The 114409-nt window shown below is 68.7% G+C and carries 106 protein-coding genes, 3 tRNA genes and 1 pseudogene (2 of these 110 only partly in view); 78 read left to right on the plus strand and 32 right to left on the minus strand.

Annotation, left to right across the window (positions count from 1 at the left end):
- Together ACIBGM_RS27595 and ACIBGM_RS27600 are read right to left on the minus strand one after the other, a co-directional pair.
- Positions 1–559: the 5' portion of an RraA family protein gene (locus ACIBGM_RS27595; RefSeq protein ID WP_360535397.1), read on the minus strand. 122 nt of this gene lie to the left of the window's left edge; 559 of the gene's 681 nt are visible here — the first part of the coding sequence; the start codon lies at positions 557–559; its stop codon lies beyond the left edge, outside the window.
- Positions 560–593: 34 nt separating this feature from the next.
- The gene (locus ACIBGM_RS27600) at positions 594–1142 is read right to left on the minus strand and encodes an AAA family ATPase (protein ID WP_360535395.1); all 549 of its coding nucleotides are present in this window, start codon (positions 1140–1142) and stop codon (positions 594–596) included.
- Between the two features lie 167 nt (positions 1143–1309).
- Here ACIBGM_RS27600 and ACIBGM_RS27605 point away from each other — a divergent pair, with 167 nt between their 5' ends.
- The 3 genes from ACIBGM_RS27605 to ACIBGM_RS27615 all read left to right on the plus strand — a co-directional run bounded on the left by ACIBGM_RS27605 (position 1310) and on the right by ACIBGM_RS27615 (position 6440).
- The gene (locus ACIBGM_RS27605) at positions 1310–2104 is read left to right on the plus strand and encodes a class I SAM-dependent methyltransferase (RefSeq protein WP_396387167.1); all 795 of its coding nucleotides are present in this window, start codon (positions 1310–1312) and stop codon (positions 2102–2104) included.
- Between the two features lie 121 nt (positions 2105–2225).
- Entirely contained in the window at positions 2226–5264 is a 3039-nt protein-coding gene (locus tag ACIBGM_RS27610) for an ATP-binding protein (RefSeq protein ID WP_396387168.1), read from the plus strand.
- A 90-nt stretch (positions 5265–5354) separates the two neighbouring features.
- Positions 5355–6440: a class I SAM-dependent methyltransferase gene (locus tag ACIBGM_RS27615; protein WP_396387169.1), complete on the plus strand. Its 1086-nt coding sequence runs from the start codon at positions 5355–5357 to the stop codon at positions 6438–6440.
- Here the strand turns inward: ACIBGM_RS27615 and ACIBGM_RS27620 are convergent.
- Together ACIBGM_RS27620 and ACIBGM_RS27625 are read right to left on the minus strand one after the other, a co-directional pair.
- Positions 6425–7231 carry a TrmH family RNA methyltransferase gene (locus tag ACIBGM_RS27620; protein WP_396387170.1) on the minus strand — a complete coding sequence of 269 codons (807 nt, stop codon included), beginning with the start codon at positions 7229–7231 and terminating at the stop codon, positions 6425–6427. The genes ACIBGM_RS27615 and ACIBGM_RS27620 overlap by 16 nt on opposite strands.
- A 32-nt stretch (positions 7232–7263) precedes the next feature.
- Positions 7264–8340 carry a LacI family DNA-binding transcriptional regulator gene (locus ACIBGM_RS27625; RefSeq protein WP_360535385.1) on the minus strand — a complete coding sequence of 359 codons (1077 nt, stop codon included), beginning with the start codon at positions 8338–8340 and terminating at the stop codon, positions 7264–7266.
- Positions 8341–8552: 212 nt separating this feature from the next.
- Here ACIBGM_RS27625 and ACIBGM_RS27630 point away from each other — a divergent pair, with 212 nt between their 5' ends.
- The 11 genes from ACIBGM_RS27630 to ACIBGM_RS27680 are packed head-to-tail and all read left to right on the plus strand — an operon-like array spanning position 8553 to position 22157.
- Positions 8553–9842: an ABC transporter substrate-binding protein gene (locus tag ACIBGM_RS27630; RefSeq protein ID WP_396387171.1), complete on the plus strand. Its 1290-nt coding sequence runs from the start codon at positions 8553–8555 to the stop codon at positions 9840–9842.
- Complete coding sequence (locus ACIBGM_RS27635; protein WP_360535381.1) at positions 9839–10789, plus strand: sugar ABC transporter permease; 951 nt, start codon at positions 9839–9841, stop codon at positions 10787–10789. The genes ACIBGM_RS27630 and ACIBGM_RS27635 overlap by 4 nt, the downstream gene beginning before the upstream one ends.
- The gene (locus ACIBGM_RS27640) at positions 10776–11657 is read left to right on the plus strand and encodes a carbohydrate ABC transporter permease (RefSeq protein ID WP_360535379.1); all 882 of its coding nucleotides are present in this window, start codon (positions 10776–10778) and stop codon (positions 11655–11657) included. The genes ACIBGM_RS27635 and ACIBGM_RS27640 overlap by 14 nt, the downstream gene beginning before the upstream one ends.
- Before the next feature lie 22 nt (positions 11658–11679).
- Entirely contained in the window at positions 11680–12444 is a 765-nt protein-coding gene (locus ACIBGM_RS27645) for an SDR family oxidoreductase (RefSeq protein ID WP_360535377.1), read from the plus strand.
- Entirely contained in the window at positions 12432–14141 is a 1710-nt protein-coding gene (locus tag ACIBGM_RS27650) for a heparinase II/III family protein (RefSeq protein WP_396387172.1), read from the plus strand. The genes ACIBGM_RS27645 and ACIBGM_RS27650 overlap by 13 nt, the downstream gene beginning before the upstream one ends.
- Positions 14141–16063, plus strand: a complete 1923-nt coding sequence (locus ACIBGM_RS27655; protein WP_396387173.1) for a hypothetical protein — start codon at positions 14141–14143, stop codon at positions 16061–16063. Before ACIBGM_RS27650 ends, ACIBGM_RS27655 begins: the two co-directional genes overlap by 1 nt.
- On the plus strand, positions 16060–16629 hold the full coding sequence (locus ACIBGM_RS27660) for a hypothetical protein (RefSeq protein WP_360535371.1): 570 nt from the start codon (positions 16060–16062) through the stop codon (positions 16627–16629). Before ACIBGM_RS27655 ends, ACIBGM_RS27660 begins: the two co-directional genes overlap by 4 nt.
- A 34-nt stretch (positions 16630–16663) precedes the next feature.
- Positions 16664–17716 (plus strand): right-handed parallel beta-helix repeat-containing protein, encoded by a 1053-nt coding sequence (locus ACIBGM_RS27665; RefSeq protein ID WP_360535369.1) that lies wholly within the window; start codon positions 16664–16666, stop codon positions 17714–17716.
- Entirely contained in the window at positions 17716–18840 is a 1125-nt protein-coding gene (locus tag ACIBGM_RS27670) for a GDSL-type esterase/lipase family protein (RefSeq protein ID WP_360535367.1), read from the plus strand. Before ACIBGM_RS27665 ends, ACIBGM_RS27670 begins: the two co-directional genes overlap by 1 nt.
- Before the next feature lie 10 nt (positions 18841–18850).
- Positions 18851–21166: a polysaccharide lyase 8 family protein gene (locus ACIBGM_RS27675; RefSeq protein ID WP_360535365.1), complete on the plus strand. Its 2316-nt coding sequence runs from the start codon at positions 18851–18853 to the stop codon at positions 21164–21166.
- Positions 21167–21176: 10 nt separating this feature from the next.
- Positions 21177–22157, plus strand: coding sequence for an acetylxylan esterase (locus tag ACIBGM_RS27680; protein ID WP_360535363.1), 981 nt, complete (start codon positions 21177–21179; stop codon positions 22155–22157).
- Here ACIBGM_RS27680 and ACIBGM_RS27685 read toward each other — a convergent pair.
- Complete coding sequence (locus ACIBGM_RS27685) at positions 22120–23307, minus strand: hypothetical protein (RefSeq protein WP_396387174.1); 1188 nt, start codon at positions 23305–23307, stop codon at positions 22120–22122. The genes ACIBGM_RS27680 and ACIBGM_RS27685 overlap by 38 nt on opposite strands.
- A 60-nt stretch (positions 23308–23367) precedes the next feature.
- Complete coding sequence (locus tag ACIBGM_RS27690; protein WP_360535357.1) at positions 23368–24366, minus strand: LacI family DNA-binding transcriptional regulator; 999 nt, start codon at positions 24364–24366, stop codon at positions 23368–23370.
- A gap of 173 nt (positions 24367–24539) precedes the next feature.
- On the opposite strand from ACIBGM_RS27690, the gene ACIBGM_RS27695 reads away from it, so the two are divergent.
- The 4 genes from ACIBGM_RS27695 (at position 24540) to ACIBGM_RS27710 (ending at position 29603) form a co-directional block, all read left to right on the plus strand.
- Positions 24540–26426, plus strand: a complete 1887-nt coding sequence (locus ACIBGM_RS27695; protein ID WP_360535355.1) for a beta-L-arabinofuranosidase domain-containing protein — start codon at positions 24540–24542, stop codon at positions 26424–26426.
- A gap of 2 nt (positions 26427–26428) precedes the next feature.
- A complete protein-coding gene (locus tag ACIBGM_RS27700) occupies positions 26429–27739 on the plus strand; it encodes an extracellular solute-binding protein (protein WP_360535353.1) in 1311 nt (436 codons plus the stop codon).
- Between the two features lie 76 nt (positions 27740–27815).
- Entirely contained in the window at positions 27816–28769 is a 954-nt protein-coding gene (locus ACIBGM_RS27705) for a carbohydrate ABC transporter permease (protein ID WP_396387175.1), read from the plus strand.
- A gap of 3 nt (positions 28770–28772) precedes the next feature.
- On the plus strand, positions 28773–29603 hold the full coding sequence (locus tag ACIBGM_RS27710; RefSeq protein WP_396387176.1) for a carbohydrate ABC transporter permease: 831 nt from the start codon (positions 28773–28775) through the stop codon (positions 29601–29603).
- 519 nt (positions 29604–30122) lie between these two features.
- Here the strand turns inward: ACIBGM_RS27710 and ACIBGM_RS27715 are convergent.
- Together ACIBGM_RS27715 and ACIBGM_RS27720 are read right to left on the minus strand one after the other, a co-directional pair.
- Positions 30123–30551 carry an SRPBCC family protein gene (locus tag ACIBGM_RS27715; RefSeq protein WP_396387177.1) on the minus strand — a complete coding sequence of 143 codons (429 nt, stop codon included), beginning with the start codon at positions 30549–30551 and terminating at the stop codon, positions 30123–30125.
- A gap of 640 nt (positions 30552–31191) precedes the next feature.
- Entirely contained in the window at positions 31192–32382 is a 1191-nt protein-coding gene (locus ACIBGM_RS27720; protein WP_360527521.1) for an erythromycin esterase family protein, read from the minus strand.
- 120 nt (positions 32383–32502) lie between these two features.
- Between ACIBGM_RS27720 and ACIBGM_RS27725 the strand changes: the two genes are divergently transcribed.
- Complete coding sequence (locus tag ACIBGM_RS27725) at positions 32503–33444, plus strand: GNAT family N-acetyltransferase (RefSeq protein WP_396387178.1); 942 nt, start codon at positions 32503–32505, stop codon at positions 33442–33444.
- A 69-nt stretch (positions 33445–33513) separates the two neighbouring features.
- Positions 33514–34680, plus strand: coding sequence for a S8 family peptidase (locus ACIBGM_RS27730; RefSeq protein ID WP_396387179.1), 1167 nt, complete (start codon positions 33514–33516; stop codon positions 34678–34680).
- Here the strand turns inward: ACIBGM_RS27730 and ACIBGM_RS27735 are convergent.
- The 5 genes from ACIBGM_RS27735 to ACIBGM_RS27755 form a co-directional block, all read right to left on the minus strand.
- A complete protein-coding gene (locus ACIBGM_RS27735; RefSeq protein WP_396387180.1) occupies positions 34604–35092 on the minus strand; it encodes an NUDIX hydrolase in 489 nt (162 codons plus the stop codon). The genes ACIBGM_RS27730 and ACIBGM_RS27735 overlap by 77 nt on opposite strands.
- A 184-nt stretch (positions 35093–35276) precedes the next feature.
- Positions 35277–36212, minus strand: a complete 936-nt coding sequence (locus ACIBGM_RS27740; RefSeq protein WP_396387181.1) for a nucleotidyl transferase AbiEii/AbiGii toxin family protein — start codon at positions 36210–36212, stop codon at positions 35277–35279.
- On the minus strand, positions 36115–37140 hold the full coding sequence (locus tag ACIBGM_RS27745; RefSeq protein WP_360527536.1) for a type IV toxin-antitoxin system AbiEi family antitoxin domain-containing protein: 1026 nt from the start codon (positions 37138–37140) through the stop codon (positions 36115–36117). Before ACIBGM_RS27745 ends, ACIBGM_RS27740 begins: the two co-directional genes overlap by 98 nt.
- Positions 37141–37231: 91 nt before the next feature.
- The gene (locus ACIBGM_RS27750; protein WP_360527539.1) at positions 37232–38440 is read right to left on the minus strand and encodes a TerC family protein; all 1209 of its coding nucleotides are present in this window, start codon (positions 38438–38440) and stop codon (positions 37232–37234) included.
- 95 nt (positions 38441–38535) lie between these two features.
- The gene (locus ACIBGM_RS27755) at positions 38536–39099 is read right to left on the minus strand and encodes an XRE family transcriptional regulator (RefSeq protein ID WP_360527542.1); all 564 of its coding nucleotides are present in this window, start codon (positions 39097–39099) and stop codon (positions 38536–38538) included.
- A 39-nt stretch (positions 39100–39138) separates the two neighbouring features.
- Between ACIBGM_RS27755 and ACIBGM_RS27760 the strand changes: the two genes are divergently transcribed.
- Positions 39139–39663, plus strand: a complete 525-nt coding sequence (locus ACIBGM_RS27760) for an N-acetyltransferase family protein (protein ID WP_360527545.1) — start codon at positions 39139–39141, stop codon at positions 39661–39663.
- Here ACIBGM_RS27760 and ACIBGM_RS27765 read toward each other — a convergent pair.
- Both ACIBGM_RS27765 and ACIBGM_RS27770 read right to left on the minus strand, forming a co-directional pair.
- Positions 39660–40241: a M15 family metallopeptidase gene (locus ACIBGM_RS27765; RefSeq protein ID WP_396387182.1), complete on the minus strand. Its 582-nt coding sequence runs from the start codon at positions 40239–40241 to the stop codon at positions 39660–39662. The two genes, ACIBGM_RS27760 and ACIBGM_RS27765, sit on opposite strands and share 4 nt — an antisense overlap.
- Before the next feature lie 116 nt (positions 40242–40357).
- On the minus strand, positions 40358–40813 hold the full coding sequence (locus ACIBGM_RS27770; protein WP_396387183.1) for a hypothetical protein: 456 nt from the start codon (positions 40811–40813) through the stop codon (positions 40358–40360).
- Between the two features lie 32 nt (positions 40814–40845).
- Between ACIBGM_RS27770 and ACIBGM_RS27775 the strand changes: the two genes are divergently transcribed.
- The gene (locus ACIBGM_RS27775; protein WP_360527554.1) at positions 40846–41667 is read left to right on the plus strand and encodes an alpha/beta hydrolase; all 822 of its coding nucleotides are present in this window, start codon (positions 40846–40848) and stop codon (positions 41665–41667) included.
- Here the strand turns inward: ACIBGM_RS27775 and ACIBGM_RS27780 are convergent.
- Positions 41657–42541, minus strand: a complete 885-nt coding sequence (locus ACIBGM_RS27780) for a M23 family metallopeptidase (RefSeq protein WP_396387184.1) — start codon at positions 42539–42541, stop codon at positions 41657–41659. The genes ACIBGM_RS27775 and ACIBGM_RS27780 overlap by 11 nt on opposite strands.
- A gap of 375 nt (positions 42542–42916) precedes the next feature.
- Between ACIBGM_RS27780 and ACIBGM_RS27785 the strand changes: the two genes are divergently transcribed.
- The 4 genes from ACIBGM_RS27785 to rpmG all read left to right on the plus strand — a co-directional run bounded on the left by ACIBGM_RS27785 (position 42917) and on the right by rpmG (position 44417).
- On the plus strand, positions 42917–43861 hold the full coding sequence (locus ACIBGM_RS27785; RefSeq protein WP_396387186.1) for an NAD-dependent epimerase/dehydratase family protein: 945 nt from the start codon (positions 42917–42919) through the stop codon (positions 43859–43861).
- Between the two features lie 123 nt (positions 43862–43984).
- Positions 43985–44057 (plus strand) — tRNA-Thr (locus ACIBGM_RS27790).
- A gap of 50 nt (positions 44058–44107) precedes the next feature.
- Positions 44108–44181, plus strand: a tRNA-Met gene (locus ACIBGM_RS27795).
- A 68-nt stretch (positions 44182–44249) separates the two neighbouring features.
- A complete protein-coding gene (rpmG, locus tag ACIBGM_RS27800) occupies positions 44250–44417 on the plus strand; it encodes a 50S ribosomal protein L33 (protein ID WP_360527563.1) in 168 nt (55 codons plus the stop codon).
- 74 nt (positions 44418–44491) lie between these two features.
- On the opposite strand, the gene ACIBGM_RS27805 is transcribed toward rpmG, so the two are convergent.
- Positions 44492–45238 carry a (2Fe-2S)-binding protein gene (locus ACIBGM_RS27805; RefSeq protein ID WP_360527566.1) on the minus strand — a complete coding sequence of 249 codons (747 nt, stop codon included), beginning with the start codon at positions 45236–45238 and terminating at the stop codon, positions 44492–44494.
- 79 nt (positions 45239–45317) lie between these two features.
- On the opposite strand from ACIBGM_RS27805, the gene ACIBGM_RS27810 reads away from it, so the two are divergent.
- The 10 genes from ACIBGM_RS27810 (at position 45318) to ACIBGM_RS27855 (ending at position 56401) form a co-directional block, all read left to right on the plus strand.
- A complete protein-coding gene (locus ACIBGM_RS27810) occupies positions 45318–45740 on the plus strand; it encodes a MaoC family dehydratase N-terminal domain-containing protein (RefSeq protein WP_360527569.1) in 423 nt (140 codons plus the stop codon).
- A complete protein-coding gene (locus tag ACIBGM_RS27815) occupies positions 45737–46144 on the plus strand; it encodes a MaoC family dehydratase (RefSeq protein ID WP_360527572.1) in 408 nt (135 codons plus the stop codon). The genes ACIBGM_RS27810 and ACIBGM_RS27815 overlap by 4 nt, the downstream gene beginning before the upstream one ends.
- Positions 46141–47166, plus strand: coding sequence for a UDP-N-acetylmuramate dehydrogenase (locus ACIBGM_RS27820; RefSeq protein WP_360527575.1), 1026 nt, complete (start codon positions 46141–46143; stop codon positions 47164–47166). The genes ACIBGM_RS27815 and ACIBGM_RS27820 overlap by 4 nt, the downstream gene beginning before the upstream one ends.
- Before the next feature lie 77 nt (positions 47167–47243).
- Positions 47244–48785, plus strand: a complete 1542-nt coding sequence (locus ACIBGM_RS27825; RefSeq protein ID WP_396387187.1) for an alkaline phosphatase D family protein — start codon at positions 47244–47246, stop codon at positions 48783–48785.
- A 105-nt stretch (positions 48786–48890) separates the two neighbouring features.
- Complete coding sequence (locus ACIBGM_RS27830; protein WP_396387188.1) at positions 48891–50159, plus strand: ABC transporter substrate-binding protein; 1269 nt, start codon at positions 48891–48893, stop codon at positions 50157–50159.
- Positions 50159–51109, plus strand: coding sequence for a carbohydrate ABC transporter permease (locus tag ACIBGM_RS27835; protein ID WP_396387189.1), 951 nt, complete (start codon positions 50159–50161; stop codon positions 51107–51109). Before ACIBGM_RS27830 ends, ACIBGM_RS27835 begins: the two co-directional genes overlap by 1 nt.
- Entirely contained in the window at positions 51102–51920 is an 819-nt protein-coding gene (locus ACIBGM_RS27840; protein ID WP_396387190.1) for a carbohydrate ABC transporter permease, read from the plus strand. The genes ACIBGM_RS27835 and ACIBGM_RS27840 overlap by 8 nt, the downstream gene beginning before the upstream one ends.
- On the plus strand, positions 51917–53290 hold the full coding sequence (locus ACIBGM_RS27845; RefSeq protein ID WP_360527590.1) for a hypothetical protein: 1374 nt from the start codon (positions 51917–51919) through the stop codon (positions 53288–53290). Before ACIBGM_RS27840 ends, ACIBGM_RS27845 begins: the two co-directional genes overlap by 4 nt.
- Positions 53291–53300: 10 nt before the next feature.
- Positions 53301–54191 (plus strand): MurR/RpiR family transcriptional regulator, encoded by an 891-nt coding sequence (locus ACIBGM_RS27850; RefSeq protein WP_360527593.1) that lies wholly within the window; start codon positions 53301–53303, stop codon positions 54189–54191.
- A gap of 11 nt (positions 54192–54202) precedes the next feature.
- On the plus strand, positions 54203–56401 hold the full coding sequence (locus ACIBGM_RS27855) for an FAD-dependent oxidoreductase (protein WP_396387191.1): 2199 nt from the start codon (positions 54203–54205) through the stop codon (positions 56399–56401).
- Positions 56402–56449: 48 nt separating this feature from the next.
- On the opposite strand, the gene ACIBGM_RS27860 is transcribed toward ACIBGM_RS27855, so the two are convergent.
- Together ACIBGM_RS27860 and ACIBGM_RS27865 are read right to left on the minus strand one after the other, a co-directional pair.
- Positions 56450–57064: a 2'-5' RNA ligase family protein gene (locus tag ACIBGM_RS27860; RefSeq protein ID WP_396387192.1), complete on the minus strand. Its 615-nt coding sequence runs from the start codon at positions 57062–57064 to the stop codon at positions 56450–56452.
- 10 nt (positions 57065–57074) lie between these two features.
- On the minus strand, positions 57075–58391 hold the full coding sequence (locus ACIBGM_RS27865; RefSeq protein WP_396387193.1) for a hypothetical protein: 1317 nt from the start codon (positions 58389–58391) through the stop codon (positions 57075–57077).
- A gap of 576 nt (positions 58392–58967) precedes the next feature.
- On the opposite strand from ACIBGM_RS27865, the gene ACIBGM_RS27870 reads away from it, so the two are divergent.
- Positions 58968–59480: a hypothetical protein gene (locus ACIBGM_RS27870; RefSeq protein WP_396387194.1), complete on the plus strand. Its 513-nt coding sequence runs from the start codon at positions 58968–58970 to the stop codon at positions 59478–59480.
- Here the strand turns inward: ACIBGM_RS27870 and ACIBGM_RS27875 are convergent.
- The 4 genes from ACIBGM_RS27875 to ACIBGM_RS27890 all read right to left on the minus strand — a co-directional run bounded on the left by ACIBGM_RS27875 (position 59477) and on the right by ACIBGM_RS27890 (position 63745).
- Positions 59477–60847 (minus strand): TrpB-like pyridoxal phosphate-dependent enzyme, encoded by a 1371-nt coding sequence (locus tag ACIBGM_RS27875; protein ID WP_360527608.1) that lies wholly within the window; start codon positions 60845–60847, stop codon positions 59477–59479. The two genes, ACIBGM_RS27870 and ACIBGM_RS27875, sit on opposite strands and share 4 nt — an antisense overlap.
- 16 nt (positions 60848–60863) lie before the next feature.
- A complete protein-coding gene (locus ACIBGM_RS27880; protein WP_396387195.1) occupies positions 60864–61445 on the minus strand; it encodes a histidine phosphatase family protein in 582 nt (193 codons plus the stop codon).
- Entirely contained in the window at positions 61442–62476 is a 1035-nt protein-coding gene (locus tag ACIBGM_RS27885) for an adenosine deaminase (protein WP_396387196.1), read from the minus strand. Before ACIBGM_RS27885 ends, ACIBGM_RS27880 begins: the two co-directional genes overlap by 4 nt.
- Before the next feature lie 75 nt (positions 62477–62551).
- The gene (locus tag ACIBGM_RS27890; protein ID WP_360527614.1) at positions 62552–63745 is read right to left on the minus strand and encodes a pyridoxal phosphate-dependent aminotransferase; all 1194 of its coding nucleotides are present in this window, start codon (positions 63743–63745) and stop codon (positions 62552–62554) included.
- Between the two features lie 343 nt (positions 63746–64088).
- Between ACIBGM_RS27890 and ACIBGM_RS27895 the strand changes: the two genes are divergently transcribed.
- From ACIBGM_RS27895 to rplA, 5 genes are all read left to right on the plus strand, one after another.
- Positions 64089–64161: transfer RNA gene (locus ACIBGM_RS27895), tRNA-Trp, on the plus strand.
- A 55-nt stretch (positions 64162–64216) separates the two neighbouring features.
- The gene (secE, locus tag ACIBGM_RS27900; protein ID WP_020388149.1) at positions 64217–64459 is read left to right on the plus strand and encodes a preprotein translocase subunit SecE; all 243 of its coding nucleotides are present in this window, start codon (positions 64217–64219) and stop codon (positions 64457–64459) included.
- A gap of 377 nt (positions 64460–64836) precedes the next feature.
- Positions 64837–65745: a transcription termination/antitermination protein NusG gene (gene nusG, locus ACIBGM_RS27905; RefSeq protein ID WP_396387330.1), complete on the plus strand. Its 909-nt coding sequence runs from the start codon at positions 64837–64839 to the stop codon at positions 65743–65745.
- 11 nt (positions 65746–65756) lie between these two features.
- Positions 65757–66188: a 50S ribosomal protein L11 gene (rplK, locus tag ACIBGM_RS27910; protein ID WP_132319511.1), complete on the plus strand. Its 432-nt coding sequence runs from the start codon at positions 65757–65759 to the stop codon at positions 66186–66188.
- Between the two features lie 133 nt (positions 66189–66321).
- Positions 66322–67044: a 50S ribosomal protein L1 gene (gene rplA, locus ACIBGM_RS27915; protein ID WP_360527619.1), complete on the plus strand. Its 723-nt coding sequence runs from the start codon at positions 66322–66324 to the stop codon at positions 67042–67044.
- Between the two features lie 54 nt (positions 67045–67098).
- On the opposite strand, the gene ACIBGM_RS27920 is transcribed toward rplA, so the two are convergent.
- A complete protein-coding gene (locus tag ACIBGM_RS27920) occupies positions 67099–67953 on the minus strand; it encodes a formyltransferase family protein (protein ID WP_360527622.1) in 855 nt (284 codons plus the stop codon).
- A gap of 5 nt (positions 67954–67958) precedes the next feature.
- On the minus strand, positions 67959–69002 hold the full coding sequence (locus ACIBGM_RS27925; RefSeq protein WP_360527625.1) for an alpha-hydroxy acid oxidase: 1044 nt from the start codon (positions 69000–69002) through the stop codon (positions 67959–67961).
- 226 nt (positions 69003–69228) lie between these two features.
- On the opposite strand from ACIBGM_RS27925, the gene ACIBGM_RS27930 reads away from it, so the two are divergent.
- Positions 69229–70344: a hypothetical protein gene (locus ACIBGM_RS27930; RefSeq protein WP_396387197.1), complete on the plus strand. Its 1116-nt coding sequence runs from the start codon at positions 69229–69231 to the stop codon at positions 70342–70344.
- On the opposite strand, the gene ACIBGM_RS27935 is transcribed toward ACIBGM_RS27930, so the two are convergent.
- The 4 genes from ACIBGM_RS27935 to ACIBGM_RS27950 are packed head-to-tail and all read right to left on the minus strand — an operon-like array spanning position 70327 to position 75041.
- Positions 70327–71514: a mandelate racemase/muconate lactonizing enzyme family protein gene (locus ACIBGM_RS27935; RefSeq protein WP_396387198.1), complete on the minus strand. Its 1188-nt coding sequence runs from the start codon at positions 71512–71514 to the stop codon at positions 70327–70329. The genes ACIBGM_RS27930 and ACIBGM_RS27935 overlap by 18 nt on opposite strands.
- Positions 71511–72146, minus strand: coding sequence for a bifunctional 4-hydroxy-2-oxoglutarate aldolase/2-dehydro-3-deoxy-phosphogluconate aldolase (locus tag ACIBGM_RS27940; protein ID WP_360527634.1), 636 nt, complete (start codon positions 72144–72146; stop codon positions 71511–71513). Before ACIBGM_RS27940 ends, ACIBGM_RS27935 begins: the two co-directional genes overlap by 4 nt.
- The gene (locus tag ACIBGM_RS27945; protein ID WP_396387199.1) at positions 72143–73735 is read right to left on the minus strand and encodes an amidohydrolase family protein; all 1593 of its coding nucleotides are present in this window, start codon (positions 73733–73735) and stop codon (positions 72143–72145) included. The genes ACIBGM_RS27940 and ACIBGM_RS27945 overlap by 4 nt, the downstream gene beginning before the upstream one ends.
- A 1-nt stretch (position 73736) precedes the next feature.
- Positions 73737–75041, minus strand: coding sequence for an amino acid deaminase (locus ACIBGM_RS27950; protein ID WP_396387200.1), 1305 nt, complete (start codon positions 75039–75041; stop codon positions 73737–73739).
- A gap of 119 nt (positions 75042–75160) precedes the next feature.
- Here ACIBGM_RS27950 and ACIBGM_RS27955 point away from each other — a divergent pair, with 119 nt between their 5' ends.
- The 4 genes from ACIBGM_RS27955 (at position 75161) to ACIBGM_RS27970 (ending at position 77632) form a co-directional block, all read left to right on the plus strand.
- Positions 75161–76153, plus strand: a complete 993-nt coding sequence (locus tag ACIBGM_RS27955) for a sugar kinase (protein WP_396387201.1) — start codon at positions 75161–75163, stop codon at positions 76151–76153.
- Positions 76150–76884, plus strand: a complete 735-nt coding sequence (locus ACIBGM_RS27960; protein ID WP_396387202.1) for an IclR family transcriptional regulator — start codon at positions 76150–76152, stop codon at positions 76882–76884. The genes ACIBGM_RS27955 and ACIBGM_RS27960 overlap by 4 nt, the downstream gene beginning before the upstream one ends.
- 5 nt (positions 76885–76889) lie before the next feature.
- Positions 76890–77303 carry a Rid family detoxifying hydrolase gene (locus ACIBGM_RS27965; protein ID WP_360527649.1) on the plus strand — a complete coding sequence of 138 codons (414 nt, stop codon included), beginning with the start codon at positions 76890–76892 and terminating at the stop codon, positions 77301–77303.
- A gap of 119 nt (positions 77304–77422) precedes the next feature.
- Positions 77423–77632 carry a hypothetical protein gene (locus ACIBGM_RS27970; protein ID WP_360527652.1) on the plus strand — a complete coding sequence of 70 codons (210 nt, stop codon included), beginning with the start codon at positions 77423–77425 and terminating at the stop codon, positions 77630–77632.
- On the opposite strand, the gene ACIBGM_RS27975 is transcribed toward ACIBGM_RS27970, so the two are convergent.
- Positions 77604–78440, minus strand: coding sequence for a fumarylacetoacetate hydrolase family protein (locus ACIBGM_RS27975; RefSeq protein WP_360527655.1), 837 nt, complete (start codon positions 78438–78440; stop codon positions 77604–77606). The genes ACIBGM_RS27970 and ACIBGM_RS27975 overlap by 29 nt on opposite strands.
- A gap of 102 nt (positions 78441–78542) precedes the next feature.
- Here ACIBGM_RS27975 and ACIBGM_RS27980 point away from each other — a divergent pair, with 102 nt between their 5' ends.
- The 4 genes from ACIBGM_RS27980 (at position 78543) to rplL (ending at position 81834) form a co-directional block, all read left to right on the plus strand.
- A complete protein-coding gene (locus ACIBGM_RS27980) occupies positions 78543–79367 on the plus strand; it encodes an IclR family transcriptional regulator (protein WP_396387203.1) in 825 nt (274 codons plus the stop codon).
- Complete coding sequence (locus tag ACIBGM_RS27985; protein ID WP_360527661.1) at positions 79364–80536, plus strand: MFS transporter; 1173 nt, start codon at positions 79364–79366, stop codon at positions 80534–80536. Before ACIBGM_RS27980 ends, ACIBGM_RS27985 begins: the two co-directional genes overlap by 4 nt.
- A gap of 224 nt (positions 80537–80760) precedes the next feature.
- Complete coding sequence (gene rplJ / locus ACIBGM_RS27990) at positions 80761–81381, plus strand: 50S ribosomal protein L10 (protein WP_360527664.1); 621 nt, start codon at positions 80761–80763, stop codon at positions 81379–81381.
- Positions 81382–81447: 66 nt separating this feature from the next.
- On the plus strand, positions 81448–81834 hold the full coding sequence (gene rplL / locus ACIBGM_RS27995) for a 50S ribosomal protein L7/L12 (RefSeq protein ID WP_360527667.1): 387 nt from the start codon (positions 81448–81450) through the stop codon (positions 81832–81834).
- A gap of 48 nt (positions 81835–81882) precedes the next feature.
- Here the strand turns inward: rplL and ACIBGM_RS28000 are convergent, their stop codons facing one another.
- Both ACIBGM_RS28000 and ACIBGM_RS28005 read right to left on the minus strand, forming a co-directional pair.
- Positions 81883–82395: a phosphatase PAP2 family protein gene (locus tag ACIBGM_RS28000; protein WP_396387204.1), complete on the minus strand. Its 513-nt coding sequence runs from the start codon at positions 82393–82395 to the stop codon at positions 81883–81885.
- Positions 82374–83831: an alkaline phosphatase PhoX gene (locus ACIBGM_RS28005; RefSeq protein ID WP_360527673.1), complete on the minus strand. Its 1458-nt coding sequence runs from the start codon at positions 83829–83831 to the stop codon at positions 82374–82376. The genes ACIBGM_RS28000 and ACIBGM_RS28005 overlap by 22 nt, the downstream gene beginning before the upstream one ends.
- A gap of 297 nt (positions 83832–84128) precedes the next feature.
- On the opposite strand from ACIBGM_RS28005, the gene ACIBGM_RS28010 reads away from it, so the two are divergent.
- From ACIBGM_RS28010 to rpsC, 27 genes and pseudogenes are all read left to right on the plus strand, one after another.
- Entirely contained in the window at positions 84129–85076 is a 948-nt protein-coding gene (locus ACIBGM_RS28010) for an ABC transporter ATP-binding protein (protein ID WP_360527676.1), read from the plus strand.
- Positions 85073–85846 carry an MlaE family ABC transporter permease gene (locus tag ACIBGM_RS28015; protein WP_396387205.1) on the plus strand — a complete coding sequence of 258 codons (774 nt, stop codon included), beginning with the start codon at positions 85073–85075 and terminating at the stop codon, positions 85844–85846. Before ACIBGM_RS28010 ends, ACIBGM_RS28015 begins: the two co-directional genes overlap by 4 nt.
- Before the next feature lies 1 nt (position 85847).
- Positions 85848–86678: an MlaE family ABC transporter permease gene (locus ACIBGM_RS28020; RefSeq protein WP_396387206.1), complete on the plus strand. Its 831-nt coding sequence runs from the start codon at positions 85848–85850 to the stop codon at positions 86676–86678.
- 4 nt (positions 86679–86682) lie between these two features.
- Positions 86683–88011, plus strand: coding sequence for an MCE family protein (locus ACIBGM_RS28025; protein WP_396387207.1), 1329 nt, complete (start codon positions 86683–86685; stop codon positions 88009–88011).
- Positions 88008–89057, plus strand: a complete 1050-nt coding sequence (locus ACIBGM_RS28030) for an MCE family protein (RefSeq protein WP_396387208.1) — start codon at positions 88008–88010, stop codon at positions 89055–89057. Before ACIBGM_RS28025 ends, ACIBGM_RS28030 begins: the two co-directional genes overlap by 4 nt.
- Positions 89054–90067, plus strand: coding sequence for an MCE family protein (locus ACIBGM_RS28035; protein ID WP_396387209.1), 1014 nt, complete (start codon positions 89054–89056; stop codon positions 90065–90067). The genes ACIBGM_RS28030 and ACIBGM_RS28035 overlap by 4 nt, the downstream gene beginning before the upstream one ends.
- The gene (locus tag ACIBGM_RS28040) at positions 90067–91254 is read left to right on the plus strand and encodes an MCE family protein (RefSeq protein WP_396387210.1); all 1188 of its coding nucleotides are present in this window, start codon (positions 90067–90069) and stop codon (positions 91252–91254) included. Before ACIBGM_RS28035 ends, ACIBGM_RS28040 begins: the two co-directional genes overlap by 1 nt.
- Positions 91251–92468 carry an MCE family protein gene (locus tag ACIBGM_RS28045; RefSeq protein WP_396387211.1) on the plus strand — a complete coding sequence of 406 codons (1218 nt, stop codon included), beginning with the start codon at positions 91251–91253 and terminating at the stop codon, positions 92466–92468. The genes ACIBGM_RS28040 and ACIBGM_RS28045 overlap by 4 nt, the downstream gene beginning before the upstream one ends.
- Positions 92465–93754, plus strand: a complete 1290-nt coding sequence (locus ACIBGM_RS28050; RefSeq protein WP_360527698.1) for an MlaD family protein — start codon at positions 92465–92467, stop codon at positions 93752–93754. The genes ACIBGM_RS28045 and ACIBGM_RS28050 overlap by 4 nt, the downstream gene beginning before the upstream one ends.
- Positions 93751–94251, plus strand: coding sequence for a hypothetical protein (locus ACIBGM_RS28055; protein WP_360527701.1), 501 nt, complete (start codon positions 93751–93753; stop codon positions 94249–94251). The genes ACIBGM_RS28050 and ACIBGM_RS28055 overlap by 4 nt, the downstream gene beginning before the upstream one ends.
- Positions 94251–94946, plus strand: a complete 696-nt coding sequence (locus ACIBGM_RS28060) for a hypothetical protein (RefSeq protein WP_360527704.1) — start codon at positions 94251–94253, stop codon at positions 94944–94946. The genes ACIBGM_RS28055 and ACIBGM_RS28060 overlap by 1 nt, the downstream gene beginning before the upstream one ends.
- 272 nt (positions 94947–95218) lie before the next feature.
- Positions 95219–98701, plus strand: a complete 3483-nt coding sequence (gene rpoB, locus ACIBGM_RS28065; RefSeq protein WP_360527707.1) for a DNA-directed RNA polymerase subunit beta — start codon at positions 95219–95221, stop codon at positions 98699–98701.
- 68 nt (positions 98702–98769) lie between these two features.
- Entirely contained in the window at positions 98770–102630 is a 3861-nt protein-coding gene (locus ACIBGM_RS28070) for a DNA-directed RNA polymerase subunit beta' (RefSeq protein ID WP_396387212.1), read from the plus strand.
- A gap of 172 nt (positions 102631–102802) precedes the next feature.
- Entirely contained in the window at positions 102803–104161 is a 1359-nt protein-coding gene (locus ACIBGM_RS28075; RefSeq protein WP_396387213.1) for a nuclear transport factor 2 family protein, read from the plus strand.
- Positions 104162–104171: 10 nt separating this feature from the next.
- On the plus strand, positions 104172–104924 hold the full coding sequence (locus tag ACIBGM_RS28080; protein WP_396387214.1) for a maleylpyruvate isomerase N-terminal domain-containing protein: 753 nt from the start codon (positions 104172–104174) through the stop codon (positions 104922–104924).
- Positions 104925–105201: 277 nt separating this feature from the next.
- Positions 105202–105576, plus strand: a complete 375-nt coding sequence (gene rpsL / locus ACIBGM_RS28085) for a 30S ribosomal protein S12 (protein ID WP_012923692.1) — start codon at positions 105202–105204, stop codon at positions 105574–105576.
- The gene (rpsG, locus tag ACIBGM_RS28090) at positions 105576–106046 is read left to right on the plus strand and encodes a 30S ribosomal protein S7 (RefSeq protein WP_396387215.1); all 471 of its coding nucleotides are present in this window, start codon (positions 105576–105578) and stop codon (positions 106044–106046) included. The genes rpsL and rpsG overlap by 1 nt, the downstream gene beginning before the upstream one ends.
- 122 nt (positions 106047–106168) lie before the next feature.
- The gene (gene fusA, locus ACIBGM_RS28095; RefSeq protein ID WP_396387331.1) at positions 106169–108229 is read left to right on the plus strand and encodes an elongation factor G; all 2061 of its coding nucleotides are present in this window, start codon (positions 106169–106171) and stop codon (positions 108227–108229) included.
- 74 nt (positions 108230–108303) lie between these two features.
- Complete coding sequence (gene tuf / locus ACIBGM_RS28100; protein WP_360527725.1) at positions 108304–109497, plus strand: elongation factor Tu; 1194 nt, start codon at positions 108304–108306, stop codon at positions 109495–109497.
- A gap of 361 nt (positions 109498–109858) precedes the next feature.
- Positions 109859–110167, plus strand: a complete 309-nt coding sequence (gene rpsJ / locus ACIBGM_RS28105; protein WP_012923688.1) for a 30S ribosomal protein S10 — start codon at positions 109859–109861, stop codon at positions 110165–110167.
- A 16-nt stretch (positions 110168–110183) separates the two neighbouring features.
- Positions 110184–110840: a 50S ribosomal protein L3 gene (gene rplC / locus ACIBGM_RS28110; protein WP_360527728.1), complete on the plus strand. Its 657-nt coding sequence runs from the start codon at positions 110184–110186 to the stop codon at positions 110838–110840.
- Positions 110837–111529, plus strand: a complete 693-nt coding sequence (rplD, locus tag ACIBGM_RS28115; protein ID WP_360527731.1) for a 50S ribosomal protein L4 — start codon at positions 110837–110839, stop codon at positions 111527–111529. Before rplC ends, rplD begins: the two co-directional genes overlap by 4 nt.
- Positions 111526–111831, plus strand: coding sequence for a 50S ribosomal protein L23 (gene rplW / locus ACIBGM_RS28120; protein WP_132147597.1), 306 nt, complete (start codon positions 111526–111528; stop codon positions 111829–111831). The genes rplD and rplW overlap by 4 nt, the downstream gene beginning before the upstream one ends.
- Positions 111831–112664, plus strand: a complete 834-nt coding sequence (gene rplB / locus ACIBGM_RS28125) for a 50S ribosomal protein L2 (RefSeq protein WP_360527735.1) — start codon at positions 111831–111833, stop codon at positions 112662–112664. Before rplW ends, rplB begins: the two co-directional genes overlap by 1 nt.
- A gap of 15 nt (positions 112665–112679) precedes the next feature.
- Positions 112680–112961 (plus strand): 30S ribosomal protein S19, encoded by a 282-nt coding sequence (rpsS, locus tag ACIBGM_RS28130; RefSeq protein WP_131361012.1) that lies wholly within the window; start codon positions 112680–112682, stop codon positions 112959–112961.
- A gap of 51 nt (positions 112962–113012) precedes the next feature.
- A pseudogene (gene rplV, locus ACIBGM_RS28135) lies at positions 113013–113474 on the plus strand (50S ribosomal protein L22); the annotation flags it as partial.
- A gap of 116 nt (positions 113475–113590) precedes the next feature.
- Positions 113591–114409, plus strand: the 5' portion of a protein-coding gene (gene rpsC / locus ACIBGM_RS28140) for a 30S ribosomal protein S3 (protein WP_360527738.1). 21 nt of this gene lie beyond the right edge of the window; 819 of the gene's 840 nt are visible here — the first part of the coding sequence; it begins with the start codon at positions 113591–113593; the stop codon falls past the right edge of the window.

The raw sequence follows: 114409 nt of genomic DNA on the forward strand, positions 1-114409 counted from the left end.
GGATGGCGCCGGCTTGGGTGTGCTCGGTGTCGCGGATGGATTCGGCCAGGTCGAAGATCTCGTCCAGGCGGTCGGCCGGGACGAACACGATCCCGTCCTCGTCACCCAGTACGACGTCGTCGCGGGTGACCGTCCAGTCGCCGATGGTTGCCTTGGACAACGCATCGGCCGGTTGCGGGTCGAGGCGCAGCGGCCCGGTCGGCAACGCACCCAGGCTGAACACTGGCAACCCGATCGCGGTGATGTCGACGGTGTCGCGATGCAGCCCCCACACGACGAGCCCCGCGATCCCGGCGGCCTGAGCTTCGAGCGCGACCAGGTCACCCACGCAGGCCTCGTCCCGCCGTCCGCCGTTGTCGACGACCAGCACGTCGCCCTCCGCGGCCGACTCGAACGCCTCGAGGAACACGTCGACGCTGCCCACGTGCTGAGCCGGCAGCACCCGTCCGGCGACTCGACCACCGGCGACGGCGGTCAGTGAAACCGTGCGAACCGGCACGCCGGCCCGGATGCAGGCGTCCGCGACGTGCGCGGTGGTGAGCTCCTGGAATCGCTTCATGCCTTGACTTTAGGCAGGCGCTGCGCCGCAGCAGTCACCGCGACAGAAAGTTGAGGATTTCTGGCAGTGCCGGGTAGTAGACGTCGGTCGACGTGTCGACGGTGAGGGCCGGCACGGGCAGGTCGACGGACTGGAAGGCATTGTGCGTGCGGAGCCGCGCGTCGTCGTCGATCTGGGCGTCCTCGTGCGCCCGCCGGTTCGTGTCGGAGGCGGTCCGGGCGTGGATCCGGGCCAGCGCGAGGTCGGCCGGGACCACGCAGTGGATGATCCGGATGTCGGCCCGGTTGAGCAGCGGCGTCAGGCCGGGACTCCACAGCCGGTCCTGGAACGCGGCCTCGGCGACGAGCGACGTACCGCGGCCGACCAGCAGGCCGATCACGTCGAAGAACGTCGACAGCGTGCGCATGGTCAGCGGGTCACCCGGCCCGGGGACGAAGCCTGGGGTCGCGTGCGCCATCCCCTCCTTGATCTCGTCCCGGCAGATCGCGGGGCACCCGATCGCGGCCGCAACCCGATGCGCCAGCGTCGTCTTCCCGGTCCCCGGCGGGCCGCTCACCACAACCACCATCGGCTTCGACTGCACCGCCGCACCCTAGCCACCCGTTCGGACAGGTCGCTACCCAACGTAAGACCCGCGTTCAGCCGATCTTCCGCGTCAACAAAGTGCGACCATTATGCGAGATGATATGTCTCACGAAACAAGATTGCGGAGTAGCGTGTGAGTCGTCGCCGAGGGCAAGGGAGCCTTTGATGAGCAACGTGTACACGCACGGCCACCACGAGTCCGTACTGCGGTCGCACACCTGGCGGACCGCGGAGAACTCGGCCGGCTACCTGCTTCCGCACCTGCGGCCCGGGATGTCGCTGCTCGACGTCGGTGCCGGCCCGGGCACCATCACGGCGGACCTGGCCCGGCTCGTCGATCCCGGCAAGGTGACTGCCCTCGAAGCGACCGAGGCCGCGCTCGACATCACCAAGACGACGTTCGCGGACCTCGACATCCGCGTGCAGTTCGTCGTGGGCGACGTACACAAGCTGGACCTTCCCGATGACACGTACGACGTCGTGCATGCGCACCAGGTCCTGCAGCACGTGGCGGATCCGGTGCAGGCGCTGCGCGAGATGCGCCGAGTCTGCAAGCCGGGTGGGATCGTTGCGGTGCGGGATTCCGACTACCACGGCTTCACCTGGTACCCGCAGCTTCCCGAGTTGGATGAGTGGATGGACCTCTACCAGCGCATGGCCCGTGCCAACCAAGGGGAGCCGGACGCGGGCCGACGGTTGTTGTCGTGGGCTGTGGAGGCCGGCTTCGAGAAGGTCGACGCGACGGCCAGCAACTGGGCGTTCGCCGACGAGGACTCCCGGGCGTTCTGGGGTGGCATGTGGGCGGATCGCGTCCTGCAGTCGGCGATGGCGGATCAGGCGCGCCGGTCCGGCGTACCTGACGAAACCCTCGAACGGATCTCCGCCGCCTGGCGCACCTGGGCCGCCAGCCCCGACGGCTGGATCTCCATCCTGCACGGCGAGCTTCTCTGCACGGCCTGATCACGGGTCTGCACGGCCTGATTACTCGTCTGGACGGCCTGATTACGGGCCGCCGACGCTTCCGCCGAACCGCTGACCCCGGGCCGCCTGCTGCCTAGCATGTGAAGCGGGGAGGCGTCGGATGGAGCGACGGGTGATGGTGGGCCGGGCCGGACCGCTGGCTGACCTCGGCCACTTGCTGGCGGCGGCCTTCGACGGTCGCGGCCGGTCCGCGGTCGTGCTCGGCGAGCCGGGGATGGGCAAGACGACGCTGGCCGAGGCGCTTGCGGACCAGGCGACCGAGGCCGGTGCGACTGTTGCCTGGGGCTGGTGCTCGGCTGCCGGTGTGCCGCCGTTCTGGCCGTGGCGAACGATATTCCGGGAGCTGGCGCCACGGCATCGGCTCGCCGCCGAGCAGCCGGCCGGTACGGCCGCGGACGGGTTGGGCGTGTTGCGCGGTGACGCCGGAGCCCGCGCGCGGCTGTTCGTCACGGTCGTCGACACCTTGCAGCAGGTCTCCGCCGACCGGCCCGTCGTCATCGTCCTGGAAGACCTCCAGTGGGCGGACAGCGCGTCCTTGTTGCTGCTCCGGCAGGTCGTCGACGCATTGCCGGGGCTTCGTGTACTGCTGGTCGCCACATGTCGTGACGAGCCGGCCGAGAGCGGTGACGAGGCGCTGGCCGTCGTCCGTGAGCTGCCGACCGCGGTCCAGCGGATCCGGCTTGACGGTCTCGAGTTGGACGAGGTCGCGGAGCTCGTCTCTCATGGGCTCGGCCACGAGGCCACCGATGAACTGGCCGCGTTGGTGCACGGCCGGACCGGGGGCAACCCGTTCTTCGTCCGCGAGGTCTCCCGATTGCTCGCGGCCCGGCCGCCGACGGCCGGCGTACCCGAGGGGGTGCGTGAGGTGCTGGCCCGGCGGATCGCACGCGTCAGCCAGGACTGTCAGGCGATGCTGGAAATCGCTGCGGTGGCTGGGAACGGCGCCGACGTGTGCCTCGTCTCCGCCGTGTCCGAAGCCCCGGTTGGTGTCGAGCTGCTCGAAGAGGCGGCGACGGCCCGGTTGCTGGCCGGCCCGGCCACCGACGGCCGGATGTACTTCACTCACGACCTTGTCCGCGAGGTGCTGGACGCATCACTCGGTGCGGCACGACGAGCGGGGTTGCATCGAGCACTCGCCGAGCAGCTCGAGGCGACCGCCACGGACGAGGACGAAGCGGCGGGTGAGCTGGCCCGGCACTGGTCCGCCGCCTTCGGTCCGGACGCGACCGAACGGGCGGCGACCTGGGCGCTCAGAGCCGCACGGGCAGCGCGGTCGCGCATGGGGTACGAGCAGGCGGCCGACTCCTACCGGATCGCCTTGCGCGGCAAGGACATCGAGCGCACGAAGGTGATGCTCGAGCTGGGCGAGGCCCAGATATACGCCGGAGATCTGGCCGGCGCTCGCCAGACGTTCGCGCAGACCGCAGACGTTGCCCGACGCAACGGCCGGGCGAGCCACCTGGCCATGGCCGCGCTCGGATTGGGCACCGGCCTCGGCGGCTTCGAGGTTCCGCAGTACGACGAACTTCAGCTGGAACTGCTGTCGGAGGCCCTGGCCTCCTTGCCGAATCGTGACGGTGGACTGCGTGCAGCCGTGATGGGACGGTTGTCGCTCGCCTACGCCGGGACGGATCGGGAGGGAGAGCGGCTCGAGCTGGCCCGGTCCGCGGTGGCGATGGCCGAACGCGTGGGCCATCCCTGTGTCGAGGCGGGCGCGCTGGCGGCGTACTGCGATGCCGTCGCCGGACCCGGTCACGTCGACGAGCGGTCCGTCGCGGCCGGCCGGATGCTCGCAGTCGCCGAACGCGGCCACGACTCACCGTGTCAGCTACTTGCTCGCCGGCTGCGCCTGGTGGCGCTGATGGAACGAGGCGACTGGCCGGCCGTCGACGCAGAGATCGACGCGTTCGCGCGGACGTCGGACCGCGTGATGCTGCCGCTGTACGCCTGGTACGTCCCGCTGTGGCGCGGTGCGCGCGCGTTGATGTCCGGCGACTTCGAAACAGCACTCCGGTACGCCGGTGACGCCGAGGCGATCGGGCTCCGGGCCGGCAGCGCCAACGCGGGGCTCATGGTCGCCACCCTGCGCCTGTGGACCCATCGAACGGCGGGCGAGCTACCGGCAAGCCACGCTGGCGCGGTCGACGAGCTCATCCGGACTGCCGAAGAGTCGACGGTCGCGATGGCGATGGGGGCGAGCTACTTCGCGGCGGCCGATGACCTGCAGAAGTCGCGGCGCTTCTTCGACCGCTTGACGGGCCGGGGACTGGATGCGATCCCGGACGACTGCGAGTGGCTCGAGGGGATGTGGCATGCCGGCGATGCGGCCATCGCGCTCGGCCGGGACGACGTGGCGCGGGACGTGAGCCGGCGGCTGGCGCCGTACGAAGAGCTGTGGGTCGTCGACGGTATCGGCGGCGGCGTGATGGGCACGACCGCACACATCCTCGGCCGGCTGGCGGCGTACCTGGGGGACACCGGTGAGGCTCGTCGGCTGCTCGCCAAGGCCGTCACGGCGTACGAAGGCGCCAACGCCGTGCCATGGCGAACGATGGCGGAGAAGGACCTGGCGGCGATCGGTGTGGCGGTGCGACCGGCGACGAGAGTCGAGGGGATGTTCCGTCCGGACGGCCGGACTTGGCGGGTGCGCTGGCGGGACGGCGAGGCCAGTGTTCCGGATTCCAAGGGCATGCACGACTTGTCTGTGCTGCTGGGCCGGCCCGGTGAACCGGTGCATGTGCTCGACCTCGTCGCCGCCGCGGGCGGACCGGCGCGGACGGCGGCCGGTGGTGACACCGGTCCGATCCTCGACAGCACGGCGCGGGCATCCTACAAGCGCCGGTTGGCCGAACTGGAGACCGCCATCGCGGAGGGCACGTCACAGCGGGTCGAGACCCTGACCGAGGAACGGGACTTCCTCGTCCACGAGCTGGCCGCGGCCTACGGTCTGGCCGGCCGTGTACGGACCACCGGAGACCAGGGCGAACGGGCCCGCAAGGCGGTGGCCATGCGCATCGCCACCGCGATCAGAGCGATCCGTGCCGTGCATCCGGCGCTCGCTCACCACCTCGAGTTGGCCGTGTCCACCGGACGGTTCTGCGTGTATCGGCCCGAGGAGAACACGACGTGGCACACCTGACCGCAGGCCGTGTGGCAATGCCACATCGGACCTAGCGCCTCCCTGGTAGAGGCAGCGCACGAGGCGCTGCCGAACACCAGGGAGCACATCATGAGTACCTGGCTGGAAACCAGCGCACCGTCCGCGGCCGAGGAACTGTCGGGTCGCCTCTTCCTGCAGACGCTCGGCGCCGTTGAGCTGCTCAACGTGTACTTCGGCGTCGAGCTGGGCTTGTACCGCTCGCTGTCGTGCGACGGCCCGGCGACGGCCGCCGTACTGGCGCAGCGAACCGGGCAGGACCTCCGCTACACGCAGGAATGGCTCGCACAGCAGGCTGTTGCCGGGCTGTTGACGGCCGGTCCGGACGCGGAGTTCGGACTTGCCGACGGCGTGCGCGAAGCCTTGGTCGACGAGGTCAGCCCGTTCTACGTGGGCGGTATGGCCTACATCGCGCCGGCGATCGGTCGTGCCCTGCCCGCGCTGGTCGCCGCCTTCCGGACCGGGGACGGCGTGCCCTATCCGGAGTACGGCGCCGAGGCGGTGACTGCTCAGGAGGCGCTGAATCGACCGGCGTACGAGACCGCGCTGATCGAGGACTGGCTGCCGCAGATCCCCGACATCCAGGCCCGGCTCGCCGACAGCACTCGTCCAGCCCGGGTCGCGGATCTCGGCGCCGGGGTCGGCTGGGCGGCGATCCGGCTCGCGGAGGCGTTCCCGCAGGTCCACGTCGACGGGTACGACCTGGACGAGGAGTCGATCGCCCGCGGGCGCCGGTACGTCGCCGATCGCGGGGTCGCCGACCGCGTCGACCTGGCGGTCGCCGACATCACCGAGCCGCTGCCGCGCGACGGGTACGACGTGGCGTTCTTCTTCGAGTGCCTGCACGACCTGCCGCACCCGGTGGCGGCGCTCGAGGCCGCCCGCCGGGCCGTTTCGCCGGGTGGTTCGGTGATCGTCATGGAGGAACGTGTCGCCGAGAACTTCACCGCACCGGGTGACGAGGTCGAGCGCTTCATGGCGGCAGCCGGCACCCTCTGGTGCGTCCCGCAAGGCCGCACCGACGCGGCCTCAGAGGTCATCGGCCCGCTGGGCATCCGGCCGGCAGTGATGCGGCACCTGGCCGAGTCCGCGGGTTTCCAGACGGTCGAGACCCTCGCCATCGACCACCCGTTCTGGCGCTTCTACCGGCTCGGCTGAGAGCGTTGCCGCGAGACCTCGTAGAGGACAGCCGTCGCCGCGTTGGCCGCATTCAGTGAGCTGGCTGAGCCGGTGATCGGGATGCGGACCAAGGCATCGGCGGCTTCCTTCCAGGCGGTGCTGAGGCCTGCGGTCTCGTTGCCGATCAGGAGAAGGGTCGGCTGAGTGAGGTCGTAGTCGAAGACGTCGACGGAGCCGTGCTCGTCGGTCCCCACGATCACAATCGGTACGTCGGCCGAGCGCCGTACCCACTCGATCACCTCGCGATGCGACGGCACACGTACGGCGGGGACGCCGAAGAGCGACCCGGTCGTCGCGCGCACCGCCTTGGGGTCGTAGATGTCGGCGGCGTGTCCGGTGACGATCACACCGTGCGCGCCGAAGGCGTCCGCGGACCGGATGATCGACCCGATGTTGCCGGGCCCGGTCGGCCGGTCGAACACCACGCCGAGGAAGTCCGGCCGGACCGGGATCCGGTCCAGGTCGTCGGGCGGCATCTCCAGCACCGCGACCACCTCGGCGTCCTTCTCACCGAGCTCGGCCAGCAATTCCGGCTCCATCGCCACCCGCTCGACCCCGGGCAGTCGCTGGTACAGCTCCTGCGCCCAGCGCGACAACGGCCGGGACGCGTCGTGGATGACCGTCCGAACCGGCCATCCGTTGTCGACGGCAACGGAAATCGGCCGCACACCCTGCACCAGGAACTCACCGGCCCGGTGCCGCTTGGTCCGATTGGTCAGGTACGACTGCCACACCTGAAACCGCGCGTTCCGAGCCGAGATCCGCTGCACCCGACCACCCTACGTCGCACCTGACCCAGTGCTCAGGCCACCGGCGGCGCCGTCGACTCCCGGACAATGAGCTCCGGCCGAAACAGCAGCGACTGCCCCTGGGTCGGCCCGGAGTCGTCCAGCCGGGCCCGCAGCTGGCTGAACGCGGCCGCGGCCATCTCGCGCATCGGCTGCCGGACCGTCGTCAGCGTCGGCGCATACAGATCGGCGAGCACGATGTCGTCGAACCCCACCACCGAGACGTCCTTGCCGACCTCGAGTCCGCCGTCGCGCAGCCCCCGGCACACCCCGAGCGCACACATGTCGTTGATCGCGACGATCGCCGTCGGAGGCTCGTCGAGAGCGACCAGCTCAGCAGCGGCTGCACGTCCCAGCTCGGAGGCCTCGACGTCACCGAAGTCGTCGGCTCCCGTGCCGGTCGGCGCCCGCAATGCCTCCGCCGGGTCGATCCCGGCCTGCTCGAGCCCGGCGACGAACCCGCGATACCGCTCCTTGCGGTTCACACTCGCGAGCGCCCCGGAGACGAACGCGAGCCGCCGGTGGCCGAGGTCGGTCAGATGCTGCGTCGCGAGCTGGCTGCCGATGGCGTTGTCGACGCTGATGCTCACGAGTGACGCCGGATCGCCGGCCTGCGACGTCCGGTCGAACGCCACCAGCTGCAACCCGCGGTCGACCAGCGGCAGCACGTGCTCGAGTGAAGGCAAGGACGAGCAGAGTACGACGCCGTGCACACCGTCGGCCCAGAGCTCGTCGATGTAGTCGCGCTCGCGACGTGGATCGCGCTCGGAATTGCAGAGCAGCACGTGGTAGCCCTCGGCCAGCGCCGCGGACTCCAGGTGCCGGGCGAGCGCGCCCCAGAACGGGTTGCCGACCGACGGAACCACGAGTCCGATCGTCGTGTTCCGGCCGGTGCGCAGCTGCCGCGCGGCCCGGTTCGGCCGGTAGCCGAGTTTGTCGATGGCGGTCTCGATCCGCTGCCGGGTCTCCGGCAGCATCCGGTGGTTCCGCCCGTTCAGCAGGTTCGACACCGTGCTCGGCGAGACGCCTGCCTCGGTCGCGACCTGCTGGATCGTCACCTCACCCATGCCCACCCGCGCATTCTTCCTCACCGTTCGCCCCGTGCCCTGCCATGTCGCAGTGTAACGATGCATCACAGGACACCGAAAGTCCAGCAGAAGTCCGGCAGCGGTGACCTCTTGACTAGCGCGAGAAACCGTTCCTAGCATGCGGTGCATCGTTGCACCAGTCCGCATCAGCAGCGGCGCTCCGGCTGGTAGATCGTTGCACCACTCCACTTCCGCAGCACCACGAAAGGCGCGCCATGGAGTACTCCCGTAGATCAGTCCTGTCGGCCCTCGGCCTCGGCGCGTTCGCCGCGGCCACCGGGTGTTCCGCGGCGCCGTCCGACGCCGGCCAGGCGGCCGCCGACGGACCCGCCGAGGGGGAGATCACGCTGCTCACCCCGATCTTCGAGGGCAGCACCGGCAAGCAGTTGCTGGAGGGCAAGCTGCTGCCCGCGTTCAAGCAGCAGAACCCGAACGTCACGGTCAAGGTCGACTACACGACGTACGCCGCGCTGAACGAGAAGCTCACCACCGGCCTGGCCGGCGGCCTGATGCCGGACGTGGTGATGCTCGGCGTCGGCTGGATCCCACCGTTCGCGCACAAGAAGGTGCTCGCGCCGCTGCCGGACTCGCTGGCCACCCGTTTCGACTACGAGGACCGGGTCCTCGAGCCGTCCCGGTACGACGGCAAGCTGTACGCGCTCCCGTTGGTGCTGGACACCCGGATCGTCACCTATCGCAAGGACATGTTCGCCGAGGCCGGGATCAAGCAGCCGCCGAAGGACTGGGCCGAGCTGCGCGCGATGGCCAAGGAGCTGGCCCGGACCGACGGCTCCGGCAAGCTCACCCGGGTCGGGTTCGACCCGTTCTCGATCGATCTGCGGCAGTGCTGGGAGACCTTCCTGTTCGCCAACGACGGCAACCTGTTCGACGAGTCCGGCCAGGAGGTGCGGTTCAACGACGAGCGCGGAGTCGAGGCCTTGCAGCTGTTCCTCGATGTCCTCAAGGACAAGTCGGGCGACTTCTCGTTCAAGACCGCGGCCGGTCAGCCGAGCACGCTGGCGCAGGGCCGCTCGGCGATGATGATGGCCAACAACTCCCTGTGGGTGCAGCTGCAGCAGCAGAACCCGGAGCTGCTGAAGGAGGACAAGGTCGGCGCGTTCATCCTGGCGAACCGGGTGCCCGCGATGCTGCAGGGCGGGACCCTGGTGGCCCGCTCCGCCTCGACCAAGCACGCCGCCGCCGCGCAGAGGCTGGTGGAGTTCATGGGCACCCCGGAGACGATCCTGCCGACCGCCCAGCAGCGCGGCTCGGTGCCCGGCGTCCAGGATCTGCGGACGTCGGACTACGTGCAGAACAACGGCTTCGTGAAGCTTGCCCTGGACAACATGAGCAAGGCCCGATCCGAGGGCGGTACGGCGGCCTGGATGGAGATCCGGGAGAAGATCAAGACCACGCTGGAGACCGCCGTGGTCGGTCAGCGGACCGCGAAGGAAGCGATCGACGAGCTGGCGAGCCTGAGCAAGGAAGCGATCTCCCGGCTGTGAGCGGAACGATGTTGACGACGCCGGAGCGGGTGCGCGACGCCGTACCCGGTCCGGCCCCCACCCCGCCGGGGCGCCGGCTGTCGCGAGGCCGGCGCCGGGCCGGCCTGCTGATGGTCGCGCCCGCCCTGCTGCACTCGCTCGTCTGGATCGGCATCCCGCTGGTCGCGGCGGTCGTGCTGAGCTTCACGTCGTACGACGTCCTGACGCCGCCGCGGTTCGTCGGGCTGGAGAACTTCCGCGACCTGCTCGGCGACGACGTGTTCCGGCGGGCGGTGCTGAACACCAGCGTCTACACGTTCTTCACGGTGCCGGTGGCGATGTCGATCGCGCTGCTGATCGCGCTGATGCTGAACACGAAGCTGACCGGCCGGGCGATCTTCCGGACCGCGATCTTCATCCCGCAGGTGACCGCGACGATCGCGGTCGCGCTGGTCTGGCTGTGGATCTACGACCCACGCAGCGGCCTGGCCAACGCGGTGCTGTCGTTCCTCGGCCTGTCCGGGCCGAACTGGCTGTCCTCGACGGACTGGGCGATGCCGGCCGTGATCGTGGTCGGCATCTGGCAGGGGATCGGGCTGAAGATGCTGATCTACCTGGCCGCGCTGCAGAACCTGCCGGCCGAGCTCTACGAGGCGGCGTCGGTGGACGGCGCCTCGAAGGTCCGGCAGTTCTTCAGCCTGACCGTGCCGCTGCTCAAGCCGGCCACCTTCTTCGTCTTCGTCACCTCGGTGATCGGCGCGTTCCAGTCCTTCGACCAGGTGTACATCCTGACCGACGGCGGTCCGGCGAACAGCACCACGATGATGACCTACGAGATCTACAAGTCGGCGTTCCGGGAGTTCCGGATGGGATACGCCTGCGCGCAGAGCCTGGTGCTGTTCGCGCTGCTGCTCGTCCTGACCCTGGCGAACCGGCGGATCACCGGAGGCGACCGTGCCGGCCGTTGACGCCGTCCGGCGGGTCCGGGCCGGCCGGATCGCGCTGTACCTGACGCTGACCGCGATTGCGGTGGTGATGATCGTCCCGTTCGTCTGGATGCTGCTCACCTCGGTGAAGACCCCGGCCGACATCGCCGCCACCCCGGTCCGGCTGCTCCCGACGGAATGGGCCTTCGGCAACTATGCCGACGCCCTCGACGCGGCGCCGTTCGCGACGTACGCGCGGAACAGTTTCGTGATCGCATTCAGTCACACCGTGCTGAACGTGGTGATCGCGTCGATGGCCGGATACGCGCTGGCCCGGTTGCGGTTCCGCGGCAGCACGCTGATCTTCCTCGGCTTCGTCGGGGCGCTGATGATCCCGACGTACACGAAGATCCTGCCGGAGTTCCTGATCGTGCGGTTCATGCCGCTGTTCGGCGGCAACGACATCACCGGCCAGGGCGGCACCGGGTGGCTGGACACCTGGTGGGCGCTGATCATCCCGGGTGCGGTCAGCCCGTTCTCGGTGTTCCTGTTCCGGCAGTTCTACCTCGACCTGCCGGTGGAGCTCGAGGAGGCAGCCCGGCTGGACGGCCTGGGGGAGCTGGGCATCTACGCCCGGATCATGACGCCGCTGGTGAAGCCCGCGTTCATCACCGTCGCGCTGCTCACCTTCGAGGGGTCGTGGAACAACTTCCTCTGGCCGCTGCTGGTGACCAAGAGCGACAACCTGCGGGTGATCCAGGTCGGGCTGTCGGTGTTCCGGACCGAGAACGACACCCAGTGGGCCTTCCTGATGGCCGGCACCACGCTGGCCACGGTCCCGATGGTGGTGCTGTTCCTGATCGGCCAGCGCTACTTCGTCCAAGGTTTCGCGACCGCGGGCATCAAATGACACAGTCGAAGGAGAGCAACCTATGACCGAGGAACTGCAGGGCACGCGGGCGCTGGTGACCGGGGCCGGACACGGCATCGGCCGCGGGATCGCGCTCGGCCTGGCGGCTGCCGGAGCGGACGTGGTGGTCCACTACGGCAGGTCCGCGGACGCCGCCGCGCAGACCGTCGCAGACGTGGAGGCGCTCGGCCGGAAGGCGATCGCCGTCGGCGCCGACGTCACGAGTACGGCGGAGGTCGACCGGCTGCTGGACGAGACGATCGCGTTCCTCGGCGGGCTCGACGTCCTGGTCTGCAACGCCGGCCACCTGATCGGCCGGGTCAAGGTCGAGGAGATGACCGACGAGCACTTCCAGCAGGTCGTCGACGTGAACCTCGGCGCGACCTTCCGCACCACCCGGGCCGCGATCCCGCACCTGGCCCAGTCCGCCAATCCGCGGATCGTCACGATGGCCTCGCTGGCCGCGCACAACGGCGGCGGACCGGGCTCGGTGATCTACGCGGCGGCCAAGGCCGGGATCCGCGGGTTCACCAAGGGCCTGGCCAAGGAGCTCGGTCCGCAAGGCATCACGGTCAACTCGGTCGCACCCGGGTACATCGCGGAGACGGCGTTCCACCAGACCTTCTCGACCGAGCAGGCCCAGGCGAACATGGTCGCCGCGACCCCGATCGGCCGCCCGGGCCAGGTCGAGGACGTGGCGAACGCAGTCCGCTTCCTCGCACTGCCGTCCTCGGGCTACCTGACCGGGATCACCATCGACATCGACGGTGGCACATGGCCGCGTTGACCGGGCATCCACCGGCTGAGCGCGGCGGCTGGTGGCACGAGTACGTCTGCCCCGCGCACGGTGTCGAGCTCGAGCACGTCGGGTTCGAAACCGGTGAGTTTCCGGCGGGCGGCGTACCGTGCGCGCACGGCTGCCACGTCGACACCGAGGCGGTGCGCGGCGCCTGGCGGGTGCTCGCGCATCACTGGTGGGCGCGACGGATCCGGCTGCTCTCGTACGACGGCGGTGGTGCCGAGCTGCTCACGTCGTACGCGCGGCTCTACCTGGAGCTCACCAAGGCCGGTGAGCATGAGCAGGCGCAGGGCTGGATGCAACGCGGGCGGCTCTTCCACCAGGCGCTGACCGATGCGGTCTGGGGTGTGCCGATCGCGCACGCCATCGCGAACCTCGCCGGTCGCGCCGACCTCACCGAAACCCTGCCGATGCTCGACGACATGGTCGCCGGAGCCCGGCGGGCCCGCGACGCGATGGTTGCCCAGGACAAGTTCTCGTCGAACTACACGGCCTGGTTCAACGCGCTGGGCACGACGGCGAGCCAGGCCGCGGCTGCCGTGCGCGGCGAGGAGTGGGACGCGGAGAAGGAGTGGCTGACCGGTGAGCACGGCCAGTTCGCGCACCTCGACGTGTCGACCGGCGAGGACGGCTGGGAGTGGGAGGCGAGCACGTACTACCACGGCTTCGTGCTGCGGGCGTACCTGCTGAGCCTGCGCGGCTTCGACCCGGCGCAGGTGCCGGACCGGCTCGAAGCGATGATCGGTGCGCTCGCCGGGATCGCGACCGACGGCGGCATCCTTCCGGCGCTGCACGACGGCCCGTACCGTCGGGTGCCGCTCGCCCTCGAGTGGCTGGAGATCGTTGCCCTCGCCCGGCAGTTCACGACCGGGCACGGGCTGGACGCAGTAGCTGATCGCGCGCTTGCAGAGGTCGGCGCTGGGTACGACGGACTCGAGGACAAGCTGACCGGCTGGTTCGCCAGACCACCGCGATCAGGCGCGGTGTCACCCAAGCCGCTCACCGGCTCGTATGCGGTGACCCGCGTCGGCGGGATCCACGCGATCCTCGACCACGGGCCACACGGCGGCTCGCACGGGCACCACGACAAACTCGCGCTCTACCTGTACGGCGCGACGACGCCGTGGCAGCCGGATCCGGGGCAGGTGCCCTACGGCCATGCTGAGTGGCGCCGGCACTACAAGTCCGCGGCAGCGCACCCTACGATCCGCATCGACGGCCTGGAACCCGCGGAAGCCACCGGCACCGTGCGGACAACGCCGTCATCGGTGACCGCCGAGGTCAGCGACTGGTATCCCGGCGTCCAGGCGACACGGCAGGTGATCGCGGGCGACGGCTATCTCGTCGACCTCGTTCGGGTGACGGCGGATCGCGAGCGGGAGATCGTCCTGCAATTCCGGCCGGACGTGGAGCTGACGGTGGAAGTCACGCCGGAGGTGGTCCGCACCACGTGGTCAGGTGATGAGACGTTGTACGGCTACCACTTCGCGGACGCGGTCCCGGTGACGCGACCCGGTCCCGGTCCGGCCGACGACCCGCAGCGGACTCGGACCGCCCTGGACTGGACTGCTGTCGGCACCGACGCGACCTTCTGTTCCGTCTACTCGACCACTCCCGTGGACGTCGAGGTGACCGGCGACGTGCTCACTGTCGACGGTCACGAGCACCGGATCGGAGGGCGCTGATGCTGATCGAGCATCGCCTCGACGAACTACGGGACGGACTCGACGGCCGGCACGCGGCCCGGTGGCGCCGGTTGCGTGAGCAGTGCGACGGGTACCGCACTCAGACTCCGCCGGCCGAGCACCCGTCGGCGAGCATCACATACCTCGGTCCGGCCGCCGCGAACCTGGCGCTTGCCTACCGGCTCACCGGCAACCCCGGCTACCGGGCCGAGGCCGCCCGCTGGATCTCCGCGGCGATCGGCTTCCCGCACTGGGGCAAGGCGCACATGCCGGACCACGACCTCGACGCCGGCTGGCTGCTGCACGGGTTGTCGCTGGCTTCGACCTGGCTCGGTGACGACTTCGAGGACGCCGACGAACTGCGCGCAAAGCTGGAGCTGCAAGGCACTCGGCTGTACGAGTTCGCCGTCGAATCCGAGGGCTCCTGGTGGAGTTCGTCGTACTGGCAGAACCACAACTGGATCTGCTACACCGGCCTGGCGGCCGCCGGGTACGCGCTCGGCCGGACGGAGTGGACCGAGCGCGCGAAGGCGAACTTCGCGACGGTGATCGATCTGCTGCCGGCCGACGGGTCGGACATGGAAGGCGTCGTCTACTGGCGGTACGGCGTTCCGTGGTTGGCGACGTACCTGGATCTGCTGCAGGACCGGGAAGGCCTGGACTGGTGGGATCGGTGCCGATTCCTGGCGAGCACGTTCTCCTACCGGCTGCAACAGTGTGCGCCGGGATTCGAGGAGAACATCGACCACGGTGACTGTCACGACCGGCGCAGCGGCCACAGCGTCGCCCTGTACTACAAGCTCGCGGCGGCCTACCGGATCGGTGAGGCGCAGTGGCTTGGCGAGCTCGTCGCTCACCGGTTCTTCTGGCGGGAGGCGTACGCGAGTGGTGTGAAGCCAGGCGTCATGCCGGAGGCCTACCTGGAGCTGCTCTGGTACGACGAGTCCGTGCAGCCCGTGCCGCCGGAGAAGAGCACACCGCTGTCGGCGTACTTCCCGGACCTCGGCCTGGTGACCGCGCGGACCGGTTGGGACGATGACGCGACGATGGTGTCGTTCAAGGCGTCCCCGGGTGGCGGGCACCAGGCCTGGGAGACCTCACACCGTCTGGACGCCGAGCGTGGATGGGATACGTTGAGCGCCGGGCACCACCATCCGGACGCGGGGTCGTTCGTGCTCACCTCCCGAGGCTCGTTCCTGGCCGTCGACGAGGGCTACAGCAATCGGAAGCGGGCCGGCGACCACAACCTGATCCTGGTCGACGGCCACGGGTTCGCGGACGAGGATCGGTACCACGTCTACAAGGGCGCGCCGTACGAGCGCCAGGCGCGGATGGTCGACCTACTCGCGGCCGATGGTGTGGTGCACGCGACGGCGCAGATCGCGGCGATGTACCCGGCCGAGCTCGGCATCACGCGACTCGACCGCACGCTCGTGTTCACCCCGGCAGGCCGATTGGTCCTGGTGGATCGATGTGCCGCAGCGGAGCCGCGTGACTGGACGCTGCTCCTGCACGCGGACTGGCCGATCGAGTACGGCGACGAGATCGTGCTGCGATCCGGATCCGCGCAGGCTTGGGTCCGCCTGCACACGCCGCTGACCGTCGAGTTCGCCGTGACCGAAGTCGAGGCGAACCCGACGTCGAGCACCCCGAGCCTCCGGCTGACCCGCACCCTTCACACGCTGCGAGCCACCGCCGAACACCGGACGACGGCGACGCTCGTCACGACCGTCGAACCGACCTCGGCGCTCCGGCCCGCGCCGCCAACGGCTCGTCGGCTCGACCTCACACGCGGGGTCGGCATCACCTTCGACGAGGAAACCGTCCTGTTGGCGGACGACGACGGGGTGATCGAGGGCGAGGGCATCGCGGCGCAGGCGAAAGCCGTGATCCGGTCCGCGGACCGCAGGATCACGGTATGACCCGGCGGGCGCTCGACTGGCTGGGCTGGCTCGCCAGTCCAGTGCTGGCGGGTGCGGCGTTCTCGATCGTGTGCCTCGGCGTGGTGACCTGGTTGCCGGCGCTGGCGGCGGTCGGGTTCGCGCTGAACCGCTGGCGGACCGATGGCGACACGCGGTGCTTCGCCGGGGTGTTCACCGGATGGCGCCGGTACTGGCGTCCGCTGCTGCCACACTCCATCGCCGTGACCGTCGCGGCTCTGGTTGCTGCCTGCAACTTGTCGTTCCTGGCCGGACACTCCGGTCCGATCGTCGTTGCGTTGTTCATGATCCACGTCGGCTTGATCGCGGCTGCGGTCACCTATCACCTGGCGCTGGCCGTCAGCGCCGGCCGCGCTCCAGGTGGCTCGCCGGCCGAGTGGCGCCGTACTGCGTTCCAGCTTGCCTTCACGTCGGTGCCTCGCGGCACTGCTCTGCTCGGCGCGGCCGTCGCCGCGCCGGTCTTCTCGCTCGTCGTTCCGGCGGGCCCGCTACTCCTTGGCACCACCGTTCCGGTCCTGGTCGGCCTGCTCGTCGCCGACCACGCATAGTTCCGCCCCGACCGCCCCAACAAGGAGGACCACCATGTCCAGAGCTGTCCCGATCCTGCTGCTCAGCGCCGCGCTGGCGCTCCCCGCCGTACCGGCGCACGCCGCGACCGACTACTACGTCTCACCCTCCGGCAGCGACTCCAACTCCGGTACGTCGTCCGGAGCGCCGTTCGCGACCATCCAGAAGGCCCTCGACACCGCGCCCCGGGACGCGACCGTGCACCTTGCCTCAGGCACCTATCTCCAGGACGCCGTGACCATCCGCTCCGGGGTCACGATCACCGGCCCGGCCACTGCGGTGGTCAAGGGTGCCGGCAACTCACGGATCTTCCAGGTCCGGCACGACGGCGTGACGCTCGACGGCTTCACCATCGACGGTCTGCACGGATCGTCGTCCAGCGCCTCCCGCTACCGGGACAAGTTGATCTACGTGATGAGCACGAGCCCGGGCGACGGCGTCGGCACGTTGACGATCAGCGACATGACGCTGAAGAACGCCGGTGGCGAGTGCGTGCGGCTCCGGTACCTGGTGACCAACGCCGACGTGCACGACAACACGGTCGGGCCGTGCGGGATCTTCGACTTCAAGTTCGCCGGTGGCGGGAAGAACGGTGAGGGCATCTACGTCGGCACGGCGCCCGAGCAACAAGGTGAGAACGGCGCCCCGGACGACCAGCCGGACCGGAGCCGGAACAACCGGATCCACCACAACACGATCGCGACCGCGGGCAACGAGTGCGTGGACGTGAAGGAGAACGCGACCGCGAACATCGTCGAGTACAACGACTGCTCCGCGCAGAAGGACCCGAGCTCGGGCGGCCTCGACGCCCGGGGGAGCGGCAACACCTTCCGCTACAACACGATCCACGACAACACGGGCGCCGGCGTCCGGCTCGGCGGCGACACCGAGACCGACGGCATCGACAACGACGTGTACGGCAACACCATCACCGGCAACGCGGCCGGCGGCATCAAGTTCATGCGCACACCGCAGGACCAGATCTGCGGCAACACGATGTCCGGCAACACCGGCGGCAACTCCGTCGGCACGTACGGCGCCGACTTCAACCCCACCGCGGCCTGCTGATGCCGACTCCGTCCCGCCGGGTGGTCCTCGGTGGCGCACTCGGTGGATTGGTCGGCGGGACGGTTGTCGACGCAACCGTCACGGCTGCCGCGGCGTCGCCGCGTCGCAGGTGGGTCACCAGTTGGGCGACCGCTCAGACCGCCCCGACTGCCACCGACGCCGACGCCACAACCGGCTTCACCGACACCACGATCCACAACACCATCCACTTGTCAGCCGGGTCGTCGGGTGGTTTGCGGCTCCGGTTCGCCAATCCGTTCGGGGCTCAACCCATCGTCATCGGTTCGGTCTTCGCCAACGGGACTGCGGTGCTGTTCGGCAGGGAGAAGGAAGTGCTGCTTGCGGCCGGAGCGACGGTCGTGAGTGATCCCGTGGACGTGGTGGTGCCGGACGGCGGCGATCTGCAAGTCAGCATGTACCTGCCCGGTCCGACTGGCTCGGTGAGCTTCCACCGGAACGTGCACGCCACCGGCCTGATCGGGGATCGGCCGACGAAGTCGGTCTTCCTGCTCAACGGCGTCGACGTACGAGCCGACGGCCGCCGGTCGCTCGCGGTCCTCGGTGACTCGATCACCGAGGGAGTGGGGACACCCGACGACGCGAACCTACGCTGGCCGGATCAGTACGCCGCCCGCTTCCGCCACCGCCCGGCCGTCGCGAACCTGGGGATCAGCGGCAACCGCCTGCTGCTCGACGACGCCCGGTTCGGTCCGAGTGGACAGGCACGGTTCGACCGCGACGTCCTCGCGTTGCCCGGACTCCAAGCAGTGCTCGTGTTTCTCGGCATCAACGACATCCAGCAACCACCGAGCCAGACCGACCCGACCCGCCTGCTGGTTGGCTACGAGCAGCTCGCCCGGCGCGCCCGTGACCACGATCTCGAGGTGCTCGGCGCGACCATCGGCCCGTTCGAGGGCTGGATCCGCTACACCGAAGCCCTCGACCACGTCCGCCACCAGGTGAACGCCGTACTCCGATCCGGACGTATCTTCGACCGAGTCGTCGACATCGACGCCGTACTGCGGGATCCGTCCGACCCGGCCCGGTTGCGGCCGGCCTTCGACAGCGGCGACGGCCTGCACCCGAACGCCGTCGGCGCGAAGGCGATCGCCCTGTCTCTTTGAGAGGACTCCTATGTCAGACCTCACCCTCCGCCGGCGCACGGTCCTCGGCGGGATGATCGGCTCCGCGGCGCTGTTCGCCGTACCGGCAACTTCCTGGGCGGCCGGCCCGACCGACGAGCTGCGCCTGCGCTGGCACACGTTGCTCACCGGTGGACCGACCGTCGACCCCGCCGACCCGGACCTCGCCGTCGCGATCGCCCGGATCGACAAGGCCGCCCGCTCCGCCCTCACCACGCTCGACCGGTCCGCGACACGTACGACGCTCTGGCCGGACCTCGCCAGTACGACGCTGTCCAACCACGTCGCCTCGAACTTCCGCCGGATCAAGCAGCTCGCGGTCGCCTGGGCCACGAACGGCTCGGCGTACGCGGGCAACGCGAGCGTCGCCGCGGACATCCTCGGCGCGCTCGAGTGGATGCACACGAACCGCTACAGCCCGACGCTGCCGCGGTACGACAACGACTACGACTGGGAGATCGGCGCGGCCGGAGCCTTCGCCGACACCCTCGTCCTGCTGTACGACGCGATGCCGGCCGACCTGCGGACGACGTACACGACCGCGATCAACCACTACACCCCGGACCCGAACCTCTGGCGGGCCAACCGGCAGATCGCCACCGGCGCGAACCGGGTCTGGATCGCCACGGTCGTCGCCGTCCGGGCCGTGCTGGACGGCGACACCGGCGCGTTGACCCGGGTCCGGGACGCGATCAGCGATGTCGAGGGCGACGGCGCGAACAGTGTGCTCGCGTTCAACGACGCACCCGGCCGGACCGACAACGGCACCGGCGAGGGCTTCTACAGCGACGGCTCGTTCCTCCAGCACTACAAGCACCCGTACAACGGCGGCTACGGCAAGGAACTGCTCGGCACCTTGTCCTCACTGCTCTACCTCCTCGGTGGCACGCAGTGGACCGTGACCGATCCGGACCTCGACAACATCTACCGCTGGATCGACGACGCGTTCGATCCGTTGATGGTCCGCGGCGACATGATGGGTTCGGTGTGCGGCCGCGAGATCGCACGACCGAGCAAGCAGAACCACGCGCCGACCCAGACGATCATCGAGGGAACGCTCCGGCTGATCCCGGCCGCGCCGGCCGAGCGCGCGACCCGGCTCATCGCGCTGGTGAAGCAGTGGATCACCGAGGACACGTTCCGCGACTTCCTGGCGGTCACCGACCCGGCCTCGCTGGTCGCGGCCCGGGCCGTCCTGGCGTGGGCCACGCCGGCGCGTGGTGCGCTCGTCGTACACAAGCAGTACCCGCGGATGGACAAGGTGGCGCATCACCGGCCGGCGTTCACCGTCGGGTTGAGCGCGTACTCGTCCCGGGTCTACAACTACGAGTCGATCCAGACCGAGAACCTGCACGGCTGGCACCTGTCCGACGGGATGCTGCAGGTGTACGACGACGACCTCGGCCACTACTCGGGCGACTACTGGCCGACGGTCGACCCCTACCGGTTGCCGGGCACAACGGTCGACACCCGCAGTCTGGCCGACTCGTACGGCTTCCGCACCACGAGCGATGCCGACTGGGTCGGAGGTACGGCGGTCCCCGGCCGGACGATCGGCGCCTACGGCATGGACCTGCGCGGGTACGGAACCGGCCTAACCGCCCTGAAGAGCTGGTTCCTGATCGACGACGTCCTCGTCTGCCTCGGCTCCGGCATCACCGGTGAGGGCGCGGTCGAGACGATCGTGGAGAACCGCAAGCTCCGGATCGGCGACGAGACGTTCACCGCCGCACCCGGTTGGTGCCACCTGGCCGGCACCGGCGGCTATGTCTTCCCTGACCGCACACCCGTCCGCACGCTCCGGGAGAGCCGTACGGCGACCTGGCGTGAGATCAACCTCAAGTACGGCACCGACACGCCGGTCACCAGGCCGTACCAGACCGTCTGGATCGACCACGGCACCGCGCCCGTTGCCCAGGGCTACTACTACGTGCAGCTGCCCACGGCCACGCTCGAGGCGACCAAGACCTTCGCCTGCCGGCTGCCGGTCACTCGTTTGCGCGCGGACACGACAGTGCATGCGATCCGGCTGCGCAACGTTCTCGCGGCGAACTTCTGGACGGCCGGCGTGGTCGCCGAGCTCAGCACCGACGGCCCGGCGTCCGTCGTAGTTGCCGCTGGCAAGGTCGCCATCTCGGACCCGACCCAGCAGCGTTCGTCGTCGGTCACAGTCGAACTCGCCAAGCCCGGTCTCCGCCTGGTGTCGGCCGACGCCGGCGTCCAGGCGACCCGCACCGAGTCCGGCTGGCGCCTGGTCGCTGACACTGCAAACCGCCACGGCGCAACCCTGACCGCTACCTTCCGCTGAGGAGAACCCAATGCTGGTTGACATGCCCCTGGACCGGTTGCGTGAGTACCGGCCGGAGCCCGAGGAGCCCGCGGACTTCGACGCGTTCTGGAAGCAGACGCTGACGGACGCGGCCGGGCACCCGATCGACGCCACGTTCGAGCCGTACGCCGCGCGACTGGCGACCGTGGACGTCCAGGACGTGACGTTCAGCGGCTGGGGCGGTCAACCGGTCAAGGCGTGGCTGCTCCTGCCACGTCATCGGAGCGGACCGTTGCCCGCGGTCGTGCAGTACATCGGCTACAACGGCGGCCGCGGCATCCCCTACGAGTGGCTGACCTGGAGTGCGGCCGGGTACGCGCACCTCGTGATGGACAACCGCGGCCAAGGCGGTGGTGGCAAGACCGTGGCGGACACTCCGGACATCGCGCCGGACGGCCACGGCTCGTCGTCACCCGGCTTCCTCACCCGAGGCATCGAGGATCCCCGTAAGCACTACTACCGGCGGCTGATCACGGACGCCGTGCGCGCAGTCGACGCGGTGAAGAGCCATCCGGACGTCGACAGTTCTCGCGTCGCCCTGGTCGGAGGCAGCCAAGGCGGTGGGCTCGCGTTGGCGGTCGCCGGTCTGCGCGACGACGTGTCCGCTGCGATTGCCGACGTACCGTTCCTGTGTCACTTCCGGCGGGCGTCGCAGATCACCGACAACGGGCCGTACGCCGAGATCGCCCGCTGGCTCAAGGGACACCGCACCGGTATCGAGACCGCGATGAGCACGCTGTCGTACTTCGACGCGGTGAACTTCGCCGCCCGAGCGACCTGCCCGGCCTGGTTCTCGGTCGCGCTGATGGACAACATCTGCCCGCCGTCCACGGTCTTCGCGGCGTACCACCGGTACGGCGGTCCGGCGCAGCTCGAGGTGTTCACCTACAACGGCCACGAGGGCGGCGCGGAGTACGACCTGCCGCGCAAGCTCAGCGCGCTCGGCGGCGTCCTCGGGGGCGGCCTCTGAATCCGGCCGCGAGCCACAGGATCAGTGCTGGTAGCCAGATCAGCAGCAGCCAGGGAGCCCGCCACCAGCCGGAGTTGCCTTTGAGCTCCGGCTGGTCGCTGCCTACGAGTGGGCGTGCGGAGAGGGACCAGGCCAGGAAGGCGTCGCCGATCGGGACCTGGCCGAGGGCGTAGCGCTTCGTCTTCAGGCCGCTGATCGGGAGGCCGAGCAGGTCGCCTTCGCGGGCGAGACGGTCGGCCAGCGGATCGTGCGCAACTCTGGCGGCGCCCATCGTGACCACGGTCGCCGACAGGCTGATCCCGAGAATCAGCGGGCCGGAGTCCACATCGCCCGGCCCGCCGACGCCCTTCGGATACTCGCGAACGCCGAAGCCGGCGACGAACTTGTCCCGGAAGATCTCGTACTGCGCCCGTGCGAACGCCGGGTCGATCTCCACCAGGAACCGCTGGATCATGCTCTGCGACGTCGCCCGCGCACCGACCGACTCCGGCTCGACCTGATGCGGCAGCAGGCCGGTCGCCGGGTCGAGCTTCGTCTTCACAGCGGCCAGCCAGCGTTCCGTGGTCGAGCCGAACCGCGGTGCGACGAGGGCGTCGTACGCGCGCAACGAGGCGATCGCGACCGTCGAGTCGACCGGCCAGGCCTGGCCCGGATACGCCTGCAGGAACGGCGTTTTCGCGGTCCGGAACGCGGTCGCGAGCTCTACCGAGGCCCGGGTGAAGTTGTCGATCTCGGCTGCGTCGGCGTGCTTCAACGCGATGACCCCGGCGCGCAGGTAGTTCGTCCAACCGGCGTGGAAGACGCCGTACTTCGGTCGCAGTGAGGAGTCGAAGACCGCAGTCCCGTCCGGCGACTCCAGCCGGTCGAGGGCCCACCGTGCCTCACCGGCCGCATCGACCGACCGGGAAGGATCGGCGAGGCCGACCTGGACCCAGGTCAGCCCGTACAGCGCGTTGAGGAAGAAGTAGCCCTCCGGGAACTGTTGCTGCGCGGCGTGGTCGGCGCCGTCCTCGATCTCGGCCCGCAGGAACGCGAGCTGCTTGACCACGCCGCCGGTGGGATCGGTCCGGGGCAGCACCAGGCGCGCGGTGCCCACCCCCGCCACCAGCGTGGCGATCACCGCGAGACCGATCAGGAGCTTGCGCAGCACCCGGTGAATCTACCGAGGCCAGACGGACAATGGCGGTCCGCCGAGCGACCATCTGGTGACTCAGGTGCCGAGCGTCGACTCCCGGGTCACCAACCGGGTCGTCAGCGCCATCACGCCGGGATGCGCCGAGCCCGCGATCGCGTCCAGCAGCAGATTGGCGGTACGGCGGCCGAGCTCCTCCAACTCGAGATCGACAGTCGTCAGCGGCGGCCGGCTGGCGAGCGCCATCACCGACCAGTTGTCGTAGCCGGTGACCGCGATGTCGTCGGGGACGGACCGGCCGAGCTCACGGAGCCGGTCGCACACCCCGCGGGCGATCTGGTCGCTGCCGCACGAGATCGCGTCGACGTCCGCCGACGTACGCAGCAGGACGTCGACCGCATGCCGGCCCCAGCGTTCGCTCCACTCGCCGTGCAGCGGTTCGCCGACCAACGCATCGCCTGCCGTCGCGACTGTGGCCGCGGCCCGGACCTGGGCACTGTGGTGGGACGACGGCCCGGTGATGTGCGCGATCCGCCGACGGCCGAGGCTGAGGAGGTGCTGCACAGTCGACGCGGCGCCGCCGTTGTCGTCCACGATCACGGACGTGTCGGCCGGATCGGTGGACGGGCTGAACGCGTAGACGACGGGAATCGGTACGTCGATCGGCACCCGCGGCTCGGTCCGTCGCCCGGTGACGATGATGCCGTCCACCCGCCGGGACACCAGCGAACGCAGGTAGTGCTGCTCGCGCAGCGGGTCGTCGCGGGTGTCGCAGAGCAGCAGGCCCATCTCGCCCGCGCTGAGCGCGTCCTCGGCGCCGAGCATGATCGGGATGCTGAAGCGTCCGGAGCTGTCGGTGGTGATCAGGCCGACTGTGAAGCTGCGCCCGGACGACAGCGCGCGGCCGCGGCTGTCCGGCGTGAATCCGAGCTGCTCGGCGGCACGCCGTACCCGCTCCCGGGTCTCCTCGCGGAGCTGACCGGTGTCGTTCAGCGCCTTGGACGCCGTACTCGTGGAGACGCCTGCCAACGCGGCCACATCGGTGATCCGGGGCAGCGAGGGACCACGTGACGCCATCCGGCAACTCCTTTCCGAACTTTCCGGAAACAGTACAGCACGAATCCCGGCTTGTCCGGATTTCGCCAGGTCCCAGGGGTTGACCAGGTCGGCTCGCGTCTCTAGCTTCGTCAAGGAAAACGTGTTCTGGATTTTCCGTGTTCCTTTCCGTGACCCCCTCAGGAGCTTCCCCTATGAGTGCTTCCCCGGACGCAGTCACCACCTCCCGGAGTCCCGCCGCGAGCACGCGCGGCCGCTGGCAACCACTCGGCCTCGGCCAGGCCACGATCACCGGCGGCTTCTGGGCGCCCCGCCAGGCCCGCAACGGCGAGAGCGCGATCCCGAGCGGCCAGGACCAGCTCGAGACGGCCGGCAACCTGCAGAACCTCAGGCTCGCCGCGGGGCTGCGTAGGACCGAGGGCGAGGGTGAGGGCGAGGCGATCGGCCCGGTGTTCGCCGACTCCGACGTCTACAAGTGGCTCGAGGCCGCCGCCTGGGAGTACGGCCGGAACCCGAGCGAGGAGCTGCTCTCGCGCCAGCGCGAGATCACCGCGATCGTCGCCGCCGCCCAGCAGGACGACGGCTACCTCGACTCGGTCGTCCAGCTCAGGTACGGCGACGAGGGTCGCTACAAGCAGCTCGTCTGGAGCCACGAGCACTACTGCGCCGGTCACCTGATCCAGGCCGCGGTCGCCCAGGTCCGCTGCACCGGCGACCGCGAGCTGCTCGAGGTCGCGACCAAGATCGCCGACCACCTGGTCGCCACCTTCGGCGACGGCGAGGGCCAGACGGTCGACGTGGACGGTCACCCGGTGATCGAGATGGCGCTCGTCGAGCTGTATCGAGAAACCGGTACGGCGGCCTACCTCGACCTGGCCAAGTGGTTCGTCGAGGCGCGCGGCCACGGGATCATCAAGGAGCACGGCCACGAGCCGACGTACTTCTCCGACCGGCTCCCGGTCCGCGAGGCGACCACGGTCGAAGGGCACTCGGTCCGCGCCGTCTACCTCGCGGCCGGCGCCGCGGACGTCGCGCTCGAGACCGGCGACACCGACCTGCTCGACGCGCTGAAGCGGCAGTTCGAGCACATGTGGTCGACGAAGACGTACGTCACCGGCGGGCTCGGCGCCCGCTGGGAGGGCGAGGCGTTCGGCGACGAGTACGAGCTGCCGCCGGACCGTGCGTACGCCGAGACCTGCGCGGCGATCGGCGGCATCCAGTGGGCCTGGCGGATGCTGCTCGCCACGGGTGAGGCGTCGTACGGCGATGCCATCGAGCGGATGCTCTACAACGGGTTCCTGGCCGGCGTCTCGCTGAAGGGGACCGAGTACTTCTACGTCAACCCGTTGCAGCTGCGCGGCGGCGCGCACCCCGACAACGGCCGCAGCCCGGCGCACGGCCGGCGCGGCTGGTTCGACTGCGCGTGCTGCCCGCCGAACATCATGCGCACCCTGGCCAGCCTCGACGGCTACCTGGCAAGCACGAGCGACGGCGTCGTCCAGCTCCACCAGTACGCGGCCGGCGTTCTTAGGGCTGATGATGTCGAGGTTCAGGTCGAGACTGCCTATCCCTGGGATGGCGCCGTCCGCATCACCGCCAACGCGCCCGCCGTTGTCGAGCTGCGAATTCCGGCCTGGGCCGAGGGTGCGACTGTCAACGGCAAGCCTGTCGAGGCGGGCACCTACGCTCGTGTCGAAGCTCAGGAGATCGACCTGCAGTTGCCGCTGGCAACTCGGGTGGTCGGGGCCGATCCGCGCGTCGACGCTGTACGTGGGTGTGTCGCGCTGGAACGCGGTCCGCTGGTCTACGCGGTGGAGCAGGTGGACAACGCGGCGAACGTCGACGACCTGTACCTGTTGCCTTCGGCATCGGTTGCCAGCAGCCACGAAGACGGTCTGCTGGACGGCGTCACGGTGCTGACGACCCGTGGCCGGATCGGCACCGGTCACCAGGGCGGCTGGCCGTTCACGTCGTCTGCTCAGGACGGGACCGGCGACGAGGTCGACGTGGTCGCGGTGCCGTACTACGCCTGGGCCAACCGCGAGATCGGCGCCATGCGCGTCTGGCTGCCCAGGACCTGATCATGCTGACCCGGCGGAAGTTCCTTGGTCTCACGGCTGCGGCGACCGCGGCCGGCGCCGTGCCGGGCTGCAGCTCCGTCCTGCCCGAACCCGACGTCCAGGCGGCGGGTTTCGGGCAGGACGCCACCGGCACCGTGCAGGTCTGGTGCCGAGCGGCCACCCAATCCGGTCTGACCGACCTGGTGAAGAAGTTCAACGCGTCCCAGGACCGGCTCACGGTCGAGCTGACCCCGGTGCTCGACGCCCAGTACGTGACCAAGCTGGCGACCGCGATCCGCGGCCGGGAGGTGCCGGACCTGGTCGACATCGACGACATCAACTCGATGCTGTTCATCTACCGCGACGCGTTCACCGACCTGACCGAACCTCTGCAGGCGCTGGACTACCGGGACAAGCTCAGCCCCGGCCACCTGCGGCTCGCGACGAAGGACGACCGGGTGTTCGGCGTGCCCTACCTGGCCGACAACTCGATGTTCTGGTTCAACACCGAGCTGTGCGACAAGGCGGACGTCGACCCTTCGCAGGCGATCACGTCGTTCGACAGTCTGCTCGACGCCGCGCGGAAGCTACGGAAGCTCGGCGACGACATCTACGCGTGGAGCTTCCCGGCGAACAGCCCCGGCGCTCTCGGCTTCGTCGTACAGCCGATGATCTGGGCCGCCGACACCGACCTGATCAAGGGCACGATCGGCGAGCAGTCGGGCGACATCGTCGGGAACGACGTGGTCCGGCAGATGCTCGAGCTGCACCGGCAGCTCTGGGTCGACGGCCTGGTGCCGCGGGCGAACTTCTCCGACGACGCGTCCCGGTGGGGCAGCGACTTCCGGGCCGGCAAGATCGGCATCTTCCCGTCCAACTACAGCGTGGTCGTGTCCGCGTCCGACGAGGCCTTCCACCAGAAGGTGACGCCCCGGTTGCTGTCCGGCCCGGACGGTGGGGCGGCCTTCTTCGACGGCGGCGACAACATGTGCATCCCGCGCGGGGCCCGCAACGCGTCCGGCGCCTGGGAGTTCGTCCGGTTCGCGCTGGACCTGCCGCAGCAGGTCGAGCTGCCGGCCGGCGGCTACACGCCGGTGCGATCGGACGCCCGGACCCCTGAGTTCGCGGAGAAGTTCCCGCTCGCGACGTTGCCGCTGGAGCGGATCTCGGAGGGGTACGCGCCGACCACGCTGTCCTACAACCTGCTCTACAACCAGCCGGACGGCCCGTGGCTGCAGATGTTCCGCCGGGCAGTGTTCGACGGCGAGCTGGAGGCCGCCATGAAGGAAGCCCAAAGCAACTTCGACCGCATCCTGGCCCAGGGGCAAGCATGAACGAGCGAAGCGAGTTCATCATCAAGCACTGCGTACCTTGTGCCTCATCGGCGCCCGGAGCGAAGCGAGGACGCCGATGAGTAGGGCGCTTCGGAGCTCGCATCGGCAAGATCCCGACGCCCGCAAAGCCAGTGCCGCCGCGCGCCGGCGGGTTGGGCAGGGGTCGCTGACCCATCCCTCGCGGACCGGGTTGTTGCTGGTGGCACCCGCCGTACTGTTCGTCGCTGTCTTCGTCCTGGTCCCGCTCGGGTTCGCGCTGGTGATCTCGCTGACCAACTGGCCGCTGATCGGCACGGTCAAGTTCAGCGGCGTGAAGAACTACACCGCGATCGTCTCCGACGCCGCGTTCGCGAAGTCGGTCCTCTACACCCTGCTCTACACGGTCATCGTGACCGGGCCGATCCTGGTGCTCGGCTACGCGCTCGCAGTCCTGGTACGGCGCAAGCGGCGCGGCTCCACGCTGTTGCGAACGATCTTCTTCCTGCCGTTCGTCGTCGGCCTGTCCACGCTGAGCTTCGTCACCGTCCTAGAGGCCCAGCCCGACAGCGGCGCGATCAACATCGTGCTCCGCACCCTCGGCATCACCGACGGCACCACGGCCTGGCTGGTGGACGGCCCGCTCGCGACCGGGCTCATCTGCGTGCTGGTGATCTGGGGTGTGTCCGGGCTGACGATGATGCTGCTGATGGCCGGCATGCAGGCCATCCCGCGCGAGTTCTACGAGTCGTCCGAGCTGGACGGGGCAACCTGGTGGCAGCAGGAGCGGGAGATCACAATCCCGGTGCTCCGCCGGACGATCGCGATGGCGGTGATCATCTCGGTGGTCGGCTCGCTGCTCGCGTTCACCCAGTTCTACATCCTGACCCGCGGCGGTCCGGGGACCGACACCACGACGGTCGTCCAGTACATCTACAACCGCGCCTTCGTGCAGCTCCAGCTCGGCGCCGCGACCGCGCTGTCCATCGTGCTGGTGGTGGTCGTCGGCCTCGTCACCGCCTTCCAGTTCTGGCTGCTCCGCGAGAGGGACTGACCGATGAGGCTGAAGAATATTCTGTACGTCGTCGGCGGTGGCGGTGCCTTCCTGGTCTTCGCCGTGCCGTTGCTGTGGGCACTGTTCCGCTCGGTGCAGCCGAACGACGTGATCGTCGCGGCGCCGGACCGGTCCACCTTCTTCCACCTGACGTTGGACAACTTCCGGACGCTGATCGAGGGCCCCGGCAACCTGATCCGGGCCGTTGGCAACAGTCTTGCCGTCGCGTTGAGCACGGCGGCGCTGACCGCCGTACTGGCGACGCTTGCGGGTTATGGCTTTGCACGGTTCCGGTTCCGGATTGGGCCGTTGCTGTTCGCTTTGGTGGTGGTGTCGATGATGATCCCGTTCCAGGCGATCCTGACACCGCTGTATCTGGAGATGAACGTCCTCCGGTTGACCGACAGCCTCCTCGGGTTGGTGCTCTTCTACACCACGGTCAACCTCCCCTTCGGCGTCTTCGTGATGCGAAACTCCTTCGCCTCGGTCCCGGTCGAGCTCGAAGACTCCGCTCACGTGGACGGCTGCGGCACCCTCCGAATGATCGGCTCCGTCCTCCGTCCCTTGGTAACCCCGGGCGCCGCCACCGTGGCGCTCTACGCCTTCCTTGCGGCGTGGACTGAATTCCTCGGTGCCCTGACCTTCCTCACCAAAGACGAGCTCTACACGCTTCCCGTTGCCCTCGTGAACGTCCAAGCCGGCGCGTACGGCGAGGTGAACTTCGGCTCCTTGGTCGCCGGCTCGGTCATAGCCATGATCCCGTGCGTGGTCCTGTACGTAGCCCTACAACGCTTCTACGTCTCAGGGTTGGCTTCCGGCGCTGTCAAAGGTTGATGTGGTCGACCCCACGCGCCCGCTACGCCTGCTCCTGCGTCGCGTGCTCGCCGGTCGCTCCCATCCACCCTCGGTCTGCGCGCTGCCGCACGCACTTGCAGGCTGCCGTCTGCACTCGACTGCGGGCGCGGTCGGGTGGCCGGGAGCACTTGAACGACTGCTGTGGTCGACCCCACGCGCCCGGCTACGCCCGCTCCTGCGTCGCGTGCTCGCGGTCGCTCCCACCCACCCTGGGTTTCGCGCTGCCCCGCGCATTTGCAGGCTGCCGCCTACACTCGACCGCGGCGTGGTCGGGGCGACCGGGCACAGTTGAAAGACTGCTGTGCCGTGGGTGCTGTGTTTAGCCCCACACGCGCCTCGGTCTGCGCGCTGCCGCCCGCACTCGACTGCAAGGTGGTTGAGGGTGACCGCGAGTCGCGGGAGGACCCAGATGCTGTGCACCGTGACAGCTCACGGTCGGGGTGCTGTGCTCACCCATGCGAGCCGTCGAACGCCAAGCGTCCAACGGCTCGGACTCGTCTACGTGGTTGAGGTCTCGGCGGCCTTCTTGATGGAGGCGGCTTCCGTCTCGACGTACTGCTTGGTCAGGGATCGCGTCATCAGCCAGCCGGGTCGGGCCAACGGACCGGATACGGTCACGGCGAGCGTCAGTTGGCTTCCGTCGGGGTGCGGCTCGACGACGTGCGTCGCGGTGACGGTGACGCCAGATGACTTGGACTCCCAGGTGTACGACGACCCGTCAGTCAGTTCGGTGACCGTCCACACCGCCGTGGGCAGTCGCGGTTGCGCCAACCGCGTTCGCGCTCCGACGGTCAGCGGTCCGTCGTCCAGACGCTCCACGGTCTCGACCGTCGGGATCCGCTCGGGCCAGCGCTCAACGTCGACGACCACCGCCCACACCCGCTCGGGCGGCGCCGCGATTGTGATGCTGTGCTGCAGCCCAGCCATGCGGCGAGTCTACGACGGCACCCGCGAGACACTCGTGACACGCGGACGGGCTGGCGGCGTGCGACGGCGCGCGTGCGAGGTGCGGCACGTGGACGGGCTGGCGTCGGTGCGACGGCACGCGCGAGAGCTGCGGCACGTGGACGGGCAGGCGACGGTGCGACGGCACCACGCGAGAGCTGCCGCGTGGACGGGCAGGCGACGGTGCGACGGCACGCGTGAGAGCTGCGGCACGTGGACGAGCCGGCAACGGTACGACGGCCCCGTGAGATCTGGGACATGGTCAGTGAGGCGGTCGTGTTGCGGGCGAGCCGGCGACGCGCCTTCGCGTGCTCGGTCGGCCATGCTAACCGAGGGCATCCAGACCGCCGAGAAGCCGGTATGACCATGCCGCTGTTTCGTCCGGGCACGCAGGCGGGACCCGCAGACACGCGCGTCCCCACGGCTTCGCCCCGCACGGCTTTGCCCCCACGGCTTCCTCGGCCGGCTTCGGCGTACCGCGAGGTTGCTCGGACACGTAGCGGGGACCTCGGACATCCGACCAGATGTCCGAGGTCCCGAGTTGGTGTCCGAGGTTCGGCGTGACGCGCCGGCACCGCCCCGACCGTGAAGGGCTGCGTGAGGGTCGGCTGTGGTTCGACGCTTAGGTCCGGTGGGCGTGCTTCACGAAGAGGATGGCGTCGGTGGTGGGGAGGTGGGCGGGGTCTAGTGGGGCGTAGCCGTACCAAGGGGACACGCGCGGGACGGGGGTCAGGTCGTGGAGGGCTGCGGGGTCGAGGAGGTAGGTGTCGCCCGGGAGGGTGTAGAGGAGGCCCTCGAGGGTGTTGGGGGGTGGAGTGGTGACGCCTTGGTGGGGGATTGTGCCTAGGGCTGTGGCTAGGTGGGCGTAGTCCTTGCCTAGTTGGGCGCTGACGAGTGCGCCGGCGCTCCACCATTGCGGTGTCTGGTCGCCCAGGCGCATCGAGCTCTTGTTGCGTTGGAGGTGGGCGTTGTGAGCGCTGACGAGGGCTGGGCCACGGTCTGCGATGGCGAGCAGGTTGGCGGCCATCATCGAGTCTCGTACGGCGAGCAGCCACGCCAAGCGGCTCGGCGACGTGTCGGCCATCCAGCGGTGGTAGCGCAGTAGGCCTCTGGCGGTGCGCGCGTACAGCAGAGCCCGCTCCCAGTCGTTCGGTGCGGATGCCTCGATCAGCTGCGGCGCCTGAGCGTTGAGGAGCGCGACCAGGTCGTCGGCAAGCAGTCGCAGCTCTTTGGCTTCAGCGGTCTGACCGACCGACTGGGATGGGTCTCGCATCGCGGCCAGGTTGGTCCACTGATCGTCAGGGCCGAGCAGGCGGTCGAGGGCGTCCGCCGTACAGGGGAGCAAGTCGGTGTCACCCCAGGCGGCGAGGTAGGCGTGCAAACCAGTGAGCGCCTGTCGCGGGCTCGCCGCGGCGGTGATCTCCAGCGGGCCGTCGAAGCCGGCGAACCGCAGTTGCTCGTCAGCGGGACGGCCGTCGTTGTACGAGCGCATCCAATTCACCAGCTCGCGGTTCGCTGGGAATGCACCCCACTCGTGGCTGAATCCGCGCTCCATGACGTCGTCGAGCGTGCCTCGACCCGACCTGACGTAGTCGTCGACGACCAGGCCCATCAGGCAGTCGCTCTCGAGCGCGAACGTCCGATAGCCCTCCTGCTCGACCAGTTGCTGAAACAGCTCGTTCCGCAGCTCGAGCAGAACCTCTTCACCATGCGTCGGCTCACCCAGTCCCAGCAGGCGCGGCTTGCCTGGAAGCAACGCCATCACGCTGGCAGAGTCGACGGTACTGGCAGCTCGTTCGATCCCGGCAGTCATACCTTCAACGGTATCGTTGAAGTCTTCGATGAAGACTTGCCGTCAGCAGCAACGCGGCAGCCAGGCCGAAACCCTCAACACCGAGTGAGGTACGTCGGCGATGGGTCCTAGCATCTGGCCATGGAGCAACAGTTCAGCGGAGAGATCTTCGAGTGGCGAGGCCCAGCGCCGTACTACTTCGTCTCCGTGCCGGAGCAGGCAGGCGTCGCCTTGCGGGACGCGGCCTCGGCCACCAGTTACGGCTGGGGGATGCTCCCGATTCGCGCACGGATCGGCAGCACCGAGTGGAAGACGTCGCTGTGGCCGAAGGACGGCGGCTATCTGCTCCCGTTGAAGGACGCCGTACGCAAGCCCGCAGGACTGGACGCGGGCGATGTGGTGGACGTTCGGCTCATGTTCGACGCGCTGCCTCGTCAGCAGAAGCGACCGGCGGCCAAGCGAGTGCCCGTTCCTCGTACGACGGGCTCGCGCGAACCGGTCACCGCCGAGCAACTCACGATCGTTCCCGCCAACCAGGCGGCGTGGGAGGACCTGCAGGCGATCTTCGGCGCTGCCGGTGACACCGCACGATGCTGGTGCCAACGGTTTCGCATGCTGCCCAAGGAGTCCTGGGCGTCCGAGGGCCCCGAAGAACTCGCCGCCCGGCTTCGCGACCAGACCGCCTGTGGAAACGACAAGGCGCGGGCGACGAGCGGCCTGGTCGCGTACCTCGACGGCGAGCCCGTCGGCTGGTGCGCCGTCGCGCCGCGAGCGGACCACCCGAGACTCTTGCGCGACTACCGCGTCCCGTGGCTCGGCCGCAACGAAGACAAGACCGACCCCACCATCTGGGCCGTCACCTGCTTCGTCACCCGCGCCGGCTACCGCCGCCGAGGCATCGGCCGCGTACTGGCCCAAGCCACCGTCGCCTTCGCCCGCGACCGTGGGGCGACCGCCGTCGAGGGCTACCCGGACTTCGTGGACGGCGGCTCCGTCGGCACTCCCACCATGTTCACTGACGCCGGCTTCACCGAGGTAAGCCGCCCAGGCAACCGCCGGGCTGTCATGCGAATCGCCTTCTGAAAACCACGCAGCGTTTTGTGGCCTGAGACGTCCTTCTTGGTGTTGATGTCGACACAAGGAGTCGTCTGCATGTCTCTGATCCGCCCAATCGCCTTGCTCATCAGCCTCGCGCTGCTGCTGACCGCAGTACCCGGGGCCAGCGCGGGACCGGTCCTGGAGCCACCATCCGAGCAACCCGAGCGCATCAGCTTCCGCGGTGGTGGTGCCACGGCCGCAGTCATCTCGCGGACCGCCGAGCACACCTACGTCATCCCGACGGAAGTCTTGAGTGAGGTCGCCAAGGGCCGCCTGGACCGGTCCCTCTTCGACGTGAAGGGACTCATCGAGCAGGGCTACGACGACGCCCGACGCAAGACGCTGCCGGTGATCGTCCAGTACGACGGCAGCCCGGCCACCGCGCGGACCCGGGCCAAGAACGACGCCTTCGCCGGCACCACGAAGTCCGGGCTCCTCACCTCGATCGGCGCCCGGGCAGCCCAGGTGACCAAGGGCCCGGCCTTCTGGCGCTCCATCAGCGACCCTGCTCCCAGGACCAAGAGCCAACTGGTCGAGCCCCAGATCCGGACCATCCGGCTGGACCGCCGGATGAAGGCCGCCCTGGACCAGAGCGTCGCCCAGATCGGTGCGCCCGCCTCCTGGCTGCGCGGGTTCACCGGTCAGGGCGTCAAGGTTGCCGTCCTCGACACCGGCATCGACAAGACCCACCCCGACCTCGAAGGCCGGGTTGTTGCCGAGGCCAACTTCTCCGGCAGCCCCGACACCCTCGACCGGGTCGGCCACGGCACGCACGTCGCGAGCACGATCGCGGGAACAGGCGCCGCCTCCCAGGGCAAGTACCGCGGCGTCGCTCCGAACGCGGCCCTGCTCAACAGGAAGGTCCTCGACGACGAAGGCTCGGGCACCGATTCCAGCATCATCGCCGGCATGGAATGGGCCGCCGCCCAGGGTGCGAAAGTGGTCAACGTCAGCCTCGGCGGCGAGCCCACCGACGGCACCGACCCGGTGGCGCAGGCGGTCAACACGCTCAGCCGGCAGACCGGCGCACTGTTCGTGGTTGCCGCTGGCAACTGCTTTGACACCACACCCGGCCAGATCGATTCGCCGGCCTCTGCCGACGCGGCGCTCGCCGTGGCCAACCTGACCTGGAGCGGCTGCGTCGTCAGTCCGTTGCCGGGGTTCTTGCGTCGCTTATGTCAACGGGATGTGGCGGGACGCCGTCGGTCAGCAGGTCTGTGAGGAGGTGACCGAGCCGTGGCGGGAAGACGGTCTCGGTCGCCTCGACCAGATCCTGCGCCCGCCACCACCGAAAGCCGAGGATGCTGGAGGCCTCGTACTCGCTCAACTGCGCGGGCACCGGTTCAAAGGCTTCGACCCTGTGCAACAGCCACTTCTCGTGTACGTCGACAACCTGACCGCCGTACTCGTAGGTGTGATCCCGTTGCCAGACCAGAACCCCCATCGGAAGGCCGACCAGCCCGGTCTCCTCGTACGCCTCCCGCGTCGCGGCATCCTGCAACGACTCACCAGCCTCAACACCCCCACCCACGGGATACCAGCAAACGCCCTGCGTCCCCGGATCCCTGGACCGAATGAGCAACACCCGCCCATCCCCGTCCACCAACAACAGCTTCACCGCCAACCTCGCCACAACCGCAACTGTAGAGGCGAGGACTTGTCCGGTCAGACCCGTCGAGTTCAACCGCCGTCGTCTGGGCTGGATGGCGAGATGCTGCCGGACTCGTTGGTGCCAGGCGTTCACTGGGAAACGTCGTCAACCGTGCAAGTCGTCGCCGCGCCGTGAGCGTCCGGCCTGGTCGCGGCGGTGTGGAGTCTTACAGCCACGAACGGTGGTGTGGATCCCAGATGCCTCTGATTCGTTCGCCGCTGAGGACCTCGTCCAGGCAGATGCTCCAGAATGTCAGCGCCGCATTCAGATCCCAGTACTTCCGTGAGTACTCTGCGAACCCCGCGGCGGCACGGGGAAAAGCGACGACCCAGTCTTCACTCGGCGCTTGCACCTTCTTCGGAAGTGTCGTCCGGCGTCGGCCCGCCTCGCGCCGAAGAACCGTAGTCAGGCGCGCCGCATCGAACGGGAGTGCTGCAACGATCCGCACGATGTCGGTCAGATCGCGGTAGCGTGTTGATGCTTCGTCGCCGTTCTGGCCGTACCGCTCGTACAGCGCGCAGATCTTGTCAGCAAGGTGATGTTCGATCGGGGTGGTGGGGACCGACGGCAAATCTTGCAGGGTCGCGTGCTCGATCACTGGCTTCAGCGGCACCTGATCGACCGGGGCGTCGACGTGGCGCCGCGTGGTGAGGTCGATGGTGAAGCTCTCGAAGACTTGCCGGCCGAGTAGACCCCGAGCTTTGACCTTGGCGGTTTCGGCACCATAACCGTAGGGGTCAGCTTCCCGCTGGGCAGTCACTGAATGCAGCTCGAATTCGAACGGATCTCCGTGGTAAGGCCGGCTGGAAAACTGCCGGAGCTCGGACAGCGCCGCTTCGGGACTGGTCCACGGCGTCTCACGGGCCAGATCGACATCCTGGGTGAATCGGCCGCCGCCGGTCCGGATCAGCAGAGCGTTGCCACCCAGCAGCACCCAAGGAGCATTGTGGTCCTGGAAGATGCGGCTGAGGAGGATGGTGAAGATGTACTGCTTGCGGACCGGATCAGCCGCGACGCCACGGCTCTTCGCCTCGTTGGCCAGCTTTGTCCCGAGGGACGCTCGGAGACGGTTCGCTTCCAGCTGAGTCAGCGCGTGTGCCAACTTCGATATCCCTGTCCTGCCGCCTGACGGCATCTTGTGCCTGACGCTTCTGCCCGGCTGTTCGGCGCAACTCCGGCTGCCGGTCAGGCGGAATTTGGGGCGACACCCTAGTGATTGCCTTGGTGTCAGGAAGTGTGGCACTGCGTACGTCTTGAGCTGCTGGACGGAGGTCGATCCCCGGCGCCAGTTGGCGAAGTTGCTCTGCAAACGCCTGCCTGACGACTTCTTCGAGGTGGGGCGCGAGCGTTCGGAGGAGCATCTCCTGCAACTGCGGGGCCAACAACTCCAGCACCCGGGCGTCAGGTAGGTAGCCGGATGTCTTGAGCGCAGCGACGAGCAGGGCGTTTCCGTCTGGAGATCTGAACCGCTCCGCCGCCGACTCAAGTGCCTGAGCTAGGGCGTCGTACGTGACGTCGGTGGTCGTGACGGCATCGCGGACTGCAACGGCGAGATGATCGAAGTCGATGCCGACAGTAGCCAGGTCTTTGACGGTGCGGGCGACAGTTGTCACCGGTAGCCCGTTGACCCAGGAGACGTCTGCATCCGGCAGATCGCGCTTGCGGTACCGCGTATCCGGCTGCGTGGTTTGCCGGCGCACCGCGGTGGTGAATTCATACCTCGAGGGCAGCAGGTCACCGAGTCCGTGCACAGCCGCCGCGGACTCACCCGAAACTACAGCCAGCGGCTGGTTGCCGGCCGGTTGACTTCCGGTGGCCAACCAAGCCGCACGTACGCCCTGCAATGGCCCGGTGTTGGCCGACGGGAGCGCGTAAACGCCATGACGTACACGCTGCACGGTGCCACGGTCGGCGAGGCGCGATAGCTGCATCTTCGACACCCCTACCTCGGATGCCTGGGCCGTGGTCACCAGGCCCCACTGGCTGGAACCAAGAAGCTCCAGCGACTCCAACACGTCTACCGCACGCACTTACTCACCTCCTCAAGTGCTCTGATAGTAACATCTAGCCGTTACTTTCAAAGCATCGGGTGAGAGTGTCTGATACCTCGCGGTGGCGTGGTTAGAGGCTGGGGCGGATTTCGTGTTCCGCGTGGGCGGCGGCGTGGGAATCGGCGGCTCGGCGGCAGAGGTCCATGAGGTCGGACTCGTTCTTGACCTGCTGGCGGGCTTCGGGGCCCAGGGCGATGATGTGGTCGCGGGCGGCGAGGAGGCGGAGGAAGATGCGTTCGCGTTCGGCGGCGTCCATCGTGTACTCGGCGTCCAGGTAGGCGGCGGCGTCGCGGCGGATGTGGGCCATGGCGGTCTGGGTTCGGCCGCGGGTGCTGAGCAGGGAGGCCAGGACGGTGATCACCAGGACACCCATGATGACCACGAGGGACAGGCCGGTGCTGATCTCGGCGACGTCGACGTGCTCGCCGTCGTTGACGAACGGCAGGTTGTTCTCGTGCAGCGCGTGCAGGATCAGCTTGGCGCCGATGAAGGCGAGGATCGCGGCCAGGCCGAAGGACAGGTAGATCAGCCGGTCCAGCAGGCCGTCCAGGAGGAAGTAGAGCTGGCGGAGGCCGAGCAGGCTGAATGCGGTCGCGGTGAACACGATGAACACGTTCTGCGTGAGCCCGAAGATCGCCGGGATCGAGTCCAGCGCGAACATCAGGTCGGTGCCGCCGATCGCGGCCATCACCAGCACCATCGGCGTCATCAGCCGGCGGCCGTCGATCGTGGTGAAGAGCCGGTCTCCGTCGAAGTCCTCGCTGGTGCGGAAGAACCGCCGGGCCAGCCGTACGACGATGTTCTGCGCGGAGTGTGATTCCTCGGTCTCGGGTTTCAGCATGTTGCCCGCGGTCAGCAGCAGTGCGATCCCGAACAGGTAGAACACCCAGGAGAACGTGTTCAGCAGCGCCGAGCCGAGGAAGATGAACCCGGCCCGGGCGATCAGCGAGAAGACGATGCCGAACAGCAGCACCTTCTGCTGGTTCTCCCGCGGCACCCGGAAGCTGGTCATGATGATCAGGAACACGAACAGGTTGTCGACCGACAGCGCTTTCTCGGTGATGTACCCGGCGAAGTACTCCGAGCCCATCGCCGTACCGCCGAAGACGAGGCAGCCGAGGCCGAACAGCACCGCGATCCCGACGTACACCGCGGACCAGATCGCGGCCTCGCGCAGCGTCGGCACGTGCGCTGAGCGGACGTGGAAGAAGTAGTCGAACGCGAGCAGTGCGAGGATCGCGGCCAGCGTCAGGATCCACACCAGCGGTGAGACCGTCATCGTTCCTCCGTACGGCGCGGGGCATGAGGTGTCCCGCGTACGGCGCGGGACACCGGCCAGCCAATCACGTCGGACCCACCTGTGTCGCTCAACGACTACGAACGGCCTTTGACCAGGGCGACCAGGTAGCGGCAGGGCGAGCCGGCGGGGTTGTGGAAGGTGGTGGGCGACGGCGGGCCGAGTTGGAGGCAGTCGCCGGTGTGCAGGTCGTGGACGACCGGCCCCTCGTGGAAGCGGAGGTGGCCGTCGAGGATCCAGAGCTGCTGGTACTTGAAGATGTAGGCGTCGGCCGGGTACGAGACCGAGGCGCCGGGTGGGAGCTCGACCTCGACGAGCTCGAGCGGGCCGTCGGTGACCGGCGAGACCGCGCGCCGCAGGTAGCCGGTGGCCGGGTCGGTCCACACGGGCTGGTCGGCCTGGCGGCGGAGGAGGTCGCCGGTGGTCTCCGCGCGGGCGACCAGCTCGGACAGGGTCATCCCGAGTGCGCCGGACAGCCGGCCGAGAAGGACCGCGGTCGGCTGCGCCTCGCCGCGTTCGATCTTGCCGATCATCGCCCGGGACACCCCCGAACGCTCGGCGAGCGCGTTCACGGACAGGTCCTGCGCGACCCGGGCAGCCTGCACCGTTGCCGCGAGCGAGGCGGACAATTGATCCAACATGGTTGCCACTATAGCGGCAGCTGTGGCTACTATCGTGGCATGGCAAAAGTCAGAGACGCTTCACCGCTGGATGGCGAGGCCTGCGCGGCGATCTACGCGCCGTACGTCACCGACACCGCGATCACCTTCGAGATAGAGCCGCCGTCCGCGGGCGAGATGGCTCAGCGGATCGCCGACGCCCAGACGACGCACGCCTGGCTGGTGCTCGAGGACGACGACGGCCGGGTGGTCGGCTACGCGTACGCGGGTCAGATGAAGCCGCGAGCGGCGTACCGCTGGTCCTGTGAGGTGAGCGTCTACCTCGAGCTCGGCCGGCGCCGGACCGGTGGCGGGCGCGCCCTCTACGAGGCGTTGTTCGAGCGGCTGGCCGAGCGCGGATTCCGTACGGCGATCGCCGGCATGACCCTCCCGAACGACGCCAGCGTGGGCCTGCACACCGCGCTCGGCTTCGAGGAGATCGGCACCTACCGCCGGATCGGGTGGAAGCTCGACGCCTGGCACGACGTGCACTGGCGGCAGCGTGCGCTCGCCGTACTGCCGGACCCGCCGGAGGAGACGCGTTAGCTCATCGGCGGGCACTTGCCGCCCGGCTCGGTGACGAGCTCGAAGTGCCAGATCTCGTTGGACAGCGTCTGGCACAGGCCGAACCGAGCGCCCTTGCGGATCAGCCAGTAGTCGGCGGCCGTCGGGCCGATGTCGACCGCGTCGCCGGTCACGTGGTGCGAGTCCTCGGGCGTGGAGACGTACTCGAGGGCCTTCTTCTTGCTGCCGTACTTGGCGATCGCGCGGTCGAGCAGTTCCTGCTGGTACTTCTTGCTCCGCCAGCCGGTGTTCACGTTCATCGTGATGCCGTCCTTCCGCATCGCGGTCTCGGCCTGCTGGACGGCCTTCAGCAGGTCCGGGTCGAGCTTGGCGATGCCGGGCAGATCGGTGTCGAAGGCCGACGCCTTGTCCGGGAGTACGCCGTCATCCGGGCCGGCCGGACCCGAGGATGTCGTCGCAGACTCGGGCGGAGGCGGCTCGCTCTGGGCGTTGACCGACGTACAGGCCGCGACGGCGAAACTGGTCGCCGCGGCGACGATCGCCAGGGCGCTCAGTGCCGTCATCCGGCGTTCGCGTTTGACCAGCTGATCGGTGAGCATGGCAACAGTTCATCCGGGCGCAGGTTGCCGGAGCGTCTGCGTTTGCGCATACGTTTTCGATACGCGCGGCCTGATTCACTGGATGTCGCCGGTCCTTTTGGTTCTTGCCGGCCGGTTCAACTGACTGGGGTTGTCAGCGGATGGGAAAGGAGCTCGGTCCAGGCCGACTTTGCCTGCCGTTGTTCGCGCCAGATACTCGGCACCCGACCGAGTGCCAGCACACTCTTCACGAGCTCGACCGGGTCGACGTCGCCGGACAGACGGCCAAGGGTCACCTCCTGGTTCGCCTTGTCCAGTGCGCCGAGGTCACCCGTGAACCAGATGATCCGTTTCTCGTTGCCGATCGCGACTCGAATCGCTCCCTCGGTCAACCACTTGATTCCCAGCGCGGGCGGTGCGGCGCCGAGGTAACGGACCCACTCCAACGGGGCGGCCAGTGGGTCGTGGCGTCCGTCGTCGAAGACGACGATGGGCTCCGTCCCGTCGAGGAGGATGAGGTGAAGCCGGCCTCTGCGGGCTGGTCCGGGGATCCAGATTCGGCCGGACCGGTGGTTCGGCATCCATATCGCCACGGGCGAACCTCGGGCGGTGCGAGGATCCGGTCATGCCTGAGTACGTTGCGCCTGATGGGGTTGAGTTGGTCTACCACCTGGTGGGGGAGGGGGAGCCGGTGGTTTGTGTGCCTGGGGGGATGTTGGGGAGTGCCTACCTGGGGGAGTTGGGTGGGCTGGCGAGGCACCGGCAGTTGGTGATGGTGGATCTTCGGGGGACTGGGGAGTCGGGTGGGGAGAGCTGGCCGTGTGATCGGTTGGTGGGGGACTTGGAGGCGTTGCGGCGGCACCTGGGAGTGGAGCGGGTGACGCTGTTGGGGCATTCGGCGGGGGCGAGCCTGGTGACGTTGTACGCGGCGGCATACCCAGAGCGGGTGGAGAAGTTGGTGTTGGCTACGCCGGGGACGCGGGCCGTGGGGATCGAGGTGACGGCGGACCGGCGGCGGGCTGTGCTCGAGAAGCGGAAGGGCGAGGCCTGGTATCGGCAGGTGTCGGCGGCGTTCGAGGCGATTCAGACCGGCGAGGGCAGCGACTGGGCCGCGTTGAATCCGATGGCGTACGCGCGGTGGGACGCCGAAGCACGGGCCCAGCAGGAGCTTGAGGACAGACTGGCCAACTACGAGGCGCTGGGGATCTTCAACTCACCGGAGGCGTTCGACGCCGCGGCGACTCGGGCCGCGCTGAGCAAGGTCGAAGCCCCGGCCTTGGTGCTGGCCGGGGCTCTCGACTGGGGGACGGACACGGTTGCGGCGGAGGAGTTCGCCGAAGCGTTTCCCAACGCGCAGTACGTCGTACTGCCCGGCGTCGCGCATCATCCGTGGCTGGACGACGCCGATGCCTTCGTGGCGACGGTGACCGGGTTCCTCAGGCGTTGACGCCGTGGTCGCTGAGCCACGGCTCCGGGTCGATCTGGACGTCGCCGCCGCGGAGGACCTCGAAGTGGAGGTGCGGGCCGGTGGTGTTGCCGGTCATGCCGATGGCGCCGACCTGCTCGCCGGTGGAGACCATGTCGCCGACCGAGACGTCGAACTCGGACATGTGGCTGTACGACGTGACCGTGCCGTCGGCGTGCCGGACCTTCACCTGGCGGCCGTACGCACCGGCGTACGCGGCCTGGATGACCTCACCGGCCATCACCGAGCGGACCGGAGTGCCGAGGGGGGCCGCGAAGTCGAGGCCGGTGTGGTTGCGGGCCCAGCGACCGCCGGCCTGGCCGAAGTGCGCGGTCAGGCGGTAGCCGGTGGTCGGCAGGACGACCTTGTTGGTGTTCGCCTTCTCGGCAGCCTTGGCCTTGGCGATCGCGACAGCCTTCGCGGCGGCCAGTGCGCGGGCCTGGGCGGCGGCCTTCTTCGCGGCGGCTGCCTTGGCGGCGGCGAGCGCGAGGGCGCGGCGCTGCGTCAGGGTCGCGTTCGCGGCCAGGCGCGCGGCACGGGCCTGCGCCGCCTTCTCGGCCTGCGCCTTGCGGGTCGCCGCGAGGGACAGGTCGATCCGGGACGCGTCACGCGACGCGAGGTCCCGCCGTTCGACCCGGGCCGCGGTCAGAGCGTCGGCCTGCGAGGGGCTCAGGCCGGTGCTCGCCGTGGAGGGTCCGGAAGCGGAGGAGCTGACGCCGACTGCGGTCGTGCCGGCCGCGGCGGCCAGAGCGGCGGTGAGGCCGATCAGCTGAGTGCGGCGGTTGGTACTTCGGCGGGACAGACGATGTTTGGCGACCCGGCGCGGGGCGACCGGGACGTCATGCTGAGGAGACACAGGGGAGGGCCTTCCAGGGAGGGGCACCGCTGCGAGGGGTACAGCGGCCCAACGACCATAACGAGAAGGTCACAGGCCCTCAAACGCCGAGTGCGCGCAGATGAACAAAATCGCACACGTACGGTGAGTGGCTCCTGCCCCCGTGTAGAGGCCCAAGCGTGAATCCGACCCGTGGGTAATTGAATCCGTGCGTGACACGGATCACGTCCCAAATGGCGCCCAGCAGCCCTGCCAGACCGGTATAAGGCGGCCAGTTACTGACCTTCCACAGTCGACTCGCAGCGGGTCCGCCGCGGGGAGAGGGAGGTGCGAACAACGTCTGCTGAGGGGAGACAGCGGTGTGTTGGCGGGATCCGGGTCGGTAGGACTGGGTGCATGCGAATCGCGATTCTCGGTGGGACCCGGTTCATCGGGCGGGCAGTGGTCGAACTGTTGGCGGCGGAAGGGCATGAGCTGCTGGTCGTGCATCGCGGGGAGCATGAGCCCGCGGGGTTGCCTGACGTCGAGCATGCGCATGTTGATCGGCATGACGGAGCTGCGCTGGCTGGTGTGTTGAGGTCGTTCGGGGTTGAGGGGCTGGTCGACATCTCCGGGATGAATGCGGCGGCGGCCGACGCGGCGCTGGGGGCGGTCGGGGCGGAGGTGAAGCTGGTGGCGATCTCGAGTGGAGATGTGTACCGCGCGTACGACGGCCTGCACTTCGACCGGACGACGGACGGGGTGCCGCTGACGGAAAAGGCGCCGTTGCGGGAGCGGCGGTTCGTGGACGGGCCGCAGTACGAGAACCTCGAGATGGAGGAGCGGTACCTGCCGCGGGGTGCGACGGTGCTGCGACTGGGGGCGGTGTACGGCGAGCACGACTACCAGCGGCGGTTCGAGTTCGTGCTGCGGCGGGTGCGGGCCGGGCGGAAGCGGATTCCGGTCGGGTCGGGGCAGTTCCTGTTCAGCCGGGTGTACGTCGGGGATGTGGCGACCGCGGTGTCGCTGGCGCTGGCCGGGGACCACCGGGGTACGGCGTTCAACGTGGTCGAGCCTGTGACCGCGCCGTACCGGCTGTTCGCAGAGCAGATCCTGGCGGCGGCGGGGGCCTCGGACGTGGAGCTGGTGACGGTCCGGGACGACCTGCTGCCCGAGGACCTGGCGTTGACCGGGACGCTGAACCAGCACCTGCTGATGGACTCGTCGAAGGCGCATCGTGTGCTCGGGTGGGCGCCGGCCGACCCGGCGGCGAGTCTGCGTCGGGCGGTGGCCTGGCACCTGGAGAATCCGCCCTCAGACGCCTCGGACGACTTTTCGGCCGATGACGCCGTACTGGACTGAAAATTGGTCAGAAGCACTCCGCGGAGACGGTATGCTTTCCGGGTCGGACTGAGGGGGGTGCAGGGTCCAGCCGGCTCGATTTCACATCGAGGCTGCGGACCGTGTAATCTCTCTCCTCGGCCCGCCCCTTTAGCTCAGTCGGCAGAGCGTCTCCATGGTAAGGAGAAGGTCTACGGTTCGATTCCGTAAAGGGGCTCTGAGAACGGCATCTCACCCGGTCCGCCGGGTGGGGTGACGGACTCTCCCGGCGGGGTAGCTCAGGTGGTTAGAGCACACGGCTCATAATCGTGGTGTCGCGGGTTCGACTCCCGCCCCCGCTACCCACCAATGCAGTAGTTCGAGAGTGCGATCACCCAAGTTGCGCACTCATGATCAAGAAGAGGCAGCAGTGGCCAAGGCAACCGACATCCGCCCGAAGATCACGCTGGCGTGCACCGTCTGCAAGGAGCGCAACTACATCACCAAGAAGAACCGGCGGAACGACCCGGATCGTCTTGAGCTGAAGAAGTACTGCTTCCGCTGCAACGACCACACCGCCCACCGCGAAACCCGCTGACCTCCAGCTCTACAGAGTTTCCGCGAGGCCGCTTCGGTTACCCGAAGCGGCCTTTCGCTGTGCCTGGGGACGGGCTAGACCGTGAGGATTGGGCGGCCGGCTTCGTAGGCGGTGAGGCGTTGGTCACGGGGGGTCAGGCAGCAGGAGCCGCAGAGGGTGTTGGTGCCGGACTCGCTGGTGTAGTAGAGGCAGCACGTGTTGCGGAGGTAGACGAGCTTGCCGCCGGCGATCTCGACGTCGCCGAGGCGGGACAAACCACCCGGGGCGTGGCCGACGAAGGTTTTCCAGCGGTCCAGAAGGTAGGCCGGGGAGACGGTCTCCACCTCGCGCGTCGCCGCGCAGAAGCCCATCGCGCAGCCCGCCGCGACGCCGCCGTGAAGCTGGCGAAGGCCGGCCCGGGTACGGCGGTGGAGCTCAGCGGAGAGTGGTAGCAGATGCTCCCGGAGCACCACGTCATACAGGGTCTCCAGACCGCCCGGGAGGAAGCGGGCAGACCGGATCGCCACCGCGGCCAGCCCGTGCCCGTCGTGTGGCCGGACCCACAGGTTCTCCGGGCGGATGTCGAGGACGCGGCCTTCCAGCGCCCACAGCAGTAGCGCGGTCGCGGGTGCGCGACCGGCGTAGAACGACATCAGGCTGAGTGCGTTCGCGTGGGCCGACCGGTGTCCGCTGGCGTCGTGGTCCCGCTTGAGCAGCTCGGTCAGCTCGGGGCTGTCCGGCTCCAGGATGCGGTCCACCCGGAGCCACTCGGACCCGGTCGGCGCACCGATCTCCAGCTTGTACCGGGGCGCGTACCTGTCCAGCGCTGTCACTGCCGTCACATTCAACCTTCCCAGTCCGGTCTTACTGAGAGTGGGTGGCGGCACTCGCCGCCTTAGTCTGCCAGTAGGGTTACGAAATATGACGATCGACGCCACGATGGTCGGCCGGAGCTACGCGGCCGCCGAGTCCTACCAGGTCGGCCGGGAGAAGATCCGTGAGTTCGCCGACGCGATCGGCGACCCGAACCCGGCGTACCGGGGTGCTGACGCGGTCGCGCCGCCCACCTTCGGGTTCGTGCTCGGCAGCCGGGCGCTGGAGCAGCTGCTGAGCGACGAGGAGCTCGGCCTGCGGCTGGACCGGATCGTGCACGGCGCGCAGAAGTTCAGCTACACCCGCCCGATCAAGGCCGGCGACGACATCGCCGCGACCGCGACCATCACCGCCGTACGCAAGGCCGGTCCCGTCGAGGTGATCATGTACGACACCGCCCTGACCACCGTCGACGGTGAGCCGGTCGCCACCTCGACCTCCACCCTCTCGCACAACCGGGCGGATGCATGAACAGCGCACAACCCGGCCTCGAGCTCCCGCCGCTGACCGTCACGTTGCGGCGCGAGGACCTGGTCCGGTACGCCGGCGCGAGCGGCGACTTCAACCCGATCCACTGGAGCGACCGGATGGCGGCCGCGCTCGGCCTGCCCGGCGTGATCGCGCACGGCATGCTCACCATGGCCACCGCGGCCCGCGTCGTCACCGACTGGCTCGACGACCCCGCCGACCTGGTCGAGTACGGCGTACGGTTCACCAAGCCGGTCGTCGTACCGGATGACGACAAGGGTGCGAGCGTGACGTTCTCGGCGAAAGTCGACAAAGTCGCCGACGGGTTGGCCGAGATCGACATCACCGCGATCGCCGGCGAGGAGAAGGTGCTCGGCCGGGCCAGGGCGGTCGTGCGCGTCCAGTGAAGACTCATGTGCGCCTGGCCGACTTCACCACCCTCCGGATCGGCGGGCCGGCCGACAAGCTGGTCGAGGTGACCACCGAGGACGACCTGGTCACCGCGGTCCGGGACGCCGACGCCACCGGAGAGCCGGTGCTGCTGCTGTCCGGCGGCAGCAACGTGGTGATCGGCGACGACGGGTTCCGCGGCACCGTGATCAAGGTCGTCACCCGCGGGATCCGGGTCGACGCGGACATGTGCTCCGGCGCGATGGTCCACATCCAGGCCGGCGAGGACTGGGACACCGTCGTCCAGCGCGCGATTGCCGAGGAATGGAGCGGCCTGGAGTCGATGTCCGGCATCCCCGGGCTGACCGGTTCGACCCCGGTGCAGAACGTCGGCGCCTACGGCCACGAGGTCGCCGAGACGATCGCGTCCGTGCGGGTCTGGGACCGGGTCGACAACCAGGTCCGGACGGTCTTCGCGGCCGACTGCGGCTTCAGCTACCGCAACTCGCGCTTCAAGGCCGACCCCTCGCGCTACGTCGTACTCGAGGTCACTTTCCAGCTCAGGCTCGGCGACTTGTCCGCACCGGTCGGGTACGCCGAGCTGGCCCGCGTGCTCGAGGTCGAGCCAGGGGCGCGGGCGCCGATGACCGACGTACGGGAAGCCGTGCTGGGGCTGCGGCGGGGCAAGGGCATGGTGCTGGACGAGGCCGACCACGACACGTGGAGCGCCGGCTCGTTCTTCACCAACCCGATCCTGAACGCGGCGGCCGACGTACCGGCGGGTGCTCCGCAGTGGCCGCAGCCGGACGGCCGGGTGAAGACGAGCGCGGCCTGGCTGATCGAGCACGCCGGTGTCGCGAAGGGGTTCGCGATCGGGGCCGCCTCGGTGTCGACCAAGCACACGCTGGCGCTGACGAACCGCGGCGGCGCCACCGCCAAGGAGGTCCTCGCGCTGGCCGCGCACATCCGCGCCCAGGTCCAGCAGGCCTTCGGCATCACCCTGGTCAACGAACCCGTCCTGGTGAACGCCAGTCTCTGAACGTTCTCTTGTTCTTCGGCTCGGGGTCCGTTAGGTGTGAATGACTTACGGATCCCGACCCCGTTGCAGGAGGATTCATGCGAGACCAGTTGGGCCGCCGACATTTCCTGACCCTGGCCGGAGCCGCCGCCGTTGCTGTTGCCGTTGTGCCGGAGGCGCGAGCTTCCGGCGACCTGTTCACGCTGGGGGTAGCCTCCGGCGATCCGCAGCCGGACGGCGTCGTGCTGTGGACCCGCCTCGCGCCCGAGCCCGTCGCCCCGGACGGGTACGGCGGTATGCCGGACAAGCGCTACCAGGTGAAGTGGGAGGTCGCCGAGGACCCGACCTTCCGCCGGATCGTCCGTCGCGGAGTCGAGCACGCCGTCCGCGAGTGGGGCCACTCCGTCCACGCCGAGGTGCACGGCCTGCGGCCGGACCGCGAGTACTGGTACCGGTTCGTCGTCGGCGACCAGATCAGTCCGGTCGGCCGGACCCGGACCGCGCCGGCGCTCTTCAGCCGGCTGAACGAACTGACCTTCGCGTTCGCGAGCTGCCAGGCCTACTCCGACGGCTTCTTCACCGCTTACCGGCACATGGCCGACGAGGACCTCGATCTCGTCGTCCACCTCGGCGACTACATCTACGAGGGCGGTGGCGCGGGCACGATCGGTCGCGCGCACATCCCGGCCGCCGAGGTGTTCAGCCTCGCCGACTACCGGGTCCGTTACGGGCAGTACAAGTCCGACCCCGACCTCAAGGCGGCGCACGCCGCGGCGCCGTGGGTGGTCGCGCCCGACGACCACGACGTCGAGAACAACTGGGCCGGCGACATCTCCCAGATCGACACCGAGCCCGATCAGGACCCGGCTGTGTTCCGCCAGCGCCGGGCTGCGGCGTACCAGGCGTACTACGAGAACCTGCCACTTCGCCGTACGTCGATGCCGCGTGGACCCGAGATGCAGGTCTACCGGCGGCTGACCTTCGGCAACCTGCTCCAGCTGAACGTGCTCGACACCCGCCGCTTCCGCACCGACCAGCTCGAGTGCGTGCGCGGCTGCGACGACCGGTTCGACCCGGCGCGGACCATGCTGGGTGCCGAGCAGGAGAAGTGGCTGCTCGACGGGCTGGGCCGATCGCACGCGCGCTGGAACGTGCTCGGGAACCAGATCTTCGCGTTCGAGGCCGACCACGACGCGGGCGAGTCGGAGCGCTACGGCATGGACACCTGGGACGGGTACGCCGCCGCGCGGCAGCGACTGTTCGACGGCCTGGTCCAGCGCAAGGTGGACAACTTCGTGATGATCACCGGCGACGCCCACCGCAGCGTGGCTGCGGACCTCAAGCTGAACTTCGCCGACCTGTCGTCGCGGACCGTCGGCACGGAGTTCCTCGGTACGTCGATCAGCTCGGGCGGCAATGGCGTCGACACAGACGCGCTCGGCGTGACCTGGCTCGCGGAGAACCCGCACATGCGGTTCCACAACAGCCAACGCGGTTACCAGCGCTGCGTGGTCACGCGATCCGGGTGGCGGACCGACTATCGCGTCGTACCCGAGGTGACCGTGTCCGGCGGGCCGGTGATCACTCGCGCCGGGGTCACGGTCGAGGCCGGTCGGCCGGGCGTCGCTGACGTGGCCTGAAAAAGATTTGCACCAGGGCTAGGCAAGACCTCCTCCTCTCGCTAATCTTTTGCGAAATCTGGTGGGAGGTGGAGTGTGAGGCGCAAAGGATTTTCACGGCGGGAAGTGCTCGCCGGGCTGGGCGCGGCCGCCGCTGCGGCGGCTGTGCCCGGCTGTTCGTCCGGCGGCGCGCGATCGAGCGCGCTGCAGGTCTGGGGTGGCGTGCCGGCCGCGTCCGGCCCGGCCGACGTGGTGAAGGCGTTCGAGCAGAAGTTCCCGCAGTACAAGGTGAACTACACCCGGTTCGTGAACGATGCCCGCGGCAACCTCAAGCTGGACACCGCGTTGCAGGGCGGGCTCGACATCGACGTGTACTTCACCTACTCCCAGGCGTCGATGGCGCTGCGGGCCGGGTCCGGACTGGCGGCGGACCTGACCGACCGGGTCACCGCCGACCCGGACCTGAAGCCGTTCCTGGACACCGTCGAGCCGCGGGCCTACATCGACAACGGCAAGGTGAAGGCGCTCGCCACTGCCCGCGAGCCCGCGTTCGTGCTGTTCAACGAGAAGCTCCGGCGGCAGGCCGGCCTCGACCTGCCGCGGCAGTGGACGATCGAGGACTACCGCCGTACGGCGCAACGCCTGACCACCGGGTCGACGATCGGCGCCTACACGATCCCCGACGTCGCCCGGATCGCCCTCGGCCCGAACTACTGGTACGACGGCGACCGCTCGAACTTCGGTGATCCGCACTTCGAGCAGGCTTTCCGGCTCGGCCGGGACATGATCCGCGAGGGGTCCGTGTTCCCGCACACCGAGGTGCTGTCCCGGCACCTGGACACCTACCAGCAGAACTCCTTCCTGCGCGAGGAGTTCCACCTGTGGCCGACCGCGCCGTTCAACCTGCGCTACCTGTACGACCCGAAGAAGTATCCGCACGACTTCAAGGTCGCGTTCGCCCCGCCGCCGACGGTCGACGGCAGGGACTGGAACGGCGGCAGCTACAGCAACTTCGTGATGGTCAACCCGACCTCGCCGAAACTCGAGGCGGCCTGGGCATTCGTGAAGTTCTGGCTCACCGAGGGCTCCACGCCGATGCTCAAGGCCGGCAAGCTGCCGACCCTCGGCAACGTCACCGACGACCAGGTGGTCAGCGGCATGCTCGGCAAGGAGCCGGACACGTACTTCGACGTCGAGTCGTTCCGCCGCGTCGTCCTGGACGCCGAGCCCAAGCTCGCCACCGACACCCGCCTGACCGGCTTCCCGGAGATCAGCCTCGCGGTCAAGCAGCAGCGCGACCTGTGCTGGCTGGGCGAGAAGGACCCGGGCGTGGCGATCCGTGAGGTACGGCGCCTCGCCGACGCGGCGATCGCCCGGAACGAGAGGAGGTCCTGATGGCCACCGCCACAGTCACGGCCCCGGACCAGGTCACCACCGGTACGCCGCCGACCCGGACCGGTCAAGGCCCCGGCATCCGGCCGCGGGGCTGGATCGGGTTCCTCTTCATCGCGCCGAACCTGCTCGGGGTCGTCGCCTTCACGCTGATCCCGCTGGTCAGCGTCATCGTGCTCGCCTTTACCGACTGGAACCTGGTGTCCGGGCTCGGCGGCATCACGTTCAACGGCCTCGACAACTTCGTCGCGATCGCCCAGGATCCCGGGTTCTGGCGGGCAGCGCTGCTGACCCTGGTGTATGTCGGGGTGAGCGTGCCGCTGACCGTCGTCCTCGGGTTGGGGCTCGGGATCGCGCTGAACCGGCCGCTGCCGGGCCGCGCCGTACTGCGGGCGATCTTCTTCCTGCCGTACATCGTCAACGTGGTCGCGATCGGTATGACCTGGCTGATGCTGATGAACCCGAAGGCGGGCCTGGTCAACCAGGTGCTGGACGCGTTCGGGATCCAGCCGGGCTGGTTCGCGTCCTCGCATTGGGCACTGCCCGCGCTGATCGTGATGGCGGTCTGGGGCGGGGTCGGGTACTGCTCGCTGATCTACCTGTCCGCGTTGCAGGACGCGCCGCAGCAACTGTACGAGGCGGCCGACATCGATGGCGCCGGGGCGTGGGCGAAGTTCCGCGTGATCACCTGGCCGGCGTTGCTGCCGACAACGATCTTCCTGCTGGTCACGCTGATCATCGGCGCGTCCCAGGGCTTCGGCCTGATCGCGCTGATCACCGCCGGCGGGCCCGGCGACGCGACCACGACGATCTCCTACTACATGTACCAGACAGGCTTCCAGTTCTACCGGTTCGGCTACGCGTCGGCGATCGGCCTGGTGACGTTCCTCGGCGTCCTCGCGCTGACCCTGGTGACCTGGCGGGCGCAACGCGGAAGGGCCCTCAATGACTAGGTCGAAGTGGCTGTGGGGGATCCCGCTGTGGATCCTGGCGCTCGCGTTCCTCGCGCCGTTCGCGTGGATGCTGTCGACCGCGCTGAAGCCGGACGTGGACGCGTACCGGATCCCGATGCAGTGGATCCCGGATCCGTTCCAGTGGGACAACTACTCGACCGTGCTCAGCGGCGCCACCTCGGTGCTGCCCGCGTTCGGCCGGTCGGTGTTCGTCGCCGTACTGCGGGTGGCCGGTGAGCTGATCACCGCGACCATGGCCGGCTACGCGTTCGCGCGGATGTCGTTCAAGGGCCGGGACCGGCTGTTCCTGCTGTACCTGGCGACCGCGATCATCCCGGCCCAAGTGCTGCTGGTGCCGCGGTTCATCTACTTCCAGAAGCTCGGGCTGTACGACACGCTGTGGGCGCTCATCCTGCCCGGTATGTTCACCGTGCTCGGCACCTTCCTGATGCGGCAGTTCTTCGTCAGCCAGCCGGCCGAGTTCGCCGAGGCGGCCCGGATGGACGGCGCGAACGAGTGGCAGGTGTTCACCCGGATCTACCTGCCGTTGGCGACCCCGGTGATGAGCGCGCTCGGCATCCTGGCGTTCGTCTGGTCCTGGAACGACTACGAGACGCCGCTGGTGCTGATCAGCAACCCGGACCGCTACACGCTGCCGCTCAGCCTGACCAACTTCGTCGACGAGCAGGGCCAGATCGCGCCCGGCCTGACCATGGCCGCCTCGGTGATCTCGATCGTGCCGGTGCTGCTCGTGTTCATCGTCCTGCAACGGCGGTTCATCGCCGCCATGACCCATACGGGGATCAAATGAACGTGTCCGGTGTCTTCCCGCAGCTCGCCCAGATCGGCGACTTCGGTCCGCCGCGCAGCGAGCTCGGCGTCGGTTCGCTGATGCCGTGGAACGGGAAGCTCTACGTCCAGAACTACAACTCGCACAAGGCTCGATCCGGCGCCGGCGTCAGCCTGCGCCGGATCGACGCCGACTTCTCGATGGAGATCGTCGCCGAGACGCTCGGGGTGGACGGCACCTACACCAACCGGTTCGTGCACTTCCCGACCTCGCAGCTGGTGCTCGGGCCGCACGTGATCTCGGCCGACCACAAGATCGTCACGATCCCCGAGCTCCAGCCGCTCCGGGTCTGCGGGACGTCGAGGCACCTGACCAAGCCGGACACGCACGTGTACGTGCTCGCGATGGAAGGCGAGTTGCTCGAGCTCGACCTGACGACGTACGAGTGCACGCAGGTCTTCGACCTCAACGAGGAGCTCGGCACGGACGGCGAGATGAAGGTCCACTACAAGGACTGCTACACGTCGTTCGGCCGCCTCGTCGTCTGCTCCAACGAGTACGCCGAGCCCGAGTGGGCCGGCGTACGGTCGCGGGGACGGTTGGCGTCGTACGACGGGACCTCGTGGACCGTGCTGCGGCAGGACCCGTACACCGCGATCGGTGGGCGGCACGAGTTCGGCGGGACCATCTTCGCGGCCGGGTGGGACCGGGCGTCGGCGATCCTCGAGGTGTTCACCGAGGCGGATCAGAGGTGGACGCGGTACCGGCTGCCGAAGGCGTCGCACTGCTTCGACCACAAGTGGCAGACCGAGTGGCCGCGGATCCGGGAGGTCGAGCACGAGCGGCTGCTGCTCGACCACCACGGCATGTTCTACGAGCTGTCGCCCTGGGCGTACGGGGGCAGGATCTGGGGCGTGCGGCCGATCTCCACACATCTGTGGGTGCTCGGCGACTTCTGCTCGTGGCGCGGGATGCTCGTCGCCGGGGCGGACAACGCGTCGCCGAGTCACGGGCTGAACCCGACCACGGCGGAACCGCAGTCCGGGTTGTGGTTCGGCAAGACCGACGACCTGTGGAGCTTCGGCAAGCCGGCCGGCTGGGGCGGGCCCTGGTGGGAGACGCCGGTGGTCGCGGGTGAGCCGTCGGATCCGTACCTGATGACGGGCTTCGACGGGAAGTGCCTGCACCTGGAGAACTTCGGCGACTCCTCGATGGTCGTGACCGTGGAGATCGACTTCCACGGACACGGGCGGTTCGGTGCGGTCGAGTCGCTGACGGTCGAGCCGGGGCAGATCCGGACGCACGTGTTCCCGCCCGGGTTCAGCGCGCACTGGGTGCGGGTGGTCAGTGACACCGACGGTGTGGCGAGTGCCCAGTTCGTCTATACGTGATGATCACGGGATGGGATCTTCTTCGATGGAGCGAGCCGGCAGCCCGAGTCCGTTGCAGCTGGTCAAGCGCGCGCTGCCCGAGCTGCACGGCGCGATGCAGCGCGTCGCCGAGCACATCCTGGCGAACCCGGACGAGGTCGCGCGCGGGTCGATCACCAAGCTGGCCGAGGCCGCCCAGACCTCGGCCGCGACGGTCACCCGGCTGTCCACCCACCTCGGGTTCGAGGGGTACCCGGCCCTCCGGGCCGCGCTGGCGATGGAGATCGGCCGCGGCCTCGAGGCGGGCTGGGCCAGCGACATCGGGCTGGCGATCGGCCCGGCGGATCCACCCGAGCAGGTGCTGAACGTCCTTGCTTCCACCCAGGCGAACGCCTTGCGGAACGCGTTGGCCGCAATCGACCTGACCGCGGCCACCCGGGTCGCCGATGCGATTGCCGGCGCCCGCCGTACGCACATCTACGGCGAGTGGGGTGACGCGATCCCGGCGCGCGAGCTGTACATCCGGCTGCTGCGGATCGGGATCCCGGTGTGGTTCTTCGACGGGCCGCAGTCGTCGCAGATCGGCGGCGGGCTGCTGGGTTCCGGCGACGTCGCGTTGGTGGTGTCGAGATCCGGGATCGATCAGACCACGCTCGAGTTCCTGCGGCGGTCGGCCGACGAGGGCGCGCTCACGGTCGCGATCACCGGGGTCGTCGACTCGCCGATCGCCCGGCTGGCCGACGTCACGCTCGACACCGGCACACCGAACGGGACCACGTGGACCGAGTTCTTCGCCGGCCGGGCCAGCGACGTGCTGACGGCCGGGTTGCTGTTCGTCCTGGTCGCGCAGCGCGTCCCCGACCACCTCACCGCCAACCACCCGAACGGCCCCGGACAGCCCGTCGTACATCCAGACACTTGAGAGGTCCACATATGCAGCAGCTCGACGTCCACAACGATCTGACCGTCGTCGGCGGTGGTCTGGCCGGGATCTGCGCGGCGATCGCCGCCGCCCGGCAGGGCAGCACGGTGGCTCTGATCCAGAACCGGCCGGTGCTCGGCGGCAACTCCTCCAGCGAGGTGCGGGTGTGGGTGTGCGGGGCGACCGCGCACGGCGTCCAGCACTTCGCCCGGGAGACCGGGATCATGGGCGAGCTGTTCGTCGAGAACCAGTACCGGAACCCGGAGGGGAACCCGTACTACTGGGATCTCGTCCTGCTGGAAGCGGTACGCGCGGAACCGCGGATCACCCTGTTCCTGAACACGGACGTGCGGACCGTCGACGCGGCCGACGGCACGATCCGGTCGGTCACCGGGTGGCAGATGGGGTCGGAGAAGGAGATCACGTTCTACAGCCCGGTGTTCGCCGACTGCTCGGGGGACGGGCTGGTCGGGTACCTCGCGGGGGCGGACTTCGCGACCGGGCGGGAGCCACAGTCGTTGTACGGCGAGTCGTGGGCGCCGGTCGTGCCCGACACGAACACGCTGGGAAGCACGATTCTCTTCTACACCAAGGACACCGGGGCGCCGGTGCGGTTCGTGCCGCCTTCGTTCGCTCGCGACATCACCGAGACGGCCATCCCGGATCGCCGGATCATCCGGTCGGACATGAACGGGTGCGCGTACTGGTGGATCGAGTGGGGTGGTGAGCTGGACGTTGTCGACGACAACGAGCGGATCCGGGACGAGTTGCAGGCGGTCGTCTACGGGATCTGGGACTACATCAAGAACTCCGGACGGTTCGACGCCGAGACGCTGACGCTGGAGTGGATCGGGGCGGTGCCGGGGAAGCGGGAGTACCGGCGCTTTCTCGGCGATCACGTGCTGACGCAGCACGACGTACTCGGGCAGACCGAGTTCGAGGACCGGGTGGCTTTCGGCGGGTGGTCGATCGACCTGCACCCGCCCGGTGGGGTTTACTCGGCCGAGCGTGGGTCGAAGCACTGGCATCCGGACGGGAACTACCACATCCCGCTGCGGTCGCTGTACTCGCGGAACGTCTCCAATCTGTGGATGGCCGGGCGGAACATCAGCGCGAGTCACGTGGCCTTCGGTACGACGCGGGTGATGGCGACGTGCGCCGTACTGGGGGAGGCCGTCGGGATCGCGTCGGCTGTTGCCCAGCGCAACGGATTGACGCCGCGGGAGCTGGCGGGTGATCACTTCGGCCTGATGCGGCGGGCGTTGCAGCGCGCCGACGCCTCGGTCCTGGGCGTCGTCGACGACGACCCCGCCAACCTCGCCTTGACCGCCACCGTCACTGCCTCGTCCACGCTCACCCACCCCGCGGTGGAAGTCTCCTCCGGCACCCTCCCCTTGACCACCGACCTGGCCATCGTCATCCCATCCCCGACTGGTCTCTCCCTCCTGATCGACGCCGCTTCGGACACCTCGCTCACCGTCGAGCTTCACGATCCGCTGAAGCCGCAGAACTACCTCCCGTTGAAGCTCCTCGACTCGTGCACGGTCGCTGTGCCGGCGGGCGAGAAGCGGTGGATCGACGTACCGCTGGAATGGCGTGGATCCGGCAACGCGGTCGTCGTACTGCGGTCGAATCCGGACGTGTCGGTCCATACGGCCTCGTCGGCGCTGCCCGGGACGCTCGTCTTCGCCCATCGCGATCCGGCGCCGGATGAGCAGTGGACCGAACAGTTCCGCGCCTGGAAACACATCCTGCCCCGGGCCGGCCTCTGCCTCCGTCTCGGCGAGACCACCGCGTATGCCGCCTCGAACGTCGTCGGCGGCTACTCCCGCCCGTACGGCGGCCCGCAACTCTGGTCCTCCGAAGACCTCGCCTGGGACCCGGAGCCCTGGATCCAGCTCACCTGGCCCACCCCCGTCGACCTCACCGAGATCGTCGTCATCCTCGACGACGACGTCGAGGAAGACCTCATCAACCTCCACCACCACCGCACCCCCTTCGAGTGCCTCCCCACCTTGCTGCGCGACTACGACCTCCAGGCCCAGGACGCCTCCGGCACCTGGCAAACCGTCAGCACCATCACCGCCAACCACCACCGCACCCACCGCCACCCCGTCTCCCTCACCACCACCGCCATCCGCCTACAAGCCCACACCACCAACGGCCACCGCCGAGCCCACCTCCAAAGCCTCCGCGCTTACGGCACCTGACCCGCGGCAGAAGTACGACACCCCACCAAATGCTGGTTGGTGGGGTGGTCAGTCCAGGTCGAGGGAGAGGTCTGGTTTCCAGTGGTAGAGGTGGTGGGTTCGGGTGAGGGTCAGGAGGGTGAGGGTGGTGATGGAGAGGGCTGTGGAGTGCGAGGTGTGGGCGAGGAGGCGGGTGGTGATGGGGGCGGTGGGGGTGTTGTGGTTGCAGTAGGCGAGGGTGATGTGGGGGTTGAGCTCGGGGAGCTCGGGTACGGCGTCGTCGCCCCAGACGTCGGTGATGGCGGCGCGGGTGAGGTCGCGGAGGTGCTGTAGCGGCTCGGTCGGGCGGACCGGGAGCTGGATGGACTCGGCGTCGAGTTCGGCGGGGCCGACGGTGACCGGGAAGGACGCGACCTGGGTGAACCGGCGGCGGGTGGCTTCGACGATGTCGGCCAGGTCGGCGTCGGGCACGCGGTCGGTGAAGCCGACGCCCTGCAGGCCGAGGTGGAGCCACTCCAGCGGCACCGGGGTGAAGCCGGGCAGGTCGTTGAGCAGCTCGCCGTACGACGCATGGAGCGCAGCGATCTCGGGGCGGCCGTCGAACGTGACGTGCCAGGCGTAGAAGCTGCGATCAGGCCGCCAACCGGGCCGCCAGTACCAGTGGTCGCGGACTTCTTCGAGCATCAGTACTCCTCTACTTGCTGGGGATCGCGCGGATGGCGGGGTGGCGAGTGAACACCCGGATGGAGCCGTGGAGGGCGAGGGCTTTCGGGTCGATGGCGTGGCGGCTGAGCCGGGTGAGTGCGGCGACTTCGCTGATGCGGTGGATCAGCGGCCGGACGCGGTACTCGACCGGTGTGCTGAGGACGGCCGAGACCGCTTCGGTGGCACCCTCCAGCTCGCCGAGTTGCAGGTGTGCCTTGGCGAGTTGGAGGCGGACCATGCGTTCCGATCCGAAGTTGCGGATCGCGTGCGGCGCTGCCTCGAACATCGCGACGCCGTGGTCGGCATGCTTCAACGTCTCGACCACCTCGCCGAGCGCGAGGTGTGCGTCGGACCAGATCCCCTCGGCGCGTTCTGGCGTACACAGGAACGGGCCGCCGAACTCGGGTACGTCGGTCCGGACCGTCGTACGCATGGCGATCGACAGGGCCTCGCGGGCCTCGGCGTGGCGGCCGGATCGGGCCAGGTCGACTGCTGACGCGCTGGCGAGGAACAACGTCGAGCTGCCGCGTGCGTACTGCAGGCCGTCGTGCGCGTACGCCGCCGCGGCAGCGAAGTCGTCCTGCCAGAAGGCGGCGGTGTGCTGCGTGGCGCGGACCCAGGCACGCAGGTCGTCGTGGTCGGCCGCGTCGGCACAGGCCCACGCCGTCCGGGTATGGCTCTCGGCGACGTCGGGTCGGCCGAGGTCGACCGCCATCCAGCCGAGCAGCGTCAGCGCCCAGCCGGCCGTGGCATACAGGTCGCGGGCCTGGTTCGGTGACTGCCGTCCGGACAGCAGTCGGAAGGCACGGTCGCGTACGGCGCGGGTGCGGACGAACAACGCTTTCGTCTGCGTGCGTAGGTAGCTCTGGCTGATCCGGTGGATGTCCGCTTGCAGCTGTTCGACGGTCAGGTCGCCGACGTTCGACTCCTCGGCGAGGGCGAGCAGGCCGACCGACTCGTCACCGGCCTGCACGAGGTCGTCCTCGATCCCGAGCACCGAGCTGGTCCCTGGCTCCGGGTCGACGGTGCCGGGACCACCCGGCGGGACGAAACCGAGCTCGCTGTCGTCGGCGACATTCAGCACGAAGCGCAGGCCGGACCGGTACGCCGCACCCGGCCAGCGGACTGCGCCGCGTTCGAGCTTGGCGATGTAGTGGCCGTCGAGCTCGTACTTCGTCTCGGTCGTCTCCCACAGCCACGTGCAGACCGCCTCCGCGAGCTCGGCCCGGGACATCTGCTCACCGGGCGCGCGCCGCGACGGCGTCCGCTCGCGGGCGGCTCGCAGCAGTTCGTTGGGCTCTGGCATGGCGGTAACTGTAGGTGCCCAAACACCGTCTGCGACCGCCTCAAAGGCCCCTGTGGATGATCTGCCCCCAACTGCCCCGCGCTGCCCCGCCCTGCCCCGATTGCCCCGCCCCACAAGGGCCTTCAGCACCCTCAACTCCCGTGCCACGTCGCCGCGCCGGGGCAGATTGCTCCTCGACGGCCGCTAGCTGAGCGTGAACCCCGGGGCATCCCAGGGCAACCCGGGGCAGATCCCCCCACGAAAGCCCCACCACTCCGCAACAGCCCGGCTTCTACCAGGGGCAAATCAACCCCACCCCCCGGGCCCCACCAAGGCCGAGACCATCCCGCACCACGCGCCGCCGAGGCAGAGGCGGAATGCACGGGCGGCAGCCGCGCGAGCGGCCGAGGGGTGCGGGGCAGATGCGCGCGCGGCGTGGGACAGGGGTGTCGGGGTGCTGGCTCCCGGAGCGGTGAGCGGTGTGGAAGTGCACGTGGTGCGGGGTGGCGCGAGAGGTGTCGGGCTGGTGCGGAGCCGATGGGCCGAGAGGTGGCGCGGGCGCACGGGCTGGTCAGGGGTGGGTTCTAGGGTTGGCGGGTGGCTGAGGAGGCGGTGACGACGTTGCACGCGGAGCTTGCGCGGTTTGGGCGGGCGGAGGCGGCGTTCGCGTTGTTGGAGGTGTTTCTGGAGGTCGCCGGGCCGCGCTTGGGGCCGGTGGTGCTCGATCCGGTCGGGTTGAGGTTGCCGGACGAGATGACCGACGACCGGGTGGTGGTTCAGGGGCTGATCGACGCGATCGAGCAGGAGCCGCGGCCGAAGCGGCGATTGCTGCAGACCACCGAGCGGACCTACGACATGGCTGACGACCAGGCCCGCTGGAACTACGTGCGACTGGCGTACTGCTCGAACCTTGCCACCGTGTGGAGCGATGGGCTTCGTGTGTCGTACTTCGAGGTCGCCGACCAGATCAGCGCGACGTACTGGTTGCCGGAGACGCTCAAGGCGCAGTACTTCGAGGCGATTGCGGCCAGGGGTTGGGCCGTCCCGGACGACTGGTTGAGCGCCGTGGGGAAGCGGCCCAAGCCCTGGTGGAAACGGGGTGGAAGCTAGCTGAGGGCGGGGAGGCGGCTGAGGGCTTGCTGGACGGCGGACTGGATTTCGGCGTCGTCCCAGGCTCGGTCGGTGATGGTGTCGGTGAGGTACGCGTTGTAGGCGGCGAGATCCAGGTGGCCGTGGCCGCAGAGGGCGGTGAGGATGACCTTCTCCTCGCCGGACTCCTTGCAGCGTTGGGCTTCCTCGATCGCCGCCGCGAGCGCGTGGGTCGGCTCGGGAGCAGGCACGATGCCCTCGGTGCGGGCGAACTGGACGCCGGCCGCGAAGCACTCGGACTGCGGTTTGGCGACGGCCTCGATCTCGCCGGTCTCGTAGAGGTGGCTGATCAGCGGGCTCATCCCGTGGTACCGCAGGCCGCCGGCGTGGATCGGGTCCGGGACGAAGTCGTGGCCGAGGGTGTGCATCTTCATCAGCGGCGTCATCCCGATCGTGTCGCCGAAGTCGTACGCGTACGTCCCCTGGGTCAGCGACGGGCATGCGGCCGGCTCGACCGCGCGGACGACCGGCGCCATCCGGCCCGCCCACTTCTCCCGCATGAACGGGAACGCCAGGCCGCCGAAGTTCGACCCGCCGCCGGTGCAGCCCACCAGCAGGTCGGGTGTCTCGCCGACCATCGCGAGCTGGATCAGCGCCTCCTCGCCGATGATCGTCTGGTGCAGCAGCACGTGGTTGAGGACCGACCCGAGCGCGTAGTGCACCTCGGGATCCTGCACCGCGACCTCGACCGCCTCACTGATCGCGATCCCGAGCGACCCGGTCGACGACGGGTTCTCGGCCAGGATCTTCCGCCCGGCCTCGGTGAGCTCCGACGGGCTCGGGTGCACGGTCGCGCCGAAGACCTCCATCATCGTCCGCCGGTACGGCTTCTGGTCGTACGACGCCCGCACCTGCCAGACCTCGCACTCCAGCCCGTACTGCGCGCACGCAAACGCCAGCGCAGTACCCCATTGACCGGCACCGGTCTCGGTGGTGAGCTTCCGGACGCCCGACTTCGCGTTGTAGAACGCCTGCGGCACAGCGGTGTTCGGCTTGTGCGACCCGGCCGGGGAGACGCCTTCGTACTTGTAGTAGATCCGCGCCGGGGTATCGAGCGCCTTCTCCAGCCGATGCGCCCGATAGAGCGGACTCGGCCGCCAGAGCCGGTAGACGTCCAGCACCTCACCGGGGATGTCGACGTACTGGTCCTGGGAGACCTCCTGCAGGATCAGGTCCATCGGGAACAGCGGCGCCAGATCGTCCGGCCCCACTGGTTGCCCGGTGCCCGGATGCAGCACCGGCGGCGGTGGCGTGGGCAGATCGTGCAGCACGTTGTACCAACGGGTCGGCAGCTCGTCCTCTGGCAGCAGGATCTTCGTCGGCGTCATGCACGCAACGTAAGACTCACACCGTCTCCACGACAATCCCCTCGTCACCGATCGTGACGCGGTAGACCACACCGGACGGATGGCTGCGGCCCAGCGCATCCTCCACGCCCAACTGCTTCAGCAGCATCCGCCCGAGCATCTCGTGCGACACCACCAGCGGACGGCGCGCTCGCGATCGGGCGATCTCCGCCAACGCGTGTCCGGCGCGTAGATCGGCATCCGCGTAGCTCTCGCCGCCCGGGAACCGATAGCCGTACTTCTCCCGCTGCCGCACGGCCAGTTGCCCGGGCCAGCCCGCCTCGACCTCGGCGTTGGTAAGCCCGGACCAGTCGCCGTGGTCGACCTCACTGAGCTCGTCGAGCACACGCACAGGCAGTTCAAGCGCGGTCGCAAGAACCTCGGCCGTCGTGCGAGCCCGAGCGAGCGGGCTGGTGTAGACGGCGTCGACGAGCTCCCTGCTGAGCACTGCAGCGTTGCGATTCGCCTGAGCGCGCCCCAAGGATGTGAGGGGCGAGTCCAGCCGTCCCTGCTTCCGGCCGTCGACGTTCCACTGCGTCTGGCCGTGGCGGGACAGGTAGACGGCTTCGAAGGTCGTCACGCCAGGGTCGGGACGCTGACCCCGAGCCAGGTGTCTACGTCTGTGAGGAGGGCCTTTTGGGCTTCGGGCGGGGCGGTGGAGGCGAGGATCGAGCCGCGGGCCAGGTCGGCCAGTTCTTCGTCGGTGAAGGCGTGGACCGTGCGGGCAGTTTCGTATTGCTCGGCCAGGCGGGAGCCGAAGAGCAGAGGGTCGTCGGCGCCGAGCGCGATTCGGGCGCCCGCTTCGTAGAGTTGTCGCAGCGGGACGTCCTCCGGCCGGTGGTAGACGCCCAACGAGACGTTGGACGCCGGGCAGACCTCCAACGCGACCTGCGCGTCGACCAGACGCTTCAGCAGATCGGGGTCCTCGACCGCGCGCACTCCGTGACCGATGCGCCCGGCGCCCAACTCGTCCAAACAGGTTCGGACAGTTGCCGGGCCGCACAGCTCACCACCGTGCGGCGCAGCGAGCAGCCCGGCGTGCCGCGCGATCCGGAAGGCCGCGGCGAACTCCGACGTCGTCCCCCGGCGCTCGTCGTTCGACAGCCCGAATCCGACCACTCCGCGTCCGACGTACTGCGCGGCGAGTCGAGCCAGCGTCCGTGCGTCCAACGGATGGCGGGTGCGGTTGGCCGCGATCACGACCTGGACCGCGATCCCGGTCGAGGCCGCGGCGTCCCGGGCCGCGTCCAAGACCAGGTCGGTGAACTCGGTGATGCCGTGGAAGCGGTTCGCGTACCCCGACGGGTCGACCTGGATCTCGAGCCAGCGGGAGCCGTCGGCCCGGTCGTCCTCGGCCGCCTCCCGGACCAGGCGCCGGACGTCGTCCTCCGTGCGCAGCACCGAGCGAGCGATGTCGTACAGCCGCTGGAACCGGAACCAGCCGCGCTCGTCGGCCGCAGACAGCTCCGGCGGCCAGTCGGTGCGCAGCGCGTCGGGCAGCCGGACGCCGTGCTTGTCCGCCAGCTCGACCAGCGTCAGGTGCCGCATCGAGCCCGAGAAGTGAAGATGCAGATGCGCCTTCGGCAGCACCCGCAGATCCCGATGCGTCATCACAGAAGGTTACCGATCCACAGCGCCCGGACAGAAATCGGGCCGTCCACCCTGTGGATGGACGGCCCGGAGAGCTCAGCTGAGCAGCTTGGCGATCCGGCCGACGCCCTCGGCCAGGTCCGCGTCGCCGAGCGCGTACGACAGCCGCAGGTACCCGGGCGCGCCGAACGCCTCACCCGGAACCACGGCCACCTCGGCCTCGTCCAGGATGATCTCGGCCAGCTCCGCCGACGAGGCCGGCGTCCGCCCGTTGATCTCCTTGCCGAGCACGCCCTTGACCGACGGGTACGCGTAGAACGCGCCGGTCGGCTCCGGGCACTCGACGCCGGGGATCTCGTTCAGCAGCCGGACCATCGTCTGGCGTCGGCGGTCGAACGCCTTCTTCATCTCGTCGACCGCGCTCAGGTCGCCGGTCAGCGCGGCGATCGCGGCCCGCTGCGCGACGTTGCAGACGTTCGAGGTCTGGTGCGACTGCAGGTTGGTCGCGGCCTTGATGACGTCCTTCGGGCCGATCATCCAGCCGACCCGCCAGCCGGTCATCGCGTAGGTCTTGGCGACGCCGTTGAGGACGACGGTCTTGTCCGCGAGCTCCGGTACGGCGACCGGGATCGACGTGGACTGCGTGTCGCCGTACGTCAGGTGCTCGTAGATCTCGTCGGTGATCACCCACAGGTCGTGCTCGAGCGCCCAGCGACCGATCGCCTCGATCGCCTCCGGGCTGTCGACCGCGCCGGTCGGGTTCGACGGGGAGCAGAACAGCAGGGCCTTGGTCTTCTCGGTCCGGGCCGCCTCGAGCTGCTCGATGGTGACGCAGTAGTTCTGCGTCTCGTCGGCGAGCACCTCGACCGGCACCCCGCCGGCCAGCTGGATGGTCTCCGGGTACGTCGTCCAGTACGGCGCCGGCAGCAGCACCTCGTCACCCGGGTCGAGCAGCGTCGCGAACGTGTTGTAGACCGCGTGCTTGCCGCCGTTGGTGACCAGCACCTGGGCGGCCTCGACCTCGAAGCCGGAGTCGCGCTTGGTCTTGTCGACGATCGCCTGCTTGAGCTCGGGCAGGCCGCCGGCCGGGCTGTAGCGGTGGTTCTTCGGATCGCGGGCGGCCTCGACCGCCGCCTCGACGATGTAGTCCGGCGTCGGGAAGTCCGGCTCGCCGGCGCCGAACCCGATCACCGGCCGGCCGGCCGCCTTGAGCGCCTTCGCCTTGCTGTCGACCGCGAGCGTCGCCGACTCACTGATGGCGCCGATCCGCGCCGAAACCCTGGAACCCATGGCCCCCATCCTGGCACCAGCACTCCCTGTGGTCACATCCGGACCGTCAGGCCATCACAACCGGCGGGATCCGGTGAGAGCCCCGCGGCGGCCTCGTCCGACGGCGCGGTTGTGATGGCGTGGCGGTCCGTGATCCCGGGAACGTGGCGGGCCCCCGGTCCGTTGGGGACCGGTGGAGGCTGTATGGTTCTGGTCGCGGTGCGGCGCCCGGGTGGGGGTCGTGCGGGGTAGGGCCTCAGTTCGACCAGGTGGCTTCGACCCCGTACACTCTTCTAGTCCGGGCGTTGGTGGCCCTGAATCGGCATGCCCGAGATCAGGTCCCGCGGCGTCCGGAGGATTGCAGAGGGCACTAGCTCAACTGGCAGAGCATCGGTCTCCAAAACCGAAGGTTGGGGGTTCAAGTCCCTCGTGCCCTGCAAATCCTGACCGGCGCAGGGCCGGTCAGGCCGCCGCTAGCGAAAGAGGTAGGTCGTGACGGAGACGCGCACCCCGGCACCGTCCGGCGCCGGCAAACCTGCGGAGAGCAAGTCGGGCAACCGCCTGCTGCGCTTCTACCGCCAGGTGGTCGCCGAGCTCCGCAAGGTCGTCTGGCCGACTCGCAAGCAGCTGTCCACCTACTTCGTGGTCGTCCTGACCTTCGTGGTGTTCGTCATCGCGATCGTCTCGGTCCTCGACCTCGCCTTCGGCTGGGCGATGTTCAAGATCTTCGGCTGAGTTCGCAGCCGCCCACGAACGCCGGGGATCCCGGGCCGCGGCCCGACCCGAAGCAGAGAACCAGACAAGACCCCGATGCAGAGATGACGGAGTACAACGTGTCCGAGCGCGACGACGAGGTCCTCGACTACGAGGGCGAGTTCGACGTATCCGCTGACTCCGACGACGACGTCGATTTCGACTTCGACGAGAACGCCACCGACGACGATGACGACCTGTTCGGTGACGATGACGACGACCCGTTCGCGAACCTCGACGACGAGGACGACGACGCTGACGAGGACGAGGACGCTGACGACGACGCCGCGGAGTACACCGCCGACGACGAGGCCGAGGACGGCCCCGCCGACGATGACGACTCCGACGACGAGCCGGTCGTGGTGGTCGCCGCCGCCGACGACGCGGAGGACGACGAGGTCGTGACCGCGTCCGACGTCGAGGACGCCGCCGACGAGCTGGCCGCCGAGACCGCCGAGACGGCGCCCGCGGACACCGACGAGGAGCCGGCCGCCGACGAGCTGGTCTTCTCCTCCGCCGGCGACTCCGACGAGGACGCCGAGGACGAGACCGGTACGGCGGCCGACGACGACGCCGACGTGGCCGCGCTCGCCGCCGCGGCCGCTGCCGCGCAGGCCGGCGACGAGGACGAGGAGCCCGAAGAGCCGGGCGACCCGCTCGAGGAGCTGCGCACCCGGCTGCGCTCGCAGTTCGGCGACTGGTACGTGGTGCACACGTACTCGGGGATGGAGAACCGGGTCAAGAGCAACCTGGAGAACCGGATCACCTCCCTGAACATGGAGGACTACATCTTCGAGATCATCGTGCCGACCGAAGAGGTCGCCGAGATCAAGAACGGGCAGCGCCGGATGGTGAAGCGCACCGTGCTCCCCGGCTACGTGCTGGTTCGGATGGACCTGACCGACGAGTCCTGGGCGACCGTGCGGCACACGCCGTCGGTGACCGGCTTCGTCGGGAACAGCCAGAAGCCCGTACCGCTCAGCCTCGAAGAGGTCGAGAAGATGCTCGCTCCGGCCGTCGTGGCGGCGGCCGAGGCGGCGGCTGCCGAAGCCGGCGCCGCACCCACCAAGACCGCGACCAAGAAGAAGGTCGAGGTGGCCGACTTCGGGGTCGGCGACTCGGTCATGGTGGTCGACGGGCCGTTCGCGACCCTGCACGCCACGATCACGGAGATCAACGCCGACGCCCAGCGGATCAAGGCGCTGGTCGAGATCTTCGGCCGGGAGACCCCGGTGGAACTCAGCTTCAGCCAGATCCAGAAAGTCTAAGGACCCGAAGAATGCCTCCGAAGAAGAAGATCGCTGCCCTGGTCAAGGTGCAGCTCCAGGCCGGCGCCGCGACGCCGGCACCGCCGGTCGGTACCGCGCTCGGTCCGCACGGCGTCAACATCATGGAGTTCTGCAAGGCGTACAACGCCCAGACGGAGTCCATGCGCGGCAACGTGGTTCCGGTCGAGATCACCATCTACGAAGACCGCTCCTTCACCTTCATCACCAAGACGCCGCCGGCGCCGGAGATGATCAAGAAGGCCGCCGGTCTGCAGAAGGGCTCGGCCGTTCCGCAGCGCGACAAGGTCGGCAAGATCACCAAGGACCAGGTCCGCGAGATCGCCACCACCAAGATGCCGGACCTGAACGCCCGCGACATCGACGCCGCGATGAAGATCATCGAGGGCACCGCGCGCTCGATGGGCGTCACCGTCGACGGCTGAGACCGGCCGAGAAACAACCAGGTACGACGAACCGCGCCGGCTGACCGGTCGGTCGCCGTACCAGCACCACACTTCACGCAGTTGTGGCAGGGCGAAGCGCCGCCCGCGGACCACACCCCAGAGAGGAACAGCAATGGCACAGCGCAGCAAGGCCTACCGCGCAGTCGCGGAGAAGATCGACTTCGACAAGCTGTACACGCCGATCGAGGCGATCCGGCTGGCCAAGGAGGCCGCCGGCAGCAAGAAGTTCAACTCCACCGTGGACGTCGCGATGCGCCTCGGGGTCGACCCCCGCAAGGCCGACCAGATGGTGCGCGGCACCGTCAACCTTCCGCACGGTACCGGCAAGACGGCACGGGTCCTCGTCTTCGCCACCGGTGACAAGGCCGAGGCCGCACGGGCCGCCGGCGCCGACTTCGTCGGCGACGACGACATGATCAAGAAGGTGACCGACGGCTGGCTCGACTTCGACGCCGTCGTCGCCACCCCCGACCTGATGGGCAAGGTCGGCCGGCTCGGCCGCGTCCTCGGTCCGCGTGGCCTGATGCCGAACCCGAAGACCGGCACGGTCACCCCGGACGTGACGAAGGCCGTGTCCGACATCAAGGGCGGCAAGATCGAGTTCCGGGTCGACCGGCACGCGAACCTGCACTTCATCATCGGCAAGGCGTCCTTCGACGAGGCACAGCTGGTGGAGAACTACAGCGCCGCGCTGGAGGAGATCCTCCGGCTGAAGCCGGCCAGCTCGAAGGGCCGCTACATCAAGAAGACGGTGTTCTCGACCACGATGGGCCCGGGTGTCCAGGTTGACCCCAACCTCACCCGCAACCTCACCGAGGAAAACGCAGACGCCTGATCCACACACACGAAAGGCCCCGGTCACTGACCGGGGCCTTTTGCATTCCTGGAGTCAGGGGGTGGCTCGGGTTAGGTGGAGGGGGTGGTCGGCGGTTTGTAGGGTCCAGCCGTTGGGGTGTTCGGCCAGGACGGTGCCGGGGGGTGTGGGGGACGGGGAGGCGGGGGCGGGGTCGGTGCGGGTGATGAGGTGGGTGGTGCCGTTGAGGGTCAGGCGGGCGGCGGGGGAGGTGACGTTCAGGGCTGCGGCCTTGCGGCGGATCACGTGGGCCGGCTCGGTGAGGTCCAGGAAGTGTTCTGCCTCGGTGAACAACGGGGCTTCGGTGGCGTCGGCCGGGTTCTGCGGGAGGCCGGGATCGCCGGCGACCAGGCGGGGGACGGCTTCGTCCAGGCACTCGGACAGAAGGGTGCGCCAGGTCTGCATGATGCCGGTGCCGTTGAGATCCTCCGGGAGTGGCGCGATCCGCTGTGCCAGGATCGCGCCGGTGTCGAACTCGGCGGCGGTCCGGTGCACGGTCGCGCCGACTCGGTCGTCACCTTCGTAGATCAGCCGTTGCGGCGTCGGCCCGCGGCCGGCCGGGAGCGGCGACGGGTGGCAGTTGATCGCGCCGTACTCGGGGAGCTCGAGGATCTCCGCCGGGATCAGGCGCGGGAACGCGGCCGAGATGATCACGTCCGGGCGGAGCGCCGCGATCGCCGGCGCCGCCACCGTCCGCAGCTTGGCGGTGATCAGCACGTTGCTCTCCGACGGCAGGTCCAGGACCATCGGCCGGATCGAGGCGCCGTACCGGTCGGTGTGCGGCAGCGTGACCACCAGCGCGATCTCGTGACCGTTCCGCTCGGCGAAGTCGTGGACCAGCCGGTAGCCGGCCGGGAAGGCGTTCAGTGTGACGATCCGCAGGCTGTCCACCGCAATCAGTCCCTGAAGTGCCGGGTGACGAGGTCCGGGGTGAGGTCGGCGGGCGTGGGGCAGCCGACCAGGCGCAGGCAGTGCTCCAACTCCTCGCCGAGCTCCGTGAGCAGCCGGGTGACTCCCGCGGAGCCGCCGACCGTGAGCGCCCAGAGCGCCGGCCGGCCGACAAAGACCGCACGAGCGCCCAGTGCCAACGCGGCCAGCACGTGTTCGCCGCGCCGGATACCGCCGTCGACGTAGACCTCCGTACTCGTGCCGGCCAGCGCCTCCGCGACCTCCGGCAGCGCCAGCGCGGTCGGGATCGCACCATCCAGCTGCCGGCCACCGTGGTTCGAGACGATCACACCGGCCGCGCCTGCGTCCGCGCACCGCTTGGCGTCGTCGCCGCGCAGCACGCCCTTCACCACCACGGGCAGCCCGGTGCGCTCGGCGAGCCAGCCGATCACGTCCGGACCCAGGTCGTCCGCCTTCGCCAGGTCGTCGTCGGTCCAGTCACCCGCTGGCAGGTTCGCCAACACCTGACCGGGCTGCACGAGATCCCACACCGTCTCGCCGGTGTCCTCTTTGCGACCGACAACCGGCGTATCGACGGTCAGTACGACGGCCCGCGCCCCACCCTCGACCGCGGCATCGAGCATCCGCTCGGTGACCGACCGGTTTCGCACGACGTAGATCTGCAGCAACCACGGCACCCCGGTCGCCCCGAGATCGGCGAACGTCGTCCCGGCGTTGCTGGACAGTCCGATCAGCGACCCAGCCCCGCCGACTCCAGTCGCCGTCGCAACCTCGCCATCGGGATCCGCCATCCGATGCATCGTCGACGGCGCGACCAGCACCGGTACGTCGACCGGCGTGCCGAGCACCGTCGTCCGCACCGAGACCGTCGACACGTCCTGCAGCACCCGGGGCCGGAACCGGTACGCCGACCACGCCTCGACCGCCTCGCCGGCGCTGATCCCGCCGGCCGAGCCCTGCCGGAAGTACCGATGCACTGCCTCCGGGAGCTTCTCGGCGGCCGCGGCTTCGAGCGTGTCGATCCATCGCATGCGCCCCATCGTCGCACCGGTCCGGTGCTCCGGGCAGAAAATTTCCACACGAGACCTTCGGGCGCGAGCGGGTACCCTGGTCGCATGACGCAGTACGGGCGGCGATTTCTGCGCCCCGGCCGGCACGACGGTGCCGACGGGGTGAGCCGCTGCTGCGCTCTCTCCTGAGGACCGCGGCCGACCGGGGTGGACCCCCGTCGAGACCGTCACCCTTGGAGAGACTCCGATGTCGATCACCATCGAAGAACTGCACGCTGCCCTGTCCCTGCGCGACCTGACCGACCCGGCCCAGGGCCCGCACGCGATCCAGCTGATCGCCGACTCGATCCGTACGGCGCTCGGCCAGGCCTGGCCGTACACCGAGATCTGGACCAGACGCGACCATCCGGTCGTCCCGCTGGCCGACAACTACGACAACCTCGGGTACGCCGCCGACGCGGTGACCCGGGAAGCCCGCTACACCCGCTACGCCTCCGAAGGCGAGGTGTTGCGCAGTCACACGTCCGCGATGATCCCGCCGGCGCTGCGGGAGCTGGCAACGAGTACGTCGTCCGACGTGCTGATGATCTGTGCGGGGATCTGCTACCGCCGCGACTCCGTCGACTGGCAGCACACCGGTACGCCGCACCAGCTCGACCTGTGGCGGATCAGCCGGAACGTCACCCTCGGCGAGCCCGAGCTGGAGGACATGATCGCCCGGCTCGTCGACACCGTCCTGCCGGGCCAGACGTATCGGACGGTGCCCGCGGTGCACCCGTACACGATCCACGGCCGCCAGATCGACGTACTGCTGGACGACCAGTGGATCGAGATCGGTGAGTGCGGTGTCGCGGCGCCGCCCGTGCTCAGGAAGGCCGGTCTGGACGAGAGCTGGACCGGTCTGGCCATGGGGCCGGGGCTGGACCGGCTCTTGATGCTCCGCAAGGGCATCAGGGACATTCGGTTGCTCCGGTCAACCGATCCCCGCGTGGCCGACCAGATGCTCGACCTGTCGCCGTACAAGTCGGTCTCGTCGATGCCACCGGTCCGCCGTGACCTGTCCGTCGTCGTGGACGCGGCAGCCGACCTGTCACCCGAGGCGATCGGTGACAAGGTCCGCAACGCCCTCGGCCCCGACGCCGACGCCGCGGAGTCGGTCGACGTGATCAGCGAGACGTCGTACGACGATCTGCCGCAGCCCGCCCGCGATCGGCTCCAGCTGAACCCCGGCCAGCGAAACGTGCTGGTGCGTCTGATCCTCAGGCCGGTCGACCGGACTCTGACCGACGCGGAGGCGAATGCCCTGCGCGACAAGGTCTACCGGGCACTCCACGAAGGTCCGGTTCTAGAGCTGATCGGTTAGCCGGGAGACCGCGTCCAGGTCGTCACGCAGGCGCACACCATGCCCGGGCGAGGTAGGCAGAACAACCTCGCCCGGGACCAACTCCGGGAGCCCTTCGACCAGTTCGGCGTACCAGGTGCGGATGAAAGACCGAGCGGTTTCCTGGATCAGCCCGTTCGGCTGGCTGCACACCACATGCGTCGCGACAGCGAGCGAGACCGGGCCCGTGCAGTCGTGCGGTGCGATCGGGACCGAGAACGCGTCCGCGAGCGAGGCGATCTTGACCGCCTCGGTGATGCCGCCGGTCCAGCCGATGTCGAGGGTGGCGACGTCGACCGCGCCGCGCTGGAACAGCGGCAGGAAGCCGCGCCGCCCGATGCAGGTCTCGCCGGTCGCGATCGGTACGTCGATCTCCGCGCGGAGCGCACCGAGTGCGTCGGCGGCGTCCGGGCGCAGCGGGTCCTCGATCCAGAACGGGCGGAACTCCGTCAGCGCCCGAGCGAGCTTGGCGGCCGCGGTCCGGGTCCACAAGCCGTGCAACTCGATCATCAGGTCCATCTCGAGTCCGACCTCGGCCCGGATCGCCTCGACGATGTCCAGCCCGGCGGCGAGCGCGCGCGGTGAGATGTCGGTGCCGTTGCTCTCCTCGGCGGCCTGGTCGAACGGCCAGATCTTCATCCCGCGGGTGCCCTCGTCCCACAGTTCGCGGGCAAGCCGGGCCGGGTGGTGCATGAACGCGTACAGGTCCTCGTACTCACCGGCGTCGGCAGGCAGGCCCCAGTTCGAGGAGTTCTGCCGCGTCGACGTGCTGATGTACCGGCCGCCCGCGCACGTGTTGTACGTCCGGATGCGATCCCGCACCGGCCCACCGAGCAGCCGCGCCAACGGCAACCCGGTGGCCCGACCCATCAGGTCCCACAGCGCGACGTCGACTGCGCCGTTGCCGCGCAACTCGGCCCCACCGCCCTGATAACCGACGTACGGCGCCAGCACTGCAGCGACCTGTTGCGGCGCCGGGTCGTCCAGATCGAGCAGTACCGGAGCGACCGTCTCGTGGATGTGCGCCTCCACCGCGGCCGCGCCGAAGAAGGACTCGCCGAGGCCGGTCAGCCCGGAGTCCGTGTGCAACCGCACGAAACACAGGTTGGACTGCACTCGCGGCCGGATGGTCTCGACCGCTGTCACCTTCACTGCAGCGCCTTGCAGAACGCCTCGGCCTTGGCGGTGATGTCCTGCCAGTTCCCCGCCACCACATCCGCCGGGGCGACGACGTCCGTACCGGCGCTGACGGCCAGTGCTCCCGCGGCGAGGAAGTCGCGGGCGTTGCCGGCGTTGACGCCACCGGACGGGATCAGCGGCACGCCGGGGAACGGGCCGTTGAGGTCCTTGAAGTACTTCGGGCCGAGCTGGTGAGCCGGGAAGATCTTCACCGCGTCGGAGCCGAGCGCGAGCGCAGTCATCACCTCGGAAGGCGTGAACGCGCCAAGTACGACGGGGATCCCGGCCGCACGCGCGGCCTCGGCGATCGCGGCCGCCTCGGGACCCTGGCCCGGCGTGACCAGGAACTGCGCGCCGGCGTCGATCGCCTGCTTCGCGTGCGCCCCGGTCTGCACGGTGCCCGCGCCCACCACCGCACCGGTTTCCGAAGCGGTCGCCGCGGCGCGTTCGAGATGCTTGGGAAGGTCGGGCGTCGTGTAGGTCAGCTCGACGACATGAATGCCGCCGGCAACCAGCGCGGCGCACAGGTCACGGGCGTCGCTGATCTCCGGCGCCCGCACGACGGTCAGCACACGGTCGGCGCGGAGCAGTTCCAGCGTTTTCATCGGCTTCCTTTCAGGCGGACAGCGCCGCCGGGGAGTGCATCGGTACGGCGGCCCTCGTCGATGACGGGCACACCGTTGACGAAGACGTACGGGATCCCCTCGGCCTGCTGCCGGGGATCGTCGAAGGTCGCGGTGTCGATCACGGTGTCCGGGTCGAACAGCACCAGGTCCGCGTAGCACCCCTCCCGGACCAGCCCGCGATCGGTCAGCCGCAGCCGCCGGGCCGGGCGGCCGGTCAGGTGGTGGATGCAGTCGGCCAGGTCCAGGACGCCGAGCTCGCGCACGTACCGGCCGAGATAGCGCGGGAACGTGCCCCACGAGCGCGGATGCGGTTTCGCGCCGACCAGGATCGCGTCCGAGCCGCCGGTGTGGCTCGAGTGCCGCATGATCGTACGGACGTTCTCCTCGTGTCCGACGTGTTGCAGGATCGAGGTGGCCAGGTTGTCCCGGATCAGCAGGTCGAAGAACACCTCAGCCGGCTGCCGGCTGCCCGAGGCGGCCAGGGCCGCGATGGTCTTGCCCACGGCGTCGTTGAGCGCCGGGTTCTTCACGCCGCCGATCTCGATGGTGTTCCAGTCGGTCACGCAGCCGTGGCAGCCGTCCGACCCGAGGTGCTCCATCTCGTGGGCGATCCGCCGGCGCGACTCGGTGTCGTGGAGTCGGGACAGCTGCGCGTCCGGCCCGCCCTCGGCGGTCCAGCTGGGCAGGATCGCCGCGAGGGTTGTTGCGCCAGGCAAGTACGGGTAGGTGTCGGTGGTGACGTCGACGCCGTTCGCGACCGCCTTGTCGATCATCGCCACCAGATCGGCGCCGCGGCCGCGGTTCGGCTCGAAGTTCATCACCGCGTGCGTGAGGTGCAGAGCGCACCCGGACTGCCGGGCCACCTCGACCATCTCCCCGTACGCGTCCAGTGCGCCTTCGCCGTACGAGCGTTGGTGCGGACTGTAGTAGCCGCCGTACTCGGCGAGGACTGTGCAGAGCTCGACGAGCTCGGCTGTGGTCGCGAACATGCCGGGGGCGTAGGTCAGGCCGCTGCTCATCCCGACAGCGCCCTGCTGCAGTCCCTCGGCGAGCAGCCGCTTCATCTCGTCGAGCTCGGCGCGGGTGGCCGGACGGTTCTCGGTGCCGACGACCATCATCCGCAGCGTGCCCTGCGGGACCAGGTACGACGCGTTGCAGGCGATCCCCTGGTCGAGACGGTCCAGGTACCCACCGACTGTGGACCAGGTGAAGTCGAAGTCGTCCGGCTCGCCGTTCCAGCCGGCGATCTGGCGCCGGAGCGCGGCCCGGGTCGGGTCGTCGATCGGGGCGAACGACAGGCCGTCCTGGCCGAGCACCTCCAGCGTGACGCCCTGGCTGACCTTTGCGGTGTGGACCGGGTTGGCCAGGATCTGCAAGTCGGAGTGCGCGTGCATGTCGATGAACCCGGGCGAGAGCACCAGCCCGTCGGCGTCGATCGTCCGGCGGCCGGCCGGCAGATCGTTGCCGATGGCCACGATGCGGGCGGCGTCGACGGCCACGTCGGCCTGCACGCCGGGAGCGCCGGATCCGTCCAGGACCGTGGCGCCCTTGATCAGGAGGTCGGCCATGTCAGAAGAAGGTCCTGACCAGATCGACCACGACGGGATCGGCGGCGTCCGGGTCGTCTACGACCGGGATCAGTCCCCACTTGTCGAACGCCGTACACGGATGCGAGAGTCCGACCCGGAGCTCGTCGCCGATCAGCACCGGATCGCCGTCGAACCGCAGGTAGCCGTGCTGGTCGTTCAGCTTGGCGACGATCATCCCGGCCGCCTTCAGCACCGGCTCGCCCTCGGCCCGCGGCCGGATCAGCTGTGGCTCCGGCAGGTCCTGGTCGAACGGCAGGTCGCGTCGGCCGGCGTCGAAGATCGCCAGTCCTGGTTCGGGTTGCGAGGTGATCCGGACCCAGCCGTGCATCGCGGAAACCAGTCGGTCCCCGTCGGTCCGCGGTGCCTCGCCGAGCGGTGACATCCGGCGGTACATGCCGTCGTCGTGGGTGATGTAGGCGCCCGACCGGAGCACCACTCGCGCGCCGTCCTCGCCGAGCGGGGCGAGCACGGTCGCGACGTCGTCGAAGTACTGGCTGCCGCCGGCGCTCACCACGGGTACGACGTCGGCGTCGTACAGACCCTTGAGGCGGGTGTGGATCCCGGCCAGCTCGCGGAGGTACGCGCGCACCGTCTCGAGGTCGGCCTCTTCGACGCCGTGGCCGATCGCACCTTCGTAACCGGCGACGCCGGCGAGCCGCAGGGTCGACGCATTCGCTATCGCCTCGCCGACGGCGACCGCGGTCTCCGCGTCGCGGGCCCCGGTCCGTCCGTCGAGTCCGCCGACCTCCACGAGGACGTCGAGCGGCCGTGCGTCCGGTCCGACGTGCGCCGCCCGGGCCGCCTCCATGATCTCGACCGTCCGGACCGAGTCGGCCCAGACCAGGACCTCGAACGTCGGATCGGCGGCGAGCTCGTCGGCGATCCAGCGCAGCTGCAGCGGGGAGATGATCGCGTTGGCGATGAGCACCCGGCTCACGCCGTACGCGCGGGCGACGCCGAGCTGGAAGCCGTTCGCGAGGGTGATCGCCCAGGAGCCGGCCTCGAGCTGCATCGCCCAGAGGGCGGGCGCCATCGTCGTCTTCCCGTGCGGCGCCAGCTCTACGCCGTGGTGCGCGCACCAGCGAGCCAGGGTGTCCACGTTGTGTCGCAGGCCGGGCGCGGACAGGGTCATCAGCGGAGTGGGCAGCTGGGAGAGCCGTGGCTTGCCGGCGAGCACCTCGGCGACGGTCCGGCCCCAGAAGGCGGGCGGTAGTGCCTTGTCCTGCCAACTCACCTGCTGGTCGGCAAGTGCGGCGAGGGCTGAGGCGTCGTACGAAGCTGGCATCTGATCCCCTGCGGTGGTTGAGATTGCAGAATACGCAACGGTGATTGCGCATTCTGACTTCACGGTTGTAGCATCACGCCCGAACTCCAGTCAAAGACAAGCATTCCGGGAGAACGCCGATGGCGGATGTCGTCTCACGTGCAGTGTGTCTCGGTGAGGCGATGATCATGCTCGCCGGGGACACCGGCGGGCCGCTGGAGGACGTCGAGTCGTTCCGGCGGTCGGTGGGTGGCGCGGAGTGCAACGTGGCCGGCGGACTGGCTGCGCTGGGAGTCTCGACGAGCTGGGTCTCGCGGCTGGGCGACGACGGGTTCGGTCGGCACGTACTGCGCGACCTACAGGAGCGCGGGGTCGACATCGGTGGGGTCGAGGCTGACCCGGACCGGCCGACCGGGCTGTACGTGAAGCACACGACGGACGGTCGCTCCCGGATGCATTACTACCGCTCCGGCTCGGCGGCGTCTGCGATGGATCCGGCGTTCCTGGACCGGCCCGCGGTGCGCGAACGGCTGACCGCTGCCGACTTGGTGCACACGACCGGCATCACCGCGGCCATCTCCAGCACCTGCGCCGAGATGCTGGAGCGCTTGGCCGGCGACGAGCGGGACTACATCTTGAGTGTCGACCTGAACTGGCGGCCGGCCTTGTGGCGCGACAAGGACCCGGAGCCGCTGTGGCGAGTGCTGCGGGCGGCTGACGTCGTACTGATCGGTGCGGACGAGGCTGAGGTCTTCGCGGGGACCAGTGATCCGGATGAGCTGCGTGAGCTGCTCGGGCCGCGGTGCACGTTGGTGATGAAGAACGATGCGCACACTGCGCTCGTGCTGGAGCCGGACGGTCGCCGTACCGAGGTTCCTGCGCTGCAGGTCGAGGTGGTCGAGCCGGTCGGCGCCGGGGACGCGTTTGCGGCCGGGTTCCTCGCGGGGACGTTGCAGGGGTTGCCGGTGGAGCAGCGGCTGCGGCAGGGGCATCTGGGCGCGGCGGCGGTGCTGGCCGTGCCGGAGGACCACGCTGCGCCGTTGGATCCCGCCGTACGTCAGAAGCTGCTGGACTGCTCCGACGAGGAGTGGGCGGTGGTCAAGGTCGGTCCGTCGGGTGTGACGCTGCCATGAGTCAGAGCCTCGCCAGGGCGTTGCAGATCCTGTCCAGCCTGGGGGAGGGCGAGCGGTCGCTGGACCAGCTGGCGACTGAGCTCGACGTACACAAGACGACCGTGCTGCGGCTGCTGCGCACCATGGAAGCAGACAGGTTCGTGCGGCGTGACGAGTCGCACCGCTACCGATTGGGGTCGCGGTTGTTCTCGCTGGCGGATGCGGCTCGCGAACAGCACGTCGTACGCGCGGTCGCCGCACCGCATCTGCGGCAGCTGAACCAGAGGACCGGCCAGACCGTGCACCTCGCGGCCTGGGAGAACGGCGAAGTCATCTACGTCGACAAGCTGGACAGTGTGCGGTCGGTGCGGATGTACTCGCAGGTCGGCGTACCCGCTGCGCTGCACTGCACCGCGGTCGGGAAGGTGTTGCTGGCGGCGCAGCCCAAGCGGCAGCGGGAGGCGTTGCTGGCGGCGATCGACTACCACGCCTTCACCCCGCAGACGATCACCGATCCCGACGTACTGCGGGACGAGCTGGACGAGGTGCGGGCACAGGGCTGGGCACAGGACCGGGCCGAGCACGAGTCCTTCATCAACTGCATCGGGGCGCCGGTCGCCGATCGCGACGGCCGGATCGTCGGGGCGGTGTCCGTCTCGGTACCCGACGTGCTGCTGAACTACGAGCAGGTGCTGGAGTTGCTGCCAGACCTGCTCGCCACCACGCGAGCGATCAGTGCTGACTACAACTGAGAGGTATGACGCTGATGTCCGACAAGACCGCCGTCTCCACCACCGACGCGCCGGCGCCGCTGCCGGTGTACTCGCAGGGCGTGCGCAAGGGCAACATCCTGCAGGTGTCCGGCCAGGGATCGGTCGACCCGGCCACCGGCGAGTTCGTCCACCAAGGTGACGTGAAGAGCCAGACCACCCGGGTGCTGCAGAACGTCGAGGCGATCCTGACCGCCGGTGGCGGCAGCTTCGACGACGTGGTGATGATGCGTGTCTACCTCACCACCCGCGACGACTTCGCCGCGATGAACGAGGCCTACGCCGAGTTCCTGTCCGCCCGGACCCCGAGCGGCGTCCTCCCCTCCCGCACCACCGTCTTCACCGGCCTCCCCCTCGAAACCATGCTGGTGGAGATCGACGCCCTCGCCGTCCTGGGCTAACCGAGCTTGGGGGCCCGGACGAGGGGTTCGTCGTTGACGGACCGTTTGTCCGGGCCCTGGTCCCACCAGAGTTCTTGGCGGGTGGTGAGGTACGGGTACCAGTTGTTGATTCCGGTGCCGTGGCCGAGGGAGTGGACCACGGCTTCCAGGTAGCCGGTCAGGTCGGCGAAGGCGTCGATGAAGTCGACCGGGCCGTCGTGCGGTGCGAGGGCGAGCTCGCCGGCGGCGCGAGTACGGCGTACGTCGCCGGAGCGTGCCGTGCCAGCCAGGCGTCGATGGAGCGCCAGGACTCGGTGATGGTCATCGGCCGGCGATCACGGGGTTGGTGAGCGTGCCGACGCCGGGGATGCGGCACTCGGCCACGTCACCCGGGGTGATGTGGACGGCTCCCGGCGTACCGGTGGAGATGATGTCGCCGGGGAAGAGCGGCATCACCTTGCTGTGGAAGCTGACCAGGAACGCCGGGCTGAAGGCCATGTTGGACACCGTGTTGCTCCGGTGCACCGAGCCGTTGATCACCGTCGACACCTCGACCGCGTCCAGCGAACCCCAGTGCGCGAGTACGGCGTCCAGCCCGGCGATCGCCGGCCCGAAGGAGAAGAACCCCGGGAAGTTCTTCGACCGGGTCAGGAACCGTGGGTTGCGCTCCAGGATGTCCTCGGCGGTCTGGTCCAGCACGGGGATGACGCCGTACACGTAGTCGAGCGCCTCATCCTCCTCGACCTGGTAGCACTCGCGGCCGATCACCAGCCCGAGCTCGGCCTCGGCCGTGGTCCGAGTGCTCTGCGAGGGCACCGGGATCGGGTCACCCGGCCCGATGATCGTGTGATCGCCCTTCATGAACGAGGCCGGTTCGGTCGGCACGTTCTCCGACAGGTCGCCGGCGTGCTCGAGGTAGTTCAGCCCGATGCCCCAGAGCTTGCGCGGATGCCGGTACGGCGCGACGAACTCGAAGCCGGCCGGGTCGCGGAAATCACCGGCCGCGGCGGCCAGGTCGCTCAGCGACGTCCGCGACAGGATCGACAGCACGTCGCCGTCGAACCCCAGGTCGGCGGCCAGCGCCACCCCGCGCTCCGAGACCACCGCGGCGGCCTCATCGCCTTCAGCAACCCTCACGGACCCCAGCTGGACGGACATGCGGCTCCCAAGTGATCGGCGACGCCTTGCAGCCTAGGGGCCTGGGTGTCCACGGACCGGAAACCCGCGTCCATTTCCCGCATTGTGGGATACTCTGCCGCTATGCAGGAACAAGAGCTCCGCCGAGGGTCGGTGCAGTCGATCGACCGGGCGGTGGCGATCCTGCGCTGCTTCGACGCCCGCACGCCCGACCTCGGCATCAGCGACCTGGCTCGGGCCACCGGCCTGTCCACCAGCACGGTGCACCGGTTGCTGCTCGCGATGCAGGAGAACGGCCTCATCCGGCAGACCGCGCATCGCCGGTACGCGATCGGCCCGCTCGTCGTGCAACTGGCGCACAGCGGCGGCATCCCGGCCGGCCTGCGTGACGCCGCGATGCCGGTCCTGCGTGAGCTTCGGGACGCCACCGAGGAGACCGCGGCCGTGCACGAGCTGCTTCCGAGTGGGCAACGGGTCGTCCTCGACCAGGTCGAGAGCCGGCACCAGTTGCGCCGTACCTACACGGAGTTCGGCATCCCGGTGCCGCTGCCGCTGGGGGCGCCGGGGAAGGTGCTGCTCGCGTTCTCGCCGTGGCAACGGCAGGCCGAGGTGCTGGCCGCGCCACTCGAGCAGGTGCTTCCGCAGACGATCACAGACCCCGCCGTACTGGCTGCGCAACTGGCCGAGATCCGGACGAGAGGCTTCGCCAAGTCGATGTCGGAACGCACACCGGGGATCAGGTCCGTCTCGGCCCCGGTCTTCGACTACTCCGGTCAGGCCATGGGGTGCCTGTCGATCTCCGGTCCCGAGTTGCGGCTGCCGGCGGAGCGGTTGGAAGAGCTCGGCGAGCTGATCGTCCCGGCGGCGTGGACGGTGTCCGAGTTGCTCGGGGCGACCGAGGCCGAGCGCGACCGCCGTACGGCGCTGGCGTCCGGGCCGGCTTCATGAATCTCTGGCGAATCGCGCCGTCGGTCTACCTCCCGGCGCTGCTCTACGGCATCGGCCAGGGCGCGATCGCACCGGTCGTGGCCGTGTCCGCCACTCATCTCGGGGCCTCGGTCGCGGTCGCCGGGCTGGTCGTCGCGGCCGCGGGCCTCGGCCAGGTCATCGGCGACATCCCGGCCGGCGCGCTCACCAGCAAAATCGGTGAACGCCACGCGATGCTGCTCGCGACCGGCCTGGTCGCGCTGGCCCTGGTCGCCTGCCTCCTGGTACCGACGGTCTGGGGGCTCGCGATCGCGATCGGCGCTACCGGCGTCGCCGGCGCGGTCTGGGGACTGGCCCGGCAGGCCTACCTGAGCGAGGCCGTGCCGATCGAGATGCGGGCTCGTGCACTGTCCACACTCGGGGGTGTACAGCGCATCGGCTCCTTCATCGGCCCGTTCCTCGGCGCGTTCGCGATGCGGTTCCTCGGCACCGACGGCGCCTACTGGGTCCACCTGGTCGCCGCTGTCCTGGCCTGCGGCGTCCTGCTCAGCCTGCCCGACATCGAGTCGGTACGGCGGACGCGCGGCAGCCGTCCCGTGGTCGCGCAGTCGACGTGGACCGTGATCCGGGAGCACCTGCCGGTGTTGCGGACCCTGGGGGTCGGGGCGCTGCTGGTCGGTGCGGTCCGGGCGTCGCGTCAGGTGGTAATCCCGCTGTGGGCGCTGCACATCGGACTCGATCCGGAGACCACCAGCATCATCTTCGGGCTGTCCGGCGCCGTCGACATGCTGCTGTTCTACCCGGCCGGGTCGGTGATGGACCGCCTCGGTCGCAAGTGGGTCGCCGTACCGTCGATGTTCGTCCTCGGTCTGGCGCACCTGCTGCTGCCGCTGACCCACACCATGGTGACGCTGACCGCGGTCGCGCTGCTAATGGGGATCGGCAACGGGTTGGGTGCCGGCGTGATCATGACGCTGGGGGCTGATGCGTCGCCGGCGGTCGGGCGGGCTCAGTTCCTGGGGGCGTTCAGGTTGTTCGCGGACACCGGGAACGGCGCTGGTCCACTGCTGCTGGCGGGTGCCACGGCGATGCTCGGCCTGGCGCCGGCGATCGTGATCATGGCGGCTACCGGCTGGGCAGCGGCGACCGCGATGCACCGCTGGATCCCGCCCCATCCCCGGCCGATTTGATTAAGGATGCGTACACCAGGCACACTGTCTACTGCCGAAGACCGCTGGTTGTCGCCCTTGTGTGAAAGTGTGAGGGTGACTGAAGGTCCCACTCTCGAGTGGGCGGCCCGCGCAGGTGAGCTTAGACAGTGTGAGTTGTTCCTTTCACGCCCTTTGCGCCTGCGCAAGGGCGTTTTTCTTTTGTCCAGGGGTCCGCGGCGTGGAAGCCAAGAGAAGGAGACCCCATGGCGAGGCCGGACAAGGCAGCCGCAGTCGCCGAGCTGACGGACGAGTTCCGCAGCTCGAACGGCGCCGTGCTGACCGAGTACCGCGGACTCACCGTGGCGCAGCTCAAGCAACTGCGGACTGCGCTCGGTGACGATGTGAACTACGCCGTGGTGAAGAACACGCTGACCAAGATCGCGGCCAAGGACGCCGGTTTCGAGTCGTTCGACTCGCTGCTGCAGGGTCCCTCGGCCATCGCCTTCATCAAGGGCGACCCGGTGGTCGCGGCCAAGGGCCTGCGTGACTTCGCCAAGGCGAATCCCCATCTCGTCATCAAGGGTGGAGTGCTGGAAGGCAAGGCACTCGGCTCTGACGAGATCAGCAAGCTCGCTGACCTGGAGTCGCGTGAGGTTCTCCTCGCGAAGCTCGCAGGTGCGATGAAGGCGGCTCCGCAGCAGGCGGTGTCGCTGTTCGCTGCTCCGCTGTCGCAGGCCGCGCGCCTGTTCGCGGCGCTGCAGGAGAAGCTGCCGGCCGACGCCGCCCCTGTGCAGGACGCAGTGGCGGACGAGGCACCCGTGCAGGACACGGTCGAGGCACCTGCCGAGGCGAGCACCGAGGAGACCGCTTCGGCTGACAGCTGAAGCGAATCTCGCCCGTAGTACCCCATCAGTGATCACGAAGTACCACAGTTAGGAAGGACCGCCACCATGGCGAAGCTCAGCACCGAAGAGCTCCTCGGCCAGTTCAAGGAACTGACCCTGCTGGAGCTGTCGGAGTTCGTTAAGGCGTTCGAGGAGGAGTTCGGCGTCACCGCCGCCGCCCCGGTCGCCGTTGCCGCCGCCCCGGGCGCGCCGGCTGCCGCTGCCGAGGAGGCCGCGGAGCAGGACGAGTTCGACGTCGTTCTCGAGAGCGCCGGCGACAAGAAGATCCAGGTCATCAAGGAGGTGCGCGGTCTCACGAGCCTCGGCCTGAAGGAGGCCAAGGACCTCGTCGAGTCGGCCCCGAAGGCCGTCCTGGAGAAGGTCGACAAGGCTGCCGCGGAGAAGGCCAAGGAGGCCCTCGAGGGCGCCGGCGCCACCGTCACCCTGAAGTGACCTGTGCGGTCCGAGACCGCACAACCTGCAGCACGCCGAAGGGCGGTCCTACCCAGGGCCGCCCTTCGTCATGTTCCGGGCCAGCCCGACCCAAGCCAGCGCCCACAGCCACCCCACGAGGATGTCGGTGGGGTAGTGCCGCCCGAGTGCGAGCTGCGACCACGCCACAAGCAGCAGCAGAGCCGCACCCAGCAGGACCACCTGCAGTCGGCGCACGATGAGCGCCAACGCGCCGACGAGAGCAGCGGTGTTCGCCGCATGACCGCTCGGAAAGCTGTACTCCGACACGTCCGGCGGCAGCGGCCAAAGGTCCGGCCGCGACCGCCCGACGAGTTCCTTCAGCAGCGGATTCACCGCCCAGACCACACCGACCGCGGCCACGAGGTACGTCGCATCACGCCATCGGCGCAGCGCGAGCAGCACCACCAGCACGACGATCGCAACGGCTGCGAGCGGCTCCAGCTCGGTCAGGTCGCTGACCACCTGGGCAGCCGGTGCGTCGTCGTCGTGCAACCAGACGAGGATGTCGTCTTCGAGTGTCAGACGCCGATGCGGTGCCACGGTCCCCAGATGGCGAAGGTCATCCCGCGGCTGGCCTGGATGTTCACGAACAGCGTGTGCCCGTCCGGGCTGAACGTCGACCCGGCGAACTCGTCACCGGACCGGTCCACGCCGGTGCTGCTGGTCAGCCGGTTCAGCGCGATGTCCCACAGCTGCCCACCGCGGGACAGGCCGCGTAGGTAGTTGTCCTCGGTGTTGTCCTCGCAGAGCACCAGAGTCCCGCGTTTGCTGGTCGTCACGTTGTCCGGGAAGTCCAGCGTGGCCCGGTTCGGCGACTGGAAGATCAACTGCAGCTTCCGTGCCCGCGTGTGGTACGCCCACACCTGGCCGAAGCCGTTGCCGTAACCACCGACCGAGTCGGGCCCGGTCTCCGCCGCGCCGCCGCCTTGTGTCGAGGTGAAGTAGACGACGTTGTTGTCGTACACCTGTCCTTCCAGCCGGGAGAAGTACGCCGCTCCCTGCGCACGACCCTGGTCGCCGACGTACACGAGGGCCTGGTCGTTCGTCGTCGGCGCGGTCTGTCCGGGGGTGTACGGGAAGCTCGGCGCCGGGTCGTCGATGTCGACCCAGGTCACGTCGTACGTCGCCCGCTGCGGCTGCTCGGCGGCCAGGTTCAGGTTCGGGCGGCCCTTGACGGCGAGCATCTGCAGCCGGCCGCCGTCCTCGATCCGCCCGTGCTTCATCGGGTGCCGAGGCGGGCGGTACCGGAAGAACCCCGATGGGAACGCGAAGTTGTCCTCGGTCAGGTAGAGGTACCCGTCCTTGGGATCGAAGGACACCGCCTCGTGGGCGAACCGGCCGGCATGCGTGATCGGCTGCCGGTCGGACTGGCCGCGGGCCGGCACCTCGAAGACGAACCCGTGCGGCTTGGTCAGCGGCACATTGGAGACCCCGGTGAAGTCCGGTCCGACGTCGGGACCGTTGACCGTCTCCTCGCAGGTGACCCAGCTGCCCCACGGCATGATCCCGCCGCTGCAGTTCATCATCGTGCCGTTCAGGCTGGTGAACGCCTCGACGACCTGGCCGTGCAGGGTCACCTCGATCGTCGTCGTACCGCCCTGCGCCATCGAGTCGTACGGCGTCCCCGGGCCGAACGGCGCGCCCGGGTTGTTCAGCTCGTGGTTGCGGACCAGCACGATGTTGCCGTTGCGCCGCTTGAACGCGCCCATGCCGTCGTGCCGGCCGGGCAGGTTGGTTCCGTCGTTCAGCACCACCGGGAATTCGGTGTCGTGGAAGGACCGGTAGGCGAACCCCTCCGGCAGGTGCAGCCGGACCTTGCCGTCGCGCAGGTCCGGGATCGCCTGCAGCGCGGGCGACCGCACGGCGGGCGCCGCCGTCGCCTGCTGTGCCACGAACCCCTGGAACGGCCCGCCGGCGAGCACGCCGCCGGCCACCGCCGCGCTTCCCTTCAGGAATGTCCTTCGTTCGATACTCATCCGTCCCCTCCTCGGGCAGGCGATGTCCCTGGATCGACGCTAACTTTCGGGCCGCATTCCGGACAGATCTCGCGGTACCGCTAGGATCACTCGGGCCGCGTGGCGATCAGCACAGGGTGTCCACCGATCAACACACCGTGATCGGTGTGACCGGAGCGTGACGCATTGGTCACCGTCGCTTGACATGCGGGGGTTACGCAAAACCGTACTCGTGCGTAACCTAGGCCACTGCCCGTCGTTGGACCTGGCAGAACGTCGTCGGTTCGGGGCCTGACAGACATCCCGTGAGGAGGACCGGTGGGCGTAGAAGTCCGCGTCGAAGGTCTGACCAAGTCCTTCGGAAGCCAGCTGATCTGGGGCGACGTGTCCCTGACGCTGCCCGCCGGTGAGATCTGCGTGATGCTGGGCCCTTCCGGAACCGGGAAGTCCGTATTCCTCAAGACGCTGATCGGCCTGCTCAAGCCCGACCGCGGCCACGTCCACATCGAGGGCACCGACATCGCCACCTGCAGCGAGCGGCAGCTGTACGAGATCCGCAAGCTGTTCGGCGTGCTGTTCCAGGACGGCGCGATGTTCGGCTCGATGAACCTCTACGACAACGTCGCCTTCCCGCTGCGCGAGCACACCAAGAAGTCCGAGGCCGAGATCCGCTCCATCGTGATGGAGAAGATGGAGATGGTCGGCCTGGTCGGCGCGGAGCGGAAGCTGCCCGGCGAGATCTCCGGCGGCATGCGCAAGCGGGCCGGCCTGGCCCGCGCGCTGGTGCTGGAGCCCGAGATCCTGCTGTTCGACGAGCCCGACTCCGGCCTGGACCCGGTGCGTACGGCGTTCCTCAACCAGCTGATCATCGACCTGAACGAGATGACCCAGGCGACCTGTCTGATCGTCACCCACGACATCAACACCGCGCGAACCGTGCCGGACAACATCGGCCTGCTGTACCACCGGCATCTGGCGATGTTCGGCCCGCGCGAGATGCTGCTGTCCAGCGAGGAGCCGGTGGTTCGCCAGTTCCTGAACGCGCAGCGGGTCGGCCCGATCGGCATGTCCGAGGAGAAGGACGCCGACGAGCTCGCCCGGGAGGCCGACCAGGAGCTGCCGCCGCTGCCCCCGATCCCGCTGCAGCAGTTGCCGAGCAGCGGCCTGATCCGGCCGACGCAACGCCCGGCCGGTGAGTGGTGCCGCGACAACGGCGTCTCCCCGCCGCCGGGATCCTTCGCCCCAGATGTGGTGGGAGCGACGTGACTGTTTCTGCGACCGCCCCGCTGAAGCACGCCGGCTCGCTCTTCTCCTTCGCTCTCGACACCGCCCGGGCCTCGGTCCGGCGGCCGTTCCAGTTGCGCGAGTTCCTTCAGCAGGCCTGGTTCGTGGCCAGCGTGACGATCATCCCGACCGCGCTGGTCGCGATCCCGTTCGGCGCGGTGATCGCGTTGCAGGTCGGCGGTCTGATCAAGCAGTTCGGCGCCCAGGCCTTCACCGGGTCGGCCGCCGTACTGGCCGTGGTCCGGGAGGCGTCGCCGATCGCGACCGCGCTGCTGATCGCCGGCGCCGGCGGCTCGGCGATCTGCGCCGACCTCGGTGCGCGGAAGATCCGCGAGGAGCTGGACGCGATGATGGTGCTCGGCATCGACCCGATCCAGCGGCTGGTGGTGCCGCGGGTGCTGGCGACGATGCTGGTCGCGTTCTTCCTGAACGGTTTCGTCAGCGTCGTCGGCGTGATGGGCGGCTACGTCTTCAACGTCGTGCTCCAGGACGGGACACCAGGCAGTTATATAGCCTCCTTCACCGCGCTCGCCCATCTGCCCGACCTGTGGCAGGGGCAGGCGAAGGCCCTGGTGTTCGGGTTCATCGCTGCGGTTGTGGCGTCGTACAAGGGGATAAACGCGGGCGGCGGGCCGAAGGGTGTCGGCGACGCGGTGAACCAGTCCGTCGTCATCACCTTCATGCTGCTGTTCGTCGCGAACTTCGCGATGACGGCGATCTACTTCCAGCTCGTCCCGCCGAAGGGGGCCTGACATGTCGGCCCTGGTGGACACGCTGGTCAAGAAGCCACTCAACTCACTCGATCGTTTGGGTGAGCAGCTCGCCTTCTACCTCAAGGCGCTGGCCTGGTCCGGCAAGTCGATCACCCGGTACCGCAAGGAGATCATCCGGCTGCTGGCCGAGGTGACGCTCGGCACCGGCGCGCTCGCGGTGATCGGCGGCACCGTCGGCGTGATCACCTTCCTGGCCTTCTTCACCGGCACCGAGGTCGGCCTGCAGGGCTACTCGGCGCTCAACCAGATCGGCACCTCGGCCTTCGCCGGGTTCGTCAGCGCCTACATCAACACCCGCGAGATCGGCCCACTGATCGCCGGCATCGCGCTGGCCGCGACCGTCGGCTGCGGGTTCACCGCCCAGCTCGGCGCGATGCGGATCAGCGAGGAGATCGACGCCCTCGAGGTGATGGCGATCCCGTCGCTGCCGTTCCTGGTCACCACCCGGATCATCGCCGGCCTGGTCGCGGTGATCCCCCTGTACGTGGTCGGCCTGCTCGCCTCGTACTTCGCCACCCGGCTCACCGTGACCATGTTCTACGGCCAGAGCACCGGCACCTACGACCACTACTTCCATCTCTTCCTGCCACCCGGGGACGTGCTGTGGTCGTTCGGGAAGGTGCTCGTCTTCGCCGTCCTGGTGATCCTGGTGCACTGCTACCACGGCTACCACGCGACCGGCGGCCCGGCCGGTGTGGGTGTCGCCGTCGGCCGCGCCGTACGGACCTCCATCGTCGTGATCAACGTCGTCGATCTGCTGCTGTCGATGGCGATCTGGGGTACGACGACCACCGTCAGGCTGGCGGGGTGACGTCATGACCAGACTGGTGTCCCACAAGGTGCTCGGTGTCGCGTTCATCGGCGTGCTGTGCTTCCTGCTCTGGCTGACGTACGCGTTCTACGCCAAGGTCTTCACCGACACCGTCGAGGTGGAGCTGAAGACCAGCCACATCGGCCTGCAGTTGAACAAGCACGCCGACGTGAAGCTGCGCGGCATCATCGTCGGCGAGGTCCGCAGCGTGTCCACCGACGGCGACGAGGCGACCGTCGAGCTGTCCCTCAAGCCGGAGGAGATCGACGAGATCTCCAGCGCGGTCAGCGCCCGGATCCTGCCGAAGACGCTGTTCGGCGAGAAGTACGTCGCCTTGGTCCCGCCGACCGGCGCGCAGGGCCGGCACATCAAGGCCGGCGACGTGATCGCGCGGGACAGGACCGCGGTCGGCATCGAGATCGAGAAGGTGCTGAACGACGCCCTGCCGCTGCTGCAGGCGGTCGACCCGGCCGACCTGAACGCCACCCTGAACACCCTCGCGACCGCGCTCGAGGGCCGCGGCGCCGAGATCGCCGGCACGCTGACCCAGCTGGACGCATACCTGAAGAAGCTGAACCCGAACGTCCCGAAGCTGATGGCGGCGCTGACCAAGCTCACCCAGGTCTCCCAGCTGTACGGTGACGCCACGCCGGACCTCGTCCGCGCGCTGCGCAACCTGACCGTCACCGGGAACACCGTGGTGGAGAAGCAGATCCAGCTGCAGCAGTTCTTCGTCGACGTCCAGCGGCTGTCCTCGACCGGGAACACGTTCCTGAAGGAGAACGAGGACCGCGTGATCCGGCTCGGCGAGGTGAGCCGGCCGGTGCTTGACCTGCTGGAGCGGTACTCGCCGGAGTTTCCTTGCTTCCTCAAGGTGATGACCGACACCGCGCCGATCCTGAACGACACGTTCCGGGACGGCCGGCTGAACATCAACCTGGAGATCATCACCAACCAGCCGACGCCGTACGAGCCGAACGAACTCCCGGCGTACGACGACCACCGGGGGCCGACCTGCGTCGGGAAGAACTACAGCCACCCGGGGGAGAAGCCGGGTCCGTACACCCAGGAGAACCCGGCGCCGTACATCACCGGTGAGGACGGCGTGATCGGCGACCACAACAAGAACCAGCGCTTCCCGCTCAATCTCCAGCTGAACCGCGCGATGCCGGGCTTCGCGATGGACACCCAGGGCGTCGGCACCCCGGCTGAGCAGAAGGTCATCGACTCGGTCGTCGGCCCGGAGTTGGGCGTCGCGCCGGAGGACGTGCCGGACCTGACCACGCTGATGGTCGGGCCCCTGCTGCGCGGAGGCCAGGTGAACCTGAAGTGAAGATCCTGGACCGGAAGACCACCTTCGACACCGTGCGGCTGGCGATCTTCGTCGTCGTCACCACGATCGCGACCGCGCTGCTGGCGGTGACGATCGGGAACATCAGCTTCAACCCGACCACGAAGTACCGGGCCGTGTTCACCGACGCGGTCGGGCTGAACAAGGGCGACGACATCCGGATCGCGGGCGTGAAGGTCGGCCAGGTCGACAAGATCGCCCTCTATCAGACTGCTGCCGGTCAGAGTGGGTTGGCGATGGTGACGTTCAGCGTCGACTCCGACCAGGTCCTGGACGCCTCCACGCACGCGACGCTGCGGTACCGGAACCTGGTCGGCAACCGTTACATCGCGCTGACCGACGGCGTCGGCGGCGGTGAGCGGCTGAAGTCGAACGGCGTCATCCCGAAGGAGCGGACCACGCCGGCGCTGGACCTGTCGGTGCTGTTCAACGGGTTCAAGCCGCTGTTCACCGCGCTCACCCCGGCGGATGTGAACCAGTTCGCCTTCGAGGTGATCAAGGTGCTGCAGGGCGAGGGCGGCACGATCGAGTCGCTGCTGGCCCGGACCGCCTCGCTGACCACCACGCTGGCCGATGCCGACCAGGTGATCGGCGACCTGATCACCAACCTGACCTCGACGCTGCAGATCGTCTCGCAGCGGCAGCAGAACTTCTCCCAGCTGCTGGTGAACCTGCAGCAGTTCATCACCGGCCTGAGCCAGGACATCAACCCGATCCTGAACTCGGTCGGCTCGATCAACTCGCTGAACACCAAGACGGCCGGCCTGCTGCAGCAGACCCGGGTGCCGCTCAAGGCCGACCTGGACCGGCTCCGCACCGTCGCGTCCACGCTCGACGACACCCAGTCGATCTGGGTGAAGACGCTGCAGAACATGCCGGAGAAGCTGAACACGATGACCCGGACCGCGTCGTACGGCTCCTGGTTCAACTTCTACCTGTGCAACTTCGACGGGAACGTCACGCTGCCGACCGGCACCCGCATCCCGGTTGCCTACGACAACAACTCGGCGAGGTGCCAGAAGCCGTGAAGCCCTTCCGCGAACAGAACCAGGTGACCGTCGGCGTCATCGGCCTGACCGTGCTCGGGCTGATCATGCTGGCCGCGTTCAAGGCGCAGGACCTGCCGCTGATCGGCGGCGGGACCAAGTACTCCGCACAGTTCTCCGAGGCCGGCGGCCTGAAGCCGAACGACGAGATCCGGGTGGCCGGGGTCCGGGTCGGGCAGGTCCGCAAGGTCGAGCTGGAGGGCACGCACGTCCGGGTCGACTTCGTGGTGGACAAGGGCGTCAGGCTCGGCGACCAGACCGGCGCGGAGATGAAGATCAAGACGCTGCTCGGGCAGAAGTACCTCAAGCTGACTCCGGCCGGCGACGGTCAGCTGAAGGCCGGCGCCGAGATCCCGCTGGCCCGGACCATCTCGGCGTACGACGTCGTGGATGCCTTCAGCGATCTCGCGAACACCACCGAGCGGATCGACACCGCCCAGCTGGCCCGGGCCCTGGACACGCTGTCGACGACCTTCCAGAACACGCCCGAAGAGGTGCAGGCGTCGCTGACCGGCCTGTCCCGGCTGTCCCGGAACGTGGCCAAGCGCGACGAGCAGCTGAAGCTCCTGCTGCAACACTCGAACGTGGTCACCAAGGTCCTTGCCGACCGCAACCAGCAGCTGATCAAGCTGATGAAGGACGGCAACACCGTGTTCCAGGCCGTGCAGGCCCGGCGGGCGCTGATCCACCAGCTGCTGGTGTCGACCCAGAAGCTGTCCGCGCAGATCACCGCGCTGGTCCGGGAGAACCGCAAGGACCTGGCGCCGACGTTGCAGAAGGTGAACGCCGTACTGGCAGTGCTGCTGAAGAACCAGAACGACCTGGACGCCAGCATCAAGGGCCTGGCGCCGTTCGTCCGGGTCTTCACCAACACGCTCGGCACCGGGCCGTGGTTCGACGTCTACCTGCAGAACCTGGTCCCGGTCCCGGAGATCCCGGCGCCGGCGGTCCCGATTCCCGGGCTGCCGCCGATCCTGGGAGGTGGCGGCTGATGAAGATCCAGTCGTTGTCCCGGCTGGTCGCGATCGCTGTGGTCCTGGTGATCGTCGCGGTCAGCGTGATCTCGCTGTGGTCGAACCCCGAGCGGGTGAGCGCGACGGCGTACTTCCCGCGGGCGGTGTCGGTCTATCCCGGCTCCGACGTGCGGATCCTGGGCATCAAGGTCGGCGAGGTGGAGAGCGTCACCCCGGCCGGGCGGACCGTGCGGGTGAAGTTCTGGTGGGAGGCCAAGCACAAGGTGCCGGCCACCGCGAAGGCCGTGATCGCGGCGCCGTCGATTGTCGCCGACCGGTACCTGCAGCTCACGCCGGCGTACTCCAAGGGCGACGTGATGGCCGACGGCGCGGAGATCCCGATCGACCGGACCGCCGTACCGCTGGAGCTGGACCAGATCTACCAGAGCCTGAACGACCTGTCCGTGGCGCTAGGCCCGAAGGGCGCGAACGACCAGGGCGCACTGTCGCGGCTGCTCGACGTCTCGGCGAAGAACCTGAACGGCCAGGGCGCCAAGCTGAACCAGACCATCACCGACGTGTCCAAGCTGACCGGCACACTGGCGGGCAACTCGCAGAGCCTGTTCGCCACGATCCGCCAGCTGCAGACATTCGTGTCCGCGCTGGCCGCGAACGATCAGTTGGTCCGGCAGTTCAACACCAACTTCGCCGCCACCTCGACCACGCTGGCCGGTGAACGCCAGGACCTGGCCAAGGCGCTGTCGCTGCTGGCGACGGCCCTCGGCGAGGTCGCCACGTTCGTGAAGGACAACCGGGCGCTGCTGAAGACGACGATCTCCAGCGCCACCGACCTGTCGCAGATCCTGGTCAAGGAGAAGGCCGCGATCGCGGAGGTGCTGGACACTGCACCGCTCGGCCTCGGCAACCTGGCCCGGGTCTACAACCCGCAGTACGGGACGCTGGACCAGCGGCTGAACATGGCCCAGCTCGACGACCCGGCGGACTTCATCTGCTCGCTCCTGCGCCAGGTGAACCGGCCGATGTCGACCTGTACGGCGCTGAAGCCGGTCTTCGACGCCCTCGCCAAGCTGCCGTTGCTGAGCCAGCTCAGCGGCGGCGCCCCGGCCAGCGGTGGCCCGGCCGGTACGCCGTGGGCCGCACCGCCGGCCCCGAAGCTGTCGAGCCCAGACCCGGTCGACCCGACCCTGGGAGGCCTGGTCCGATGAGAGGCCGTACGACGATCGTCGCCGGACTGCTCGGCATGGCCATGTTGCTGACCGGGTGCGGGTTCAGCGTGTACTCGCTGCCGTTGCCGGGTGGCGCCAAGATCAAGGGGCCGTCGTACACGGTCACTGTCGAGTTCGCCGACGTCCTGGACCTGGTGCCGAAGTCGACGGTGAAGGTCGACGACGTCACCGTCGGCATGGTCGAGAAGGTCTGGCTGGACGGGTACGTCGCCAAGGTCCGGATCCGGCTGCCGAAGAGTCTGGAGCTCCCGGACAACGAGCTGGCCACGATCCGGCAGACCAGCCTGCTGGGCGAGAAGTTCGTCTCGCTGTCGCCGCCGACCGGGTCGGAGCAGCCGCGCGGAAAGCTCGACAACGGCGAGGTCATCCCGCTGTCGCGGACCACCAGCAACGTCGAGGTCGAAGAAGTCCTGTCCGCGCTCTCGCTGCTGCTGAACGGCGGCGGCGTGGCCCAGCTCCAGATCATCACCCAGGAGCTGAACAAGGCGCTGACCGGCAACGAGCCGGCCATCCGCAGCGTGCTCACCCAGCTGAACACGTTCGTCGGCACCCTGGACCAGAACAAGCAGCGGATCGTCACCGCGATCGCCGCCGTCGACGCGCTGGCCAAGAAGCTGAACGCGCAGAAGGCGACGCTGGCGACCGCGATCGACTCGCTGCCGAAGTCGATCGCGACCCTGGACAAGCAGCGCGCGGCCCTGGTGAAGACGCTGCAGGCGCTGGCGACCCTGGGCAACACGGCCACCCGGGTGATCACCGCGTCGCAGAAGGACCTGGTGGCCAACCTGCAGTCGCTGTACCCGATCCTGACCAAGCTGGCCCAGGCCGGGGAGGACCTGCCGAAGTCGCTCGAGCTGCTGTTCACCTACCCGTTCCCGGACGCCGCCGCGAAGGCCGTCCAGGGTGACTTCACCAACCTGGGCATCACACTGGACGTCAACACCCAGAAGGCCCTGCAGAGCCTGCTCGGCGTGAACCTGCCGACCGTAGGGCCGACGGCCGTCCCGACTGCCGGGCTGAGCATTCCGCTGCACAACCCGACCACGGGCGGCCTGCCGTCGCTGCCGGTGCCGACGGGCGCGGGGACGACGTGTACGACGGTCCTCGGCCTGCCGGTCTGCACGCCGACACTGAACCGCTCGGGCTTCGATCCCGAGCTGGCCAAGGTGCTGATGCCGGGGGTGGCGAAGTGATCACCAGAACGGTCCGGATCCAGTTGATGGTGTTCCTGCTGATCACCGTGGTCGGCGTCGCCTACGTCGGCGGCAAGTACGCCCAGATCGACAAGCTGCTGTTCGACGACGACTACACCGTCAGCGCCAGCTTCGCCGAGTCCGGCGGCATCTTCTCCGGCGCCGAGGTGACGTACCGCGGCCAGCCGGTCGGCCGGGTCGGGGACCTCGACCTGCTGTCCGACGGCGTTCAGGTGAACCTGCAGATCGACAAGGGCGTGAAGATCCCGAACGACCTGGTCGCAGTGGTCGCGAACCGGTCCGCGATCGGCGAGCAGTACGTCGACCTGCAGCCGCGTCGCGACGGCGGCCCGTACCTGCAGGACAACTCGCGGATCGCCCGCGAGGACACCGCGGTCCCGATCGACACCACCGAGCTGCTGCTGAACCTCGACCAGCTGGTGAACTCGGTCGACAAGGAGAGCCTGCGGACCACGGTGCGCGAGCTCGGCGCGGCGCTCAAGGGCCGCGGCACCGACCTGCAGCGGATCATCGACAACTCCGGCAAGTTGATCGACGACGCGGACGCGAACATCCTGCAGACGATCAAGCTGATCAACGACGGCGACACCGTGCTCGCCACCCAGGTGGCCAGCGGCGACGCGATCAAGACCTGGGCGAAGAACCTCGCCCTGCTGTCCGACACCCTGGTCAGCTCCGACGCGAACCTGCGCCAGGTGATCGACCAGGGCTCCGGCGCGTCGACCCAGGTCACAGCGCTGATCCAGGAGAACCGTGCGGACGTCGCGGTGCTGCTCGGTAACCTCCTGACGGTGAACGAGTTGACCGCGGTCCGGCTGGACGCCGTCGAGCAGCTGCTGGTGGTGTACCCGGCGGTGTCGATGGGCGGGTACGTCGTACCGGCCAAGGACAAGGGGACCGGGCACTACGACGCGCACTTCGGCCTGGTGCTCGGCCTCGACCCGGCCGCCTGCCGGGCCGGGTACGGCGGGACCGACAAGCGGATCCCGCAGGAGACCGCGAACAAGCCGGCCAACACCAAGGCCGCCTGCACCGCGAACCCGTCGTCCGGCGTGAACGTCCGCGGTGCCCAGAACAAGCCGAGCCCGTCCTCCCGCTCGCTGAACCGGACCGGGTACGGCGTCGGGTACGACCCGGCCACCGGAGTCGCGGGCGGCTCCGGCGGAATGCCGGAACTGGTGCTCGGCTCGACCGGCGGCCAGGCCGACCTGCTCGGCAGCGACTCCTGGAAAGCCCTCATCCTCGGACCGGTGACCGGCAAGTGACTGTAAGCAACTCCAAGCGCGGCCCGTTGATCCTGGCCTGGGCGCTCAGTGTCGTGCTGGTGGTCGCGCTGGCCGCCGCCACCCTCTCGATCGTCGCGCTGAACCGGCAGAGCGAGGACAAGACCGAGCGCGAAGGCGCGATGAAGGCGGCCCGGCAGCTGGCGCTCGACTTCACGACGTACGACTACAAGACCTGGGATGCCGACACCAAGCGGGTGCTGGACGACTCCACCGGGCAGTTCAAGCAGGAGTTCCAGGCCGGGCTGAACGTGGTGAAGGCCGAGGTGCAGACCAACAAGGCGACCTCCAAGGGTGACGTGAAGGAGGCCGCGGTGGTCTCGAACGACAAGGACTCCGCCCAGGTCCTGGTGATCGTGGACGCGGTGGTCACGAACACCGCCTCGACCCAGGGCGTGCAGCGCCGGTACCGGATCAAGCTGGACCTGGTCCGCGAGCAGGACCGCTGGCTGACCGCCGACCTGCAGGCGGTGGGCTGATGCCGGACCGTCCTCGCAGCCGCCCGCGCATCGCGGGTCAGCGCCGTACCCCAGCCGTCGAGGCGCCGGCCGTCGAAGCTCCGGCTGAAGTGACAACGAAGGCCCCGGAAACCGTCGAAGAGGAAGTGACCCCGACCACACTCGAGGCCCCAGACGCCCCTGAAGAGGTGGTCGAGGACGCCGTTTCGGCTACGGAAAGTGATGAAGAGAGTCGATCGCTGGGTGGTGCGCTGTCGGCGCTGCTCGGCGTCCTCGTAGTGCTGGTGCTCACCTTCGCGGCGGTGCTCGGCGTGAAGGCGTGGCAGGGCAAGCAGGCCGAGGACGCCCGCGACCAGGCCGCCGCGGCCGGGCGCAAGGCGGCCGAGACCGCGCTCAGCTACGACTACCGTGACCTGGACAAAAGCTTCTCCGCGGCGCGGGCGACGATGACCCCGGAGTTCGCCGGGAAGTTCGACGAGACCGCCAAGGTGGCCGGCGAGTTGGCCACCAAGACCAAGGCGACGGTCCGCGCCGAGGTCCGCGAGGTCGGGGTCCGCGACGGCAACGCCGACCGGGTCACGCTGATCATCTTCGTCAACCAGACAACGACCAGTAGGATCACGGAGGGTAAGCCCCGGGTCGATCTGAACCGGACCCGGTTCACGATGGTCCGAAACGGCGATCAATGGCTGGTCCAGGAGATCGCCGGACTGTAGTCTCTTTGTGACTCCGGACAGGACGTGCCGGGCGGCTCGCGGGCAAGGATCTTCTGCAGACCCGCTGGAGAACCCGGGTCGATCCTTGACGGAGTGGGTGGTCCGAAGGCATAGTATCGGGCCGCACTGGACAGGCTTGCCCTGATCGGGTAGCCTATTGCTTTGCGCTGCCTTTACCCCACCCTGGCTTCGGGTCTCGACTTGACTGGGGCGGTTCGGCGTGCGCTCCCAGCACCGAAGTGATTCTTTGCGAGCCCGTGGAAGGACGCCCCTTGGTCGCCTCGCGCAACCCCCAGTCCGACAGCATTTCCGACGTTTCCGGCTCCCGCCGCATCTCCTTCGCCAAGATTTCCGAGCCTCTCGAGGTTCCGGATCTGCTTGCGCTGCAGGTGGACAGTTTCGACTGGCTGGTCGGCAACGAAACCTGGCAGGCCCGGGTGGCCGCCGCCGAGGCCGAGGGCCGGTCGGACCTGTCCGGCCCCAGTGGCCTGGAAGAGATCTTCGAGGAGATCTCCCCGATCGAGGACTTCAGCGGCACCATGTCGCTGTCGTTCCGCGACCACCGCTTCGAGCCGCCGAAGAACACGGTCGACGAGTGCAAGGAGCGGGACGTCACCTACTCCGCGCCGCTGTTCGTCACGGCCGAGTTCATGAACAACGAGACCGGCGAGATCAAGAGCCAGACCGTCTTCATGGGTGACTTCCCGCTGATGACGCGCAAGGGCACCTTCGTGATCAACGGCACCGAGCGGGTCGTCGTGTCCCAGCTCGTCCGCTCGCCCGGTGTGTACTTCGAGCGCACGCCGGACAAGACCTCGGACAAGGACATCTTCACCGCCAAGGTGATCCCGTCGCGCGGCGCGTGGCTGGAGTTCGAGGTCGACAAGCGCGACATGGTCGGCGTCCGGCTCGACCGCAAGCGCAAGCAGAACGTCACCGTGCTGCTGAAGGCGCTCGGCTGGACCGACGCCCAGATCCTGGAGGAGTTCGGCGACTACGAGTCGATCCGGCTCACCCTGGAGAAGGACCACACCTCGGGCCAGGACGACGCGCTGCTCGACATCTACCGCAAGCTGCGTCCGGGCGAGCCGCCGACCCGCGAGGCCGCGCAGGCGCTGCTGGACAACTACTACTTCAACGGCAAGCGCTACGACCTGGCCAAGGTCGGCCGGTACAAGATCAACAAGAAGCTCGGCCGCGACGAGGCGCACGACACCGCGGTGCTGACGATCGACGACATCGTCGCCACGATCAAGTACCTGGTCGCGCTGCACGAGGGCAAGACCGAGCTGCCTGCCCCGACCGGTGAGATCGTGGTCGAGGAAGACGACATCGACCACTTCGGCAACCGCCGGCTGCGCACCGTCGGCGAGCTGATCCAGAACCAGCTCCGCACCGGCCTGGCCCGGATGGAGCGGGTGGTCCGGGAGCGGATGACGACCCAGGACGTCGAGGCGATCACGCCGCAGACCCTGATCAACATCCGTCCGGTGGTGGCGGCGCTGAAGGAGTTCTTCGGCACCTCCCAGCTGTCGCAGTTCATGGACCAGACCAACCCGGTCGCGGGCCTGACCCACAAGCGCCGGCTGAACGCGCTCGGCCCGGGTGGTCTGAGCCGCGAGCGGGCCGGCTTCGAGGTCCGCGACGTGCACCCGTCCCACTACGGCCGGATGTGCCCGATCGAGACCCCGGAAGGCCCGAACATCGGCCTGATCGGGTCGCTGGCCAGCTACGGCCGGGTGAACCCGTTCGGTTTCGTCGAGACGCCGTACCGCAAGGTCATCGACGGCCAGGTCACCGACCAGGTCGACTACCTGACCGCGGACGAGGAGGACCGGTTCGTCATCGCGCAGGCGAACGCCGCGCTGAACGACGAGAACCGGTTCGCCGAGGACCGGGTGCTGGTCCGCCGGCGGCACGGTGAGGTCGAGCTCGTGCTGACCGAGGACGTGGACTACATGGACGTCTCGCCGCGCCAGATGGTGTCGGTGGCGACCGCGATGATCCCGTTCCTCGAGCACGACGACGCCAACCGCGCGCTGATGGGCTCCAACATGCAGCGCCAGGCCGTTCCGCTGATCACCGCGGACGCGCCGCTGGTCGGCACCGGCATGGAGTACCGCGGTGCGGTCGACGCCGGTGACGTGGTCGTGGCCGACAAGGCCGGTGTGGTCAAGGAGGTCTCGGCCGACCTGATCGAGATCGCCGCCGACGACGGCACGTACCAGACCTACCGGCTGGCGAAGTTCCGCCGGTCGAACCAGGGCACCTGCATCAACCAGCGCCCGCTGGTCGACGCCGGGCAGCGGGTCGAGGTCAACTCGCCGCTGGCCGACGGTCCCTGCACCGACGAGGGCGAGATGGCGCTCGGCCGCAACCTGCTGGTCGCCTTCATGCCGTGGGAGGGCCACAACTACGAGGACGCGATCATCCTCAGCCAGCGCGTGGTCCAGCAGGACCTGCTGACCTCGATCCACATCGAGGAGCACGAGGTCGACGCCCGGGACACCAAGCTGGGTCCGGAGGAGATCACCCGGGACATCCCGAACGTCTCCGACGAGATGCTGGCCGACCTGGACGAGCGCGGCATCATCCGGATCGGCGCCGAGGTCACCACCGGTGACATCCTGGTCGGCAAGGTCACCCCGAAGGGCGAGACCGAGCTGACCCCGGAGGAGCGGCTGCTGCGCGCGATCTTCGGTGAGAAGGCCCGTGAGGTCCGCGACACCTCGCTGAAGGTTCCGCACGGCGAGAACGGCACCGTCATCGGCGTCCGCGTCTTCGACCGCGACAACGGCGACGAGCTGCCGCCGGGCGTGAACCAGCTGGTCCGCGTGTACGTCGCCCAGAAGCGGAAGATCTCGGTCGGCGACAAGCTGGCCGGCCGGCACGGCAACAAGGGCGTCATCTCCAAGATCCTGCCGGTCGAGGACATGCCGTTCCTCGAGGACGGCACCCAGGTCGACATCATCCTGAACCCGCTGGGCGTGCCCGGCCGGATGAACGTCGGCCAGGTGCTCGAGACCCACCTCGGCTGGGTCGCCAGCCGCGGCTGGGAGATCGACGGGGAGAACCAGGAGGAGTGGGCCCAGCGGCTGATCAAGATCGGCGCCGGCTCCGCCGCCCCGATGACGAATGTCGCCACCCCGGTCTTCGACGGCGCCAAGGAGGAGGAGGTCACCGGCCTGCTCGGCTCCACGCTGCCGAACCGCGACGGCGTCCGGATGGTCGACAGCACCGGCAAGGCCCGGCTGTTCGACGGCCGTTCGGGTGAGCCGTTCCCGGAGCCGATCGGTGTCGGCTACATGTACATGCTGAAGCTGCACCACCTGGTCGACGACAAGATCCACGCGCGTTCGACCGGTCCGTACTCGATGATCACCCAGCAGCCGCTGGGTGGTAAGGCCCAGTTCGGCGGTCAGCGGTTCGGCGAGATGGAGGTGTGGGCCCTGGAGGCCTACGGTGCCGCCTTCGCGCTGCAGGAACTGCTGACGATCAAGTCCGACGACGTGGTCGGCCGGGTCAAGGTGTACGAGGCGATCGTCAAGGGCGAGAACATCCCGGAGCCGGGTATCCCGGAGTCCTTCAAGGTTCTGGTCAAGGAAATGCAGTCCCTGTGTCTGAACGTGGAAGTGCTCTCGTCCGACGGAAGCCGGGTCGAGATGCGCGACAGCGAGGAGGACGTCTTCCGTGCCGCGGAGGAACTGGGCATCGACCTGTCCCGGCGCGAGCCGAACAGCGTTGAAGAGGTCTGAGCGGGTTGCCGCTTGAGATCAACACACAACTCACTCAGACCATCTTTACTATCGGGAGATAACACATCGTGCTCGACGTGAACTTCTTCGACGAGCTTCGGATCGGCCTGGCCACCGCGGACGAGATCCGTCAGTGGTCGCACGGCGAGGTCAAGAAGCCCGAGACGATCAACTACCGGACCCTCAAGCCCGAGCGTGACGGTCTGTTCTGCGAGAAGATCTTCGGTCCCACCCGGGACTGGGAGTGCTACTGCGGTAAGTACAAGCGCGTTCGCTTCAAGGGCATCATCTGCGAGCGGTGTGGCGTCGAGGTCACCCGCTCCAAGGTGCGCCGCGAGCGGATGGGCCACATCGAGCTGGCCGCGCCGGTCACCCACATCTGGTACTTCAAGGGTGTCCCGTCGCGGCTCGGCTACCTGCTCGACCTCGCCCCGAAGGACCTCGAGAAGGTCATCTACTTCGCGGCGTACATGATCACCGACGTCGACGAGGAGGCGCGGCACCGCGACCTGACCTCGCTCGAGGGCCGGGTGGACGTGGAGCGCAAGCAGCTCGAGAACCGTCGTGACAACGACATCGAGCAGCGGATGAAGAAGCTCGAGGAGGACCTGGCGCAGCTCGAGGCCGAGGGCGCCAAGGCCGACGTCCGCCGCAAGGTGAAGGAAGGCGCCGAGCGCGAGGTCAAGCAGCTGCGTGACCGCGCCCAGCGGGAGATCGACCGCCTCGACGAGGTCTGGACCCGGTTCAAGAACCTGAAGGTCCAGGACCTGGAGGGCGACGAGATCCTCTACCGCGCCATGAAGGAGCGGTTCGGCAAGTACTTCGAGGGCGCGATGGGCGCCGCCGCGATCCAGCGCCGGCTGGAGACCTTCGACCTGAAGGCCGAGGCGGACAACCTGCGCGAGACGATCAAGACCGGCAAGGGCCAGCGCAAGACCCGCGCCCTGAAGCGGCTCAAGGTCGTCACCGCGTTCCTGCAGACCAACAACAGCCCGATGGGCATGGTGCTGGACTGCGTCCCGGTGATCCCGCCGGACCTGCGCCCGATGGTCCAGCTCGACGGTGGCCGGTTCGCCACCTCGGACCTGAACGACCTGTACCGCCGCGTGATCAACCGGAACAACCGGCTCAAGCGACTGCTCGACCTGGGCGCGCCGGAGATCATCGTCAACAACGAGAAGCGGATGCTGCAGGAGGCCGTCGACGCGCTGTTCGACAACGGCCGCCGCGGCCGTCCGGTCACCGGCCCGGGCAACCGGCCGCTGAAGTCGCTGTCCGACATGCTCAAGGGCAAGCAGGGCCGCTTCCGGCAGAACCTGCTCGGCAAGCGCGTCGACTACTCCGGTCGTTCGGTGATCGTCGTCGGCCCGCAGCTGAAGCTGCACCAGTGCGGTCTGCCGAAGGCGATGGCGCTGGAGCTGTTCAAGCCGTTCGTGATGAAGCGGCTGGTCGACCTCAACCACGCGCAGAACATCAAGTCCGCCAAGCGGATGGTCGAGCGCCAGCGCGCCCAGGTCTGGGACGTGCTGGAAGAGGTCATCACCGAGCACCCGGTGCTGCTGAACCGTGCGCCCACCCTGCACCGGCTGGGTATCCAGGCGTTCGAGCCGCAGCTGATCGAGGGCAAGGCGATCCAGATCCACCCGCTCGTCTGCTCCGCGTTCAACGCGGACTTCGACGGTGACCAGATGGCGGTGCACCTGCCGCTGTCGGCCGAGGCGCAGGCCGAGGCCCGGATCCTGATGCTGTCGACGAACAACATCCTGAAGCCGGCCGACGGCCGTCCGGTCACGATGCCGACCCAGGACATGATCATCGGCATCTACTTCCTGACCATGCTGAAGGAGGGCGCGCTGGGCGAGGGCCGGGCGTTCAGCTCGGTGGCCGAGGCGCTGATGGCGTTCGACCGCAACGAGCTGTCGCTGCAGGCCAAGATCACGCTGCGCCTGGGCGAGGCCGCACTGCCGGCCGGTGCGACCGAGCTGGACGGCGGTGGGTTCTCGCTGGAGACCACGCTGGGCCGGGCGCTGTTCAACGAGACGCTGCCGGCGGACTACCCGTTCGTCGACGTCGAGGTGGGCAAGAAGCAGCTGGGCGGGATCGTCAACGACCTGGCCGAGCGGTACTCCAAGGTCCAGGTCGCCAACTGCCTGGACGCGCTGAAGGACCTCGGTTTCCGCTGGGCCACCCGGTCCGGTGTCACCGTGTCGATCGACGACTTCAGCACGCCGCCGTCCAAGCCGGAGATCATGGCCCGGTACGAGTCGCAGGCCGAGAAGGTCCAGAAGCAGTTCGAGCGAGGCCTGATCACCTCGTCCGAGCGGCGGCAGGAGCTGATCGAGATCTGGACCGGCGCCAACGCCGAGGTCGGCAAGGCGATGGAGGAGAACTTCGAGAAGGCCAACCCGATCTGGATGATGGTCCACTCGGGCGCCCGGGGCAACATGATGCAGATCCGGCAGATCGCCGGTATGCGTGGCCTGGTGGCCAACCCGAAGGGTGAGATCATCGCCCGGCCGATCAAGTCCAACTTCCGTGAGGGCCTGTCGGTGGTCGAGTACTTCATCGCCACCCACGGCGCCCGGAAGGGTCTGGCCGACACCGCGCTGCGGACCGCCGACTCGGGGTACCTGACCCGTCGTCTGGTGGACGTCTCGCAGGACGTGATCATCCGCGAGGAGGACTGCGGCACCGAGCGGGGCCTGCCGAAGAAGATCGGCGAGCCCGGTCCGGACGGCAAGGTCGTGCACGCGGAGAACGTCGAGACCAGCGCGTACGCGCGGACGCTGGCGACCGACGCGATCGGTCCGGACGGCAACGTCGTACTTGAGGCAGGCAGCGACCTGGGCGACGTCTCGATCGCCGTACTGGTCGAGGCCGGGCTGCAGGAGGTCAAGGTCCGCTCGGTGCTGACCTGCGACGCCAAGACCGGGACCTGCGCGAAGTGCTACGGCCGTTCGCTGGCGACCGGCAAGCCGGTCGACATCGGCGAGGCGGTCGGCATCATCGCGGCCCAGTCCATCGGTGAGCCGGGTACGCAGCTGACCATGCGTACCTTCCACACCGGTGGTGTCGCGGGTGATGACATCACCCACGGTCTGCCGCGTGTCGTCGAGCTGTTCGAGGCCCGGCAGCCCAAGGGCAAGGCGCCGATCTCCGAGGCGGCCGGCCGGATCTCGATCGAGGACACCGACAAGACCCGCAAGCTGGTGCTCACCCCGGACGACGGGGCCGAGGAGGTCGCCTACCCGGTGTCGAAGCGTGGCCGCCTGCTGATCGAGGAAGGTCAGCACGTCGAGGTCGGCCAGCAGCTGACGCAGGGTACGCCGGACCCGCAGGAGGTGCTGCGGATCCTCGGTGTGCGCAAGGCGCAGGAGCACCTGGTGGACGAGGTCCAGGAGGTGTACCGGTCGCAGGGTGTGGCCATCCACGACAAGCACATCGAGATCATCGTCCGGCAGATGCTGCGCCGGGTCACGGTGATCGAGTCGGGCGACGCCCAGCTGCTGCCGGGTGAGCTCGCGGACCGCATCATGTTCGAGGCGGAGAACCGCCGGGTGGTCGCCGAGGGCGGCACGCCGGCCTCGGGCCGTCCGGTGCTGATGGGGATCACCAAGGCCTCGCTGGCGACCGAGTCGTGGCTGTCGGCCGCCTCCTTCCAGGAGACGACCCGCGTCCTCACCGAGGCCGCGATCCACGGCAAGTCCGACTCGCTGGTCGGTCTGAAGGAGAACGTCATCATCGGCAAGCTGATCCCGGCAGGCACCGGCATGGACCGGTACCGCAACATCCGGGTGGAGCCCACCGAGGAGGCGAAGGCCGCGATGTACTCGATGGTCGGCTACGAGTCGTACGACTACGACTTCGGCCCGTCCACCGGTCAGTCGGTCCCGCTCGACGACTTCGACCTCGGTTCGTACCAGAACTGATTCGAGGCACCCCTGACCGGGGCGGTGGGGCGGGGAAGAAGCAATACCGCCGAGGGCGGCACTCCTGCGGGAGTGCCGCCCTTCGGCGTTTCCGGGGCTGGTACGACGGGTGCCGGAAAAGACACTCGGGGTGGCGGCTGAAAGTGTCCCTGTGATGCGCCAAGATTGGTCCATGACGGATCTCCCGGCCTACCTGCGGCCCTTCGTCCTGGGGGTGCTGGACGGCCCCGGCGTCCGGGTCGACCGGCTCGGCGAGATCGACTTCTACCGCCCGGCCGGAACCGCCCGGACCGGCGCGATTCTCTTTGTGCACGGGGGTCCTGGGCCCGCCGGTCTTGAGGTGTTGCCTCGCGAGTGGCCGGTGTACCGGGGTTATGCGACCGCTGCCGCCCGGCGTGGCGTGGTGGCCGCTGTCGTCGACCACAGCCTGATCCACGGCTTCGACCAGCTGGTCACCGCCGCGGACGAGGTGGAGGCTGCGATCGGCGTACTGCGATCCGACCCACGGGTCGACCCCGATCGGGTCGCCCTGTGGTTCTTCTCCGGCGCCGGACTGCTGGCAGGGGAGTGGCTGGACAGCCGCCCCGACTGGCTGCGTTGCGTCGCCCTGACCTATCCCCTGCTCGCCACCCCGCCCGGTGTCGAAGAACTGGTCAATGCCGCCGAAGTGATCGGCAAACACGACCGGGGCGGTGGGGTGGGGAAAGAATCAAGCAGAGATCTGCCGGTACTGCTGACGAGGGCTGGACTCGAGCTGGAGGAGCTCGCCGGTCCGGTCGCGGAGTTCGTCTCCGCCGGTGGTACCGCGCTGGACATCATCGACGTACCGAAAGGGCACCACGGGTTCGACATGCTCGACCACACCGAAGAATCACGCGCCGCGGTCACCAAGGCCCTGGACTGGGCGATAGCCCACCTGGGTGAGGAGCCGGACGGCCAGAACAAGCTCCTCGTTCCTCCTCCTCCCGCCAAGCCGACCACCCGGCGTACGACGTCCGCCGCCAAGCCCACCGTGACCGCCAAGGCAGCCAAGGCGCCCGCTGACCCCGCCAGTCAGCCGAAGCCCAGCCCTGCACCGGCCCCGGCAGCCCCCACGGCGGCTCCTGCCGCACCCCCGACTCCCGAGCCCACTCCCAGCCCGGCCGCCGCACCTGCGGCCACACCGCTGGCCAGCGTGGCCGCCGCCACCGTCGCGGCTGCCACGGTGGACACTCCCGCAGCTCGCGTGGTCGCCCGCGAGCACTCCGCCTACGCCGCCCATGACCTGGAGGCGTTCCTGGCGATGTACTCGCCGACCGCGCGGATCGAGCTGGCCGACGGCAGCGAGCTGAAGGGCCGGCGGTTCCTCCGTGAGTACTACCGGCCACGCTTCGACGCCGGCCGGGCCAAGACCGAGGTGGTGCAGAAGCTGATGCTCGGCGAGTGGGTGGTCGAGCACGTCCTGGCCTACGACTCCGGCGAGCCGATCCCGATGATCGCGATGTACCGGGTGACCGACGGGCTGATCGCCGAAGTCCAGTTCCGGATCTGAGCCGTTGTCCATGCCCATCGCCCACCTGGTCGAGTTCGAGCGGACGGCCGCGGAGCTCGCGGCCGTCCTGGACAGCGTCGACCCGGCCGCGGCCGTGCCCGGCTGCCCCGGCTGGACGTTGGCCGACCTGGCGTTGCATGTCGGTTCCGGCCAGCGCTGGGCCGCGTCGATCCTGCTGAGCGGCACCCGGCAGAAGGTCCCGGAGGTGCTCCGGACGACGGTCTCCTGGGCCGACTGGTATGCCGGCACCACCGCTGCGCTGGCCGCCGCGATCCGGGCCGTCGACCTGGACGAACCGTGCTGGAACTTCGCACCGGTCGAGCAGCGCGCCGGATTCTGGTCGCGTCGGCGGATGCATGAGACGGTCATCCACCTCGTGGACGCCGTTCAGGCCGGCGCTGCTCCGGACCAGCGGGCGGCCAGTGGTCTTACCGCCGTACCTGCGAAGCTCGCGGCCGACGGGGTGGACGAGGTGTTCGGGGTGTTCCTGCCCCGGATGCTGGCCCGTGGCTTCGACCCGGTGGTCACCCGGCAGGTCGGCGTCCGGGCGACCGACACGGGTGACGAATGGACGCTGAGCCCTGTCCCAGAAGGAGATCGGCCGAAGGTCGAGCGGGGCAAGGCGACCGGCGCGGCAGTCCTCTCGGGGACCGCGGCCGAGCTTGACCTGTGCCTGTGGAAACGCTTGCCGGCCACTGTTCTGACGGTCGAGGGGGACCCTGCGGTGGCAGCCGCTTTCCTCTCCGGAAAGGCCACTCCGTAGACCCTGTAAACTGGAGGAGCGGAAGGGCTTCGGTACGGGGCGGTTACTCATTTTGACCGTGCTTGAGGCAGCCGCTAGTCTTAACGATCGTGCCCGGGTCATCCTGGGCCGTCATGCGTGCCCCTCGTCGAACGGGTCTGCGCGCGTGGCACGGGACTCCCGCCGACAGTCTGGAAGATCAGGCTTTCGGTGCGCCCGTGAACACGCGACACACCCGACCGCGGGGGTCAGGCGAACGCAGCAGAAGAAAGCCGGACGACAGAAAGAGACCTACGCGGTGCCCACCATTCAGCAGCTGGTCCGCAAGGGCCGCCAGGACAAGGTGTCCAAGAACAAGACGCCGGCCCTGAAGGGTTCCCCTCAGCGTCGCGGTGTGTGCACGCGCGTCTACACCACCACGCCGAAGAAGCCGAACTCGGCCCTTCGTAAGGTCGCGCGTGTCCGCCTGACCAGCGGCATCGAGGTCACCGCGTACATCCCCGGCGTCGGCCACAACCTGCAGGAGCACTCGATCGTGCTCGTGCGTGGCGGTCGTGTGAAGGACCTGCCCGGTGTCCGGTACAAGATCATCCGCGGTTCGCTCGACACCCAGGGTGTGAAGAACCGGAAGCAGGCCCGCAGCCGTTACGGCGCGAAGAAGGAGAAGAGCTAATGCCGCGCAAGGGTCCCGCCCCGAAGCGGCCGGTCATCATCGACCCGGTCTACAGTTCGCCGCTCGTCACCCAGTTGATCTCCAAGATCCTGGTCGACGGCAAGAAGCAGATCGCGCAGAGCATCGTCTACAGCGCGCTCGAGGGCACCCGCACGAAGACCGGCACCGACCCGGTCATCACGCTGAAGCGTGCGCTCGACAACGTGAAGCCGAGCATCGAGGTGAAGAGCCGCCGGGTCGGTGGCGCCACCTACCAGGTGCCGATCGAGGTCAAGCCGGGCCGCTCCACCACGCTGGCCCTGCGCTGGCTGACGACCTACTCCCGGGCCCGTCGCGAGAAGACGATGGCCGACCGCCTGATGAACGAGATCCTGGACGCCTCCAACGGCCTGGGAGCCTCGGTCAAGCGCCGCGAGGACACGCACAAGATGGCCGAAGCCAACAAGGCTTTCGCCCACTACCGCTGGTGATCCGGGGTCCGATCCGGACCCCAGCGCTCACCCTTTTGACGCAGTACAGAATCGAGAGGTAGACCACCGAGGTGGCCGTACAAATCACCACCGACCTGGCCAAGGTCCGCAACATCGGGATCATGGCTCACATCGACGCCGGCAAGACGACGACGACCGAGCGGATCCTCTTCTACACCGGTATCACCTACAAGATCGGTGAGGTCCACGAGGGCGCCGCCACGATGGACTGGATGGAGCAGGAGCAGGAGCGCGGCATCACGATCACGTCCGCCGCGACGACCTGCACCTGGAAAGACCACACCATCAACATCATCGACACCCCGGGCCACGTCGACTTCACCGTCGAGGTGGAGCGCTCGCTGCGCGTGCTCGACGGCGCCGTCGCGGTCTTCGACGGTGTCGCCGGTGTGGAGCCGCAGTCCGAGACCGTCTGGCGTCAGGCGGACCGGTACGGCGTGCCCCGGATCTGCTTCGTCAACAAGCTGGACCGCACCGGCGCGGAGTTCATGCGCTGCGTCGACATGATCAAGGACCGCCTCGCCGCGGTGCCGCTGGTCATGCAGCTGCCGATCGGCGCCGAGGCCGACTTCATCGGTGTCGTCGACCTGGTCGGGATGCGCGCGCTGACCTGGCGCGGCGAGACCAAGATCGGTGAGGACTACACGGTCGAGGAGATCCCGGCCACCCACACCGAGCTGGCCGCCGAGTGGCGCGACAAGCTGATCGAGACCGTGGCCGAGGCCGACGACGAGATCATGGAGCTGTACCTGGAGGGCGAGGAGCCGACCCAGGAGCAGCTGGTGGCCGCCGTCCGCCGGGCGACCCTGGCCAGCAAGCTGACCCCGGTCCTGACCGGTACGGCGTTCAAGAACAAGGGCGTTCAGCCGCTGCTGGACGCGGTCAACGCCTACCTGCCGAGCCCGATCGACGTGCCGGCCATCGAGGGCCACGACGTCAAGGACGCCGAGCAGGTCGTGCTGCGCAAGCCGGACGACAGCGAGCCGTTCTCGGCGCTGGCGTTCAAGATCGCGGCCGACCCGCACCTGGGCAAGCTGACCTTCATCCGGGTCTACTCGGGCAAGCTCGAGACCGGCACGCAGGTGCTGAACCCGACGAAGGGCCGCAAGGAGCGGATCGGCAAGATCTACCGGATGCACGCGAACAAGCGTGAGGAGATCGCGTCGATCGGCGCCGGCCACATCGTTGCCGTGATGGGCCTGAAGGACACCACCACCGGTGAGACCCTGGCCGACGCGGCGCACCCGGTCGTGCTGGAGTCGATGCAGTTCCCGGCCCCGGTCATCTCGGTCGCCATCGAGCCCAAGTCGAAGGCCGACCAGGAGAAGCTGGGCGTCGCGATCCAGCGGCTCGCCGAGGAGGACCCGACCTTCCAGGTCCGGACCGACGAGGACACCGGCCAGACCATCATCGCCGGTATGGGCGAGCTGCACCTCGAGGTGCTGGTCGACCGGATGAAGCGTGAGTTCCGCGTCGAGGCGAACGTCGGCAAGCCGCAGGTCGCCTACCGCGAGACCATCAAGAAGAAGGTCGAGAAGGTCGACTACACGCACAAGAAGCAGACCGGTGGTTCGGGTCAGTTCGCGCGCGTGATCATCGACATCGAGCCGACCTCGGTCGAGGCCGGCGGCGACGGCGGCTACGAGTTCGTCAACTCCGTCACCGGTGGCCGGATCCCGCGGGAGTACATCCCGTCGGTGGACGAGGGCGCTCAGGAGGCGATGGAGTTCGGCGTACTGGCCGGCTACCCGATGGTGGACGTCAAGGTGACGCTGCAGGACGGCGCCTACCACGACGTCGACTCCTCCGAGCTCGCCTTCAAGATCGCCGGGTCGATGGCCTTCAAGGATGCCGCCCGCCGGGCGAATCCGGTCATCCTCGAGCCGATGTTCGCGGTCGAGGTCACCACCCCTGAGGACTACATGGGTGAAGTGATCGGCGACCTCAACTCTCGCCGCGGCCAGATCCAGTCGATGGACGAAGGCCCCGGTGGCAGCCGGGTCGTCAAGGCCCTGGTGCCGTTGTCGGAGATGTTCGGGTATGTCGGTGACCTGCGTTCCAAGACGCAGGGCCGCGCGTCCTACTCGATGCAGTTCGATTCCTACGCCGAGGTTCCGAAGAACGTGGCGGAAGAGATCATCAAGAAGGCCCGGGGCGAGTAGTCTCTCGCTCCTGACCACCACACCCCAAGCGCGTCGGCGTACGGCGTAGTCAACATTTATCTAGGAGGGCCCCAGTGGCGAAGGCGAAGTTCGAGCGGACTAAGCCGCACGTCAACATCGGCACCATCGGTCACATCGACCACGGTAAGACCACTCTTACCGCGGCGATCACCAAGGTGCTGCACGACAAGTACCCGAACCTCAACGAGGCGTCGGCCTTCGATCAGATCGACAAGGCGCCCGAAGAGCGTCAGCGCGGTATCACCATCTCGATCGCGCACGTCGAGTACCAGACCGAGGCCCGGCACTACGCCCACGTCGACTGCCCGGGTCACGCGGACTACATCAAGAACATGATCACCGGTGCGGCCCAGATGGACGGCGCGATCCTGGTCGTCGCCGCCACCGACGGCCCGATGCCGCAGACGCGTGAGCACGTGCTGCTCGCCCGTCAGGTCGGCGTGCCGGCCATGGTCGTCGCGCTGAACAAGTGCGACATGGTCGACGACGAGGAGATCCTGGAGCTCGTCGAGCTCGAGGTCCGCGAGCTGCTCTCGGAGCAGGAGTTCGACGGCGACAACGCGCCGATCGTCCGGGTCGCCGCTCACCCGGCGCTGCAGGGCGACGCCAAGTGGGGCGAGTCGATCGTCGAGCTGATGGACGCGGTCGACTCCTACATCCCGCAGCCGGAGCGCGAGGTCGACAAGCCGTTCCTGATGCCGGTGGAGGACGTCTTCACCATCACGGGTCGCGGCACGGTCATCACCGGCCGGATCGAGCGCGGTGTCGTCAAGATCAACGAGACCGTCGACATCGTCGGCATCCGTCCGGAGAAGCAGACCACCACGGTCACCGGCATCGAGATGTTCCGCAAGCTGCTGGACGAGGGCCAGGCCGGTGAGAACGTCGGTCTGCTGCTTCGTGGCACGAAGCGCGAGGACGTCGAGCGCGGCATGGTCGTCATCAAGCCGGGCACCACGACCCCGCACACCAACTTCGACGCGTCGGTCTACATCCTGTCGAAGGAGGAGGGCGGCCGTCACACGCCGTTCTTCCAGAACTACCGGCCCCAGTTCTACTTCCGCACCACGGACGTCACCGGCGTCGTCACGCTGCCCGAGGGCACCGAGATGGTCATGCCGGGCGACAACACCGACATGTCGGTCGAGCTGATCCAGCCGATCGCCATGGAAGAGGGTCTGAAGTTCGCGATCCGCGAAGGCGGCCGCACCGTCGGCGCCGGCCGGGTCACCAAGATCATCAAGTGATCTCACGAGGTCCGCGAGGGCTCGCACGCTGAGCCCCCGCGGACCTCTGCTTTGCGCCCGATCCGGCGCTCAGGTGGGCCGGATCAGGCGTGAGGCCACCCGATTGGCGTTCCGGCGCCGATCTCTGGCACAATATTCAGGTTGCTCAGGCGAGGCCGCCGGGGTGCGCCACGGACTCTCTCGGGTCTGGCGGGTGCGCCGGACCGGAGACCATGCCGAGGTTCCGGTCCGAGACCGGGCCCCGATCTCCATCCCAGGTCGAAGAAGCGGTGAGTCACGCGCGCGCCGCGTCCGCGACACACCCGACCGCGGGGGTCGGAGCAACGCAGACGTTGACGATAGAGAAGGACGAAGCGAAGCGATGGCGGGACAGAAGATCCGCATCCGGCTGAAGGCCTACGACCACGAGGTCATCGACAGCTCGGCGCGCAAGATTGTCGACACGGTGACGCGTACTGGTGCGAAGGTTGCTGGCCCGGTGCCGTTGCCGACGGAAAAGAACGTGTTCTGCGTCATCCGCTCGCCGCACAAGTACAAGGACAGCCGCGAGCACTTCGAGATGCGCACCCACAAGCGGCTCATCGACATCATCGACCCCACGCCGAAGACCGTCGACTCGCTGATGCGGCTCGACCTGCCGGCCGGTGTCGACATCGAGATCAAGCTCTGAGGGACGCGAACAACCAATGAGCAAGCACAAGAACACGCGCGGTCTGCTGGGCACCAAGCTCGGCATGACCCAGACCTGGGACGAGAACAACCGCGTCGTCCCCGTCACCGTGATCCAGGCCGGCCCCTGCGTCGTGACCGAGGTTCGCACCTCGGACAGCCACGGCTACGACGGTGTCCAGATCGCCTTCGGCGACATCGACCCGCGCAAGGTGACCAGCCCCATGCGTGGCCACTTCGACAAGGCCGGCGTGACGCCGCGGCGCCATCTGCTGGAGCTGCGCACCGCCGACGCCAGCGAGTACACGCTGGGCCAGGAGATCAAGGCCGAGGCGTTCGAGGCCGGTGAGCTGGTCGACGTCTCCGCCACCAGCAAGGGCAAGGGCTTCGCCGGTGTGATGAAGCGGCACGGCTTCGGTGGTCTGCGGGCCACCCACGGTGTGCACAAGAAGCACCGCTCGCCGGGCTCCATCGGCGGCTGCGCCACCCCCGGCCGGGTCTTCAAGGGCCTGCGGATGGCCGGCCGGATGGGCAACGAGAAGGTCACCACGCAGAACGTGTCGGTCCACGCGATCGACGCCGACCGCGGCCTGATCCTGCTGAAGGGCGCCGTCCCCGGCCCCAAGGGCGGCCTCGTGCTGATCCGCAACGCCGCGAAGGGAGCTGCCAAGTGAGCACCGTCGACGTCGTCGTCGTGAAGGGCGACAAGGTCAGCAAGAAGGGCTCCGCCGAGCTTCCGGCCGAGCTGTTCGACGTCCAGGTCAACATCCCGCTGATCCACCAGGTCGTGGTGGCGCAGCTGGCCGCGGCCCGCCAGGGCACGCACAAGGCCAAGACCCGCGGTGAGGTCTCCGGTGGCGGCGCGAAGCCGTACCGGCAGAAGGGCACCGGTCGCGCCCGCCAGGGCTCGACCCGCGCGCCGCAGTTCACCGGCGGTGGCGTGGTCCACGGCCCGGTGCCGCGGGACTACAGCCAGCGGACCCCGAAGAAGATGATCGCCGCCGCGCTCCGCGGTGCGCTCTCGGACCGGGCCCGCGACGGCCGCGTGCACGTGGTCGAGCAGTTCGTGGACGGCGACAAGCCGTCGACGAAGTCCGCGCTGAAGGTGCTGTCCGAGGTCACCGACCCGGGCAAGGCGCTGGTCGTGGTCGAGCGTGCCGACGAGCTCACCTGGCTGAGCCTGCGCAACGTGCAGCACGTGCACCTGATCGCCGCCGACCAGCTGAACGCGTACGACGTACTGGTCAGCGACGCGGTCGTGTTCACCAAGGGTGCGCTGGACGCTTTCGTCGCCGGCACCCCGAAGGGCAAGTCCGTGAAGGCTGTCGCGACGTCGACCGAAGCCGAGGAGGTAGAAGCATGAGCCACGGAGTCAACAAGGACCCGCGGGACGTGCTGCTGCGGCCGGTCGTGAGCGAGAAGAGCTACGGCCTGCTGGACGAGCAGAAGTACACGTTCGAGGTCGACCCGAACGCCAACAAGACCGAGATCAAGCTCGCGGTCGAGAAGGTCTTCAAGGTCAAGGTCAGCGACGTCAACACCATCAACCGCAAGGGCAAGCGCCGCCGGACCCGGTCCGGCTGGGGCAAGCGCCCGGACACCAAGCGGGCGATCGTGACCCTCAAGGGTGACGACCGCATCGACATCTTCGGAGGCCAGTCGTAATGGGAATCCGCAAGTACAAGCCGACGACGCCGGGCCGCCGTGGCTCGAGCGTGGCCGACTTCGTCGAGCTCACCCGTTCGACCCCCGAGAAGTCGCTGCTGCGTCCGCTGCCGAAGAAGGGCGGCCGGAACAACTCCGGCAAGATCACCACCCGGCACCAGGGCGGCGGTCACAAGCGGGCGTACCGGCTGATCGACTTCAAGCGGTACGACAAGGACGGCGTCCCGGCGAAGGTTGCCGAGATCGAGTACGACCCGAACCGCACCGCGCGGATCGCGCTGCTGCACTACGTCGACGGCGAGAAGCGCTACATCCTCGCCCCGTCGAACCTGAAGCAGGGCACGATCGTCGAGAACGGCCCGGCCGCCGACATCAAGATCGGCAACAACCTGCCGCTGCGCAACATCCCGGTCGGCTCCACGGTGCACGCCGTCGAGCTGCGCCCGGGCGGCGGCGCCAAGATGGGCCGCTCGGCCGGCGCCAGCATTCAGCTGGTCGCGAAGGAGGGCCGGATGGCCACCCTGCGGATGCCGTCCGGCGAGGTCCGGATGGTCGACGTGCGCTGCCGCGCCACCCTCGGTGAGGTCGGCAACGGCGAGCAGTCGAACATCAACTGGGGCAAGGCCGGCCGGATGCGCTGGAAGGGTAAGCGCCCGACCGTCCGCGGTGTCGCGATGAACCCGGTCGACCACCCGCACGGTGGTGGTGAGGGCAAGACCTCGGGTGGTCGCCACCCGGTGTCCCCGTGGGGCAAGCCCGAGGGGCGCACCCGCACCCGCAAGGAAAGCGACCGCATGATCGTCCGGCGCCGCAAGGCCGGCAAGAAGCGCTGATAGGGAGCCGGCCAGATGCCACGCAGCCTCAAGAAGGGCCCGTTCGTCGACCACCACCTGATGAAGAAGGTGGAGGTGCAGAACGAGAAGGGCACCAAGAACGTCATCAAGACCTGGTCCCGCCGATCGATGATCGTGCCGGACATGATCGGCCACACGCTGGCGGTGCACGACGGCCGCAAGCACGTGCCCGTGTTCGTGACGGACGCGATGGTCGGGCACAAGCTCGGCGAGTTCGCGCCGACCCGGACGTTCAAGGGTCACGAGAAGGACGACCGGAAGTCACGGCGTCGCTGACCCCTGGTCAGTGACTTTAGCGTTAGCAACCTACGGAGAGATTCGAACATCATGAGCGTTCAAGAGCGTAGGGCGATCAGTGCCCGTCGCGAGAGCCTGCTGGGCGACGAGCCCGGGGCCTTCGCGGTCGCGCGCTTCGTCCGCGTGACGCCGATGAAGGCGCGCCGCGTGGTCGACCTGGTGCGCGGTCTGGGCGTCGACGACGCACTCGCCACTCTGAAGTTCGCCCCGCAGGCCGCTGCCGCGACCGTGTACAAGGTCGTCGACAGCGCCGCGGCGAACGCCGAGGGCACCGAGCACCTGAGCCGGGCCGACCTGGTCGTGGCGAAGGCCTTCGTGGACGAGGGCCCGACGCTGAAGCGTCACCGCCCGCGGGCCCAGGGCCGCGCCACCCGGATCGACAAGCGGACCAGCCACATCACCGTCGTGGTCGCCCCGCGGGTCGAGGAGGAGCCGGTCGAGAAGGCCCCGGCCAAGAAGTCGGCCAAGAAGGCCGACACGGCCAAGAAGGCCCCGGCCAAGAAGGCCGCGGCCGACCAGGCCGAGGCCGCGGAGAAGCCGGCCAAGAAGGCGACCGCCAAGAAGTCGGCCGCCAAGAAGGCCACCGCTGAGAAGAAGGAGTCCTGACTGTGGGACAGAAGGTAAACCCGCACGGGTTCCGTCTCGGCATCAGCACCGACCACAAGAGCCGCTGGTACGCCGACAAGCTCTACAAGGACTACGTGGGCGAGGACGTCAAGATCCGCCGCCTGCTGAGCAAGGGCATGGAGCGCGCCGGCATCTCCCGCGTGGAGATCGAGCGCACCCGTGACCGGGTCCGCGTGGACATCCACACCGCCCGTCCGGGCATCGTCATCGGTCGCCGTGGCGCCGAGGCGGACCGGATCCGGGGCAGCCTGGAGGAGCTCACCGGCAAGCAGGTGCAGCTGAACATCCTCGAGGTCAAGAACTCCGAGGTCGACGCCCAGCTGGTCGCGCAGGGCGTGGCCGAGCAGCTGTCCGGCCGCGTGGCGTTCCGCCGCGCGATGCGCAAGGCGATGCAGACCACCATGCGTGGCGGCGCCCTGGGCATCCGGATCCAGTGCTCCGGCCGCCTCGGTGGCGCGGAGATGTCGCGGTCGGAGTTCTACCGTGAGGGCCGGGTGCCGCTGCACACGCTCCGCGCGGACATCGACTACGGCTTCTACGAGGCCCGCACGACCTTCGGCCGGATCGGCGTGAAGGTCTGGATCTACAAGGGTGACGTCGCCGGCTCCCGCGCCGAGCGCGAGGCGCAGGCCGCGGCCCGGGCCGCCACTCAGCAGCGCCGTCCGGCCCGTCGCGACGACCGTGGTGGTCGTGGTGGCGACCGCGGTGGCCGCGGTGGCGACCGTCGGGACGACCGTCGGGGACAGCGCGACGAGGCCCCCCGGGCCGAGGCGCCGGCTGCTGCCGACAAGCCCGCCGAG

The organism is Kribbella sp. NPDC050470 (assembly GCF_044458365.1).
Taxonomy (GTDB): domain Bacteria; phylum Actinomycetota; class Actinomycetes; order Propionibacteriales; family Kribbellaceae; genus Kribbella.

Coding starts and splice junctions, on each gene's coding strand:
- rplJ (WP_360527664.1), top strand. CDS start 80,761: ATGGCGAGGCCGGACAAGGCAGCCGCAGTCGCCGAGCTGACGGACGAG.
- ACIBGM_RS27665 (WP_360535369.1), top strand. CDS start 16,664: ATGTCCAGAGCTGTCCCGATCCTGCTGCTCAGCGCCGCGCTGGCGCTC.
- ACIBGM_RS27650 (WP_396387172.1), top strand. CDS start 12,432: ATGGCCGCGTTGACCGGGCATCCACCGGCTGAGCGCGGCGGCTGGTGG.
- ACIBGM_RS27710 (WP_396387176.1), top strand. CDS start 28,773: ATGAGGCTGAAGAATATTCTGTACGTCGTCGGCGGTGGCGGTGCCTTC.
- ACIBGM_RS27775 (WP_360527554.1), top strand. CDS start 40,846: ATGCCTGAGTACGTTGCGCCTGATGGGGTTGAGTTGGTCTACCACCTG.
- ACIBGM_RS27675 (WP_360535365.1), top strand. CDS start 18,851: ATGTCAGACCTCACCCTCCGCCGGCGCACGGTCCTCGGCGGGATGATC.
- ACIBGM_RS27605 (WP_396387167.1), top strand. CDS start 1,310: ATGAGCAACGTGTACACGCACGGCCACCACGAGTCCGTACTGCGGTCG.
- ACIBGM_RS28060 (WP_360527704.1), top strand. CDS start 94,251: ATGCCGGACCGTCCTCGCAGCCGCCCGCGCATCGCGGGTCAGCGCCGT.
- ACIBGM_RS27950 (WP_396387200.1), bottom strand. CDS start 75,041: ATGCCAGCTTCGTACGACGCCTCAGCCCTCGCCGCACTTGCCGACCAG.
- ACIBGM_RS28075 (WP_396387213.1), top strand. CDS start 102,803: ATGACGGATCTCCCGGCCTACCTGCGGCCCTTCGTCCTGGGGGTGCTG.
- ACIBGM_RS28020 (WP_396387206.1), top strand. CDS start 85,848: ATGTCGGCCCTGGTGGACACGCTGGTCAAGAAGCCACTCAACTCACTC.
- ACIBGM_RS27940 (WP_360527634.1), bottom strand. CDS start 72,146: ATGAAAACGCTGGAACTGCTCCGCGCCGACCGTGTGCTGACCGTCGTG.
- rpsJ (WP_012923688.1), top strand. CDS start 109,859: ATGGCGGGACAGAAGATCCGCATCCGGCTGAAGGCCTACGACCACGAG.
- rplL (WP_360527667.1), top strand. CDS start 81,448: ATGGCGAAGCTCAGCACCGAAGAGCTCCTCGGCCAGTTCAAGGAACTG.
- ACIBGM_RS27855 (WP_396387191.1), top strand. CDS start 54,203: ATGCAGCAGCTCGACGTCCACAACGATCTGACCGTCGTCGGCGGTGGT.
- ACIBGM_RS27930 (WP_396387197.1), top strand. CDS start 69,229: ATGTCGATCACCATCGAAGAACTGCACGCTGCCCTGTCCCTGCGCGAC.
- ACIBGM_RS27785 (WP_396387186.1), top strand. CDS start 42,917: ATGCGAATCGCGATTCTCGGTGGGACCCGGTTCATCGGGCGGGCAGTG.
- ACIBGM_RS27860 (WP_396387192.1), bottom strand. CDS start 57,064: ATGCTCGAAGAAGTCCGCGACCACTGGTACTGGCGGCCCGGTTGGCGG.
- ACIBGM_RS27690 (WP_360535357.1), bottom strand. CDS start 24,366: ATGGCGTCACGTGGTCCCTCGCTGCCCCGGATCACCGATGTGGCCGCG.
- rplB (WP_360527735.1), top strand. CDS start 111,831: ATGGGAATCCGCAAGTACAAGCCGACGACGCCGGGCCGCCGTGGCTCG.
- ACIBGM_RS27885 (WP_396387196.1), bottom strand. CDS start 62,476: ATGACGCATCGGGATCTGCGGGTGCTGCCGAAGGCGCATCTGCATCTT.
- ACIBGM_RS27720 (WP_360527521.1), bottom strand. CDS start 32,382: ATGACTGCCGGGATCGAACGAGCTGCCAGTACCGTCGACTCTGCCAGC.
- ACIBGM_RS27850 (WP_360527593.1), top strand. CDS start 53,301: ATGGGATCTTCTTCGATGGAGCGAGCCGGCAGCCCGAGTCCGTTGCAG.
- ACIBGM_RS27610 (WP_396387168.1), top strand. CDS start 2,226: ATGGAGCGACGGGTGATGGTGGGCCGGGCCGGACCGCTGGCTGACCTC.
- ACIBGM_RS27965 (WP_360527649.1), top strand. CDS start 76,890: ATGACGCTGATGTCCGACAAGACCGCCGTCTCCACCACCGACGCGCCG.
- ACIBGM_RS28040 (WP_396387210.1), top strand. CDS start 90,067: ATGAAGATCCAGTCGTTGTCCCGGCTGGTCGCGATCGCTGTGGTCCTG.
- rplW (WP_132147597.1), top strand. CDS start 111,526: ATGAGCCACGGAGTCAACAAGGACCCGCGGGACGTGCTGCTGCGGCCG.
- ACIBGM_RS27705 (WP_396387175.1), top strand. CDS start 27,816: ATGAGTAGGGCGCTTCGGAGCTCGCATCGGCAAGATCCCGACGCCCGC.
- ACIBGM_RS27980 (WP_396387203.1), top strand. CDS start 78,543: ATGCAGGAACAAGAGCTCCGCCGAGGGTCGGTGCAGTCGATCGACCGG.
- rpsG (WP_396387215.1), top strand. CDS start 105,576: ATGCCGCGCAAGGGTCCCGCCCCGAAGCGGCCGGTCATCATCGACCCG.
- ACIBGM_RS27630 (WP_396387171.1), top strand. CDS start 8,553: ATGGAGTACTCCCGTAGATCAGTCCTGTCGGCCCTCGGCCTCGGCGCG.
- ACIBGM_RS27815 (WP_360527572.1), top strand. CDS start 45,737: ATGAACAGCGCACAACCCGGCCTCGAGCTCCCGCCGCTGACCGTCACG.
- ACIBGM_RS27765 (WP_396387182.1), bottom strand. CDS start 40,241: ATGCTCACCGATCAGCTGGTCAAACGCGAACGCCGGATGACGGCACTG.
- ACIBGM_RS27810 (WP_360527569.1), top strand. CDS start 45,318: ATGACGATCGACGCCACGATGGTCGGCCGGAGCTACGCGGCCGCCGAG.
- ACIBGM_RS28005 (WP_360527673.1), bottom strand. CDS start 83,831: ATGAGTATCGAACGAAGGACATTCCTGAAGGGAAGCGCGGCGGTGGCC.
- ACIBGM_RS27890 (WP_360527614.1), bottom strand. CDS start 63,745: ATGGGTTCCAGGGTTTCGGCGCGGATCGGCGCCATCAGTGAGTCGGCG.
- ACIBGM_RS27655 (WP_396387173.1), top strand. CDS start 14,141: ATGCTGATCGAGCATCGCCTCGACGAACTACGGGACGGACTCGACGGC.
- ACIBGM_RS27925 (WP_360527625.1), bottom strand. CDS start 69,002: ATGCGATGGATCGACACGCTCGAAGCCGCGGCCGCCGAGAAGCTCCCG.
- ACIBGM_RS27730 (WP_396387179.1), top strand. CDS start 33,514: ATGTCTCTGATCCGCCCAATCGCCTTGCTCATCAGCCTCGCGCTGCTG.
- rplC (WP_360527728.1), top strand. CDS start 110,184: ATGAGCAAGCACAAGAACACGCGCGGTCTGCTGGGCACCAAGCTCGGC.
- ACIBGM_RS27955 (WP_396387201.1), top strand. CDS start 75,161: ATGGCGGATGTCGTCTCACGTGCAGTGTGTCTCGGTGAGGCGATGATC.
- ACIBGM_RS27945 (WP_396387199.1), bottom strand. CDS start 73,735: ATGGCCGACCTCCTGATCAAGGGCGCCACGGTCCTGGACGGATCCGGC.
- ACIBGM_RS27615 (WP_396387169.1), top strand. CDS start 5,355: ATGAGTACCTGGCTGGAAACCAGCGCACCGTCCGCGGCCGAGGAACTG.
- ACIBGM_RS27750 (WP_360527539.1), bottom strand. CDS start 38,440: ATGACGGTCTCACCGCTGGTGTGGATCCTGACGCTGGCCGCGATCCTC.
- ACIBGM_RS27835 (WP_396387189.1), top strand. CDS start 50,159: ATGGCCACCGCCACAGTCACGGCCCCGGACCAGGTCACCACCGGTACG.
- ACIBGM_RS27760 (WP_360527545.1), top strand. CDS start 39,139: ATGGCAAAAGTCAGAGACGCTTCACCGCTGGATGGCGAGGCCTGCGCG.
- ACIBGM_RS27695 (WP_360535355.1), top strand. CDS start 24,540: ATGAGTGCTTCCCCGGACGCAGTCACCACCTCCCGGAGTCCCGCCGCG.
- ACIBGM_RS27645 (WP_360535377.1), top strand. CDS start 11,680: ATGACCGAGGAACTGCAGGGCACGCGGGCGCTGGTGACCGGGGCCGGA.
- ACIBGM_RS27700 (WP_360535353.1), top strand. CDS start 26,429: ATGCTGACCCGGCGGAAGTTCCTTGGTCTCACGGCTGCGGCGACCGCG.
- ACIBGM_RS28025 (WP_396387207.1), top strand. CDS start 86,683: ATGACCAGACTGGTGTCCCACAAGGTGCTCGGTGTCGCGTTCATCGGC.
- rplA (WP_360527619.1), top strand. CDS start 66,322: ATGGCACAGCGCAGCAAGGCCTACCGCGCAGTCGCGGAGAAGATCGAC.
- ACIBGM_RS27660 (WP_360535371.1), top strand. CDS start 16,060: ATGACCCGGCGGGCGCTCGACTGGCTGGGCTGGCTCGCCAGTCCAGTG.
- ACIBGM_RS28080 (WP_396387214.1), top strand. CDS start 104,172: ATGCCCATCGCCCACCTGGTCGAGTTCGAGCGGACGGCCGCGGAGCTC.
- ACIBGM_RS27875 (WP_360527608.1), bottom strand. CDS start 60,847: ATGACGCCGACGAAGATCCTGCTGCCAGAGGACGAGCTGCCGACCCGT.
- ACIBGM_RS27960 (WP_396387202.1), top strand. CDS start 76,150: ATGAGTCAGAGCCTCGCCAGGGCGTTGCAGATCCTGTCCAGCCTGGGG.
- rpsS (WP_131361012.1), top strand. CDS start 112,680: ATGCCACGCAGCCTCAAGAAGGGCCCGTTCGTCGACCACCACCTGATG.
- ACIBGM_RS27840 (WP_396387190.1), top strand. CDS start 51,102: ATGACTAGGTCGAAGTGGCTGTGGGGGATCCCGCTGTGGATCCTGGCG.
- ACIBGM_RS27845 (WP_360527590.1), top strand. CDS start 51,917: ATGAACGTGTCCGGTGTCTTCCCGCAGCTCGCCCAGATCGGCGACTTC.
- ACIBGM_RS27755 (WP_360527542.1), bottom strand. CDS start 39,099: ATGTTGGATCAATTGTCCGCCTCGCTCGCGGCAACGGTGCAGGCTGCC.
- ACIBGM_RS27865 (WP_396387193.1), bottom strand. CDS start 58,391: ATGCCAGAGCCCAACGAACTGCTGCGAGCCGCCCGCGAGCGGACGCCG.
- ACIBGM_RS27825 (WP_396387187.1), top strand. CDS start 47,244: ATGCGAGACCAGTTGGGCCGCCGACATTTCCTGACCCTGGCCGGAGCC.
- ACIBGM_RS27670 (WP_360535367.1), top strand. CDS start 17,716: ATGCCGACTCCGTCCCGCCGGGTGGTCCTCGGTGGCGCACTCGGTGGA.
- ACIBGM_RS27715 (WP_396387177.1), bottom strand. CDS start 30,551: ATGGCTGGGCTGCAGCACAGCATCACAATCGCGGCGCCGCCCGAGCGG.
- ACIBGM_RS27680 (WP_360535363.1), top strand. CDS start 21,177: ATGCTGGTTGACATGCCCCTGGACCGGTTGCGTGAGTACCGGCCGGAG.
- ACIBGM_RS27975 (WP_360527655.1), bottom strand. CDS start 78,440: ATGTCCGTCCAGCTGGGGTCCGTGAGGGTTGCTGAAGGCGATGAGGCC.
- fusA (WP_396387331.1), top strand. CDS start 106,169: ATGGCTCACATCGACGCCGGCAAGACGACGACGACCGAGCGGATCCTC.
- ACIBGM_RS27725 (WP_396387178.1), top strand. CDS start 32,503: ATGGAGCAACAGTTCAGCGGAGAGATCTTCGAGTGGCGAGGCCCAGCG.
- rplK (WP_132319511.1), top strand. CDS start 65,757: ATGCCTCCGAAGAAGAAGATCGCTGCCCTGGTCAAGGTGCAGCTCCAG.
- ACIBGM_RS28045 (WP_396387211.1), top strand. CDS start 91,251: ATGAGAGGCCGTACGACGATCGTCGCCGGACTGCTCGGCATGGCCATG.
- ACIBGM_RS27985 (WP_360527661.1), top strand. CDS start 79,364: ATGAATCTCTGGCGAATCGCGCCGTCGGTCTACCTCCCGGCGCTGCTC.